Below are 111482 nucleotides of genomic sequence, written 5' to 3' on the forward strand. Positions count from 1 at the left end.
GGCGAGCGCGTGGTGGCGCAGCTGGACGTGACCTACACCCGCGTGGACTGAAGCCTCAGGCCCACTCGATGTCGTAGTCCACGCGGTCGATGCCCTGCGGCTTCGCGGTGGCCTTGCCCGTCAGCCCCAGCACCTTCAGCGAACCGGTGAGGATGCCCACGTGGTACGCGGGCGGCATCATGTCCCGGCGCATGCGCAGGGTGCCGGACTTGGGGCCCGTCGTGAGGTACTCGCGGTTGCCGTAGGACACCGCCGCGCTGTACGCCATCTGCGCGCCCGCGAAGAGCTTCTGGGGGTCCCCCCGGGAGATGATGCCGAACACCAGCATCCCCGGCCCGGTGGAGTAGCGGGTGATGCTCACCTCGCCGCACGCGTGGAACACCGCGTCCTGGGGGCCGAGCGAGCCCTCCAGCAGGTCCGCCGCGTTGTACAGCAGCGTGAGGAACTCCCGCGCCGGGTACGAGCGCAGCTCCGCGTAGTCGTGGTTCAGCTCGCCCACGCGCAGTTGCTCCATCCCGATGGCGCCCGCGTGCTGCTGCACCAGGCCGAAGACGGACTTGAAGATGAGCCCACGGATGGAGTCCCCCGACTGGAGGATGGCGATCCGGGCGGCGAGTTCGGCCTTGTCCGACGGCATGACTTCCACTCCTTGGTTCACGGGCGAACCCGGCGGTGAGCTTAACGGCCCTGTTTCACCTGTCGACAAAGCGCTTCACCGGGCGTCACACCCGTGAGGACCTGCCATGTCCGGTGTCCAGGCCAACGCGGCGGGTTCCCTGGAGCCCGCGTGACTCACAGGCCCGGGGGAGGTCAGCGCTCGTCCAGCAGCACCGGCGCGAAGCCGGCCGCGTCACAGGACGCGAGCACGTAGCGCACGCCGGCCCGTTCGCCGGTGAAGCCCGCGGGGATGCCGCTCGAGTGCAGGTGCCCGTACACGCACACCTTGGGGGCGAACGCTTCGATGGGGGCGCTGAAGGCGGTGGCCCGCTCGTTCGCGTACACCGGCGGGAAGTGCACCGCGACGATGCGGGTGAGCGGCGTGGGGTGGGCCGCCTCCTTCTTGAGCGCGTCGTCGATGGACGTGGCCAGCCGGCGCGTCTCGCGCTCCACGTAGCCGGAGTCCCCCTGCTCGTCGCCCATCTCCCCGCCGGGCATGGGCGGCGCTTCGGGCGCGGTCCACAGCCGCGTGCCGGCGATGACCCACGGCCCCAGCACGAAGGCGTTGTTGTGTAGGAAGCCCTCCAGCGTGCGGAACGGCTCCAACAGCTTGCGCAGCTTGGACGCGGAGTCGCCCCACCAGTAGTCGTGGTTGCCGCGCACCAGCACCTTGCGCCCCGGCCGCGCGTCCAGCCACGCTAGGTCCTCCATCACCTCGTGGGGACGGGTGGCCCAGGAGATGTCCCCCGCGACGATGACCGCGTCCTCCGGCCGCACCCGTTCGTCCCACGCGCGCTGCAGGGGCAGCGGGTGGTCCGTCCAGCCGAAGCGGTGCATGTCCTTCTGCCGGGTGGAGGGCAGGTGCGTGTCGCCAATACCGAAGAGCCGCATGATGCTGGCGTCATAGCGGATGCCCTGGCCCCATGTCGGCCCTTCCAGCACGGCGCACGCCCGGACCGCCTGCCGCCCCGGTCCGCCAAGGGTTCAAATAGTGATTAATACAAGAAATGATGTAACAAAACGTTACGTCATGGATGTCCTGAAACACGGCAATGCGGCATCCGTGCACCACGCCGGACTCCGCGTGGAATCGCGAGTCCCGTGATGTAGGTAATTCCGTGATTTCAGGTGTTTGACGCCACAAGGAACGCAGCGCGCTGGGTATGGGTGGAGCATGCATGCACCGGTCGCGGAAGAAAACTGGACGAAGGTGACGGGATGGAGGCGGCTGGCACGCGCGGTGCTGTGAAGGCGCGCAGTTCCTCCCCCGATTTCTGGAGTCCCCTCATGTCAACCTTCCGCAATCCCTTCGCGGCGGCGGCCGTCGCCCTGGTGCTCTCCGCGTGCGGTCCCCAGGCGCAGCAGCCCACGGAGGCCCCTCCGGCCGAGACGCCGTCGCAGCCCTCCACGGACCCGGCGGGCAGCGCGCTGCCGCGTGAGCTGGATCCGCTGTTCGCGCAGGCCGCCCAGGAGTTCAACGTCCCGGCGGAGCTGCTCAAGGCGGTCTCCTACGCGGAGACGCGCTGGCAGATGGTGCGGGGCGAGGCGGAGTTCCCGGGCCAGCAGCCGGCGTTCGGCCTGATGGCGCTGCGTGGTGAGGACCTGGAGCAGGGCGCGGCGCTGGCGGGCGTGACGGCGGAGGCGGCGCGCACGGACGCGCTGTCCAACCTGCGCGCGGGCGCGGCGCGGCTGTCCCAGCTGGCCACGGACGCGAACGTGGAGCGCGGGGACCTGGCCGCGTGGGCGCCGGTGGTGGCCCGGCTGAGCGGCATCACCAACCCGGAGGCGCAGGCGGCGCACGTGCACCGCTCCGTGTACGCGGTGATGAACGAGGGCGCGGTGGAGCTCAACCACGACGGCTCGGTGGCCGTGTCGCTGGAGCCCGTGAAGGTGGAGGCGAAGTTCGAGCGTCCCCAGGTGCGCGCCATGGCGGCGGGCCCGGACTACGCGGCGTCCGTCTGGCGCCCGTCGCCCAACTACAACGCGCGCCCTTCCGGCAGCACGGGCGACCCGTCGATGATCATCATCCACACCTGTGAGGGCAGCTACTCGTCCTGCTGGAGCTGGCTCACCAACAGCGCCTCGGGCGTGAGCGCGCACTACGTGGTGAACGAGAGCGGCAGCGAGGTCTCCCAGCTGGTGCGCGAGGCCAGCCGCGGGTGGCACATCGGCGCGACGTACGACTCGTCGCTCAACGGCGGCAAGGAGAGCTGGCTCAACGGCGTATCGGCCAACCACTTCACCATCGGCATCGAGCACGGCGGCTACGCCAGCCAGACGTCCTTCCCGGCCGGGCAGATTGACGCGTCCGCGAAGCTGTCGTGCGACATCGCGCGCGACAACGCCATCATCAAGGACAGCTACCACATCGTGGCGCACGGCCGGTTGCAGCCGGCGACGCGCACGGACCCGGGCCCCAACTGGCCGTGGTCGTCGTACATCAGCAAGATCAACAGCTACTGCGGCACGTCCACGCCGAGCGGTGACATCATCATCGACAGCAACAGCGCGAACAACGACGCCTCCAAGGCGCGGTTCTCGCTGTCGGGCGCGTGGTCGGACGGCTACAGCGCCGGCTACTACGGCAGCGGCTACTACTACGCGGCCACGGAGGCCATCTCCGCGCCGGCCACGTTCGAGTTCTACCTGCCCACCGCGCAGACGCGCACCATCGACGCCTGGTGGGTGGCCGGCACGAACCGCTCCACCACGGCGCCGTTCATCGCCTACAACGCGGCGGGCTCCGAGGTGGGCCGCGTGTCCGTCAACCAGCAGACCAACGGCGGCAAGTGGGTGCAGCTGGGCACGTACAGCTTCTCCGCCGGCTGGAACAAGGTGCAGCTGAGCCGCTGGACGACCCCGGGCTACGTGGTCATGGCCGACGCCGTCCGGGTGCGCTGACGTGAGGCATTGGGGCCTTGAACGGCGGACGCGTTCCGGGCCCTCGCGGGCACGGCGGTGGTGGGCCGTGCTCGCCATGCTGGGCGCCATGGGCTGTCAGGGCCGCTGCGCCGGCACTGGCGGCGCCGCGGCGCCCGGCACGCTGTCGGAGGCGGAGCGGCGGGCCCTGCCGGGCACCATCGTCTTCCTCTCCGAAAGGGCGGGACAGAAGGACGTCTGGCGGGTGACGCCCGCCGGAGAAGAGACGCAGGTCACCACCGCGCCGGAGGACGAGTACCCCGGCCCGCCGTCGCCGGACGGCCGCACGCTGCTGGTGATTGCGTCGGGCGAGGCGAACGGGCGCGTCTTCCAGCAGCTGCGTCTGCAGCCGCTCGAGGGAGGCCGCCAGGTGGCGCTGCATCCGCCGCGGCCCCGGGCGCGCAACGCGAGCTGGGCGCCGGACGGCACGTGGCTCGTGGCGGAGTCCGACGCGCAGGGCTTCAGCGACGTGGTGCGCGTGCTGCCCCAGGCGAACGCGGTGGACACGCGGCTGACGCACGTGAAGGCAGGCTGCTTCGAGCCCGCGGTGTCCCCGGACGGCACGGAGGTGGCGGCCGTGTGCAGCGGTGACGGGGACCCGGAGGTCTACGTCTTCCGCGCGGACGGCACGGGCGAGCCCCGCCGCATCACCACGTTCTACATGGAGGACCGGACGCCGCAGTGGAGTCCGGACGGCAAGTGGCTGTTGTTCGTGAGCAACCGCGAGCGCAAGGAGCGCATGTACCTGGTGCGCGCGGACGGCTCGGACCTGCGCGCCCTGTCCGCGGAGGGCTTCGCGGGAGACGAGCGGGAAGCGGCCTTCAGCCCGGACGGCAAGCGCGTGGCGTACGTGGCCCGGCTTCAGGACGGCAAGAGCCGCATCTGGGTGGCGGACGTGGCGGGCGGCGCGCCGGTGGCGCTGACGGACGGACAGCACCGCGACGACATGCCGGCCTGGAGCCCGGACGGCAAGGCGCTGGTGTTCGTCTCCGAGCGCGACGGCGACACCGACCTGTACCTCATGCGCCCGGACGGCACCGGCCAGACGCGGCTCACCACGGCGAAGGGCGCGGACTGGCTGCCGCGCTGGTTCGTGCCGCGCTAGCCCGCCCGCTGGCGCGGCACTTCGGGCGCCTTGGGGGCGGCGGGGGCTTCCAGGGGCACGCTGAAGAAGAAGGTGACGCCCCGGTCCGGCTCGCTCTCCACCCAGATGTGGCCTCCGTGGGCCTCCACGATGAGCCGGCTGATGTAGAGCCCCAACCCCAGCCCCTTGCCGTCCGCCGAGCGGCCGTCCTCCGTGCGGTAGTACTTGTCGAACAGGCGCGCCGCGTCCCTGGGGGACAGCCCCGCGCCCTGGTTGGTCACCGACACCACGGCGTGGTCGTGCACCGCGGAGAGCCGCACGTCCACCGGCGTCCCCTTGGGGCTGTACTTGATGGCGTTGGTCAGCAGGTTCGTCACCACGCGCTCCAGGCGCGCGGCGTCCATGGGCACCGGCGGCAGCGGATCCGCCCGGTGCAGCCGGAAGCGCTCGCGCGCGTCGGGCGGCACGTCGCGCTCCAGCACCTCCTCCAGGAAGCGGCCCAGGTCGCGCGCCTCGCGGCGCAGGTTCACCCGGCCGGACTCCAGCCGCGAGCCCTCCAGCAGCTCCTCGATCATCGTGCTCATCCACTCCACGTTGTGGATGATGGCCTGGGCCATGATGCCCTCGCGCTCCAGCTTCCGCTCGTGCAGCGCGCGCTGGAGCAGGTGGGCGCGCAGGTTGATGGTGTTCAGCGGGTTGCGCAGGTCGTGGGAGATGAGCCCCACGTACTCCTCGCGCAGCTTCTCCAGGTCCCGGCGCTCGGTGACGTCGCGCAGGATGGCGATGCGCGTGGCGTCGTCCTCGCCCTCCAGCGGGCTCAGCCGCACCTCCAGCGGCACGCTGGTGCCGTCCTGCCGCTGCCCGGACACCAGCCGCCCGCCCGTGGCGCGCCCCGCGCCGTCCCCGGCGGTGGCCGGCCCGTGGAGCCCCTCTGGCACCAGCAGCTCCACCTCGCGGGCCAGCAGGGCCTCCCGGCGGTAGCCGAAGACGCGCTCCGCCTCCGCGTTGGCGAAGCGCACGCGGCCGGTGGCGTCCACCACCACCATGGGGTCCGGCGCGGTGTCCAGGAAGGTGCGGAAGCGCGCCTCGGAGGACTCCAGCGCGGCGGTGGCCCGCATGCGCTCTGTGTCCAGCACGTCCAGCGCCCGCGCCGCCAGGAGCACCAGCGTGACGCCGCCCGCGGCCACCACCGTGGCGAAGAGGGGCAGCTTCGCGTCGTGGCTGAGCCCGCCCGTCAGGTGGATCAACACCAGCGTCAGCCCCAGCACCGGCGGCCCCAACAGCGTCACCGGCACCAGCCGCCGCGCCACGAAGCCGCCCAGCGTGTCCCGCGTGAGCCGCGCCATCAGCCCCAGCTGCGGCCGGGCGCACAGCGTGCCCATGGCCAGCAGCATCAGCACGCAGGTGGTGTGCAGCCCCATGCTGCGCTCCTGGAAGAACGGAGCGGCCATGGGCGTCACCAGCGGGCCCAGCAGGAAGCCGTTGAGCCCCGTCAGCGCCGCCATCAGCGCGAGCACCACCAGCGCGTCCGACCAGGACAGCCGCTGCGGGTGGCCCCGGTCCACCAGCGCCAGCGCCGGACCCAGCAGCATCAGGCACAACGCCGTGAGGGGCGACGGCGCGATGCCGGGCGACGCGCCGACCTCCTCTCCAAAGACGCGCAGGAACAGCGCGTCCAGGCCCCCGGTGCCGCCGGTGATGACGCCATCCACGAGGCTCGCCGCGCCCAGCAGGGCCGTGGCCAGGGCGAGCGCGGTGCCCAGCCGGTGTTGGAAGCGTGAGGGCGTGGCCGGCAGCCGCAGGCCCAGCGCGGCCCCACCCAGCAGCAGCCCCAACGCGGCGCTGGGGCGCATGGCGGGGATCGCCGCGCCCATGGACTTGAGGACCATGACATCCAACGCCCAGCCCAACAGCACCAGCAGGCCCACCAGGCAGGCGGCCACCGCGGAGCTGCGCGCAAGGGCACGGACCAACGCCGTGCTTCGTGGCATGGATTGGCCGCTCATCATCCGCGTCCCCCCGGAACGCCAGCCCTGCATCCTGCCACAACATCACGTATCAGGGGCCCCCCCGGCAATGGGACGCCGGGGTTGGGAGGATGTCCGTCCTAGGCCGGGATGTCAGACCTGTCCAGGGTTGGGTCAGGGTGCGTAGCGGCCTGGATAGACGGTGAGGACGACGCCCAGCCCCGGGCCCACGTCGATGTTGCGTGGCACGTAGGTGTCGGTGCCCTCCACGGACAGCTGGAACGAGGACACTCCGGCGCCCGAGTGCACGAAGAGGAACAGCCCGTGGCCCGCGGTGCCCGCGGTGTCCACGGACGTCAGGTCACCGGACGGGTAGTAGACGCGGTCCCCCAGCTCCGCGCGGTTCAGCGCCACGCGCGCGCCGCTCACGGGCTGGCCGTTCACGTCCACCACGCGCCCCAGCACGAAGCCCGCGGAGGCCAGGGTGGCCGCCGGGTCCCCGGTGTGGCCCTGGAGGCGCGGCGCACCCACGGCGGCGCCCAGCTGATCCACGAACGCGGTGGGCAGGGCCCACGCCCGCGCGTCGATGATGTCCGTGCGCGGACGGGTGCCGGTGAAGGCGGTGTCGTAGACGAGCGTGGTGCTGCGCACGAGGCCTTCGTGCACGAGCCCCACCGCGAGCCCCTGGTGCACGTCGCGCACGGGCACGCCGGTGATGCGGAAGGCGCCGTCCTCGGACACCTCGCCGGTGGCGAAGGTGGCGGCCGCGTCGTTGACGGCCACGCGCAGCGGCTCCTCCACGGTGAGCGCCATCCCGGTGAGCGACGCCGGTGCCGCGGCCATGCCCGCTGCCTCCGGGAACACGCGCGCCTCGCCGCTCACGAGGATGCGAAGGTTTTCCAGGTCCACCGCCTCGGCGTCCTCGGTCCGCACGCCGGGGTCCGGTGTGAAGCCGCCGTCGCCACAGGCCATCGCCAACAGCCCGAGCACGGCACCACCCGCCGCCCGAATGTAGTGTTTCATCGGGCGGCAACATCTTCACGGCGGGGAGGGCACGCAATCCGTCCCCCGGTGTCGTCCGTCCCCTTCACGACGCACCGCCGCGCCCGCGGGCCGGATGCCCCGGACACCGGGCCCTCCGGGTGTTGAAAACACGTCGGCACCGGGAGCCTGCCTTCCGCTGGAAACGGAAGGGCGGTCGCCCGGTGCCGCGGGTCAAACGAGGGAGGAGGAAGCGGAGCGGCTACCAGCCCGACCCGCTCCTGCCGGAGGAGCCGGAGGAGCCGGAGCTCTTGCCGGTGTTCCAGCCGCCGTTGCCGCTGCTGCTCCCACTGCTACCGCCGCTGCTCCGGCCACTGCCGCTGCTGCCGCCGCCGCTGTTGCCGCTGGGAGGGGTGCTCCAGCCGCCGCTGCTCCGGCCGCTGTTGCCGCTGTTGCTGTTGCCGCGGTTGTTGTCCTTGTCGTCGTCGCGGCTCTTGCTGGCCGGGGTGTCCCAGCCGCCGCTGCCACGGTCATTGTCCCGGTCGTTGTCCCGCGAGTTGTTGGAGGGCGCGACGTTGTTGCCGCGGCCCCAGCCGGAGCCGCTGGGAGGCCGGGCGCCGGTGCCGTTGCCGCCGGGGGGCGGGTTGCGGCCCTGGTTGACGGGGGCCGGAGCGGGCGCGGGCCGCGAGGGGGCGATGTTGTTGCGGCCGCCAGGGACCGCGGAGGCCGAGTGGCTGTTGCTCCAGCGGTAGCCCCGGCTGCCGCGGTCGTAGGTGTAGCCCGCGCCCCAGGAGCCGCGCGGGTAGTAGTCGTGCTGGTGGCGGCCGTGGAGGTTGCAGTACCCGCCGCTGGCGATGGGGTGGTAGTCCCAGTACCAGACCACCGTCGGGCCCCGGTAGTAGTAGACGTCGTCCGTGTAGACGTAGGACGCCTGGGGCGGCTGGTAGTCGTGGACGTGGGCGTAGTCCTCCGGGCACCAGCCGCCGCCGTAGTCGTCGGGGACGGGGTGCGCGCCGGCGAACCGGTACTCCGCCACGGGCGCGGGGGCGACGTAGGCCACGCGGCGGACGGGGCGGTGCGAGTGGGCCTCGACGACACAGCCCGTCCCCATCAGCAGGGCCACGGGGACGACCAGGGCGAGCAAGCGGTTCATGAAGAGTCTCCTGTCGCGGAAGTGGACCCTCAAAGCGTCCCGCTTCGCAACCTCTGCCCCCATGACGGCCGGCCGCTCCGGAAATTCACCCGGGGCGCCCGCCCGCCGGGAAGGGGAGGGGCCCGCCTGATATGACACCCCGGTCGCGGCCCTGGGGCGCCGCGCCTTGGGAGGCATGCGGATGTCGGATGTGGATTTCGGACGCGCGATGGGGGCGTCCTGCGCGCTGCACCCGGGGCGGGAGGCCACGGGCACCTGCGAGCGCTGTGGCAACTTCATGTGCGACACGTGCAGCCAGGACGGCGCGTCGCCGCGCTGCCCCACGTGCCGGGAGCGCTCCGGCGCCACGTTCCCGCTGAACCGGGAGACGTGGAACTTCAACGCGCTGTGGGACGTGTGCTGGGCGGCGTTCCAGCGCGAGTGGGGCATGCTGTCGCTCGCGGTGTTGATCACCCTGGGCGTGACCCTCGGCGCGAACCTGCTCTTCAACGTGGCCACGGGCATTGGCGCGGCGCTGGACAGCGTCGCCATCGCCGGGGTGCTGGCCCTGCTGGGGCTCGTGGCGCAGCAGCTGGTGCAGGGGCTGGTGCAGCTGGGGCTCATGCGCGTGTGCTTCGACGTGCTGCACGGAGGCCGCGTGGACGTGGCGCGCCTCTTCAGCCAGATGCACAAGGCGGTGCCCTACGCGCTGACGATGCTCCTGCTCTTCGTCATCGTCCTCGTGCCGGTGGTCCTCCTCCTCTTCCTGGGCATCCTCGCGCTCGTGGGCACGGGCCTGCTGAGCGGCGTGGACCTGAACTCCTCATCGGACGAGTTCTGGAACGCGCTGGTGCCCTTCTTTGGCCTGATGGGGCTGGGGTTCGCGGTGCTGGTGGTGCCCATCACCTACCTGGTGCTGCCGCTGTACCTGGTCCAGCCGGAGCTCGCGTACGACGACGCGCCGCCCTCTCCCTGGGAGGTGCTGCGCCGCAGCTGGGTGGCGGCGCGGGGGCAGCGGCTGTCCATGCTCGGCGTGAGCCTCATGGCGGGGCTCGCCATGGTGGCGGGAGTCTTCGCGTGCTGCGTGGGCTTCATCCCCGGCATGGCCCTGGCCCAGCTGCTCATCGCGGGGATGTACCTGTCCGTGCGCCTCCCCAGGGACGCCGCCGCGGAGTCCTTCCCGGGCTGAAAGCCGCGGGAGACAGGCGCGCCTTCGCGTAACGGAGAGCGAAGGCGCGCGAGGGGGACTTCAGTGCACCAGCCGCTCGGAGGAGCCCGAGCGGGGCACGGCGACCTTGCCCAGGCACGCGAGGATGTGCTCGCGGTACTCGGACGATTCGCGCAGGCCGCACAGCATCCACCGGCCGCCAATCACCAGCGTGGGCACGCCGCGCACGCCGCGGCTGCCGGCCAGCCGGTGCTCGTCGTAGATGAGCCGGCGCGTCTCTTCCGAACGGAAGGCCGCGGAGAACTGGTTCATGGACAGGCCCACGCGCGACGCCAGCTCGAACACCACATCCGAGCGCGACACGTTGACGCCCTGCTCCAGCGCGGCGCGCTGCATGGACCGCGCGAGGAAGGCCCGCGCCTGCGGCCCCTGCAACCGCGCTGCTTCCAGTGCCGCCAGCGCCGGCACGCTGGAGCGCGGCGGATCACCGCCGAGCCACAGGTCCGTGGAGAGCAGCGAGGCCGTGGGGTCGGGTTCGCGCTGCGCGCGCTTCACCTCTTCCACCAGCCCGCGCACTTCGCGCTCCGTGGGCAGGACGTCGTGCAGACGCAAGGGGTAGGGACGCACGCTCCAGCGGACGGCGTCGCCAAACTCCTGGCGAAGCACCTCCAACCGTTGGTCGGCGAGGTAGCACCAGGAGCACAGCACATCCTGGTAGACGGTGATCTGCAGCGGCTTGTGCAGCGTTTTCATCGGGGGTCGCCAGATTAGAGGCGCATCCCGGCCGCTGCCAACACCCACGGACAATCCACGCCCGAAGGCATTCCCGTATTCCTGAGGAGCATCCAAGGCACCGTGCGCACCGTGAGGCCCCGCACGCACGCCATGGAGCAGGCGGGCAGGCACGCAGACGCTGCTCGCGTGCCTGCTTCCAACACCACGGCTTGATCAGGAAGCGCGGCCCGCCCGTGTGCGCAACACGCTGGCCCGGGTCCCCGCGTACACCAACGCGTGCTCCACGATGTGCCCCGCGATGTCCTTGCCGGTGGCGCCCTCCAGGCCCTCGAAGCCGGGGCTGGAGTTGATCTCCATCAGGCGCGGGCCCTCGCGGCCCTCCAGCATGTCCACGCCCGCGACCTCCAGGCCGATGATGCGCGCCGCCTTCACCGCGGCCTCCACGTAGTCCGGGGGCAGGGTGATGGCGCGGCCCTCGCCGCCGCGGTGGATGTTGGAGCGGAACTCGCCCTTCTTCGCCTTGCGGCGCATGGCGCCCACCACGGTGTCGCCCACCACCAGCGCGCGCACGTCGCGGCCCTCGCTCTCCGCGACGAACTCCTGCAGGACGATCTCCTGGCCCAGGTCCCAGAAGGTGTCGAGGATGGTCTGCACCTCCGGCAGCGTGTGGGCGATCATCACGCCCACGCCCTGGGTGCCCTTGATCAGCTTGATGATGACGGGCAGCCCGCCCACCTCCTGCACCAGCTTGCGTACGTTGCCGCGGTCGTGCGCCATCACCGTGCGGGGCATGTCCAGGCCCGCGCGGGCGAGGAACTGGAGCGCGCGCAGCTTGTCGCGGCTTCGCGCGATGGCCGTGGGCGGGTTGAGGACGGGCACGTCCATCATCTCGAAGTGGTTCACCACCGCCAGGCCATACGCGGTGATGGACGCGCCGATGCGCGGAATCACCACGTCCACGCCCTTCACCTCCGCGCCGCGGTAGGTCATGCGCGGCTGGCCGCGCGCCAGCATCAGGCAGCAGCGCAGCGTGTCGAACACGAGCGCCCGGTGCCCCTGGGCCTTGATGGCCTCCACCAGCCGGCGCGTCGAGTACAGCGAGCGCTTGCGGGACAGGATGGCCACGGTCTTCTTCGCGCGGGGCCGCTTGGGTCGCGGTGCGTCACCACGCTCGGGTGCCTGTGCGCCAGGAGGGACCGGCGCCTTCTTCGGCTGGGCTTTTCGGGGGGGCATGCGGGGCGCGGGACACTAGCACGCACGGGCGTGGGGGCACGGTGCGTGGGCACCCTTTGCTATCCTCGCGTTCACTGATGACCGCACCCAACCCGCATCCCGACGACATCCACACCAATCCCGGAGACGTCGGCCTCGAGCTGTCCTCCCAGTCCCCCCTCCTGGGGGAGACCCTGGTGGTGGATCCGCGCGCCAGCGTGAAGCTGCACAAGTGCCGGCTCGTGGTGACGTCCGGGCCGGACACCGGGCGCTCCATGGTCAGCGACAAGGAGCGGCTGCGCTGCGGGGCCCACCCGGGCAACGACCTGGTGCTCGTGGAGGACCGCACCGCCAGCCGCCACCACTTCGAGGTGCAGTACACCGAGCGCGGCCACCTGCTGGTGGACCTGAACTCCACCAACGGCACCTTCCTGGACGGCCGCCGGATTGAACGGGCCTACCTGTCCCCGGGCTCGCAGATCCGCGCCGGCTCCTCCGTCATCACCTTCGCCCCCATGGACGAAGCGGTGGCGGTGGAGCCCGACCGCGAGGGCGAGCTGTGCGGCATGGTGGGCCAGAGCGTGAAGATGCGGCAGGTGTTCGGGCTCATCAAGCGCATCGCGCCCATGGACGTGTCCGTCATCATCCAGGGCGAGACGGGCACCGGGAAGGAGCTGGTCTCCAGCGCCATCCATGAGCTGTCCGGCCGCAAGAAGGGCCCCATGGTGGTGCTGGACTGCGGCGCCATCCCGCCCAACCTCATCGAGAGCGAGCTGTTCGGCCATGAGAAGGGCGCCTTCACCGGCGCCACCTCCAGCCGCCCCGGCGCCTTCGAGCGCGCGCAAGGGGGCACCATCTTCCTGGACGAGCTGGGCGAGCTGCGCCTGGACCTCCAGCCCAAGCTGTTGCGCGTGCTGGAGAACCGCGAGGTGCGCCGGGTGGGCGGCAACGACGTCATTGAAGTGGACTGCCGGGTCATCGCCGCCACCCACCGCGACCTGGTGAAGGAGATCGCCGCGGGCAACTTCCGCGAGGACCTCTACTTCCGCCTGTCCGTCATCCACATCCAGCTGCCGCCCCTGCGCCAGCGCCGGGACGACATCCCGCTCATCCTCAAGCAGGCGCTGGCGGAGCCGGAGGTGGTGGAGAAGCACGGCCGCAAGCGCTTCTCCGCGGAGGCCCTGGGGCTGCTCATGGCCTACGCCTGGCCCGGCAACGTGCGCGAGCTGATGAACGTGCTCTCCCACGTGCTGACCTTCTCCGAGGGCGAGGAGATATTGCCCTCCCACCTGCCCCCGCGCGTCCGGGGCCAGGCCCGCGAGGGGCCGCTGCCCTTCAACGAGCACCTGGCCTTCAAGGACGCCAAGGAGCAGCTGCTGGAGAACTTCGAGCGCGAGTACGTCACCAGCGTCCTCACCCGCTGCGAGGGCAACCTGTCCCGCGCCGCCCGGGAGAGCGGGCTGCACCGCAAGTCCATCGAGCGGCTGGTGAAGAAGTATCAGCTCGACGCCAAGGGGCTGAAACCGCGCTGAGACAGCGCCGTGATACGGTTTCACTGGGAGTGTTTCATCCCCAGGAAGTTTTCACCGGGCCCGTCCTCTGAGACACTGCCGGTTCCCCCTTCCGGCCCCGACGCAGTGTGTCGGCGGTCACTTGACGGATACTGCGAGATTCCCCCGTCCCGCAGGATGAGCCTCCGTATGAGCGCACGATCCCCCCGTGAAGCAGGCGAATCCGGCCAGGCCCTGGTGGAGGCCGCGCTGTCGCTGCCACTGGTGACGTTCCTCATCCTGGGCGCGTTGCAGCTCTTCCTGATGATGCAGGCGCGGGTGATGACGCACTACGCGGCCTTCCGCGCGACGCGCGCGGGCAGCGTGGCGCACGGGGACTGCGAGCGGATGACCCACGCGGCCATCCTGGCGCTGATTCCGACCTTCCACTCGTTCATGGGGCAGGGGACGGGTTCGCTCAACGGTCCCCTGGGCCGAGGCGCGGGTTCGGACGCGCCCCGGCTGTTGGCGGAGGCGTTCGCGGCGCGGATGAACAACCGCTACGCGGGCTCCGGCGGTGCGGGCCCCGGCCTGGACGGCGTCCACAACCGCAGCATCGTGTGGATCCAGCGGGACCTGGCGGGCGGCGGCGTGGACAGCCCGGAGGACAGCGACTTCGACCGGCCGGGCCACCTGCGGCGGCTGGAGGTGCAGCTGGTGTTCTGGTACCCGCTGCGCATCCCGTTCGCCAACTGGGTGATGTCGCGCATGTTCCTGGCGCACTTCAGCCTGCGTTCCTACACGGGCGCCGCGAATCCGCTGCTCATCCCGGAGCGCAACGCCAACTGGAACGGCAGCGACGTGACGGCGTCGCACGTGCTGGACGGTGAGCTGGGCGCGGAGCTGGCGGACCGCGTGCTCAACCGGCAGTACGTCTTCCCCATCATCACCACGTTCACCATGCGAATGATGACGCCCGTGAAGTCGCGTTTCTTCGCCACCATGGCCTGTCCCCGGTGAAAACGATGAAGCGCTCCTCCCCCCAGCGCGGTCAGACCCTGGTGCTGTTCGTCCTCAGCATGCTGCTGCTGTTGCTGATGGTGGCCCTCACGCTGTCGTTCACCATGAAGGTGCGCGAGCGCATCGAGGTGCAGACGGTGGCGGACGCGGCCGCGTACTCCAACGCGGTGGCCACGGCGCGCACGTTCAACACCATCGCTGTCTCCAACCGCGCGGAGATCGCCCACATGGTGGCGAACGCCGGCGCGGCCAGCCTGCTCAACTGGGCCAGCCTCTACCGCGGCGAATTGAACGCGGCGAAGATGGGCTACGGGGCGTGGGTGCCCGTCTACCAGGCGTTCGCCACCGCGGGCTGCCCCTGCGCCTGGAGCAACGGCTTCTGTGCGCGCATGTGCCAGTGCGGCGTGCGTGGCGTGACGGACCTGGGCCGGCTGATGACCATGCTCCAGCGCGAGGACCTGCGCGTGGAGGCCGTCTTCCAGGCGTTGGATCCGATGGTGGGCCTGCAGATGCGCCTGCACCAGGTGGCGGCGGGCGCGCTGTACGCCTCCTCGTATGCGGACTTCAGGAGCCTCAAGGACAAGGTGAACGACCAGGGCTTCGCCAACGACATCCTGGGAGACCTGGTGGCGGGGAAGAACCCTCACGATGCGGGGTGGCGGGCGCCCTCCGCGGGCAACGTCTCCAAGAACGAGCTGGCGGACAACGCACTGTGCGTGGGCGGAGGCGCGGTCTGTGATCCGCTGCCGTTGACGGTGGCCCACAGCGTGGACGCGGCCATGGGCAGCCGCGGCTTCACCTTCGTCACGTCACGCCTGCTCCAGCAGTACATCGCGCACGAGGCGAACCTGGCCTTCGTCATCACTCCGCCGGACATCGTCACGCTCCCGTTCGCCGCCGGCACGGCCCACTTCGGCAAGCCCATCCTCCAGTACGGGCTCTTTCCCCCCTACGCTCCCGCCGTCACGGCCGAGGACGAGGGCGAGGTGGCCTTCATCTACAACCACATCGCGCATGGCGGTGGGCCGCCGTGCCCGGTGATGGTGGGCGGCATCGTGCCGACCCTTGCCCTGTTCGCGGCCTCCGGTGGCGTCATGCCCACGCCCACGCACATGTGGTTTGGCGGCACGGATCCGGCGCCCTTCGCGCGGCACATGCTGGCGCCGTGTCTGGGTGGCCCGTCCAGTTGCCCGGGCATCTGGCCGCCGTTCCTGGACTACAACCTGACGGAGCTGTGGCCCAACGGCGCGGACAACAACTTCGGGCAGCCGAAGAACTTCGCGGTCATCCAGCGCGACCGCAGCAACATGTCCGCGATGGAGCAGGACCCGTGGAACCTGGCGTTCCGCTTCCGCTTCAAGGCGAGCAACCCGAACCCGAACGCGGGTAGGTTCGACAACACCAGCGCGACCATGGCGGACGGCGTCACGCCGCTGGGCATCCAGACGGCGCTGTCCACGGGCATCGCGTACTACCACCGTGGCCGCAGCCTGGGCATCTCCCACTGGAGCGAGCCGCCCAACCTGCTCAACCCGTACTGGCGCGCCACGCTGGTGCCGGTGGACACGGACGAGTCGGGTCTGGATGACGCCATCAACGCGTTGGGTTCCAGCTCTCCTTCCTCCGCCGACACCATCCGGGAACTGCGGCGCGTGGGCTTCAGGGGGTTCCAGTGATGCATCGCCACCTTCGTCGTCACCGCCGGCAGGCGCGGGGCCAGTCCATCGTCGAGGCGGCCCTCGGCGTCACGCTGTTCGTCACCATCCTGGTGTTCGGCATCCACTTCGCGGAGGTGGGCTTCCTGTCGCTGAAGGTGCAGGAGGCCGCCGTGTCCGCGCTGTGGAACGGCACGCACGGGGAGATGCACGACATCCCCCTGGACTACGGCTCGGCGCATGACTCCATGCGGCAGGCGGGCGAGGACGCGCAGGCGCGGTACGCGGACTTCAACGGCCTGTCGTCCGTCAACCGCGGCGACACCATCACGCAGGTGTTCACGCGGGGCTCGGACCTGCGGGTGAACTGCCGCCGGAACGGGGGCCTGGACTGGGATGGTCCTGTGCTGACCCGGCTGATGTACCGCGACGAGGGCGGCACGGCGTGCACGTCGCAGGCGAACCTGAGCTCCTGGAACATCCCCACCCGGTTCCTCGACCAGAATTCGGAGACGGGGCTGTACAAGGAGCAGCACCAGGACCCGACCCACGCCAACATCCAGGTGTGTGGCATTGGCCGCGCGGTGGGCGGCACGTGCCGGGGCAGTTTCTCCATGCTCGTGGATGACTGGGGGCTCTCCAATGAGATCGAGTCCTCCAAATGCGTGCTGTTCCAGGACATGGCGCTGCCGTGCACCAATGGGCCGTTCTACGCGGCCACGAAGGGTGTCTACGAGCCCACCACGCTGCCCATCCCGACCTACGCCAGCTTCCTGGCCATGGACGCCCTCTTCATGAATCCGCTGCCGCCCCTGGTCTTGATGCAGCGGGAGAACACCTTCTGGATGAGCGCGGCGGGTGAGGAGAGCCAATTCATGCAGGCCTTTATCAGCAGGCCTACGCCCCTGGGCAACCTGTGGAACACGTCCCCCGGCGCGCTGATTGGCATCACCACACCCCACTATGGTCTGGGCTATCTGGACCGGAACGGCTGTTTCCTTGGAAAGGACTGCTGAGATGAAGATGCGAAGCCTGCTGTCGGGTGGAGTGCTGGCGTTGGTGCTGGGCGTGTGCCTGACGGCGTCTCCGGCGCGCGCGGACAGCAACTCGTGCAACACGGACTGCGCGACGAAGAACGGCGACACGCTCAACGCCTGCATCACCGCCTGTCCGGCGCCGGGCAGCCCGGGTGACGCGAAGGACAGCAGCCGCACCTGCTCCGCGCGCTGCGCCAAGAAGTTCCAGGCCCAGTTCAACCAGTGCAAGGCCCGCTGCCCCAAGCCGGAGGGCGACACGGGGCCGAAGTCGGGCAAGTCCGTCAAGGCCGCGCGTTCGAACCGAGGGTAGGAGGGGCGGGATGATGCGCGCGATTCATGGGGCGGCGCTGACGCTGGTGTTGGGGCTTTCCGCTCCTGCCTGGGCTCAGCGGGCCAACTTCACCTGGGACATCCCCAAGACCGTCAGCGTCGTGGACGTGCCGGGCCAGGTGGACGCCAACGGCGTGCCGGTGAAGCTGCTCGCGGTGCGCAGCAAGGAGAAGGCGCAGGTCATCCTCCAGAGCGTGGTGGACCGCTTCCAGTCCTGGGGCTTCTCGGTGGATGAGGCGTACAAGCAGCCGCAGCTGCTGCGCGAGCCGATGGTGACGGGCCTCGATACGCGCAACTTCATCTCCTACACGGCCATCCTCCAGGTGAATCCGGACGGCACCACCACGGTGTTCCTGGGGCAGGCGAACCTGGGCGCGGCGAAGGCGCCGCAGCCGGCCGGGCTGCCTGTCTTCCCCGGCGGCTCCGGGGTGCTGACGGCGCAGACGGAGGGCTCGCACACGGTGAGCTACTCGGTGCCGGGCAGGACGACCGCGGACGTGGAGGCCTTCTACCGGGAGGTGCTCACCAAGGCGGGGTTCAAGGAGATCCAACCCCGCGTGTTCAAGTCCTCCACGGAAGAGGTCTCGCTCACCCTGGGCGTCACCAAGGACGGCCCGGTGGCGGTGCGGCTGGTGCGCCGGGCCGCGGCGGCGGACGATGACATGCGCCCGGGCGAGTGACGCCAGCGGGCAAGGGAAGACGAGAGCGACATGACGACGCGTATCGCGGTGCGGGGCTGGCTGGGACTGATGGTGTTGGGCGCGGTGCTGGTGGCGCCCCAGGCGCTCGCGCAGACGTGCGACGAGAAGTGCTCCATCAACGCCGGCCCCACGATGCAGGCCTGTGTGAAGAAGTGCTCCGCCAAGGACCGGAACTGCACGGACAAGTGCACGAAGGCGTTCCAGGACGCGAAGGCGAAGTGCGCCAAGAAGTGCCCCAAGGGCAAGGGCAAGAACACGCCCCGGCCGCACACGCACGAACACGGCGACGACCACCACGACGAGTGAGTCCGCGGGTGTGATTGAAGGACCGGCGGGAGGGTGTTACGGGCGCTCAAGCCATGAGCGACGCCCCCTCCCGCAAGGACCTCGACGCCACCGTCCACCTGCCGCGCACGGAGTTCCCCATGAAGGGGAACCTGGGCCAGCTCGAACCGCGCCTGCTCGCCTGGTGGCGGGAGCAGGACGTGTGGACCCAGCTGCTCGCGAAGAACGCGGGCCGTGAGCCCTTCGTGCTGGCGGACGGGCCGCCGTACGCCAACGGCCACCTGCACGCCGGGCATGCGCTCAACAAGGTGCTGAAGGACATCGTGGTGAAGTTCCGGAACCTCTCCGGACGCCCGTGTGACTTCATCCCCGGCTGGGACACTCACGGTCTGCCCATCGAGCAGGCGGTGGAGAAGCGCCTCAAGGAACAGAAGCTGGACAAGCGCACCCTGTCGCGTGACGCGCTGCTGGAGCGCTGCCGCGAGTACGCGCTGGAGTTCGTGGACATCCAGCGCGCGGAGTTCCAGCGGCTGGGCGTCTTCGGGACGTGGGACGCGCCCTACCGGACGCTCGACTTCAGCTACGAGGCGCAGGAGGTCCGCGAGCTGGCCGCGTTCGCGCGCCGGGGCATGCTGTACCGACGCAAGAAGCCCGTGGCGTGGTGCCTCCAGGACCAGACCGCGCTCGCGGAGGCGGAGGTGGAGTACGCGGAGCACACCTCGCCGTCCGCGTACGTGGCCTTCGACGCGGGGCCGGCGCTGCTGGAGAAGCTGCCGCAGCTGAAGGGACAGCGTGTGTCCTTCGTCATCTGGACCACCACGCCGTGGACGCTGCCGGCCAACCTGGCCATCGCGGTGAACGCCGGGTTCGAATACGTCTTCTACCGGCTGGAGGACCGCGTCCTCTGCGTGGCGAAGGACCTGCTGGCGAAGGTGCTGGCGGAGGTGAAGTCGGACGAGCTCGCGGTGAAGCACGTGCAGTTGCCCACGGGCGAGGTGTCGTCACCGGCGCTGGTGGATCCGTCTCGCATCCTCGCGTACGCGACGGGCGAGGACCTGGAGCACGTGACGTATCAGCACCCGTTCCTGGAGCGGCAGGGGCGCGTGGTGCTGGGCGAGCACGTCACGTTGGACGCGGGCACGGGGCTGGTGCACACGGCGCCGGGACATGGCCAGGAGGACTACGAGGTCGGTCTGAAGTACGGCCTGGACATCTACAACCCGGTGCGCGCGGACGGCCGCTACGACGACACGGTGGGCGAGGTGCTCGCGGGCCGGCGCGTGTTCGAGGCGAACCCGGTGGTGCTGGACCTGCTGGTGCAGCGGGGCGCGCTGCTCAACGACAGGTCGGACACGCTCACGCACAGCTATCCGCACTGCTGGCGCTGCCACCAGCCGGTCATCCAGGCGGCGACGTATCAGTGGTTCATCCCGATGGATGCGCCGTTCCACGGCACGCAGACCTTCCGGCAGGTGGTGCTGGATCAGGTGGACCAGGTGCGGTGGGTGCCGTCGTGGGGACAGTCGCGTATCCGGGGCATGCTGGAGGGCCGCCCGGACTGGTGCATCAGCCGGCAGCGCAGCTGGGGCGTGCCGATTCCCATCGCGTACTGCGACGGGTGTGACGACGCGGTGGTGTCCCCGGAGGTGATGGAGCGGGTGGCGGCGGCGGTGGAGAGGGAGGGCGCGGGCGTGTGGTACCGCACGCCGGTGAAGGAGTTCCTCGGGCAGGACTTCACGTGTCCTCGCTGCGGCAAGGGTGAGTTCCACCGCGAGACGGACATCCTGGACGTGTGGTTCGACTCGGCGTGCATGGCGTCCGCGGTGCTGGCGAAGCGGCAGCGCGTGCCGGCGGACCTGTTCCTGGAGGGGAGTGATCAGCACCGGGGCTGGTTCCATTCCTCGCTGCTGGTGTCGGTGGGCACGCGCGACGTGGCGCCCTACAAGGCCTGCCTGACACACGGCTTCGTGGTGGATGGCCAGGGCGAGAAGATGTCCAAGAGCCGGGGCAACACGGTGGCGCCGGACAAGGTCATCCAGCAGTACGGCGCGGAGGTGCTGCGCCTGTGGGTGGCGGCGAGCGACTACCGCAACGACGTGCGCCTGTCGGACGCCATCCTCAAGGGGCTGTCGGAGGGCTACCGGAAGATCCGCAACACCTTGCGGTACGCGCTGGGCAACCTGCACGACTTCGACCCGGCGAAGGACGCGGTGGCCGGGGACCAGCTGTTGCCCCTGGACAAGTGGGCGCGCGGACGGCTGGCGCAGGTGGCCGCCCGAGTGCGGCAGGCGTACGAGGATTATGAGTTCCACCTCGTCTACGCGACGGTGGTGGACTTCTGCGCCAATGATTTGTCAGCCGTGTACTTCGACATCCTGAAGGACCGGCTCTACACGGCGAAGCAGGACGGAGCCGCGCGGCGGGGTGCGCAGACGGTGTTGCACGAGGCGCTCACGGTGCTGCTGCCGCTGCTGGCGCCGGTGATGAGCTTCACGGCGGAGGAGGCGTGGCAGCACCTGCCGGGCGAGCGCGCGAAGAGCGTGTTCCTGGCGGGCTTCACGGAGGTGAAGGCCACGATGCCGCCGGAGCTGGAGGCGCGCTACGCGAAGCTCTTCGCGGTGCGCAGCGCGGTGCAGGGCGTGCTGGAGGTGGCGCGGCGGGACAAGCGCATCGGCGCGTCGCTGGAGGCCCGCGTGGTGCTGAGCGCCATGGGCACGGTGCGCGGGGTGCTGGAGGCGCACCTCGCGGAGTTGCCCGGGCTGTTCATCGTGAGCCAGGTGGAGCTGGCGGATGCTCCATCTGACTCAGCGAAGGTCATGGATGTTTCACAGACCTTCGGTGACGGTGTATCGCTGTCCATAGACGTGCTTCCGGCCCTGGGCATCAAGTGCCCCCGCTGCTGGGTGTACTCCGAAGCAGTGGGGCAGGGTGGGGATGTCTGTCTCAAGTGCCGTGAGGCATTGAGCTGAACTCAGGGCGCCTGCTTCCGGGGCAGCTTGAGGGTTCGCCCGGGTGTGGCCTGCGGCAGCCAGGTCTGTCCGTCCTTCTGGCGTTCAGCCCCCAGCGTCATCGACGCGCCCTTGGCTTCAGGCTGGATCTCCCAGGTGACGTCCCACTCGATGGGCTTCTGGCCCCATGCGAGGGTGGCGGAGAGGCTCTCCACGACCTCGTTCCCCAAGGTGATGAACTTCAATTGCTCGTGGAACCGCCGCTCCTTCGTCGACATGGGGAACGTGAAGAAGCGATCCGGGAGCGCGGGGATGGTGGGGACTTCGGCCGTCACGGATTGGGACTCCTCCGACTGACCGACCTTGCGGCTCGCAATCTGCTGCTCCCCCGCTGGGACGAGGCCGTCATTCGGATCCGGAAGAAGCCGTGGAAGTGCAAGTTGTCGGACCACTCAAGGTGTTGGCCATCCCGCTCCCAGCTCCCCCGGGAGGTGGCCTTGAGCGTGTAGACGCCCAACATGTCGCCAGGCGGAAGGGATTGGGCTGACAGGGATTTGTCATGCGTCCGCAGTCTCCAGCCTTCTCAGCGTCTCCACCAGGTTCTGCATGCGTTCATGGTGCGTGCCGGGCCAGAAGACGCGCTGGCAGCCGGGGCACTGCTGGAAGTGTCTGTGGCGCTGGGTCACGCCCTCCGGGACGCGGCCCTGCACTTCTTCCGGTGTCGCGGTGGACAGCGGCGCGTTGCACGCGATGCAGCGGGAGAAAGGCCTCATGCGGGACGTCAGGCCATACCTCCGCACCACCTCCACCAGCTGGTGCGCCGGATCCGTCTCTCGCGGGAAGTAGCCGTGCACCACCTCCGAGCGCTTCAGCACGCCCAGGTCCCGCGTCAGCAGCACCCGCTCCTCGTCGTGGGACAGGCGCGCCAGCTGGTCGTCCGCGTAGTCGTTGCGCCAGAGCGTGTCGAAGCCGAGCATCCGCAGGAAGCCCGACAGCCTCCCCAACCCCACGTCCAGGATGAAGCGCGGCATCTCCGGGAGGGGCGGCCCCACTCGCGCCACGCGCGGTGCGGAGGGATCCGTCGCCGGATACACGTCCAGGTTCGTGCCCTCCTGCGCGCGGTGCGCGAAGCCCACCGGCTCTCCGTCCACCAACACCACGTCTACTTCCGGATGCGGTGGGCCCAGCGACTCGATGAGGTCCTTCACCGACGGGCTGCCCTGCAGGACGTGCGTGAACGCCTGGCCCCGGCGCTCCGGTGCGACGAAGTCGTTCAGTGCGCCGTGGATCCGCACCGTGAGCTGCCGTGGTGACATCCTGATTCCTCACGTCCTGCTGCGTCGTAGCCAATTCCCGTGATGTCTTGCGTTGAATCCCCACCTTCCCCAGCTGTGGGTCGGTGAAACTCTCGGATTCTTGAAACACGGTGACGCAATCCTCACGGGCCGTCAGGGGACAGCCTTCTTGCAAAGTTCTATAATCACGCGCCAGTCGGCGTGCCGAAGCCGATGGGTCACCCCCTAGACACCCTCGGAAGCAAGGATCCAGGCCCTGCATGGCAATGAAGCTCTCCCCGTTCCTCCGCCCCTTCGTGGCGGTGGGTTTCCTGGCCCTCGCTTGCGGCGAGGGTGATGAGCCCATCACTCCTCCGGACTCGGGGACCTCCGTGGATGCCGGGACCCGCACCGACGCGGGCACCACCGTCGATGACGCGGGCTCCGACGCGGGACAGGCCACGGACGACGCGGGCACCACCGAGGACGCTGGAACCGACGTGGACCCGGGCACCGAGGACGGCGGCACCGCGGAGGACGCGGGCTCGACGGTCGACGCTGGCACCACGACCGACGCTGGCACCACGACCGACGCTGGCACCGCGGAGGACGCGGGCACCACGATCGATGCTGGTTCCACCACCGACGCGGGCTCCTCCACCGATGCGGGCTCTCCGACGGACGGTGGCTCCGCGGACTCGGGCACGATTGGCGAGACGGACACGGACGGCGGCTACACGCAGATCCGCCTGATGGCCGCCAATCTCTCCAGCGGCAACGGTCAGGACTACGACCCGGGCCACGGCATCCGGCTGATGCAGGGCGTGAAGCCCGACATCGTGATGATCCAGGAGTTCAACTACAAGTCGGACTCGGCCGCGGACATGCGCTCCATGGTCGACATGATTGGCGCGGGCTTCCACTACTACCGCGAGACCGGCGCGCAGATCCCCAACGGCATCATCAGCCGCTACCCCATCATCGAGTCGGGCGAGTGGACGGACTCCAAGGTCTCCAACCGCGACTTCGCCTGGGCGCGCATCGACATCCCCGGGCCGCGTGACCTCTGGGCCGTCAGCGTCCACCTGCTCACCACCAGCTCCAGCAACCGCAACGCGGAAGCCACCCAGCTCGTGGGCTACATCAAGGGGAAGATCCCCGAGGGCGACTACCTGGCCATCGGCGGCGACTTCAACACCGACTCCCGCTCCGAGGCGTGCATCACCACCTTCAAGCAGGTGGTCGACACCGCGGGCCCGCACCCGGTGGACAAGAACGGCAAGGACGGCACCAATGCCAGCCGCAGCAAGCCGTATGACCACGTGCTCGTGGACTCCGACCTGCGCCAGTACCAGGTGCCCACCGTCATCGGGAGCAGCACCTTCAACAACGGCCTGGTGCTCGACAGCCGCGTGTACACGCCCATCTCGGAGATCTACCCGGCGCTGAACTCCGACAGCGGCGCGTCCAGCATGCAGCACATGGGCGTCATCAAGACGTTCCGCACGCCCAACTTCTAACGGGCGCGTGGCAGGCAACGCGGGCCGGTCATCGGGAGCTCCCCGGTGCCCGGCCCGTGCCGTTTCAGAGCAGGTCGCTCCACTTGTGCCGGTTGCGCTCCAGGAAGCGCGCCACCGGCGGGATGCGCGCCACCAGCGGCGTCAGCACGAACACCGCGCCCAGCCGCAGCGGCTTGATGACCTGCGTGGCCACGTAGGCAGCGCCCCACGCTCCCGCCTGCGCGCCCGCGCCCTCCGGTTGAAATCCGGCGCGGATGGCCGCCCAGAAGCCCACCAACGACAGGCCGAAGCTCAGCCAGTACAGGGCGAAGGCCACCGGGCCGTACTCCAGCAGCAGCGCCTTGAAGCGGGCCATCAACGTCGGCTTCGCCGCCGGAGGCGTGGTGGTGCCGGGTGGGGCAATGTCGGGAGTGGAAGGTTTCACGTCGGGCTCAACAGGCGCCATGGGCGCACCATGCCCGAAACAGGCGGACTCCGGGAGTAAGTGGGCAGGCGGGCCCAGCCCCGGGTCCGGGTTGTCAGGGCTCCCGGGGGCGCGATAGAGGTTCGGCTAACGCATGAAAGCCTCCCTCCGCCTCCTCCTCGTGGTGGTCCTCGCCGTGCTGGCGGCGGATCAGGTGACCAAGTACCTGGCCGTGTCCCGGCTGACGGAAGCGCTGGATGGCCGCGAGGGCCTCTCGCGTGTGTCCGGCTTCCTGAGCGAGCAGAACCTGGACAACGACCCTCCGGTGGAGGGCGTGTTCCGCAAGAACACGCGGCCGTACCGCTTCATCGAGGACTACTGGCACTTCCGCTACGTGGAGAACCCGGGCGCGGCGTGGGGCATGTTCTCCAGCCTGCCGGAGACGGCGCGCAAGGCGTTCTTCCACGTGGTGAGCCTGGTGGCGCTGGGCTTCATCCTGACGCTGTACCGGAAGACGGAGCCGTCGCAGAAGGCGGTGCGCGTGGCGCTGGCGCTCATCACCGGCGGCGCGCTGGGCAACTTCGTGGACCGGCTCATCCGGGGCTACGTCATCGACTTCATCGACTGGCACTGGCGCAACCAGCCAGGCATGCGCTGGCCCACGTTCAACGTGGCGGACGCGGCCATCTGCGTGGGCGTGGCGCTGATGCTGCTGGACTCGCTGCGCCGTCCGGAAGCGGCCGCCGCGCAGCCCCTGCCCCAGGGCAGCAGCCCGCAGCCGTGACGCGCGGGGGTGGGCTGGTATAAGCCCTCTTCGTGCCGCGCAAATACGTCATCCTCCTCGCCCTCTCGCTGGGCGTCATCGTGCTGGACCAGTGGACGAAGTACCTGGTCGTGCGCGATCTCACCACCCGCTTCGACGGGGCCACCACGCTGTCTCAGCGGCTGGGCGCGTTCTACTCGCCCGCGCAAGAACCGGGCTTCCGGGGCCTGCACTTCCAGCCGAAGACGCACGTGGAGGTCGCGGAGAACTTCTTCCGCCTGCGCTACGCGGAGAACCCGGGCGCGGCGTGGGGCATGTTCAGGAACCTGCCCCCGGACGTGCGCGGCCCGCTCTTCCACCTGGTGAGCGTGGGCGCGGTGCTGCTCATCGTCTTCTACTTCCGGAAGCTGTCCGGCACGGACCCCGCGGAGGTGTGGGCGCTGTGGGGCCTGCCGCTGGTGCTGGGCGGCGCGTTGGGCAACTACATCGACCGCGTGGCGCGGGCCTTCGTCATCGATTTCCTGGAGGCCCATTGGTACGACAAGGCCGCCTGGCCGTCGTTCAACGTCGCGGACATGGCCATCTGCATCGGCGTGGGCATGCTCGTGGTGGATGCCTTCGTGCGCAAGGAGAAGCCGGAGGCCTCCACGCCCGCGAAGGCTTCATGAAGGTCTAAAGGTCTAGAGGTCCCCATGCTCCCCGTCCTGCTGCGCCTGTCCTTCACCACGCTGTGGATGCAGCTCTTGCTGTACGCCGCCGCGGTGGGGGTGGTGGCCTCCGTCGCCGTCAACGGCTGGAAGGGCACGCTGGGGCCGGTGGACGCGGCGACGGGCCAGGAGGGCCCCGCGCCGCTCCAGGACAAGCTGCTGCGCGCGGTGGGGTTCGCGGCGGTGGGCGGCTTTCTCGCGTACTTCGGCCTGAAGTACGCGCTGCCCGAGGACGCCTTTCCCGGCGGCAAGGGCGAGGGCATCCCGCTGCACACCTACGGCATCCTGCTGGCCGCGGGCTTCGTCACCGCGGTGTCGGTGGCGGGCCGGCTGGCGCAGGACGAGTGGCGCCGCGTGACGCTGGTGCCGGGCAAGGGCCAGGTGGACACGGAGGGGCCCCAGAAGCGCGAGCAGGTCATAGACCTGGCGTTCTGGGTGCTGGTGGGTGGTCTCGTGGGCAGCCGCGCGCTGTTCGTGCTGGTGAACTGGCAGGACTACGCGCGCGACTGGACGCAGGCCTTCTCCCTGGGCGGCGGGCTGGTGTTCTACGGCGGCCTCATTGGCGCGGGACTGGCGGCGTACCTCTTCGCCCGCAAGCACGACCTGGACTTCATGCGGCTGGCGGACGTGTGCATCCCCACCGTGTCGCTGGGGCAGTGCCTGGGGCGCCTGGGGTGCTTCTCCGCCGGGTGCTGCTGGGGCGACATGGCCGGGAGCCACTCGCACACGGGCGTCACCTTCCCGGGCTCGGGGCTGGCCCAGGACCTGTTCGGCCGGCTGGGGGGCGCGTCCAGCCTGGCGTACGGCTCACAGGCCGGGGATGGTCGCTATGTGGTGGAGGCCACCGGTCAGGTGCTCCACGCGTGGGCGCCGGGCGCGGTGCGCATCTCCGACTGGGTGGCCCAGCACGGCACGACGTTGCCGGTGTACCCCACGCAGCTCTTCGAGTCGGTGGGGCAGCTGGTGCTCTTCGTGGTGCTCCTGTACGCGCGCCGCTTCCGCCGCTTCCACGGGCACATCTTCGCCCTGTGGCTGATGGCCTACGCCTGCCTGCGCACCACGGTGGAGCTGTTCCGGGGCGACGTGGAGCGCGGCACCCTGCACGGCCTGCTGGAGTCGCTGGGGGCCCAGGGCCTGGCCGGGGCGGTGCCCCTGGAGGCCTGGTACAACGTGTCCACCAGCCAGTTCATCTCCCTGTGCATGTTCACCTTCGGTGCGCTGCTGATGGCCCGCCACCGACCGGCGGGTGAGACCGCTGGCCTGGGGCCTACACCGTCGGCGGCCTGAGGTTGCGAGCCGCGCCCGGGTTGGGGACACTCCGGGGAACATGCCGCCGCCCGACAACGCACGGCCCGCCGCCAAAGGTGGGGCCCGGCCCGCGCAACAGGACGCCAGTTCCTCCAGCGAAGCCGCCCTCCAACAATGCGAGGAGCTGGAGGCGGCCATCGCGGAGCTGCGCCACAGCTACGAGCAGTACTTCCTGGGCATGGAGCGGCAGGCGCCCATCCGCGCGCATGAGGACCTGAAGAAGCGGATGCTGAAGCTCAAGGGGGCCTTCATCCGCAGCACGTCGGTGAAGTTCCGCGTGCAGAGCCTCCACAACAAGTTCCTCACCTACGAGCGGCTGTGGGTGCGCACGCTCCAGGAGATTGAAGCCGGCACCTACCGCCGCGACCTGGCCAAGGCCCGCCGCCGCTCCGGGACGAAGCAGGCCAGTGCCACGGGCGAGCGCCCGAAGGGCGTGGTGGAGATCCCCGAAGAAGTCGACGACATGGACTTCGAGGAGATTGAAGAGCTCACCGGCCGCCGTCCCATCAACGAGCCGAAGCTCGCCTCGGAGTACCTGGCGGAGCAGCAGTCCCCGAGCGGCACGCCCTTCCGGGGGACTCCGGCGGCGGCGCCCGTCGCGGCGCAGCCGGCCGGCGCGCCCCGGGGGACGCCCGCGGGGCTGGTGCCGCCGAAGCAGTCCGCTCCGGCTGTCTCCCCCGTGAGCGGGCTGCCGTCCATCGCGCCCGTGGGGACCCCGGCGGCGGGACGTCCGGCCGTGCCTCCGGGCATGGCCACCAGGGCTCCCGCCGCGGCTCCGCAGCAGCCTGCGCGTCCGGCGGCTCCCGCGGCGGCGGCGCCCCGGCCCGCGGCGGCCGGCCCTGGTGGCGGCATGTCCGACGACAAGCTGCGCGCGGTGTACGACGCGTACGTCACCGCGAAGCGCCGCTGCCAGGAGGACACGTCCAAACTGTCCTACGAGTCGGTGGCCGCCACGCTGCGCAAGCAGGTGCCGGAGTTGCTCAAGCAGCACAACGCGAAGGCCGTGGAGTTCAAGGTCGTCATCAAGGACGGCAAGGCCTCGCTCAAGGCCGTGCCCAAGTAGCGGAAGGCACGGCATGAACCACGACCTGGAGTCGCTCAAGGCGCGGGTGGCGCGCCTGTCGGTGATGATCTTCGACATCGACGGCACGCTCACCGACGGCCGCATCTTCTGGGTGCCCAACTCCGGCTGGACGCAGATGTACAGCGTGCGTGACGGCATGGGCATCAAGCGCCTGCAGGAGGTGGGCATCGAGGTGGCCGCCATCTCCGGCGGCGACAGCCTCTCCGCGCAGATGCGCATGCAGTCGCTGGGCTTGCGCCACGTGCACTTCGGCAGCCAGGACAAGGTGGCGCACTTCGAGAAGCTGCTCGGCATCCTCAACGTGTCCGCGGAGAACTGCGGCTACATGGGTGACGAGGTGGTGGACCTGCCGCTGCTCAACGCGGTGGGCTTCTCCGCCACGGTGCCGGAAGCGCCGGACGAGGTGCGCGCGCAGGTGCACTACGTGGCCCAGCGCGCCGCGGGCTTCGGCGCCGCGCGCGAGGTGTGTGAGTTCATCCTGCGGCACCGGACGCGCGTCGCGCCGTGATGTGAAGAGGGGGAAGCACCGCATGAAGTGGGGGATGTGGTTCGCGGGAGTCCTGTGCCTCGCGGGGTGCGCGAGCACGCGGCCCGTGAAGGGCGAAGCCGTCGTGAAGTGCGTCATCACGAAGGCCGGCCGGGCCGAGGGATGCGAGGTCAAGAAGCGGGACGGCGCCGTCAGCGACGATCAACTCAACGAGGCCCTGCGCCTCATCCATGCGCGCGAGTACCCACCCGTCCGCTACAACGGGAAGCCGGTGGACATGCCCTACACCTTCCGCTTCACGTACCGGGATCCGCTCCCCACGGACGGCGGGGTGTCAGTGACGCCAGCGGAGCCGTGACGGCTATTTCCAGTCGCGCACCAGCGCGCCGTCCCTGCCGGTGACCGGGTCCGCTGGCGGCACCGGCACCTGCGCGATGCGCTTCACGGAGTCATCGTGCGTCGCCGCGTCCGGGCGCTGCAGGTCCCACTGGCCGTGGCCTTCCGGATAGGCGCCCACGACGAGGAAATCGCCGCTCGACTCCACACGCTTGTGGCCGGTGCCCGCGGGCAGCACCACCACGTCACCGGCCTGCACGCTGACGACCTGTCCCGCTTCACCGCCGAGCATCAGCTTCGCGCTGCCCTTCGCCACGCCCAGCACCTCGTGCGCGGTGGAGTGGTAGTGGTGGAAGTCGTAGACGCCGGAGCGCCACTGCGGCGGCCAGCCGTTCGCCTCGAAGCGCTTTTCGAACGCGGCGGCCAGGTCACCCTCGCGCGGAAGGGCCGCGCGGTACACCAGCACCGGGAAGCGGCTGTTGGGCACCTTGCCGTCATCCTTGAACGTGAGCCGAGTGGGCACCGCCGCCTTCGCGTCCGCGTGCGCGTCGACGGACGCCAGTGACAGCGCCGCGCCCGCGATGGCGCCGGACATCCAGCGCGCGCTGCCGGGCTTCGATGAATCCTTCATCGCCTTCCTCCCGTGGGCATGACCTTCCCAACCTGGGACAGGCCCGGGCCGTGCGCAACGAAATGGATTCACGGGCCTTCTGCCTCACCGTCAAACCGGTGGGATGGGAAAAAGGCCCAAACGTTCGCTCCTGGAAACGCCTACCTCCCCGGCTGGCGTTCGGGTTGTCGCTCCCAGGGCCCGTTCCTACCTTGCGCTGCCTGATGGCCGGTGGACGGCCCGAGACACCTGGGAGGCGACGTGGGGATGCGGCGGATGTGGCTCGGAATGGCGGTGACCGTGGGGCTCGCCGTGTCCACCGGATGCGGGCAGTCCCCGGAGGACTCCGAAGCGCGGCTCGCGGTCCTGGAGGCCGAGGGCAAGCAGATGGACCAGGCCCTGGACGCGGTCGAGGACCGGCTCCTGGGCAGCCAGGGCCGGCTCGCCATGTGGAACGAATTGGGGCGGCGTCACCAGGAGGTGAGCGCCATCCAGTGCAAGGTGGCCGACGCCCACATGGCCGCCATCCTCAAGCACGAGGACAAGCAGAACCAGAAGGCGCGGATGCTGAAGCAGCGCAACTCCATGGCCTCCGTGGACACCGCCGTGCTCACGTCCGGCAAGGCGCCCACGCAGCAGCGCAGCAACTGACGTCGCGCGCCTCTAGCCGGGGATGCGCGCGGTGCGCTCGCGCATGCGCTTCTCCACCGCGATGACGCCCCGGAGGAAAATCCCGGGCGCCAGCCGCCGCAGCCGCCAGAACCAGCGCGCGTCCGCCATGGGCAGCACGTGCGGCGCGTTCCGGTCCACCGCCTTGAGCAGCCGCTCGGCGACCCACTCCGGTCCAATCTTCGACTGGTCCACCAGCTTCACGCTCATGCGGCGCGTCTCCGGGTCGGAGTAGGGCGCGGCCGCGGAGGCGATGTTCGTGCGGAAGAACGTGGGGCACGCCACCGTGACGCCCAGTCCCAGCGGCTGCAGCTCCGCGTAGAGCGTCTCCGACAGCGCGACCACCGCGGCCTTGGACGTGTTGTAGGCCGCCAGGTTCGGCGCGTACACGAGCCCCGCAGCGGACGCGATGTTGAGCACGTGCCCGGAGCCCTGCTTCTTCAGGCGCGGCACGAACGCGTGGCAGCCGTGGATGACGCCCCACAGGTTCACGTCCAGCACGCGCTTCCATTCCGACAGGGGCAGCGTGCCCACCGCGCCTCCGGTGGCGACGCCCGCGTTGTTCACCACCAGGTCCACGCCGCCGAACGCCTCGTCCGTGGCGCGCGCCAGCGCCTCCACCGCGTCCGGGTCCGTCACGTCGCACGGGTGCACGCGCGCCTCGCCGCCCAGCTCCGTGACGCGGCGGGCGGTCTCCTCCGCGCTGGCCGCGTTCATGTCCGACACCATGACCCGCGCCTGCCGGGCCGCCAGCGCTTCACACAACGCGCGGCCCAGGCCGCTGCCGGCGCCTGTCACCACCGCGCGAGGACGAGAGGGAAGGCTCATGGTTTTCGGACTCCTGGTGCGAGAGGGGGAGGGCGTGACGCGGCAGGGCTAGCACAGCGGGCGAAACCCGGGGAACTCCCGCTTCCAGACGGGCGGGCAGGCGGGCGCACGGTTCGTGACCCGGGGTCGGAAGTTGGCTAGAACCCACGGCCGTGCAACGCGCCTTGGTGGCAGCAATGGCAGTCGCGGCGGCGGCGCTCCTGGGATGCAACGACCTGGAGAGCTGCGGCTCGACGCCGGTGGACATCACCCGGACCGACGGGGGCCTCTACCGTTGCGTGACGTCCGAGGACTGCCCCAGGACGTCCCGCGTCTCCGTGTGCGTGACGGACGTCTCCTCCGAGCGCGAGTGCGTGCGCTGCGACGAGTCGCGCTGCGTGCGCCTCATCCCGGAGTCCTGCCAATGACGCGGCGGCTGTCGCGTTGGGCCTGCGTCCTGGCGGTGGGGGCGCTCGCCGTCACGGGGTGCCGGGACAAGCCGGTGGACCACATGCAGCGCGCCCGCGACGCCATCTTCGAGAAGCGTCCGGACGAGGCGCTGGTGGAGTACCGCAAGGCCTACGAGATGCTGCTGCGCGACGAGTCCCCGGAGGCGCTGGTGATGCGCGCCCGGGCGCTCAAGGGCGCGGCGGACGTGTACTGGCTGGAGCAGCGCAAGGTGAAGGAGGCGGTGAGCGTCTACCGCCAGCTCATCCAGCAGTGCCCGGAGGCGCCGGAGTCGCTGGACGCGCGCATCATCCTGGCGGAGCTGCTGCGGGTGCACTACCGCGACCTGCGCGGCTCCATTGATCAGCTCACCGCCGCGCTGCACCGCAACCCGCCGCAGGGCGCGGAGCTGCAGTACCAGGTGGCCAAGACGTACTTCGAACTCCAGGACTATCCGCAGTGCGAGCTGGAGGCGAAGAAGCTGCCGGACCGCTTCGCCACCAGCCCCTACGTGGACGACGCGCTCTTCCTCCAGGCGCAGGCGCTGGCCATGGTGGAGGGCAAGCGCCAGGAGGCCCTGCGCACCTACGCGGACCTGCGCACGCGCTTCCCGGACTCGGAGCTGGCGCCGTACGCCCTCTTCGAGATGGGCAAGCTGCGCGCGGACGCGGGGGACAACGAGAAGGCCATCGAGACCTGGGTGGAGTGCCTGAAGACGCACCCCGACCCGTCGCTCGTGCAGGACGCCATCGCCCGGGCCCGCCGCCGCCTGGCCAACCTCACGGTGGAGGGGATTGGCAAGAAGGAGGTGGCGTTCGACCGCAGCAAGCAGGCGCGCACCTCCGTGGAAGCCATGGGCGGCAGCGCCGAGGAAGCCGCCCGCGACCGCGGCGACTGACGTAGGAGACATTCACATGATCGTGCTGGTGACAGGGGCCACGGCGGGCATCGGGCAGGCCATCGCGCGCCGCTTCGTGAAGGAGGGCGCGCGCGTCATCGCCGCTGGACGGCGGAGCGACCGGCTGGACGCGCTCAAGGCGGAGCTGGGCGAGCGGCTCCTACCGGTGACGCTGGATGTGACGGACAAGGCGGCCGTGAAGGCGGCGTTCGCCTCGCTGCCGGCGGACTTCGCGCAGGTGGATGTCCTGGTGAACAACGCGGGGCTCGCGCTGGGAATGGAGCCCGCGCAGGCGGCGCGGCTGGAGGACTGGGACGTGGTGGTGGACACCAACGTGAAGGGCCTCCTGTACTGCACGCGTGAGGCGCTCGCGGGCATGGTGGCGCGCGACCGGGGGCACGTCATCAACATCGGCTCCATCGCGGGCGAGTTCCCGTACCCCGGCGGCAACGTGTACGGCGCGACGAAGGCGTTCGTGCATCAGTTCACGCTCAACCTGCGCGCGGACCTGCACGGCACCGCGGTGCGCGTCACGGACATCCAGCCGGGGCTGCTGGGCGGCACGGAGTTCTCCCACGTGCGCTTCCGTGGAGATGACGCGAAGGCCGCCTCGCTCTACGACAAGACCCAGCCGCTCACGCCCGAGGACGTCGCGGACACGGCGTACTGGGTGGCCACGCGCCCGGCGCACGTGAACATCAACGTCATCTCCATGATGCCGGTGGTGCAGGCCTTCGGGCCGCTGCTGGTGAAGCGCGGCGGGTAGCTAGCCCGGCACGGGCAGCGCGGCTTCCAGGAGCGGCGCGGGCACCGACGGGTCGTCCGCGTCCGCCACCAGCAGCACGTGGACGCGGCCACCCTCCACGCGCGCGTCCACGCCCTCCAGCTTCACGGGCGCGTCCACCGCGTCCAGGTACACGGGCGTGCCGTCCGGGGCGAGCACGCCCACGGCCGAGCCCTTCACGGGCCCATCCGCCACGCGGTCGCGAGACGCCTCCGCCGTGGCGGTGAACACCACGCGCCCGTCCGGCAGCGGTGACGCGTCCGTGAAGGACAGCCGGACGCCGTTGGCTTCACCCAGCTCCCAGCGGCGCACGGTGCGCACGGCCTCCGGCCCCATCACGCCCGCGTCCAGGCTGCCCAGCACCCGGTCCAGGTCCAGGTCCACCAGCGCGTCCACGCCGCCCTCGCCGTTGCCCCGGTTGAGCAGCCGCAGCCGCTTGCCCGCCACCGCAGCGCCTTCCACGTTGAGCGCCACCAATTCGCGCTCCAGCTGCGTGTAGAGCGACGTGCAGTCCACCGTGCGCGGCTCACCCGCGAGCGTCCCGTCCGCGTTCAGGGGCAGCACCGACGCCCGGCGCCGCGCGGGCGTGGACCCGGACGGCAGGGCCAGGAGCGCCCCGTGCGCGAAGGACGCGGAGGGGCCCAGCCGGCACAGCGCCTCCAGGTCCGGCTTCGCGGCCTTGCGCTCCGCGTGCCCTTGCGGGAGCTCACCTGGAAAGAGGCGCACGGTGTGGCCCGGCGCGTCTCCGGTGGCGGGGAACACCGCGAGGTGGAGCGCGTCGTCCGCGACGACGTAGAGCCAGTCCCCCGCGCGCACCAGGCCGCTGGCGGCGGAGACATGCGCGGGACGGCCGGGGGCTTCGGGCGCCGCGAGGGTGAGCGTGCGCCGGCGGGTGGTGGGAATCATGGGACCCGGGAGCGTCGCCGACTACAGCAGGGTTCCGCTCAGGAAGAGGCTCGCGGCCGTGAAGTAGATGACGAGTCCGGACACGTCCACCAGCGTGGCCACGAAGGGCGCGGACGCGCTCGCGGGGTCGAAGCCCACGCGCCGCAGGATGAACGGCAGCATGGAGCCGGACAGCGTGCCGAAGATGACCACGCCCACCAGGGACACGCCCACCGTCAGGCCAATGAGCATCGCGTGGTCGCCGTAGCTGTGGAACAGGGCCTGCCACGCAATCACACGCAGGAAGCCCACGATGCCCAGCACCGCGCCCAGCGCCAGGCCCGTGGTCAGCTCCCGCCGGGCCACGCGCCACCAGTCCTTCAGCCGCATCTCCGACAGCGCCAGCGACCGGATGATGAGCGTGGTGGCCTGGCTGCCGGAGTTGCCGCCGGAGCTGATGATGAGCGGGATGAAGAGGCTCAGCACGACGGCGCGGGCAATCTCGTGCTCGAAGTAGCCCATGGCCGTGGCGGTGAGCATCTCCCCCAGGAAGAGCACCATCAGCCAGCCGGCGCGCTTCTTGAGCATCGCCATGAAGCCCACGTCGAAGTAGGGCGCGTCCAGGGCCTCCATGCCGCCGACCTTCTGGATGTCCTCCGTGGCCTCTTCCTGGACCACGTCCACGATGTCGTCCACCGTGACGATGCCCTTCATGCGCCGCTGCTCGTCCACCACGGGCATGGCCATGAAGCTGTGCTCGGAGAAGGTGCGGCTCACCGCCTCCTGGTCCGTGTTCTCCGCCACGGTGATGACGTCGCGAATCATCACGTCCGCCACGCGCTTGTCCGGCGCGGCCTGGAAGAGCTGGCGCAGGGACAGCACGCCCTGCAGCCGCTGCTCGGCGTCCAGCACGTACGCGTAATAGACGGTCTCCACCTTCTCGCGCGCCTGCTTGCGCAGGTACCCGATGGCCTCGTCGATGCTCATGTCCGGGCGCACGCGGGCGAAGCGCGGGTTCATGAGGCCACCCGCGTCGTCCTCCGAGTACGCCAGGAGGACGTTCACCTCGCGGCGGCTGGCGTCGTCCAGCTGCGACAGGATGGCGTCCACCTGCTCCGGCTCCACGGCCTGGACCAGGTCGGCCAGGTCGTCCGGGGGGAGCAGGCGGACCCAGGTGCGGCGCTCGGCCGGGGGGAGGCTGAGGATGAGCTCGCCCTGTTCGCGCGCGCTGAGTCCCAGGAAGAAGTCGTCCGCCACCGCCGCGGGCAGCAGGCGGAAGCCCTCCAGGCGCTCGTCCACGGAGAGCACGGCCCACGCCTCGTGAAGCTCGTCGGGGGACAGCGCGTTCTGGCTCTGGGGACTCTCCACCATGACGACGGCCTCGAAAGAAGAGGGGGAGGGTGCGCGCCTCGCTGCATCGCGCGCGGGCCTCTCTACACCCCTCCCGGGGACACGGCGAGCGGAAGGCGCGAAACATCGAGCGGAAAGTCCCGTCCGCCTGCCTGCCCATGCCCCCCGTGTCCACGGGTTCACGGGAGGACACCCCGGGGCCAGGTCAGCGCTTCTGCTGGATGAGCTCCACCTTGTAGCCGTCCGGGTCCTCCACGAAGGCGATGACGGTGGTGCCGTGCTTCATGGGGCCGGGCTCGCGGACGACCTTGCCGCCGGCCTGCCGGATGGCGTTGGCGGTGGCGTGGATGTCGCTGACGCCCAGGGCGATGTGGCCGTAGGCGGAGCCCAGCTCGTACTTCGCCGTGTCCCAGTTGTGGGTCAGCTCCAGGGCCGGGTGGGTGTCCTCCGGGCCGTAGCCGACGAAGGCGAGGGTGAACCGGCCGTCCGGGTAGTCCTGGCGGCGCAGGAGCGTCATGCCGAGCACGCGGGTGTAGAAGTCGAGCGACTTCTCCAGGTCGCCGACACGGAGCATGGTGTGGAGGATGCGCATGCGGTGGCTATAACCGCGGCGCCGAGAGTTCCGCCAGCAGCAGCTTCACCGCGCTGCTCGCGCGCCGGGCGGATTGATCCAGGTCGACACCTGGCGCTGACATGAAGCGGGCGTACTTCCGCGCGCCCGCCGCGTCGAGGTCCGCGAACTCCTGGGCCAGGGCGACGAGGGCCTGCTGGAACAGCGGATCCGTGTGGATGGGGCTTTGTCGGATGACGAGGGCGAGCCCGGTTTGTCCTCCGGGCCATGACTCGACCATCCACACGATGTCGTAGGCATCCTTGTTCTTGAGCCGGTTTCGCAGGGCGTCCACCTTCGCGGCGAGGTAGGCGGCTGGACCCGCGACCCTCAGGCGCTGGCGCGTGCGGCCCCCGCCTCCCGGAAGCGCGACGACGACCTCCTTCTCGACGAAGTCCCGGTCGATGAGGGTTCCGGTGGAAAGGACCAGCGCGGAGAGCTTTCCACCCACGACACCCCCGGGCCGGTACAACCGGCCTGCCTCGCGTCCGGGGGCCAGGGGGCAGAAGAACTCGACCGTGAGGGGATGGGTGACGCCTCCCTTCCAGCGCCAGCTCGAATGAGGATGCGGACGGAAGCCCGCGGCCTTCAGCGTCTGCTCCAGCCGCTCGTAGTGCCCCACCTCGCCTTCCACGAGCGCGACCCTCAAACAAAGGTCGAGGTCCTGCGTGCCGATGTGGGGCTCGAAGCCGGGACCCGGCTCGGGGACGAGCAGGGAAGGGACGAGGCCGCCGATGATGACGACATGGGCGCCCGCGAAGCCGAACGCACGCACGACGTGTACGGCCTCCGCGAGCAGGGCCGAGCGGACCGAGGGGTCGTACTCGCCCAGGTGTCCGCCTTCAGTAACCAAGGACCTCCTCGCGGAAGTGCCGCGCGAGGTCCTCGCCCCGGCGCTCCGTGCGGACGTCCAGATAGATGCGCACGGGCGGCGCGAGCAGGACGCCATCCCGGGACGTGGATGCCCAGGTGCCGACCCTGCCCGTGTCGTGGATCAACATGAGGTTCGCTCCTCGCTCCGTCACTTCCGCGTCCAGGTGCTTCGCTGCCTGGTCCAGGGGCACCTCGGGTGAGATGCGGATGCGCGACACGGGGACGCTGGTGGGCCCGACGCCAAACATGCTGACCGCCGCGGACCCCGTGAGTGCATGGGCGATGCCGGCCTTGCCGAGCCGCGTGCGGGTCTGCTGCCAAAGCTCCTCGGGACGCCGCGCATAGAGGGCCACGTGCAGGGAGCGCTCCCTGCGTGTCGCGGGAGCCTGCCGCTCGAGCCAGTCGAGCAGTCCGGTCCGATCCCGGACGGTGCGTCGTTTCGCGGGACCCCTGCCCTCCGCGCGGACCAGCTCCAACTGTTCGAGCCAGGTCAGCAGCTTGTGGGCCTGCCCCAGAGACACCGAGGCCTGCTCCGCGAACCGGGAAACGGAAAGCGGCTGTTCCCCCTGGAGGAGCACCTGCACGGCCCGGACGCCATGCACGCCAAGGGTCGCGGTGCCCGGGGGCTTCTCGCGCGCAGCGGTGCGCTCCGCCTCGATGTGGAGGAGCACTCCCCGGGCATGCAGGTGGAGATGGCCGCGCGAGTCCAGGTAGCCGACCCCCTGCGCCTCCAGCGCGTCGCGAACGTCCTTCTTGAGCCAGGGGCCGACGACGAAGGGGAGGTCCCGGGACGGTCGCGCCGTCGCGGGACGATGCGCCCCGAGCAGCAGCGGCAACTGGTCCACACGGAGGCCCGAGGCGGCCTCCAGCAGCGTGAACGTCGCCACTTCGCGGCCCTCCCATTCGAGGGACGGGCGCGCCGCGCCGCGCACCTGGAGCCAGGGGCGCGCCGGCAGCCAGGACATCAGCCTGGGAGGAAGATGGAGGATGGCGGACATCTTTCGCTCGCAATGGCTCGTGGATGTTTAGGAAATCCAATGGCTTGGGAACTGGATTTTCATTCCTGGGACAGATTCACTCAATAGTGAAAATGTATCTCCAGTGAATATTGGCGGGAAGGGACCCTGCCTGGTCGTGCCCCAAGGGCCTGGACGTCGTGTGGGGTCGGTAGCGGCCAGGCATCCGAAGAGTGGCGGCGAGGCACGCCGGGGCGCGTGTTATGGAACCGGCCATGAAACACGCTCAAAGCCAGGCCCTCTTCGCCCGTGCGCAGGCGCGCATCCCGGGTGGCGTGAACTCTCCAGTGCGTGCCTTCCGTGGCGTGGGAGGCGACCCCGTCTTCTTCAAGGAGGGCTCCGGCGCGTGGCTCACCGACGTGGACGGCAACCGCTACGTGGACCTGGTGGGCAGCTGGGGCCCGCTCATCCTGGGCCACGCGTACCCGCCCATCGTGGAGGCCATCCTGGAGGCCGCGCGGCGCGGCACCACCTTCGGCGCGCCCGTCGCCGCGGAGGTGGAGTTCGCGGAGCTGCTCTGCGCCACGGTGCCTTCGGTGGAGAAGGTGCGCCTGGTCTCCAGCGGCACGGAGGCCACGGTGGCCGCCATCCGAGTGGCGCGCGGCTTCACCGGCCGCGATTACATCCTCAAGTTCGAGGGCTGCTTCCACGGCGCGGGCGACCCGTTCCTCGTGAAGGCGGGCAGCGGCGTGGAGACGCTGGGCCTGCCGGACTCGCCGGGCGTGCCGGCCGCGCTGGCGTCGCTCACGCTCACCGCGCCCTTCAACGACCTGGAGGCCGTGGAGCGCATCTTCAACGAGAAGGGCCAGGACATCGCCTGCGCCATCATCGAACCCGTGGTGGGCAACATGGGCGTGCTGGTGCCGCGCCCCGGCTACCTCGAAGGGTTGCAGAAGCTCTGCCAGAAGCACGGCGTGCTCTTCGTGCTGGATGAGGTGATGACGGGCTTCCGGCTCGCGCGTGGCGGCGCGCAGGAGCTGTACGGGCTCAAGCCGGACCTGACCACCATGGCGAAGGTGGTGGGCGGCGGCATGCCGCTGGGCGCGTATGGCGGCCGGCGCGACATCATGTCCAAGGTGGCGCCGGAGGGCCCCGTGTACCAGTCCGGCACGCTGTCCGGGAACCCGGTGGCGGTGGCGGCGGGCATGGCGTGCGTGAAGGCGCTGGCGGCGCCGGGGACGTACCAGCGGCTGGAGCAACTGGGTCTGCTGTTGGAGGAGGGCTTCCGCGCGGAGGCGAAGGCGGCGGGCGTGCCGGTGACGGTGAACCGCGTGGGCAGCATGCTCACGGTGTTCTTCACGGCGGAGCCGGTGTTCGACTACGCGTCCGCGAAGAAGGCGGACACTGCGAAATTCGGGCGCTTCTTCCACGCGATGCTGCAAGAAGGTGTGTACCTGCCGCCCAGCCAGTTCGAGGCGGCGTTCGTGTCGCTGGCCATCGGCGAGCCGGAGGTGGCGCACGTGCTCGCCGCGGCCCGCAAGGCGTTCCGCGCGCTTGGCGACGCCCGTTGAACCCGAGGCCCTGAGCGGGCCCATGCGCTTCGGCCCCTACACCCTCGTGCGCCGCATTGGCGCCGGGGGGATGGGGGAGGTCTTCCTCGCGCGCGAGGAGGGCGTGCGGCGCGCGGTGGTGGTGAAGAAGGTGCTGCCGGGGCTGGTGGACAGCCGGCAGTTCGTGGGCCGCTTCCGCGACGAGGCCCGCGTGGTGGTGCGGCTGGCGCACCCGAACATCGCGCGCGTGTACGCGATGGGCGAGGTGGACGGGCAGTTGTTCCTCGCCATGGAGTACGTGCTGGGCAAGACGCTCAGCCGGCTCGCGTACCGCTTGCGGCAACGTCAGCGGATGATGCCCCTGGGGCCGCTGCTCCAGATGGGCATCCGGCTGTGCGAGGGCCTGGCGTACGCGCACGACGCGACGGACGAGGCCGGGCACCCGCTGCACCTGGTGCACCGCGACCTGTCCCCCGCGAACGTGTGCGTGAGCTACGCGGGCGAGGTGAAGATCATCGACTTCGGCGCGGCGCAGTCCACGCTGAAGGAGCAGCAGACGGCGCCGCGCGTGGTGATTGGCAACCTCACGTACATGGCGCCGGAGCAGGCCCGCAAGCGCACGGTGGACCGGAGGGCGGACCTGTACGCGGTGGGCGTGGTGCTGTGGGAGTTGTTCTCGTGGAAGCCGCTGTCGCAGCGGGGCGACCCGCTGGAGCGCTGGCGGCGCGCGGCCTATCCGCAGTGGGAGCCGGCGGGGCGCTACCGGCCGGACCTGCCGCGCGCGGTGGACGCGTTCCTGGCGCGAGCGCTGGCGTCCGAGCCGAACGACCGCTTCCCCACGGCGACGGCCATGGCGGAGGCGCTGGGTGCGCTGAAGGAGAAGCTGGCGCCCAACGTGACGGATCAGGACCTGGTGCGGCTGATGTCGGCGGCCTTCCCGCGCGAGAAGGTCATCGAGCAGCAGATGCTGGACGACCTGCTGCGCGAGCAGCCCGAGCGCGCGAACACGCGTCAGGAGTTTCCGTCCGTGCTCGCGCCCCCCGGGGCCGTGGACGCGGCGGAGGCGCTCCGCGCGCAGGAGGACATCGCGACCGAGGCGCTGGACGCGGCGAAGGTGGCGCAGGCGGAGGGCGCGGGCGCCGCGAGGCCACCACCGCCCGAGTACGCCACCGTGGGGCAGCAGACCGAGGCCTTGGACGCGGCGAAGGTGGAGCAGGCGCTGCGCGCGGCGGCGGAGGCGCAACGGCCGCGGGCGGAGTCTGGTGACGCGGCGGAGCCGCCGCGCAAGGCGCCTCCGGCGCGGCTGCACAACCTGGAAATCACCATGGATGCCTGGCTGCCAGGCATTGGCGCCGCGGAGCCCACCACGCCGGGACTTCCTCCCCAGACGCCAGAGGCGGCCACGGCCCCTTCATCCTCGCCGGGGGCCGCGCCATGGACGCCCGGGCCGGGCGAGGACGAGGCCACCCCTCAAGAGTCTCCCGCCACGCTGGAACCCCGTGGGGGACCGGGCTCCGAGGACACCACCGACCCGGGTGAGCGCACCCCCGCGCCCGCGGAGTCGCCTTCGGGCAGGCAGGCTCCGGCGGAAGAACCGCCTCGGCCGGATTGGAATCCGGACGCGGACGCGAAAGACTCCGTTACACACCTTCGAGCGTCTCACAGTGAGGGGCCCCCCCCGGCCCCGGAGGACTCACCGATGCAGAACCGCCCCTCGCGCCCGGGCTGGACTCCCGGCGCAGGCAGTGAGGACTCCACCACCAACGAGCGGCCCGCGCGCAAGAGCGCCACGGGCCTGCCCGCCGCTGGCAAGGGCGGCTGGACCCCGGGCTCCGGCGAGGACGACGCCACCGAGGGCGCCTCGCCCATGACCTCGCGCCCGGACGCGGACGACGACGCGGACGATGAGGGCACCGACGTCGACAAGCCCGGCCGCTCCAAGGCGCCCCCCGCGCCGCGCGCTCCGCAGCCGCGTCCCCAGACCTCCGTGGGCCCCGCGCCGCAGTCGCGCCCCGCCACCTCCGCGGGCGCCGCCCCCCAGGCGCGCCCCGCGGAAGCCTTCCCGGACGCCACCCGCCCCATGTCCCAGGACGAGCTGCCGCTGCCCTGGACGCCGCAGGGCTCGGGCGAGGCCACCGAGGCCCTGGAGGCCGCGAAGATCTTCGGCGCCCTGTCCCAGACGACGGGCAACATGCCGGCCTACCTGGACGAGAAGGCCACCCCCTACGTCGCGCCCAAGGAGGCCCCGCGCCGCAAGGCCCCCGCCGTGGACGAGCGGCCCCACGAGACGCGCCCCATGCAGGTGCGGACCAAGACGCGCGAAACGCTCGTGGGCTACGACATGGACATCTCGGAGGCGCTCCGGCAAGCGGAGCTGAAGCGCCGCGAGGAAGAGCTCGCCGCCCAGAAGCGCGGCAAGAAGAGGCCCGCGAAGCCGAAGTCCACGGGGGGCAATCCGCTCCAGGGCCTGTGGCCCATCCCGCCCCAGCACCGCTTCTGGGTCATGCTCGTGGTGGTGGCCCTGGCGTGCGGCCTGGGCTTCGGCGTGATGTGGCTCTTCCTCAACGGCGGCGAAGGCGGCGTCTGATCAATCCAGCGCCGGCAGCCGGTACTGGACGCCCAGCGACACGGTGGCGGTGTTCAGCCAGTTGCTCGTGAAGCCGTCGCCGAACTCGTCGTCGTTGTCGTCCGACGTGCCCCGCGCGCCGCCGCCCAGGTAGCGCAGGTTGAGGAACACGTCGACCTGGTCGGTGACGCGCACGCCGCCGCGCAGGCTCGCGTCCAGCAGCGCTCCCGTCGTGGCCGAGTCGCTGTCGCCGTTGATGATGGCCGCCGGCGCGTAGCTGCCATCCGCCTCCAGCCCCACCCACCAGTTCGGCCCCAGCGGCCAGCGCACGCGCACCTTGAGCAGCGGCACCGGCCCCACGTCCCGGCTGGTCCGCCGCAGGGTGCCGTCCGCGGACGTGAAGACGAACGTCGCGTTGCGAAGCTGGAGGGACGCGCCCACGGACAGCTCCCGCTCGGGGCCGCCGAGCAGGTCGTAGAGGTAGCTGGCCCGGTAGAACGGGAACGCGTAGCGCGTGTCCAGATTCGTGTTCTCCGGGAACGTGAGGTCGTCAATCGTGACGTCCCGCCGCAGCACGACCTGCGTCTGGAGGTCCAACGGCTGCACCAGGAACACCAGCGTGTGTCGCCCGCGCAGGGACAGCTCCGCGCTCAGGCGCACGAACGTGTAGAGGTTGTCCTGCCCGCCGTCCTCCGGGAAGCGGAAGATGGTCCCGTTGCGCCCCTGGCGCAGGCTGTGCGACAGGACGTCCAGGAAGCCCAGCTCCGCCACCGCGCGCAGCTCCACGCGCGGCTCCTCCTTGCGCGGCGCGTCCTCCGCCGCGTCAGCGGAGCCCGCCACCCCGAACAGCCACGCCACCATTCCTGCCACGACTCGCGACGCGCGCATGGTCTTCCCCTGGGGAGTGCATCCTCGAGGCCGGCAGCAGACGCGACCGGGGCGCGCGGAGGGGATTTTCGAGCGGGGGACTGTTCACTCCTCCCCGCGAGCGTTTACGTCACGCGCCCGTCAGGGGCAGGTTCGGCGCCACCGGCGGCTCCAGCGGCAGGAAGAGGCGGAAGATGGTGCCCTTGCCCGTCTCCGGCGCGTCCAGCGACACCTGGCCCACGTGTGAGTCGATGATGCGCTTCACCACGGCGAGCCCCAGCCCGGTGCCCTGGGCCTTGGTGGTGAAGAAGGGCTCGAAGACGCGCACGCGCAGCTCCGCCGGGATGCCCGGCCCCGTGTCGCTGATCTCCACCTGCACGCCGGGCCGGTCCATCCACGCCCTGCGCGCCGCCACGCGCAGCGTGCCGCCCTGGGGCAGCATGGCCTGCACGGCGTTGAGCGCCACGTTGAGGAAGCACTGGCGGATGAGCCGCTCGTCCACCGTCACCGACGGCACGTCCTCCTCCATCACCCACTCCACCCGCACCGGCGGCGGCGAGGTGCCGCCCACGTCGGAGAGCGCGCTGCCCACCGCCTCCTCCAAGAGCTGCGTCACCGACACCGGGTACAGGTGCGGCGACGGAGGCCGCGCGAACGTGAGCAGGTCCGCGACGATGCGGTTGAGCCGGTCCGCCTCCTCTCCCACGATGTCCACCAGCGGGATGGCCGGGCTCTCCGGCCCGATGATGCGGCGGATGGTGGCCACCGAGTTGAAGATGGCGCCCAGGGGGTTGCGCACCTCGTGGGCCACCACCGCGGACAGCTCACCCAGCGCGACCAGCCGCTCGCGGTTGACCAGCTGCTCCTGCGCGCGCGCCAGCTCCGCGTAGCTCTGCTTCAGGTCCTCCACCAGCCGCGCGCCCTCCAGCGCCAGCGACAGCTGGTTGGCGATGGCGTCCGCGCGCTCCAGCTCGGAGGGCGTGAAGCGGCGCGGCCGGCGCGTCTCCACCATCACCGCCACGCCCACCATCTGGTCATGCACGGCGAGCGGCAGCACCATGTACGACTGGGCCTCCGCCGCGCGGCGCAGCTCCTCGTCCGCCCGCGTCTCCAGCCGCGCGTCCTCCACGCGCATCGGCTGGCGCGTGCGGAACACCTGGCTCGCGAGCGAGTTCGTCGACGGGTCCAGCGACACGTGGCGCCCCACCAGCTCCGGGTGGCCGCCCGTCGCCGCGCGGACGGCGAGCCGGTTCCCCTGGGCATCCGGCAGGAGCACGTACGCGTCCGGCACGTCCACGATGCGCGCCAGGCTGGTGACGCCCGTGGCCAGCAGCCGGTCCAGCTCCAGCGTGGCCGCCAGCGCCTTGCCCACCTCGTGCATCAGCGCCAGGTCCTCCGCCCGGCCGCGCACCTCGTCCAGCAGCCGGTGGGACTCAATGGCCGCCGCGAAGTGCGTGCCCATGGCCTGGAGCGTCTCCACCTCCAGCGCGGTGAGCCGGCGGCGCGCGTGGAACAGCACGCTCAACGTGCCCACGCCGCGCGAGCGCACCCGCAGCGGCACCGACACCAGCGTCTGGAACGCCAGCGCCCGGAGCGCGTCGCGCGTGGGCGCGGGACACGTCTCCGCGTCCAGCACCTGCACGGCGTCCGGCATCCCGCCCGGACGGGGAAGCGACCCCAGCCGCGCGCGGCGCACGCGCGCCACCGCGTCCTCGGACAGGCCGCGCGCGTACACGAGCTCCAGGGGCTCGCCCGGCTCGTGCCGCATGTCCGCGGGCAGCAGCAGGCACACGGCGTCACAGCCCAGCAGGCCCGAGATTTCCTCCGTGCCGGAGCCGAAGAAGGCGCGCGGGTGGGGCGCGGACGCGGCCTGGGACGCCAGCCGTCCCAGCGCGGTGAGCGCCGTCGCGCGCACGCTCAGCCGCTGGATGGTGCGCGCCGCGTCCAGCGCGGAGGACACCTGCTGGCCGAACAGCCGCACCGCCGCCACGTCCTCCTCGCTCAACCAGTCGGAGGCCAGCACGAGCATGGCCATGGGCGCGTTCTCCACGTCGATGCGCACGCCCACCGCCCGGTGCGTCTCCACGCGCCGGAACACCGCCAGCACCGCGTCCATGCGCGCTTCGGAGACGAACCGGGACGCCTCCACGCCCAGGTCCTCCACCCACGCGTCGCCTTCGCGCCAGGTGCGCACCAGCGCGGGCGCCCAGCCGCCCGGGGCCTCCACCCGCACGCGGCCTCCCAGGGACGGCGCGTGCGGCACCAGCCGGGGGGACAGGCCCGCCACGGACAGCTCCACGCCCACGCCCCGGGGCGTCAGCCACGCGAAGCCCAGCTCCAGCGCCTCCAGCCCGCGGAACACCTCCTCGCGCACCGCGTCCTCGGAGTGCAGCGCGCGCACCGCGCTCCCCAGCTCCGCCAGCCGCCGCAGCACCATGCGGCGCCGGACGCGGGACGTCACATCGCGCACCTGCACCACCCAATCCCTGGCATGCGGATGCACGGTCAATTCCACGCGCAGCCCGCCAGCGCCCACGTGCAGCCACGCTTCGTAGGTGCCCGCCACGGGCGATGAACCCAGCCGCCGCGCGAGCCGATCCGCCGGGTCCTCCATGGGCCCCGGCTCCCACAGGAGCGCCGTCACCGGCTTGCCCATCAGCTGCTCGCGCGCCACGCCCAGCAGGCGTGACAGGGCGGCGTTGGCGTGGATGAGCAGGCCGTCCCGAAGCACGAACACGCCCAGGGGCATGTCGTCGAAGAGGCGGTACGCCGCCTCCGGTTCCTCGGGAACCGTCCCCACCCGACGGTTCGTGCGCTCTGTGCTCCTCACCCCCCTACCTTCGCACCCCTGGCCCCCCTCGGTGAAGCCACCCCCGCCCGTCAATCGCCCACCACCGCACAACAGCCGGGCCGGCCCGGCCCTTCAGGACCCGACACGTTCTCAAACCCTCTCATGAATTCCAACCCGAATCCTTGCATGTATTGACAGGGTTTATGAGAACACCTAGAAACATGGAAATGTGACAGTGCGGTTTCAAAGGGGAATGTCTTGAACCTGCCCCACGCGGCCTCCGGCGTCATCGTCCAGCAGCAAGGTGAAGCCTTCTTCCTCCTGGACACGGAGGGCGGAGAGGTCTTCCGGGTGAACGAGACCGCCGCGCGCATCTTCGAGCTGTGCCAGGGCGACACGTCCCTGGAGGGAGCGGTGGCGTCGCTGGCGCTCCGGCTGGGCGCCGTGGGCCAGGAAGAGGCCATCCGCGCCGACGTCCAACGCACCGTGACGCAGTTCCAGCAACTGGGGCTGTGCGAGCCCTCGCGCCCCGTCTGACCTTCGCCGTCCGCTGAAGCGCCTTTTTGCCCTCGTCAGAGGGACAGGCCGGGCCATGTCCCGAGCCTTGGGAATCCCGTGTGCCCGGGTCGCCCCGGGTGCGCGTGATGCCAGACGTGAGACGTGTTTTCACGGCTGGAATGAAGCACCGGAGTGTTGGCAGGCAATGTCAGACCCCCTGTCCACACTCCGCCATGTTTCACCGCAGTGAACGCAGCAATCCACCCAGGAGAATCACCATGTACATCCAGTCCGAGATCGTCCGCGTGTCCGCGTCGTCCGACAAGTGCACCTGCTCCAACGGCATGGTCATCGCCTCGACGACCGTGAGCGCGGAGTAGTCACTCCGTCGTCTTGCTTTCAACCCCAAACATTCATCCCAGGAGAACCACCATGTACATCCAGTCCGAGATCGTCCGCGTTTCCGCCGCCACCGACAAGTGCACCTGCTCCAACGGCATGGGCGTGATCGTCGTCGCGGAGTAACGCGTTTCATGGCCGGGAGGAGGGCCTGTGGTCCTCCTCCCGGCTGTGTCTTTCCTCAAGAGCGCCGACACGCCCCCGCCCATGCTGCCCGCATCCACGCAGTTGTTGCTCTTCACCCAGGCGGACGTCGGCGGACACGCGCTCTTTCGCGTCGTGCCCGTGGAGCTGTCCGTGCGCCCCGGCCAGGGACGGCTGTGGACGGACGTGTCGCGGGGCAATGCCTTCACCCCCGCGTGGCAGGACCATGCGCGCCACCTGTCCGCGGTGGGCCGCGCGCGCTATGCGCTGCCGTGGGAGCAGACGGACCTGCACGTCTCGCCGCGCGGCCGGAACGTGACGCTGGATGGCCGGAGCGCGTCGCTGCCGCTGTTCGTCGCGTGGGTGGCGCTGCTTTCGGGACTGCCGCTGCCGTCGCCCTTCCTGGGCACGGGCGTGGCGCTGGAGGCGCATGGGGAGAGGCTCGCGCCCGCGCCGCGCGAGTTCCTCCAGGGAAAGCTGGGCGTGGCGCAGGCCTACGTGAAGCAGGTGTTTCCGCGGGCGGAGCGGGTGGCGGTGTTCGTGCCGGAGGGCAGCGCCTTCGACACGGCGCCCCTGACGGCGCTGGACGTGCGGCCGGTGCCCACGCTCACGAAGGCGGTGGAGGCGGTGCTGGGGCTGAAGCCTCGCGCCGCCGGAGCCGATGGCGCGGAAGGGGTGGGGGGATGATCCGCCAGGGCGTGGGCGCCATCCGGGAGATGGTCGGGCTGACGCGGGGGCTGGGAAATCTGAGGGTGATGCTGGGCTCGGGGCTCTTGGGCATGGCGGCCTCCGGCCTGCTCAACCCGGTGATGCCGTTGTACCTGCGCGAGCGCGGGCTGGGCTTCCAGGAGATTGGCGCGCTCTACACGGTGGGGGCGCTGCTGCCCATCTTCGTGCAGCCGGTGCTGGGGGCGCTGTCGGACCGCCATGGGCGCAAGCCCTTCGTGGTGGGGCTGTCGCTCGTCACGTCGCTGATGGTGCCGGCGGTGGCGCTGGTGGACGACCCGCAGCCGCTCGCCGCCGTGATGATCCTCAAGATGCTGCTGTCGCGCAGCGCGGCGCCGGTGTCCAACGCGATGGTGGCGGACTTCGCGCCCGCGAAGCAGCGCGCCACGCTCTTCGCGCTGCTGGATGCCACGTCCAACCTGGTGTTCGTCGCCGCGCTGTTCGCGTCCTCCGCCGTCATCCGCGCGCTGTCGGTGGCGGGCACCTTCTTCCTCGCGGGAGGCCTGTTCCTCGCGGGCAGCCTGCTGCTCCTGGGGCTGGACGAACCGGCGCGTCCTCCGCGCGCGGACGCCGTGCGCGGTGGCGCGGGGTGGGGCCTGGTGTTCCGGGGGCTGTTGTCGCCGTTCACCTACGTGAAGGACCGGCCGGGCGCGGCGGGGCTGTTCCTCTGGCAGTTCTTCTTCACCTTCGCGCTGGCGCTGTTCCCCACGTACCTGCCGCTGTACGCGGTGGAGCTGGGCGCCCCCCGGGAGGCGGTGGGGCCGCTGGTGGCGGCGTCGTGGCTGACGTACGCGTTCGCGCAGCCCTTCGGCGGGCGGCTGTCGGACCGGCTGTCGCGGCGCGTGGGCCTCATCGTGCCGGGCCTCGCGGGCATGGCGGTGATGGCGGCGGTGCTGGGGGCCGCGGGGTGGCTGCCGGACGGCGCCGCGTTGGTGACGCTGGTGGGGGCCTGGGTGCTGCTGGCGATTCCCGACGGCCTGCACCGCTCCTCCGCGTCCGCGCTGGTGGTGGAGCAGTCCCCGGCGCCCTCCGAGCGCGGCCGGTTCATGGGCGCGCTGGGCGCCTGCGGCGCGCTGGCCTCCGTGCTCGCGCCGGTCACCTACGGCTTCGTCGCGCAAGCCGCCGGCATCGGCTGCACGTTCCTTCTCTCATCGGGGTCCCTCGTGCTGGCGCTCGCCTGTGTGTCGCGCGTGCGCGAGGCGTCCTCACACGTCACGCCTGAACCGGCCCCCGTGGCCGCCCTCACCCCTACCTCGGAGCCCGGATGAGCCCCCTTCGCCACGTGTGTCGCTGGGGCACCGCGCTGTTGGCCGCGCTGGTGCCCACGCTGGGACACGCTGATTCGACGTACAAGGTCACCGCGACGCGGACGCAGGACGCCATCACCATCGACGGCAAGGGGGATGAGCCCGCGTGGCAGGCGGCCCCGGAGATTTCCGGCTGGTACCTCACGCGCGTCAACTACGGCAAGCCCGCGCCGGACGACACGAAGGTCCGCATCCTCTACGACCAGGACAACCTCTACTTCCTCTTCCACTGCATCGACTCCAAGCCGGAGCGCATCACCGGCTACACGGTGCAGAACGAGGGGTTCCTCCACCAGGAGGACAACATCACCATCATCCTGGACACGTTCCTGGACCACCGGAACGCGTACTACTTCTGGACCAACCCGCTGGGTGTGCGCACCGACGGGCGCATCGTGGATGACGGCGAGGCGTTCTCCACCAACTGGCGCGGGGAATGGGAGACGAAGTCCACCATCGTGAAGGACGGGTGGATTTCAGAGGTGCGCATCCCGTTCGCCAACTTCCAGTTCGAGACGAAGGACGAAATCTCCTTCGGCATGCTCCTGGACCGCGAGCAGTCGCGCAACCAGGAGTGGAGCAACTGGACGCCGGACGGCGTCAACAGCGCGAAGGTGAGCCGCTATCCGCACCTGGAGGGGCTCAAGGGCATCAAGCCGCGCAGCATCTTCAGCATCACCCCGTACGTGGCCACCACGGTGGCGCTCAAGACCACGGACGACCGGGGCGTCTTCCGTCCCAACGTGGGCGCGGACGCGCGCATCGACCCGACGCCCTGGCTGGCGGTGAAGCTCACCGCCAACCCGGACTTCAGCGACGCGGAGGCCGACCAGAGCTTCCTCCTGCTGGACACGGACATGCCGCTGCTGCCGGAGCGCCGCGCGTTCTTCACGGAGAGCGAGCACCTCTTCATCGCGCCCATCAACGTCTTCACCTCGCGCCGCATCGCGCTGCGGCCGCATGACCGGGTGTGGGGCGGCCTGCAGCTCACCGGCAAGCTGGGGGGCTTGAGCTTCTCGATGATGGACGTGCAGCACCGCGACCTCACCGGGCGGGACGCCAACGGCCGTGAGGTCTTCGAGAACGTCAACTCCGGCGTCATCCGCTTGCAGCAGGACATCGGCAAGCGGTCGATGATCTCCGTGGTGGCGCTCAACCGCAGCGGGCGGGGCGGGCTGTTCGGGGACTCGGACTTCCAGACGGTGGGCGTGGACGGCAACTTCCACCTCTTCGAGGAGTTCTTCATCCAGGCGCAGGCGCTGAAGAGCTGGAGCCCGCTGGGCAACGAGGACTCGGACGCGTACCACGTGGGCCTGCACCGCTTCGACACGCTGTCGGAGTTCTGGTTGCAGTTCGAGGACATCGGGAAGAACTACGCGAACCCGCTGGGCTGGACGCCGGTGGTGGACAAGCAGGGCTACAACTCGCGCCTGTTCCTGAACCCGTTCCCCGGGTGGCGCTTCCTGCCCCGGCTGGACGTGACGTGGGACTCGCTGTGGCGCCGCAACCACGAGCACGAGCGCACGCGCTGGCGCAACCGCCTCAACGTGCAGCCCTACCTGCACCACGACTTCGCGCTCTACCTGGAGGGCATCTACGACGACAACCTGGGCTTCCGGGACCGGCTGGGCACGTTCGGCTTCACCCTGTTCCCGCACGACTGGCAGAGCTACACGCTGACCGCCGTCGCCGGCCGCTTCCTGGGCGGGGAGATCCGCGGCTTCAACGGCGCGGCGAACATCAAGATTGGACCGCATATCGTCGCGCGCTTCAGCGGCTTCTACACGCGCAACTTCAACGTGCCGACGAACAGCGACCTCTACGGCACGTCCGGGGACGGCTACAGCTTCTCCGGCTACGCGCAGCTGCGCTACCACTTCAGCCCGGACCTCTACGCGCGCCTGACCTTGCAGAAGGGCGGCGTGTACGAGCTGGCGGACTACAACTCCGTGAAGGGCACGTTCCTGGACGCGATGGTGGGGTGGCACTACCGCCAGTGGAGCGACATCTTCCTCGTCTACACGGATCAGCCCTTCGGCGGCTCCCAGGAGCGGCGGATCCTCTCGAAAATCTCCTTCAACTACTGACCTGTCCCAAGGGCCATCCGCATGACCTCCGCCGATCCGCAGAGCCTCAAGCGCCGCTACGACGAGGTGTCCCCGAAGTACGACCAGGGCGCGCCGGACGCCACGGCCATCAAGCTGTTCTGGCTGACGTATGAGCACCTCACCTGGAAGCCCGTGGAGGCGCTCCTGCCGAAGGACGGCACGGCCTGGCGCGTGCTGGACGCGGGCGGCGGGGGCGGCAAGTTCGGCACGCGCTTCGCGGAGGCAGGTCACCACGTCACCGTGCTGGACATCTCTCCGGGCATGCTCGACGGCGCCAGGGCGCAGTTCGCCGCGAAGGGCCTGCTGGACCGGGTGAGCTTCGTGGAGGGCAACGTCGCGGCGCTGGAGCTGCCGGACGCGGCCTTCGACCTGGTCTTCTGCGAAGGCGACCCGGTGTCGTACTGCCTGGAGGCGTACCCGAGCGCGGTGAAGGAGCTGGTGCGCGTGGCGAAGCCGGGCGCGCCGGTGGTGCTGGGCGTGGACAACCGCTACGAGGCGTTCTCCGGCTACCTGAAGATGGGCAAGCCGCAGGAGGCCTTCCGCACGCTCCACGACGGCCGCACCACGTGCCCGTATGGCCTGCCGGTGCACGCCTTCACGGTGCGCGAGCTGGAGCGCGCGGTGGCGGACGCGGGCGCGGAGCTGCTGGAGATCTTCGGCAAGCCGGTGATGTTCTTCGACATGCTCAAGGCGATGGCGGCCTCGCACGGCGGGACCGCGGAGAAGCCGTGGGACGCGTGGGCCGCGCGCGAGGAGATACTGGCGTTGCAGGAGAAGCTGGCGCACGAGGGCTTCGCCGTCCTGGGACAGCACTTCCAGGTGATGGCGCGGCGCAAGGGCTGAAGCCATGGGCCTTCCCTTCCTGGGCGTGGGGCTCAGCTATCGCTGGGACCTCAATCCGCACCTGGCGCGCGGCAACCCCGGCGTGGACTGGCTGGAGGTGACGCCCGAGCACTTCCTGCCGCTCACGCCGGACTCGGAGCGGCGGCTGGAGCTGCTCGCGAAGCGCTACCCGCTGGTGGGCCACAGCCTGGAGCTGTCGGTGGGCTCGGACGGCGTGGACGCGCCCGGCTACCGGGACGGCTTGAAGCGCATCCGTCACGTCACCAAGAGCGTCTGGCACGGAGACCACCTGTGCTTCACGCGCGTGGGGAACCTGCCCCTGCGCGCGCTGACGCCGGTGCCGCTGACGGAGGAGGCGGTGGCCACGTGCGTGCGCAACGTGAAGGCGGCGCAGGCGGACCTGGACGTGCCCTTCGTGGTGGAGAACATCGCGTATCTCTTCCACACGCCGCTCAACACGCTGGATGAAGCGGAGTTCCTGCGCCGCGTGGTGGAGGGCGCGGACTGCGGGCTGCTGCTGGACTTGCACAACCTCCATTGCAACGCGGTCAATCACGGGTTCGACCCGTATGCCTTCCTGGACCGTCTGCCTTTGGAGCGCGTGGTGCAGGTGCACCTGGCGGGCGGCGTCACGATGGAGGGGTTGAGATTGGACAGCCACTCCGCGCCGTCGCCGGAAGAGGTGTGGCGCTTGTTGGAATACGTGGCGCCACGAAGCCCGGTGCGCGGGGTGAACTTCGAGATGGACAGCGGCTTTCCTCCGTTCGCGCGGCTGGTGGAGGAACTGGCTCGTGCGCGCGCCATCCTCCAGCGCTGCGGTGCGAGCGCGGCATGAGCTACCCACGAACGTTGGAGGTCCTGGCGCGGCTGCACGTGGATCCCCGCTTCCGTGAAGCGTGGCGCCGCGACGCTCTCACGGCCCTGGCTCCGCTGGACCTGACGCCGTTGGAAGCGGAGGCCCTCCAGCGGGTGGAGCCGGTGGTGGTGGAGCGCGCTGGCCGGATGATGGACTTCCACCGCACCGAGCGCGTGCGCGAGCAGCTCCCCTGGGTGGATGAAGCGAAGCGGCCGGAGCTGGGCCCACTTCGCGCGCGCTTCCTCCAGGACGTGCCGCCGGAGGTGCTCAACCGCGAGGAGGCCATCGCGTACTGCCACTTCCTGGAGACGGGCAAGCACGCGAAGCTCCCCGCGTACGTGCCTCAGTTGGCCCGGTGCGAACGGCTGCGCCTGTCGCTCGCGTGGGGGCTGACCCCCATGCCGGCGTCAGGCGTGTTCGTGGAGTCCTTCGACCATCCGGTGCTCACGCTGCTCGCCGCGCTGGACGCGCCGGGCTGGCCCCTGGTGGAGCCGAAGCCCACGCGCGTGGAGTACCTCAAGGTGCCGGGCCTGCCCGCGGTGATGACGCGCGAGCTGCCGTCACCTTGAGGTGCCCCGTGCGCCTTCAGTGCTTGCGGTGGTGCGTCTTCTCGTAGGTGCCCATGAGCTGCGTCTCACCCACGATGTGGCCCTGCATCGCCTTGAGCAGCTCCGTGCGGGTGGGCTGGTTCAGGTCCGGCAGCACCGTGTCCAGGGCGTACAGCTTGAAGAAGTACCGGTGGCTCCCGATGGGAGGCATGGGGCCGCCGTAGTCCTGCCGGCCGAAGTCGTTGCGCCCCAGCTTCACCCCGTCGGGCAGCACGTCCAGGGTGGCCCCGTCCGGGATGCTCTGGGCGTTGACCGGGAGGTTGTAAAGGACCCAGTGGCAGAAGGTGCGCTGGGGGTTCGCCGGGTCCGGCGCGTCCGGGTCCTCCACGATGAGCGCCAGGCTCTTGGCCCCGGCGGGGAGGTTCTCCCAGTGGAGGGGAGGGGCCTTGTCGTCGCCCTCGCCGGTGTAGGCGATGGGGATGGGCGTCCCGTCCTTGAACTTCGGAGAGGTGAGCTCGAGCGGCTTCGGCATGCGTGACTCCTTGGGCATGAACGGCCAACGTGACCCCTGCCAAGCTGGCGATGCCGTGGGCCCGGTGCTGAGAGACGGAGGGCGCTCCGCCCGGCCGCCCGTCACCTCCCTGGGACCCTGTCGCCGCTGATCCACCGGGCGCCCCCCGGGACGCCTGCTCCTCCGAACCCGTTCATCAGAGGAGAAACCACCCCCATGGCCCCGGCGCCGTGGTAGCTGCGCTTGCGGGTGCCGCAACCGCTGCTGGCGGTGGGGTGGCCCGGGTCCCCGTACCGGTTGCACGCGCCGCGCATTCGGTGCTAAGCGGCGCCCGCGCGTGTATGGGCGGGGTCGGGGTTGGTGAAGGAAACCCAAGACTTTCCCGGGGTTTGGTGAGGCGTCCGCATGGCAGACCAGGAGCCTCGCAAGCAGGAGGACGCGCCGGGCAGTGAGCTGGGCGAGACGGCCCGGCAGATGCGGGCGGCGGAGCCGTACATCTCCGCGGTCTGGAAGCTGGTGGGCGGGGCGGTGGTGGGGGTCCTGGGAGGGTACTTCCTGGACCGGTGGCTGGGGACGTCGCCCTGGCTGCTCCTGGGCTTGAGCCTGGTGGGGATTGGCGTGGGGTTCTACGGCTTCCTTCATGCGATGGCGCGGCTGGGGAAGCGCAAGTGACGGGGACGGGCGGACAGCCGAAGCGGGACCCGTTCTGGTCGCACGCGGGGCTGGCGGCGGCGGTGATGGGCGTGGGCGCGGTGGTGGCGGCGGCGCTGCCGAAGGTGACGGAGGACCGGGTCTCCGCGCTGCTGGGCGTGGGAATCGCGGCGGTGACGGGCGTGCTGGCGCTGGTGCTCAAGCGGCGCGCGGCGATGCAGGCGGATTTGAAGGCGGCGTTGAAGGTGGTCGGGGTGGTCTTCGCTCTCCGGGGCGTGGGCGTGGGGATCGGGCTGGCGTGGGTGGTGTCCCGAGGTTTGAGCGCGATCGCGTTCGTGGGCGGCTTCTTCGGCGTCTACTTCGCGCTGCAGTGGATTGAAGTCAGCTACGTGATGGCCGTGTCGAAAGACACGGCGGGCGGAGACGAGTGATGCGCAAGGCAATGGTGCTGTTCGCCTGTCTGTTCGCGGGCGCCGTGTGGGCCTCCGACCCGGCCGGCGAGCACGGTTACGCCAACGAGGACAAGGACGCCGAGGGCGAGGACGTCGCCGGCTACATCCTCCACCACGTGGCGGACTCGAACGAGTACGAGTTCGAGGTCCCCCTCAGCCACAACCACATCCCCATCCACCTGCCGCGCATCCCCATCTCGCTGAAGGAGGGCGCCTGCACGCCGGTGGCGGACACGCACGGCGGCCACGGTGAGGTGTACCCGGGCCTGAGCGAGGGCTGCCTGGACCTCTCCATCACCAAGCACACGGTGATGATGTGGCTGGCGGCGCTGCTGCTCATCGGCTCCATCCTCGTCTGGAGCAACCGCGACAAGACGAAGCTCGTGCCGCGCGGCGCCGGGGCGAACCTCTTCGAGATGCTCGTGCTGTTCGTGCGCGACGAGCTGGCCATCAAGAACATCGGCAAGGAGGAGGGTCCCCGGTACGTGCCCTACCTGCTCACCGCGTTCTTCTTCATCCTCTTCATGAACCTGCTGGGCCTGTTCCCCTGGATGGCGACCGCCACGGGCAACATCGCGGTCACCTGCGGCCTGGCGCTCTGCACCTTCTTCGTCACGCAGGCGGCCGGCATCCGCGCGGCGGGCATCGGCGGCTACCTCAAGCACCTGACGGGCGGCGTGGCCCCCTGGCTGTGGCCCATCATGATTCCGGTGGAGTTCCTGGGCCTGTTCACCAAGCCCTTCGCGCTCACCATCCGTCTGTTCGCCAATATGCTGGCGGGCCACATCGTCATCTTCTTCCTGCTGGGCCTCATCTTCATGCTCCGCAACCCCGCGGTGGCGCTGGTGAGCGTGCCGTTCGCCTTCGGCATCTACCTGCTGGAGCTGTTCGTGGCCTTCGTGCAGGCGTACGTGTTCACCATGCTGTCGGCGCTGTTCATCGGGATGAGCGTGGCCATGGGCCACCACCACGACGAGCACCACGAGGGTGGCGCCAGCCACGACCACGGCAAGGCCCACCACCTGGGCTGAGCCGCACAAGTTGACGGGGCGCACGTCGTTGTGACGGCGCGCCCCGGTTGAAGACCCGGCGGTTCGAAAGGCCGCCGGAGGTAGTCCTAAAGGGATTTCACGACCCCCCCACAAGCGGGTCCCGCCTCACGAAAGAAGACGTGCTCCCATGACCAACCTCGCTCTCGCGTTCCTCGCCGCCGGTATCGGCGCGGGTCTCTCCATCATCGGCGCCGCCCTCGGCATCGGTAAGCTGGCCGCCGCCGCCATGGACGCCACGGGCCGTCAGCCGGCCGCTGGTGGCGACATCCGCACCACGATGATCATCGCCGCGGCCCTCATCGAAGGCGCCACGCTGTTCGCGCTGGTCGTCTGCATCCTGCTGGCCATCAAGGTCTAGTCAGGGCGTCGGTGTCACCGGGAGCCGGCGTCCTCTTCGGGAAGAAGGGGCGCCGGCGTTCCGGCTCGCAGTGCGCAGCACCCGTGTCACCTGAAGTCTCCCGCATCCTCCCTCTGTCTTTCCGCTTCACCGGGACCCGCCATGTTCCTGCCCTCTGTCCTCGCCGCCAGCAGCTTCGTGGAGGTCCGTCCGGGCCTCATCTTCTGGACCATCGTCACCTTCGTCATCGTCCTGCTGGTGCTGCGGGCGAAGGCGTGGGGGCCCATCCTGTCGCTCGTCGAGGAGCGCGAGAAGCAGATCTCCAACGCCATCGAGAGCGCCAAGCGTGAGCGCGCCGAGGCGGAGAAGCTGCTCGCCGACCAGAAGACGGCCATCGCCGAGGCCCGCCGCGAGGCCGCGGAGACCACCCGCCGCGTGCAGGCGGACATGGAGAAGTTCCGCGACGAGCTGATGGCCAAGAGCCGCAAGGAGGCGGAGGAGCTGAAGCTGTCCGCCCGCCGTGAGATTGAGGACCAGAAGGCCAAGGCCATCGCGGAGGTCCGCTCCATGGCCGTGGACCTGGCCATGGACGTGGCCGGCAAGCTCATCAACGAGCGCATGGACGACGCCAAGCACCGCGCGCTGGCCGAGCAGTTCGTGCAGGGCCTGCCCGGCGCCACCAGCGCCACGGCGACCCGCCGCTCGGCCTAAAGGCCGGGAGTCTTCCGCCGCGCCCGCCTGTTCCAGGAATCCATCATGGCTCTCTCCATCGGCATCGTCGGTCTGCCCAACGTGGGCAAGTCCACCCTGTTCAACGCCCTGTCCGCCGCGGGCGCTCAGGCGGCGAACTATCCGTTCTGCACCATCGAGCCGAACGTGGGCGTGGTGCCGGTGCCGGACGACCGCCTGGACCAGCTGTCGGCGCTCGTGAAGCCGCTGAAGAAGATCCCCACGTCGCTGGAGTTCGTGGACATCGCCGGCCTGGTGCGCGGCGCGTCCAAGGGCGAGGGCCTGGGCAACCAGTTCCTGGGGAACATCCGGCAGGTGAACGCGGTGCTCCACGTGCTGCGCTGCTTCGAGGACGACAACGTCACCCACGTCGAGGGAGGCGTGAACCCGGTGCGGGACCGGGACGTGGTCGACACGGAGCTGTGCCTCAAGGACCTGGAGACCGTGGAGAAGCGCCGCGAGCGCTCGCTGAAGAACACCAAGGTCGGCGGCAAGGCGGGCGAAGAGGCCAAGGCCGAGGTCGCGCTCCTGGAGCGCATCAAGGCGAAGCTGGATGAAGGCATCACGGTGCGCGCGCAGAAGCTCACCGATGAAGAGAAGGCGGCCATCCAGGACCTGTTCCTGCTGACGGACAAGCCCGTGCTGTACGTGGCGAACATCAGCGAGAAGCAGATTGGCAAGGAGGACGCGGACCCGCGCGTGCAGCAGGTGCGGGAGATGGCGGCCAAGGAGGGCGCGGGCGTGGTGGTGCTGGCGGCGGCGCTGGAGTCGGAGATCCAGCAGCTCCCCGAGTCCGACCGTCCCGGCTTCCTGGCGGACTCCGGCCTGACGGAGCCGGGCCTGCACAAGGTCGTGCGCGAGGGCTACAAGCTGCTGGGCCTGTGGACGTACTTCACGGTGGGCGAGCAGGAGTGCCGCGCGTGGACCATCCACAAGGGCTTCAAGGCGCCGCAGGCGGCGGGCGTCATCCACTCCGACTTCGAGCGCGGCTTCATCAAGGCGGAGGTCTTCTCGTGGACCGACCTGGTGAAGCTGGGCAGCGAGTCGGCGGTGAAGGAGAAGGGCCTGCTGCGCGTGGAAGGCAAGGAGTACGTCGTGCAGGACGGCGACTGCATGCACTTCCGCTTCAACGTCTGACGCGGGCTCTTCCCACGGACTGAAGTGACGACGGGCGCTGCCTTCCACTCACGGAAGGGGCGCCCGTTTCGTTTGCTACCGGGGGCCGCTCAGCCACGTGTAGCCCCAGAGGCCCACGGCGAGCACGGCCAGCACGGTAGAGAGGATGGCGGAGCGCTTCGTGCGGCCGGCGGGGTCCGGGTGGTTCAGGGCGTACTTCCACACGCCGCCCACGCGCAGGGCCAGGAAGAGGGCGAGGAGGACGGGGCCCACGACCTGCCAACCCTCGGGGCGCTTGAGGATGACGATCCACGAGGCGATGAACGCCACGTTGCCGAGCAGCATCAGGGCGGGATAGGGCAGGGTCGGGCGGGAGGTGCTCACGGGGCCGCCAGTGTGTGCACGGGAGCCCGGAGCGCCAAACGGAAAGCCGCGCGGCGTGCACGCCATGTGACAGCCGCGCGGAATGTTTCACGGTGCTACCGGGGCGGGGCTTCCACGTAGCGGGCGCGGGGGCGGAGCAGGTGGCCCTGTTCACGCTGCTCCAGGACATGGGCGACCCAGCCCGCGGTGCGGCCCAGGCTGAAGAGCACGGTGGCGGCGCCGGAGGGCAGCCCCAACGCGTCCGCGAGCACCACCAAACCCCAGTCCAATGACGGCGGTGGGTGGCCGGCGTCGCGCATGGTGTCCATGACGGCGCGGGCCACGCGGACCCTGGGGGCTTCGGGCTTCACGCTCAACGCGGCGTCGACGAGCGGTGGCGTGCGCGGGTCGCCCTTCAGGTAGAGGCGGTGGCCGAAGCCCGTCACGGCTTCGCCCCGGCGCAGGCGGCCGTGGACGACCTGGGCGGCGCGCTCGGGGCGGCCGACCTCCGCGATGAGCGCTTCCACGCGGTCACAGGCGCCGCCATGACGGTGGCCGGAGATGGCCGCGAGCGCCGCGCTGATGCACGCGTACAGGTCCGCGCCGGAGGAGGCCGTCACGCGGGCCGCGAAGGTGGAGGTGTTCAGCTCATGGTCCGCGCAGAGCACGAGCGCCAGGTTGATCAGCTCCGCGGTCCGCTTCGGCTTCGCATCCCAGGCCGTGGCGAGTGACGCGGCCACCGTGGGCTCCTTCAACGCGCGCGACACGCGGCCGGGAGCCTGGGCCACGCAGACCCACGCGCCCAGGTGACGGATGAGCCTTCGCGCGCGGAGCATGTCCTGTTCCGCTGGAGCAGCGAAGCGGCCCGCGTCGCTCGCGGCGAGGAGCGGCACCAGCGCGGCCAGGGCGGAGAGGGGAGGCGTGTCGCGAGGAAGCATTGCTGCGAGCGCGGAAGGAGATACGAGCAACGCGTCCCTGGACGCGGAAGCGGCGCGCTCGGAGGTTGAGTACCGCGCGCCTCGCACGGGCGGCTCCGTGGACCCGACAGTGTCCCACGGTGTTTCAGGCGCGGGCCATGCCGTGGACTCCAGCGGCAGGTGCCCGGTCCACAGCAGCTCCGCCACGTCCTCGAAGCGGCGGCCTCGCGTGGCCAACTCCACCGCGTCGTGGCCCCGGTATGAGAGCCCCTCCTCGCTGATGCGTGACACCGACGAGTCGATGACGGGCTCACCCCAGCGCAAGGCTCCGGACGCCACCGCCGCGTGGCCTGCCCGTGCGTCGTGGCGTGTCTTCAGCCGCTCCACGTCCGCGCGCAGGTAGCGGTTCTCCTTCGTGCCCTTCTCCGGCACGCACCGCACGAGCCCCCGGCTGACGTACGTGTAGAGCGTCGCCCGCTTCACCCCCAGCAGGGCCGCTGCCTCCTCCGCGCGCAGCAGCTCCTCCTCAACTGGATGGTCGAATCGAGATTGAGAACGTCCCCCTGCACGACGCACCATGTTTCGCGTGCCTCCCGGATGCGGAGTCTCGACTCGACTGGACCACCCTGTCGAGTTGACCCGTCCGTGGTGAGGCCATTCCAGGCAGGGAGAGCGACCATGAACGTGGATTTCGGACGCACGTCGTCGGATTACGCGAAGCACCGGGCTGGCTTCCCGGAGGCCTTCTACACACGGCTCGAACAGGACGGCGTACTCAGGTCCGGCCTGCGGGTGCTCGACCTGGGCACCGGCACCGGCACCGTCGCGCGCAACCTGGCCCGGCGCGGCTGCGACGTCACCGCTCAGGACGTGTCCGCACCACAGCTGGAGGCCGCCGCACGACTCGCTCGCGACGAGGGCCTCACCATCGAGTTTGGCGAAGCGCCCGCGGAGAACACCGGCCTGCCTTCGGGTTCCTTCGACCGCGTGTTCGCGGGCCAGTGCTGGCATTGGTTCGACCGCGCCGCCGCCGCGCGTGAAGTGTTCCGCCTGCTCAAGCCCGGCGGGAAGCTCATCCTCTGCCACTTCGACTGGACGGCCCTGCCCGGCAACTTGCTGGAGGCCACCGAGGCCCTGGTGGAGGAGTTCAGCCCTCGCGTCAAACTGGCCGTGGATCACTTCGGCCAGGGCGTGGGCATCTACCCGCAGTGGTTCCGCGACGTAGGCGTGGCCGGCTTCCAGTCCCTCACGTCCTTCACCTTCGACACGCTCACCCCCTACACCCACGAAGCGTGGCGCGGACGGATGCGCGCGAATGCACGCATCGGCGCCATGCTCCCGCCCGAAGAGGTCGCTCGCTTCGACGCCGCGCTGGCCGCGCTCCTCGCCGCGCGCTTCCCTCAAGAGCCGATGTCCGTTCCCCACCGCGTGTTCGCGCTCGTCGCGGAGCGCCCGTGAAACAGGAGCCCGCCATGGCCTCGCCCCACCTCATCCACGCCGAAGATGTTCCCTGGACCGAGCTCGCCCACGGCAGCCGCGTGGCGCTCAAACGCAAGCAATTGGGCGCCGCCGCGCACGGCCGCAAGCTCGGGTGCAGCCTGGTGGAGCTTCCGCCGGGCCGCCGCTCGTGGCCGCTGCACTACCACCTGGGCAATGAAGAGGCCGTGTATGTCCTGTCCGGCAAGGGGCGGATGCGACTGGGGACCCAGACGCTGCCCGTGCGCGAAGGGGACTACGTCGCGCTGCCTCCGGGCGCGGAGTGCGCGCACCAGCTCATCAACGACGGTGACGAGCCGCTGCGCTACCTATGCTTCTCCACCATGGAGGCGCCGGACGTGCTCGTGTACGCGGACTCGAAGAAGGTGGGCGTCTTCGCGGGGGCGGCGCCCGGGGGTGACAAGGCGTCGCGCACGCTGCACGCGTATCTGCCCCTGGACGCGCAGGTGGATTACTGGGAGGGCGAGGAGCCCTGATAGGGTGGCCCGGCCATGGCCTCCCTGCTGGATGCGCTCGACCGCGAGCGGCTGCTCAAGGACTCCGCCGCCGCGTCCGGACTCGTACCCAAGGGCGAGCCTCCGCACGTGTCGTTGTTGCGGCTGTGTGACGCGGGCCTGCTCGTGGGCGGGCTCACCGTGGGGTACGGCGTCCGGCCGGATGAGCTGGTGGGCCCCCTCACCGCGGCCATGGGCGGCGCGGCGCGCAAGCTCAAGGTCGTGGACGTGCGCGAGCGCCCCGCGCTGGAGCTGCATGTCGCGGCGGGCGACGTCACGGAGCGCTGGGAGCTGGAGGACGTGTCCGCGCTCGTGCACAACCTCAACGACCTGTATCGCGACGCGGCCGACGTGCGCGCGGTGGCGGTGCTGGGGGAGTGGGAGGACTCGCTCCAACTGCTCTGCGTCGAGCGCCGCGCCCTGGGACGACTGCTGCGGCAGCCCTTCTTCGCGCCCGTCAACGCGCGAGGGCTCCAGGACCTGATTCCGTCCCGTTGAAGCAGGGGGCCACCCTCGACCCCGGACGCCCGGTGGGGCACCATGGGGGCATGCGCATCACGCTGGCTCTCATCGTTGGATTGCTCCTGGCGCAGGTCGCTCGCGCCGAGCCGGATTCCTTTGACCTGGGCACCGGACGCGACGGCGTGCTCAACCTCGCCGCGGGGCAGGGGCTCGCCCTGGGCATGGCCGCTCCGCTGGGGAAGAGCGTCGCGGAGGGAGGCCTGGAGCTGGTCGTGTCCGGCACCAAGATCGCCGCTGGCGATCTGGTGATGATCCACGAGAGCACCGGTCTGGCTTCCGCGCCTGACGTGGGCAACACGAAGCCCGTGTCGCTGGTGGGGACGGTCACGCTGGGACGCTGGGAGCTGGCGCGGGTGGAGCGGGTGTCGTCCACCACGCCCGCCCTCCTCACGCTGACCGCGCCGCTGCGTTACGGGTACGCCGCGGGGCGCACGCAGGTGTTGCGCGTGTACGAGTACTCCGACGTCATCATCCCGGAGGGCGCGCGGCTCACCGTGTCGCAGTGGAACGGCAGGTCCGGCGGCATCCTCGCGATGCTGGTGAGTGGGAAGGTCGTCAACGACGGCCGCATCGACGCGGATGGCCTGGGCTATCAGGGCGGCATCTTCCGGACCGACGCCGCCGACCTGAATGGCTGCACGGCGTTGGACCTGGAGCAGGGCAAGGGCGGATCCGCGCGCGGCGAGGGTGTGGCGGGCACGGTGTCCCGGACCGGCATCGTCAGCGGGCGCGGCAACCTGGCCAACGGCGGTGGCGGCGGCAACTGCGCGGCGGCCGGCGGCGGCGGTGGCGGGCACGGCGGCGTGGGCGGCATCGGGGGGCGCACGGCCACGGGGGACGGCTCGCGCGACCAGGGCGGCCTGGGCGGCGCGGCGCTGAGCTACTCCGTGTTCGAGCGCTTCACGTTCGGCGGTGGTGGCGGCGCGGGACAGGGCTCCGACACGGCCGGCGCCAACGGCGCCGCGGGCGGCGGCGTGGTGTTCATCCGCTCCAGCGCGTTCGATGGCAAGGGCGTCTACAGCGCGTCGGGCTCGACGGCGGGGGCCTCGACGGGCAACGACGGCGCGGGCGGTGGCGGCGCGGGCGGCGCGGTGGTGCTGCGCGCGGTGGAGCTCCTGAACTGCGGCGGGGTCGAGGCGCGCGGCGGCGCGGGCGGCAACACGCAGTTGGACAAGCAGCCCTTCGGCCCGGGCGGTGGTGGAGCTGGAGGACGCATCCTGATCGAGGGCAAGACCCTCGCGTGCCCGCCCAACGTGAGCGCGGGCAGCGCGGGGGTGTCCGCCTCCGCGGGCGCGGGTTCGTACGGCGCGGGGCCGGCCACCGCGGCGTCGGATGGCGGCACTCCGGACGGCGGCACGTCCACGGGGACGGTGCAGCAGGTGTCCCAGGCCTTCCAGGTCCCCGTCACGCCCGCCATCACGGCGCCCGTGTCGGGCGAGGCGTCCACCTCCACGCGCCCGCGCTTCGAGGGGACCGCGGGCACGACGGGGCCGGTCGTCCACATCGTCGTGGATGGGCGGGAGATTGGCGCGACGGTGCCGGGGTCGGATGGCCGCTTCACCTTCGACCCCACCGCGCCGCTGAACGCGGGCGCGCACGACGTGGTCGCGTGGGCGGAGTCGCTGGGCGTGGCGAGCAAGCCCTCCACGCCGGTGCGCTTCACCACGCCCGCGGTGGTGCTCGCGGACGGGGGCGTCGTGCAGATGGCCGTGCTGGTGGTGCCCTCGAATGGAGACACCGTGGGGCCCACGCCGCTGTTCGCCGGCACCGCGCCCAACGGCGTGAACGTGGGCGTGGTCATCGACGACGGGCCGGACCACATCGTGCCGTTGGACCTGCTGGGGCGCTTCCGCTACCAGGTGCCGAACTCCGCGCCGCTGAGCGTGGGCACGCACAAGGTCACGGTGCACTCGCACAACGAGGCGGGCGATGACGGGCCGTACTCCGACGTCGTGGGCTTCGAGGTGGTGGTGGCCGGCGCGGACGGCGGAACGGACGGCGGCACCGACGCGGGCACGGTGGATCCGGCGACGCCCATGGTGCTCGTGCCCGAGGAGGGCGCGACGGTGGATCCGACCTTCATGTTCGTGGGCGTGGCGCTGCCCGGCACGTCCGTGCGGCTGGAAGTGGACGGCAAGGCGCTCGCGACCGCCACCGCGGATGACGAAGGCGTCTTCCGCCACGTGCTGACGGCGGACACCGCGCTCGCGACGGGGGCGCACAAGGTCGTCGCGCAGGTGGTGACGGACTCGGGCGAGGCGGGGCTGCGCTCACCGGAGGTGGGCTTCCAGGTGCGAGGCCCCACCGACCTGGACGTGGGCTGCGGCTGCGGCTCGGCGCCCGCGGGGATGATCAGCCTCTGGGCGCTGCTGGGCCTGGGCGCCCTGGCGCGCCGCCGCCGCTCGCGGAGCTGACAGGGGCGGGGCGCGGTGCCTCGCGGGCGCCGAGTCCTGGCCCTCAGCCCTCATCCAGGGCTTCGAGTTGGATTTGCGCGATGTCACGGTAGAGCGGCACGACCTCGTCCTCCACGATGGCGCGGAGCACCTGCCGTGCGCCGTCCATGTCGCTCGCCTCCTGCCGCCGTGTTGCTTCACTGAGGGCGCGTGACAAACGGTGAGACCCGTCCCGGATGCGCTTTGCGACCTCGCCGAGCAGCGTCGCGGCGCTGGCCTCGCCATGGAGCGCCCGCTCGACGTCCGCTGCGGGAATTCCAACCTGGGGGCCAGTGCGCTGGAGAATGGCACGCGACTCGGAGGTGAGCTTGAACGGCTCCCCGTCCGAGACGCGACGCGCGAGGTCCCGAACGTCGTCCCAGTTCAATTCCTGCTCGTCCATGGGGCTCTCTAGTTACGGCGAGGACGGCAAAGGTCGAAGGGCCACTGTTTCTGGCCCTCGCAGTATCGCAGGCAGGCGTAACAGTCCCCCAACCAGCGGGGCTTCTTCGAGTCCTTGCACTGCACATAGCGGTCGATGCAGTGCTGTCGCCATCCCTGGTTTGGATCATCCATCTCTTTGAGCGTGGCGCCGACCGCGGCTGCTCCGACTGCCGCGGTGCCCATGAGAGCGGCGGCCTCGGCGTCCGTGAGTCCACATGCAGCTGGATTGCCCGGATGGGCCTCCACGCAGCAGGTCTCGCTGTCCAGGCACGTCGCAGTCGCGCAGCTCCCAAGCAGCATGCTGCACAACGCCAGCGTGAGTCATGCGCGCCAGTGAGTGGATTTCATTTTTATCTTGGAATACCACTTTTGAAGCCCGCCAGGCGTCCGGCCGGGTCGGCGGGCGCGGCGGTAGGGGGGCCGTTATCTTCCCGCGCTCGAAGGCGTCCCGGCTCCCGGGGCGACAAGGGTGGCGCGCGTGACGACGGACGTGTCCTCGGAAGAAGCCTCACCACGGCGAGCCCGGCGCTCGGCCGGGGCTCCTCGCTGGCGGTGGATGCTGTCCCTGCTGCTGGGGCTGGGCCTGCCCGTCGCGCTGCACATCTACATCGGCCTGCGCCTCTTCACCGCGCCCGGCTGGCCCGCTCCCTGGGCCGCGGTGGGCTGGGGACTGTTGGGCCTCTGCTTCCTCGTGCTGCTGGCGGGTTTCCGCGCCGCGCGCCGTGAGGCCACCGGCTTCTCCCGCGTCATCCAGTGGGGCGCGTACCTGTGGCTGGGCGCGTTCGGCGTGTTCCTCACCGCCGTGCTGGCCTCCGACATCGTGGGCGCCGCGCTGTCGCTTTCCGGCACCGTCACGGACATGCACGCGCTCGCCCGGGGCCGCGCGGCCGCCGTGCTGGGCACCGTCGTGCCCGCCGTGGCCTTCGCCTTCGTCACCGCGCGCGGCAGGGCCCGCGTGGAGCGCACCACCGTGGCCCTGAAGGACCTGGGCCCGGGCCTGGAGGGCCTGCGCGTCGTGCAGCTGTCCGACGTGCACGTGGGCCCCACCCTGGACGGTGTGTGGCTCCAGCGCGTGGTGGACCAGGTCAACGCCCTGAAGCCGGACCTCGTCGCCATCACCGGTGACCTGGTGGATGGCTCCGTGGAGGACCTGCGCGACCAGATGACGCCGCTCGCGTCCCTCAAGGCCCCGCTGGGCGTCTACTACGTCACCGGAAACCACGAGTTCTACCATGGCGCCCGCGCCTGGATGGCCGAGGTCGCCCGGCTGGGCATCACCGTCCTCACCAACGAACACCGCGTCGTGGAGCGCGGCGGCGCGAAGCTCGTCGTCGCGGGCGTCACCGACCACGACGCCGGCCACATCGATCCACCCCTGGAGAGCCGCCCCGACCTCGCGCTCGCCGGCGCCCCGCCGGACGTGCCCCGGCTGCTGCTGGCCCACCAGCCCCGCACCGCCCTGTCCCTGAAGGGCCTGCGCGTGGACCTCCAGCTGTCCGGCCACACCCATGGCGGGCAGATCTTCCCCTTCATGTTCTTCGTGAAGCTCCAGCAGCCCGTCGTCCAGGGCCTCGCCACCGTCGCCGGGACCCGGGTCTATACGCACCGCGGCACCGGCTACTGGGGTCCCCCCATGCGCCTGGGGCCCGCCCCGGAGATCGCGGCCCTCACCCTGGTAGGAGCTCCCCGTTCTGGCGGTGATTCAAGCCAAGCTTGATATTTCCGTTCTTGCTGCTTACTGTGCGGGGCGTGTCCACCGCACCGTCTTCCCTCCTTGTCCCGGAATTCGCTTTCAGCCGTCCCACGGCGCCCGCGGTTCCGGGTGCGCGGCGCGGGACCCGGGTCCCGGCAGCTCCGGCCCGGACGGGGATGGCGGCGCCGGTGCTGCTGGTGGTCTCCGAGGCCCCCGAGGTCCGGCTGGCGGTGGCGCGTGAGGTGGGGCTGGCGTGCCGCATCGTGACGTCGCTGGGGGCCACGTCGGCGGACCGGCGGCTGGACATGGGCGTGGCGGTGGACGGGCTGGTGCTGGACCTGGACGCGGATCGCCGCGTCGTGAGCGACTTCCTCTGCCGTCTGGTGGACCGGGGCTTCCACGGTCCGCGCATCCTCCTGTCCTCCGGTTTCCGTCCCGAGGCGAGCGCCACCTTCCTGACGGCCTGTGACACCCACTTCGCACTCGGCCGGCCCTGGCGCGCCGGTGAGCTGCGCATGCTCCTGGAGAGGGTCCTTGGGGTCTCCTACCTCGCTCAATCCGCAAGCCGTCCGTGACTCCCGCCGTGACGCTCCCCGCCTGGCGCCGTTGACGGCGCGGGTGGCGGACGCGGGCCACGGGCTGTTCACCGGAATCGCCGGGGCGTCCGCGGGCGCCGCGCGCAGCGCGTACCTGGCGCTGATGCTCTTCGCCAGCGGCATGGCCCGCTGCGCGACGGGGCGCTCGCGGGACGGGCTGCCCCAGCTCAAGCGCTCCCTGTTCCGCGTGGCGCAGGTGCCGGTGGACCTGGTGCTGATGCTGGGCGGGCGCGTGCTGTCCGCCGTGCAGGTGGTGACGGGCCTGGAGCCCGTGGGCCGCCGGCTGACGGACGTGGAGGTGGACCGGCTGCGCCCCATCTTCGGCGACAGCCTGGACTACCGCTGCGTGCGCGTGAAGGAAGGCGCCCTGGGCCTGCTGGGCCTGCCGGGCCGCGCGTTCGCCCATGGCGACGTCCTCTTCATCCCGCCCGGCTACGGCGCGGTGGGCTTCCGGCTGCTGGTGCACGAGCTCACGCACGTGTGGCAGCACCAGCACGGCGGCACGGGCTACCTGAGCGGCGCGCTCGCGGCCCAGTACCTGGGGGACGGCTACGACTGGCGCAAGGCCGTGGGCCACCGGCGCTGGGCGGAGCTCAACCCGGAGCAGCAGGCCCAGTTCATCGAGGACGCGGCCGACGCGCAGCTCATCCCCCACGTGGGCCGCCCCACGCCCCAGCAGCGGCTGCGCGGCTGGAGCGACGCCGCCCTGTGCCTGCTGGACGAGGCCCTGGACTGCCTCTACGCGGGACGGGGCGCGCCGTGAGGCCGCCGGTTCCATGACGGCGCGCACCGCCCGGCCCGGCGGTCCGCCCGTGGGCCGCTGCCTCCAATCCCTCACCTGGCGGCGCCTGGAGTCCCCGGGCACCGAGCACTTCGAGCTGTGGGAGTCCGCCGAAGGGCCGCTCCTCGCTGGCACCGTGGTGGGGGTGGGCGAGGGCCTGCCGCTGCTCGTGCGCTACACCGTGGCGTGCGACCCGGACTGGCACACGCGCGAGGCGCGGCTGGCCGTGCATCAGGGCGGCACGCGGCGCACGCTGGTGCTCCAGGTGGATGACCACCAGCGCTGGTGGCGCGACGGGCGCGAGGTGCCGGAGCTGCGCGGGTGCGTGGACGTGGACCTGAGCGTCACCCCCGCCACCAACACCCTGCCCATCCGCCGGCTGGCGCTGGAGCCGGGCCAGGGCCGGGACGTGACGGCCGCGTGGGTGCGGCTGCCGGACCTGTCCCTGGAGCGGCTGGAGCAGCGCTACACCCGGCTGTCCTCCACCCGCTACCGCTACGAGAGCGCGCAAGGCACCTTCGTCGCGGAGCTGGACACCGACGCGCTGGGGCTCGTGACGCACTACCCGGATGGCTGGGGACGCGTCGCCACGGCGGACGGTTGAGCCCGGCGCAACCCCGGGACCCCGAAGCCGGACAATCTCCAGGCCTTCCCGGATTCGCGTGTCGTTTCATGTGGGCTAATGGACCCGTGAACGGCGCGCTTCCCGTGGACGAGGGAATGCGGGACTACCTGCCATATAGGGATGGGCCCGGGTGACGTGGCGGGTTATAACGACCTCTGAACCGTTCCGGCGGTGGCGGGGTCGCGAGCCTTGCGGCCACCCCACCGGACGTCACGTGCAAGGTTGATGTGGTGAAAACCCACCCCCGAGGTCGTCTCGCATCCGGCCGCGTCCGGAAGAAGCCCCGTGTGGCGCCCGCGTCGGCGGCGGCGCTGTCGCGGCGGCAGTTGGAGCGCAAGCTGGCGGTCAGCGTGGGGGCGGCGGCCCGGGCCGCGCGTCTGCGGGCGGGCCTCACGCAGGCGGACGTGGCGGATCGCGTCGGCATCGCGTCGGAGGTCTACGGCCGGCTGGAGCGGGGCAAGATGATGCCCAGCGTCCCCACGCTGTTCCGCCTGTGCCTGGCGCTGCAGTTGTCCGCGGACGCGTCCCTGGGGCTGGCCCTGGCGGCGGCGGCGGGCGCGGGGCTGTGGGAGGAGGACTCCACGGACAAGGACGACCTGCCGGAGATGCGCCGCCTGTTGCGCGCGGTGCGCCGGCTGCCGCGCCCCCAGCTCAAGTTGATGAGCCTGGTGGCCAGCGCCATCCTGCCCACGCGCCGCTGAAGCGCGCCTTCAGGGCGCGGACGCGGGAGGGCGGGCCGTGCCCGAGCGCGGGTCGGCCTTCGTCACCCGCCACACCCAGCCGGACGGGGTGGGGTCGCGCTGCGCGGTGTTCACGTCCACCGCGTACACGTCCAGGGTGTGCTCGCCCAGGGGCAGGTCCTTCAGGCGCCACGGGGATTCGCAGGGGATGTAGAGGCTGCCATCCAGCGAGCACCAGAACACGGGCTTCAGCGTGGTGGCGGTGAAGACGAAGGTGGCCTCCCTGGAGGGCGTGGCGCCCGGGGGCCCTTCGTCGATGAACGTGTCCGGCCCCTCATTGCCCGCGCGCGCCAGCGACGGCGGGAAGAGCAGCGGCAGCAACATCAGGCACAACAGCAGTGACGCGAGCAGTCCGTGGGGAAGGTAGCGCAGGGACGGCGGGGGAATCATAAGCAGGCTCGCGTGACGCCGGGCGCCGCGCGAACCCTGCCTTGGTGCATGTCGTTGGAGAGTGCTCTGGAAGGGTTGGGGCGTTCCACCATGGGCATGGCGTCCGGGGAAGTGGGAAAGGGCGACTTCCTGGAAGGTGGGGATGGATCCGAAATGGGGCGCCCCGTCCCGGGGACCCACCTCGTCATCCACGGCGAGACGTGACGCGGAGGGCAAATGTCCTCCAGCGGAAAGGGGGCGCCGCCCGCGCGGCCCCGGGCGGGCGGTGATGGCACGCGTCACGGAGCAGCGCTTGTCAGGGCGGACATCCCCTGGCCTCATGGATGCTCGCCCGGACCTGCCTTGCACGAACGCCATCGCCCATGACCTTCGCGAAGAGGAGCACGCCCTGGCACGCCGCCGCGCTGGCGCTTTCCCTGTGCCTGACGTGGCCGGCCTGGGCCCAAGCCCCTGAAGCGGACCCTGGCAGTGCCCGGCTGGGCGATACCCTGGACGCGGGCCTGCCTGTCACGGAGGAGAACCTCACCACCGGCGCCGCGGCTCGGAGCATGGACGCGCCGTGGACGGAAGGGGACGGCCCGCGGGACGGCGGCACGGGCACGGTCGCGAAGGAGGCGGACCTCCAGCGCACCCCGGACGGTGGCTGGGCGGTGGAGCCCGGCGCGGCTCCCGGTGATGGCGCGGACGGGGGCCCCGCGCTGGCCGCCTTCGTGCCGCCCGCGCTGGTGGGGGACTCGCCCGCGCCGTACCCGCCCCGGCTGGTGGGCGAGGGCGTGGCGGGCACGGTGAAGCTGGAGCTGCTGGTGGACGAGGCGGGCGAGGTGGACAGCGCCACGCTGGTGGAGGGCGTGCACCCGCTGCTCAACGAGGCCGCGCTGCACGCGGCGCCGTCCCTGCGCTTCTCTCCCGCGATGATGGAGGGCCAGCCCGTCGCGGTGCGCCTGTCCTTCGAGTACCGCTTCGAGGCGCCCGTCCCCGTGGCCACCGGGGCGGACGGCGGCACGTTGGCACCTCAGGGCCCCATCACGCTCAAGGGCCTGGTGCGGCAGAAGGGCAACCGCCGGCCGTTGATTGGGGCGACGCTGGTGTCGGACGCGGCGCCGGACGCGCCGGTGCAGACGGACGAGAACGGCCGCTTCGAGGCGCGCTTCCCCACGGGCGGCCAGGCGGTGCGCGTGTTCGCCCCCGGCCACAAGCCCGGCCTGTTCCGCGAGGCGCTGAAGTCCACCGAGTCGCTGGAGGTCGTCTACGGCCTGGAGCCGCTCGTGGTGAACCCCTACGAGACGGTGGTGCGAGGCGACCGCGAGCGCACGGAGGTCAGCCGCATCACGCTGCACGACGCGGAGCTGCGCGAGGTTCCCGGCACCATGGGCGACCCCTTCCGCGTGGTGATGCTGCTGCCGGGCGTGGGCAGCATGCTGTCCGGCGTGGCGTACCCGGTGGTGCGCGGCAGCCAGCCCGCGTCCACGGGCTACTTCCTGGACGGCATCCGCATCCCCATCCTCTTCCACCTGTTCCTGGGGCCCGCGGTCATCCACCCGGACTTCCTGGACGCCATCGACTTCTATCCGGGCTCGCCGCCGCCGCAGTACGGCCGGCTGATGGGCGGCGCCATCGACGGGCGCCTCACCCGTCCCCGCGACGACCGCGTGCACGGCAGCGCCTACGCGGACTTCATCAACGCGGGCTTCTTCATCGAGACGCCCTTCAAGTCCACCGGCACCAACGTCAGCCTCGCGGGCCGCTATTCCTATACGCCGTGGATCATCGCGCTCGCGGCCAATCAGTTGCAGGACCCGCCGCCGCCGGGGCGCACCAACCCGAAGGTGGTGCTGGACTTCTGGGACTACCAGGCCCGCGTGGAGCAGGACGTGGGGCGGGGCAAGCTGCGGCTGTTTGCCTTTGGCTCGTCGGACACGTTTGGTTCGGAGGCGCAGGACGACCAGGGCGACACCGCGCTCCAGTCCGTCGCCTTCCACCGCGTGGACCTGCGCGGCCGCCACCCGCTGGGCAAGGGCGAGCTGGAGATTGGCGGCACGTGGGGCCTGGACCGCTTCGCCGTCGTGTCGCGCGGGCCGGACGACGGGAACGAAATCTACATCGACCAGGGCAACTTCTCCGGGCGCCTGGGCTACAGCGTGCCATTGGATGAGCGGCTCCTGCTGCGCGCGGGCGCGGACCTGGAGCACAAGCGCGCCATCGTGGACGTGCTCACGGTGGAGGACGGCCAGCCGGTGGAGGAGGACACGGTGCGCGTGCCGGTGGCGCTGGCCACCTTCACCGGCGCGTACGCGGAAGGCGTGTGGACGCCCAATGACAGATGGACGGTGGTGCCCGGCCTGCGCCTGGACAGCTACCACCTGTCCGGCGGCTTCGACCACAAGGTCATCGAGCCGCGCCTCACCGTGCGCCACAAGCTCACCGACACCGTGACGCTCAAGGGCGGCGCGGGCATCTTCCACCAGCCGCCCACCACCCTCATCAGCCTGCCGGTGGTGGACGTGGGCAGTCTGTTGTTGGGCCTCCAGGAGGGCGTGCAGCTCTCCACCGGCGTGGAGTGGAAGGCCTTCGACAAGTGGGAGGTGGGGCTGGACGTCTATGTGAACCCCATGCTGCGCACCATCGAGCTCACGCCCTTCTCCGACGAGGGCCTGACGGACGACCTGGATGACATCGGGGGAGAGCCAGACGTCACGGACCCTCCGCCTGGAGGGGGCGTCCGCCAGGACGGCTTCCGGCGGGTGCGCGCGCGGCAGATTGACGTGGATGGACCGCCGGTCAGCCGGGACGACTGGGACTTCCCGGACTTCACCAGCCACGGTCTGGCGTATGGTCTGGAGTTGCTGATCCGCTACCCGCTGGGGAACAACTGGTTCGGCTGGCTTTCGTACAGCCTCCAGCGCAGCACGCGGCGGACCACCTTCTATCGATACGACTCATCAGGTCGGGTCGTCTCCGAGGACACCGCGGACCTGCCCTTTGCGTTCGATCAGACACACATCCTGAACCTGGTGGTCAGCCACAAGTTCTCCAACAACATCACCCTGGGCGGCGTGCTCCACTTCAACAGCGGACGCCCGGAGTACGGCACCCTGGGAAGCCAGACGCACCGCGAGGGCGTGGACTCCGACGGCCGCCCCACGTGGGTGCAGGTGGACAGGGACCGGGTGGACCGGCTGCCGGCCTTCTTCCGCTTCGACCTGCGCGTCTCCAAGGCCTGGGCCTACGAGACGTTCAGCCTGGAGGCCTACCTGGACATGCTCAACGTCACCCTCAACACGGAGACGCTGGGCTTCGACTATCTGGGCGGCGGCTACAGCCGGCAACCCCTGACCAAGAATGCGGTGGGACTGCCCATCGCCCTGCCCATCATCGGCGTCAAGGGCCGGTACTGACCTGCCCTCCAGGGCAGGGCCACTGCTCGGGGGTGAACCGATTTTCGCGCCTCCTGCCCTTCAGGGCTGCTCCACTCATGGCCAGATGTGTCAGTATTCCGTGAGACGCGGGTTTTTCCAGCCTGCCCGGCACCGACGTGAAGGGTGGGGGAAGCAGACCTGTAGCGTCGGGGGGAGCACGATGATGGGTTTGTCCTGGGGGCCGGGAATGGCTCCGGCATGGGAACTGCCCGCTGACAGCGAGACGCCCTGCATCCTCCTCGAGCCGCTGCACGGGGAGACAGGCGAAGCGCTCGACTTCCGTTGGACGTCCATGAACGTCCCGGCGGAGGGCTGGGTGCGCTCCCTGGAACTGGGCCGTCACGTGTCCCTGTGGACGCGGGAGGGCGCCGCGCTGTTCGACGTGGCGGCGCTCGTGCGCGTGCTGATGCGCGGCGTGCCGCACGTGGGCCTCGTGCCGGGGGACGCGGCGGGGCGGCGGTACGTGGTGGTGCGGCACGCGGAGGGCCTGGCGCTGTGGCTGTTGCCCCGCGACGAGGGGCAGGCGGCGGACGCGCACCAGGCGGAGCGGGAGCGGGCGGCGCGGCAGGAGGTGGAGGCGGCGCTGGCCCGGGCGGAGCAGACGGTGAGCGCGCTGCGGGAGGCGGAGGAGCGCTACCGGCTGGCCACGCGCGCCACGCACGACGTGCTGTGGGACTGGCACTTCGCCACCGACCACGTGCGCTGGGACCCGGGCACGGGGAACGCGTTCGGCCACGCCACGTCCGTGCTGGAGCACAAGCTGGGCTGGTGGGGCGAGCGCGTGCACGACGACGACCGGGACCGGGTGGTGGACCGGCTGGTGGAGTTCGTCGCGTCCACGGGCGACGTCTGGAGCGAGGAGTACCGCTTCCAGCGCGCGGACGGCAGCTGGGCGCACGTGCTGGACCGGGGCGTGCTGGCGCGCGACGACGAGGGGCGCCCGGTGCGGATGATTGGCTCCATGATGGACGTCACCGAGCGCACCCGCCAGATGGAGACGATGGTGGAGGAGGCGAGATTCCGCGAGCGCTTCATCGGCATCCTGGGGCATGACCTGCGCAATCCGCTCAACGCCATCGTGCTGTCCGCGCGGGCGCAGAAGCGCCGGGGCCCGCTGGAGTGCACGCCGGAGCAGCACCGGCAGCATGCGCAGCGGATTGAGGCGTCCGCGACGCGCATGGGGAACATGATCGCGGACCTGCTGGATTTGACGCGCGCCCGGCTGGCCGGCGGCATCCCGCTGCGCAAGGCCCCCACGGACCTGGGGGCGGTGTGTCAGCAGGTGGTGGACGAATTGGCCGCGGCGCACCCGGATCGCGCGGTGGCGGTGGATGTGGACGGCAAGGCGGAAGGGGAGTGGGACGCGGAGCGGCTGGCGCAGGTGCTCTCCAACCTGGTGGGCAACGCGCTGGAGCACGGCAGCCCGGACGCGCCGGTGTTCCTGCGCTGCTGGGCGAAGGGCGAGCACCAGGTGCTGGAGGTGCAGAACCCGGGCAATCCCATCCCGGACGACCTGCGTGAGCGGCTGTTTGATCCGTTCCGCCAGGGCGAGGGCGAGCGCGAGCAGGGCGGCCGCCGCAACAGCGGGCTGGGGCTGGGGTTGTTCATCGTGAAGGAGATCGTCCAGGCGCATGGGGGGACGGTGGAGGTGACGTCGACGCAGAAGGAGGGCACGACGTTCACGGTGCGGCTGCCCCGACCGCCGCGCCCGAAGGCGAAGGCGAAGGCAGGCAAGGGCCGCACGCGGACGGCCTGATTCTTTTGGAAGGGGTGAGCGTTCGCCGCCATGCGGTGAATCCAGGAGCGTCCGCCGCCGCACGCCGCGCGTGTTGTGCGAAGGACCGAAGGGGATGGGTCGGGAGGGCAGGGGCGCTGCTCGCTTCGTCTGGGTGCGTTTACCGGTTGATCAGGCCGCACGGCTCGTGAGGCCCCTCACGCGGAGGCAGTCCCCATGCACCTCAATCCCCCTCTCGACGTTTCATTCCGTTCCTCCCCCTGGACGGCGCTCTGTCTGGCCGCGGCGCTGGTGGGCTGCGGCGCTCCGCTCGACGAAGGCGCCGAGCTGACGGGCCGGTCCTCCGCCGAACTGGTCTCCACCAATGGCTTGTCGACGAATGGCCTGTCGACGAACGGCCTGTCCACCAATGGCTTGTCGACGAATGGCCTGTCCACCAATGGCCTGTCGACGAATGGCCTGTCCACGAACGGGTTCCAGACCTGGTTCAGCCAGGACCCCGCGTCGGCGGACATGGTGATGCGCTACGTGGTGCAGTGCTCGATGGCGGCGGGGATGACGCTGACGTACCAGTCGCCTTCCACGGGGAAGAGCTACACGTGGAGCGGGAGTCTGGGATTGGCGCCGGGGTGGGCGGGCGGGCAGCCGGCGACGGTGGCGGAGCAGCAGGTGGTGAGCGCGTGTCTGGCGGCGCACGCGAACAAGTACGGCGTGCACGTGAACATCTCCGTGCTGGGGCGCGACGCGGTGGGCGGGGCGATGCCGTACTCCACGGACGAGCTGAATACATACAATGAGAAGGAAGCGTGCTTCTTCGGCAACCTCTTCACGGGGGAGGGCACGTTCGCGGCGAACGACGGCGCGTACCTGGACTACGACGAGAGCACGGTGCGCACCTGCGGCCTGTCGTCCTGGAGCGACACGACGGCGTGCACGCCGATGAAGCACGTGGGGGCGTGCCGGTACTACTGCACGCTGGACGCCACGCGGACGTACTACACGCGCTGCACGTACAACGGCGTGAGCTACCGGCCCATCACCACGCGCATGCTCCCCCAGGACATCTACCGCTGCGGTGACGGCGTGTGCCAGTTGACGGAGAAGTGCGGCGCCAGCAACACGGCGGACAGCTGCGCGGCGGACTGCGGCCCCTGCAAGTAGGCGCGGGAGGGGTCGGGCTTACGTGGGGCGGGGCCGCGCGGCGTGGAGCCGGTAGCGCGTGACGAGGTCCCCCCAGAAGCGGCCCATCATCGCGACGGTGGCCGCGCCATCCTGGCCGTGGCGCACGGGGTGGTCCATGCGGATGGCGTCCCAGCCCCGGTGCTCCAGCACCACGCGGGTGCCGCCGAAGGTGGGCTCGAAGCGGACGTCGACCTCGGTGGTCTCCCCGGGGGCGAAGTTGCTCGCGCACCATTGGAAGACGAGCCGCGCGCCGGGCTCCCAGACGAGCACGCGGCCGATTTCGTACACGTCGTCCTCGAAGGACTCCAGCAACCGGCCGCCGGGGCCGGGCGGTTCGAAGCGCAGCACGCCGCGAGGGTTCTTCAGGCCCCGGTAGCGCGGGCCCTTGTTCCACCAGAGGTCGGTCTCCTCGGTGAAGACCTCGAAGGCGTCCAGCGGGGACACGGCGACGAAGGTGGTGACGCGGGCGCGGTCCGCGGTCATGACTTGCGGCCTCCGGAGGGCTTCGTGCCCCGGGTGCGTTCGGCGTGGGCCTTGAAGGCGCCCAGCTGGTCCCCCCAGAAGGACTCCACCTCGTCGAGCCAGCCGCGCAGGGCGGCGAAGGGCTCCGGGCGCAGCGAGTAGACGCGCACGCGCGCATCGTCCGCGTCGATGCGCTCCTCCACGAGCCCCGTCTGCCGCAGCACACGCAGGTGGCGGGACATGGCCGGGGGGCTCATGTCGAACGCGGCTGCCAGCTCTCCGGCGGGGTGGGGCCGGTGGCGCAGCCGGTCCACGACGCCCCGGCGCGTGGGGTCGGCGAGGGCGGCCAGGGTGCGGTCGAGCGCGGAAGGGGTGGCCATGACGCGAGAACCTACTTCGGCCCGAAGACGCGCTGGGTGAACCACCAGCGGTGGCCTTCGAGGTCCTCGGCGCCGTAGGTGCGGTTGGTGCCCCAGTCGTCGCCGTAGTTCTTGGTCTCCGGCTCCTGGATGACGACGGCGCCGGCCGCACGCGCCTGGGCGCAGTGGGCGTCCACGTCGTCCACGTAGACCGTGAGGGTCTGCGTGTTGACGCCCCCGTGCAGCCGGGGGCTCTGGTGGAGGCCGTGGCGCCCGGAGGAGTTCACCATGATGACGCCGTCGCCGTAGGCCAGCTCCGCGTGCACGATGGTGTTGTCCGCGCCCTCCACCTTGAGGCGCGTCTGGAAGCCGAACGCGCGCTCCAGCCAGTCGATGGCGGCGGGGGCGTCCACGTAGAAGAGGCTGGAGGAGATGCGCGGCCAGTCCTCGGGGATGGGCTTCATGGCGGTGACTCCGGGCGGACGAATTTCGTTAACGTCAGGGTGAATGATTAACCCTGACGTTAATGGTCGTCAATCCTTCCGGTCCGTCGCTAGAAGACGCCCGGGAGGGGCCTGTCGCGGCCCGGGGTCCGGGGGGCCTGGCGGGGGTCTTTCGGCGGTTCCACGTGGCGCCCGAGGATGGCTGGCAGGGAGGCGGTGAGCCTGCCCACGTACAGCAGGCCCTGGAAGGGCTCATTGGGAGCGGTCTCGCGCAGCTGGATATACGGGCTCAGGCCGGGGCGGGCGGCCACCTCCGGGGCGGGCGTGGCGCCCACGATGCCGCAGACCAGCTTGCTGTCGCGGTCCAGGTCACAGCCCCAGCGCAGGCCCTGCGCGTAGCTCATCTCCAGCACGACGAGCGAGCGGTTCTCTTTCATCAAGTGGGCCATGGGCGTGAAGGACGGGTCCCACTGCGTGCCCTTCCTCATCTGGGTATGCGTGTTGCCCGCGAGCACCACCTGGACCTCGTGCGGCTTCGCGGCACGGCGCTTCGTCCAGACCTGGGCCTGGGCGGCGTCGCGTTCGCTGCCGTTGAGCACGTCCGTGTCGTAGGCCACCACCGTCACGCGCAGGCCCGCCGCGCGCAGGGCCCGCACGCGGTCGATGAGGTCCATGATGGCGCGGCTGCTGCGGCCGTCCTGGTAGGTGCGGGTCCAGAAGCGACCCTCCAGCAGCGCGTCCTGGTCCGCCGGGGCGCCGGGGCTGGAGAGGTACCTGTCCACGCGCGCCTGCTCCGTTTCGGGGAGCGACAGGCCCAGCACCACGGCGAGCCCTGTCCGCGCGGCCTGGCACACCAAGTGGCCCACGACGTCCGGCACTTCGTTGGTGCCCAGCTGCTCGCCGATGAGCAGCGTGAGGCCCGGGTGCAGCAGCTCCGCCAGTCCGCGCACGGGCGTGGTGCACGGGCCCGCGGCGACGGCTTCTTCCTTCCAGCGCTCCAGGTAGAACTCGGGCGCGCGGACGGGGTCGGGGCGCTTCTCCTCCGCCACGTTGCCCGCGAGGACTTCGACGGAGGGCGCGGACTCCAGCCGCAGGGTGAGGGCCTGCTCCAGGTCCAGGTCGCGGGTGCCCTGTTGGGCGGCGCGCAGCATGGACAGCCGCTTGGTCATCGCATCGTCCTGGCTGAAGTCCGCCTCCTTCACGAAGGGATTCGAGGTCTGCTCCCATCGCTGCACGCCGACCTTCCACCACTGCGCGCGCCACTCGACGTCATTGCCGGGGGTCTGCTGGGTCATGCGGAAGATGCGCACGACGGACTGGCGCGGGGCCACCTGGATGCCCGTCACCAGGTAGCGCGTATAGGTGGTGTTGAGCGAGTCGACCCGCTCAGGCTCGGACCAGGTGGTGACGAGCTGGTTGGGGTCTTCCGTGTCCTCGAACGTGTAGCCCCGCTCTTCCAGCAGCTGGCGCGTGGCCGCGAGCGCCTCCGTTAGCGGCTTCTGGAAGACATGCTCGTACTTGGGCAGTGCTGCTTCGGGCGTGCGCTTCGAGTGGGCGCAGCCGACGGACAGCAGGAGCAGTGCGACGACGAGCCAACGACAATGCATTTCGATCCCCCACGAGAGAAATGCGAAGCGGCTTTCATGAAAGCCCATCCAGGGCCGGGTTCAAGGCCTCGGCCCATGTTTAGCAGTGCCAGCACCCGGTTTCCGGGTCCCAGGTGGTGATGGATGCCCCTTCCAGGACGGGATCGAGAAAGCGCTTCGCGGCCTCGGTCACTTTCTCGAGCGTGGGCCAGGGCAGTTGGTTGTCCTGGGCCATCTCCGCGTAGGGCCTCTCCCAATCCCTGGAAGGCGGGGGCAGGGTGCCCGGCAGTGGATGGGTATCGCGGAAGTCGAAGGTCAGCTTGAGCGCTTGTCGCAGCCGCTCTGCCTCCAGCGGCTTCCGTGCCTGCGCCAGCAGTGCGAGGTCGGGCAGGTCCTTCACGCGGGAGTTCGGCCGCAGCCGGGGCATCGTGTACGCGTGCAGCTTCTCCGCGAGATGGGTTTCGACGGGGTAGAGGCGCAGGCGGGGCGGCGCGATGTTCGCGAATCCAAGCACGTCGGGGGCCGTGACCTCATCCGGTGTTCCCAACATGGGCTCCCCGAAGGCGACGTCCACGTCGAAAGGGCGGCTGTAGATCTTCTGTGCGAGCCGGCACTCCGCGCGAAAGCGCAGTCCTTCGTAGCGCATGCCCTCGTTCTGGATCTTCGGATGCTCGTGATCCGAACGGACCTCGAATGAAAAGAAGTCGCCAAGCTCGTGCCTTGCGGCGTCCTGCAACTGGAGCAGCAATCCGCTGGGGTCGCCTTGGATGCGAAGGTCGATGTCTTTCGTTGCTCGCGCTCCTTCGATACGGAGCTCCAGCACCAGTCCTCCCTTGAGGGTGACGTTGGAGCCCAGCTTCGCGTGGACGCGGGCGAGGAAGCGGCTGAAGACCAGCAGCTCGCGCTGACGTTCGAGTGGCAGGTTGCGCTTATTCGCCTCCAGGCGAAGGCGCTGCTCCAGCGCCTGTTTGAAGGCCGCGGGCGATGCATAGGTGCGGCTCGTCACGCGTTGAGGCCTCCAAAGGGCTTCAGTGCCTCCTCCACGGCCGGGAGGGCGCCCCTGACCATGCCGCGATGCAGGGCTTGCAGCGCGGCCTGCCGCATGAGGTCCGGAGTGAGCGCGCCCCGCGCACAGTCATCCAATGTCCTGGAGGGAGTCGTGGCCCGCACGGCTCCAACCCAGTGGCGCTCGGAATCGAGCAGGTCGGCATAGTGGAGCACTACGAGCCTCGGTACGCGCAGGCGGCGTTTACGCCAGGACTCGGGAAGCGTCAGGTGGATCCGTGCGGGCAGCACGTCGGAGAGGTCGTAGAGCGCAAGCGCGGTCTGATGGGAGAAGGTTCCCACCTGTTCGGACCAGAGCCAGACGGCGACGAGGTCCTCGTGCTCGCCTGCTGGGAAGTGCACCAGCCGGTAGATTCCTCGCTGGACTCGTGAGGCCCGGCCGATGCGCACGTAGTGAGCGAGCAGTTGGGGCGAGTAGCCCGCCTGGGCCGCTTGCTGCGTCGTGAAAAGGCCTTCCTGAGTCTCCGCCACTCGATAGAGCTGGTCCCAGTCCGGCTTGATTGGGGGCTCGATGCTCATGCACAAAAGTATAGATCCGCTTTATTTTTGTGCAACAGAAGGGCTCTCCTGTTGCGCGAAGATCAAGCTGCATTTTAGTTTCGTGCAGTTGCTGGCGCAACGGCGGGAACGCGCTAGCGCGACGGCGGGTACTTCTGGAGCTTCCGCTGGAGCGACCTTCGGTGGATGCCCAGCTTGCGCGCGGCTTCGGAGATGTTTCCGGCGCTGTCCGCGAGCACCCGGTGGATGTGCTCCCACTCCGCTCGTGCCAGTGATGGTGCCTGGAGTGTCTCCGGAGCGGCGACGTTGGGGGCCTCTTCGGCTCGCGCGAACGCCGCCAGGATGTCGTCCGCGTCCGCGGGCTTGGGCAGGTAGTTCACGGCTCCCAGCCGGATGGCATCCACCGTCGTGGAGATGCTGCCGTAGCCCGTCAGCACGATGACTCGCGTGGACGCGTCCACCGTCAGCAGGTCCCGCACCAACTCCAGGCCGCTGTGGCCCGGCATGCGCAGATCCACCACCGCGTACTCCGGTGATTCGCGCCTGGCCGCTGCCATCGCTTCATCGTGGTTGCCGGCTGTCGTCACGTCCCAGCCGCGCTCGCGGAAGGCTCGCGCCAATCGCTCGCGCAGGGTGCTGTCGTCGTCCACCAGCAGCAGGCTGGGGCGTTGATCCACTGGCGCCGTGCTCATGCCGCTGCCTCCTTCGCGTCCGCTCCCGGCAGGCTCAGGCTCGCCGTCGTGCCTTCTCCTGCCTTCGAGCGCAGCTCCAGCGACCCGCCCAGTTGCTCCGCCAGGGAGCGCGCCAGGAACAGCCCCAGGCCCATGCCTTCTCCTGGCGCCTTCGTGGTGAAGAACGGCTCACCCGCGCGTGTCAGCACCGCCTCCGGCATGCCCTGGCCTTCGTCGCGCACCTCCAGCCGCGCCCCCGTGCCCTCCGGCAGCACTCGCAGCTCCACGCCCCGATCCCTGGGCGTCGCCTGGAGCGCGTTCTTCACCAGGCCCCTCAGCACTCTCGCCAACGCCCTCGGCGGCCCGTGGACCGGGTGCTGCTTCAGCGCCTCCGGCACGTCCACCTTCACTCGCTCACGGCCGGACAGCTCCGACAGCGTCTCCTCCACCAGCCGCTCCAGCGGAATGGCCTGGAAGGGCTCTCCCGTCGTCTGGCCCGCGTCCGCGGACATCTGCACCAGCACGTCCCGGCAGCGGTCCACCTGCTGGCGGATCAGCCTCAAATCCTCTCTTACGGACTCGGAGGTCTGTGAGGCCGCGAGCGCCCGCTCCAACTCCTTCGCCACCACCGCGATGGTGGACAGCGGCGTGGACAACTCATGCGCTGCTCCGGCCGCCAGCGTCGCCAGCGAGGCCACCTTCTCCTGCCTCGCGTGCCTTGCCCGCGTCTGCTCCAATTCCTGCTCACGCCGGGCCAGCGCTCGTGTCACGCGTTGGATGAAGTACACGATGAAGCCCGCCGCCACCGCGAACGCCACCCACATGCCGCTCAGGTGCAGCCGCATCAACTCCGCGTGGTCCGGCCTCTCCAGGCCCGGCAGCGTCACGTCCTGCAACACGAACAGCGACCCGAACGCCAACAGCGTGAAGCCCAGCATCGCCCACGTGCGGCGCGGCGGCAGCAGCACCGTGCCCAGCGCCACGTTCACCAGGTACAGCGTCGTGAAGGGATTGTGCGTCCCTCCGCTCAACGCCAGCAGCCCCGTCAGCACCAGCGTGTCCCAGAGCATCAGCCCGAAGATGGCCGCTTCCGCCACCGGCCTCGCCCTCGCGAGCCCCGCGCGCACCGCCGCGTTCGTCACCGCCTCGATGCCCAAGAGCGCCACCAGCGCGGGCACCGGCAGCACCAGCTTCAAGCCCCACGCGGCCACCGCGACGAGCACCGCCTGCCCCACCAGCACGCCCCAGCGCAGCCTCAGGAGCCACACCAGGTTGATGCGGGCCCGGGGCGAGGGTTCGGAGGCGGAGGGCAGCGGAGAAGACGTCATGGCGCGACGGAGGACATCGCCACGGAGCGGGCCACCGTGTCCAGCGCCGTGGCCGCCGCCCCGGGGGACTCCAGGTCCACCGTGGCCAGCCACGTGTCCCAGGCGAGCGCGAAGGTGCGCTCGGCCGACGGCTCGTCCTCGGACAGCGTCAGCCCGTCCAGCACCACGTCCACCGTGGCGATGTTGGACGTCACCAGCCGGAAGGGCTGGGGCTCACCGCCTCCCGTGGTCACCCGCGTCCCCTCCAACCACAGCGTGTGCCCCACCATGTCCACGCCCGGCAGACCTTCCGCGTCCGCGTCCGCGGGCTCGAAGGTGAGCCTCGCCCGGCAGTAGCGCCCCGGCGGCGGTCTCACCGTGCCCAGCGTCAGCACGTTCCCGTCCGGCCGCTCCAGGCCGCTGACGTGCGGCGTGCCCAGCCTCAACGGCGAGCCCTCCGAGTGCGCGTGCGCGGTGCCAATGGGCGACAGCGCCTTCAACAGCCGCCACCCCAGCGCCTCCTCGCACGGCTTCAACTCCACGCTGCCCAGCGCCACGTAGCCTCGCGTCAGCGTGAGCACCTGGCCATCCGCTCGCGTCAAGGAGCGTTCGCCCCCCGCCGCCTGCACGCCCTGCGCGGTGGCCCGGTGCTCCAGGCCCAGCGTGACGGTCATCCCGTCCACGCGCTCGCCACATGCGCTCAGGGCCAGCAGCGCCAATCCCAGACACGCGGAGCGGATCATCACAGGTCGTACGCGAGCGAGAGCACCGCGATGGGCGTGGAGGACACCCGGCGCAGTTGGTTGACGACAGGAATGCGCACCCCGGCCTGCACCACCACGTCCATGCCCGGGCTGAAGAGGAGGTCCGGTGACGCGTACGCGATGAAGCCTCCGCCGGCCTCTTCCGGCGTGCCGTTCGTGTCCGGCGCCTTCTCCGCCCGGGTGTCCACGCCCAGCCGCACCGCCCACCTGGGAGACGGCTGGTACTGCGCCGCCACCTGCGTGCGCACCGACGCGCCCAGCCGGAAGTCGTCGCGCCCTCGCGAGGGCAGGAAGCCCAGGGCGCTCGCGAGGAACGACCAGTTGCCCCGGAAGCCCTGCCACGCCAGCCCCGCCATCGGATCCACGGAGCCGCTGCCCGGCTGCGCGTCGATGCCCAGGCTCGTGCCGTCCCTCGCGTGCAGCCGCGGGCCCGTGGGCAGCTTCACCCCGCCCACCACGCTGATGAGCTGGTCCGGCGAGAACTCCTTGTCCTTCCACACGAACGCCTTCGCCGTCACGTCGATGTCGCCCAGCCCCCAGCCGCGCTCCAGCCCCAGGCTCACGTCCTGGACCTCGCGGGCCTGGAGCGGCAGGTTCACCGCGAGTACCAGCCAGGGCCTGGGCGCGTACGCCACCGCCACGTCCATGCGCAGCTCGCGCAGCCGCTGCGCGTCCACGCCCGTCACCCCTTCGGTGTGCCCCCACGCGCGCAGCATCGTGGACAGCCGCAGGCGCCCTTCGAAGGGCTGCTCGCCTCCCATGGAGGTGAGCGTGGGGTCGCCGCACGCACAGCTCGCGCAGGCCCACGCCGGGGCCGTGGGCATGAGGAGGAGCGCGGCGCTCAGGAGGGCCAGGGTGGGGGTTCTCAAGGCGTGGGCACCCTAGCGCCCCCCTGTCCCGGCACGCTGTGGCGTGTTGTCGCAGCCCGCCGGTGCGTCACCCCGGAAACGGACCGGCTGTCCGCCCGTCAGGAAAGCGGGCAGGAGAGCGGGGGATGGCTGTCCGCCCGCTCATCCGTGCCTATCTGGAGAATGACACCGACCCGTCCGCGTTGAGGGAGGACACGCCGGAGGCATGGAGGTCATTCATGGGGCTGCTCGCACCGCTGGGACGACTGCTGTTCTCGGTCATCTTCATCACCAGCGGGCTCAATCACTTCATCCAGCTCCAGGCCCTCACGGCCTACGCCCAGGCGTCCGGTGTGCCGGACCCGAGGACGGCGGTGCTGGTGTCCGGTGGGGTGCTGGTGGTGGGAGGCCTGTGCGTCCTGCTGGGCGCCTTCGCCCGCCTGGGCGCGGCCATGCTCGCGGTGTTCCTGGTGGCGTCCGCCTTCATGGTCCATCACTTCTGGAAGATGGATGACCCGGTGCAGGCGCAGAACAACCTCATCCACTTCATGAAGAACCTCTCCATGGCGGGGGGCGCCCTGCTCATCGTCTACTTCGGGCCCGGCCCCTTCAGCCTGTCGCGCAAGAAGCGCGAGGCCGGTCTGGGCGGGATGAAGCTGGGCGCGCCCCTGCGCTGAAGGCGGGCGCGCCCCTCGCGAAGCGGATCAGGTCGTCCCGACGTGGGCGGCCTGCTGCGTGCGCAGGGTGAAGAAGGCGACCTCCGGCGTGCTGCCCCGGCGCAGGTACGGCCCGCCGAAGCCGAAGCCCAGCCCCTGGTTCACGTACAGGTGGTTGCCGTTCACCCGGTAGTGGCCGCGGATGTACGGCTGGCCCGCGCGGCGGAAGATGGCCTCCGTGAGGCCCCGGACGATGAACTGCCCGCCGTGGGTGTGTCCGGAGAACTGCACCAGCCCCGCGTGCGCGGGCAGCTTCTCCGCGGTGGGCGGCGTGTGGGCCAGCACCAGCCGCGTGCCGGACGAGGGCGCGCCCCGGAAGGTGGCCTCCACGTCCTCCTTGCCGGTGAGCCCGTCGTCGATGCCCAGCACCGTCACCGGCGCGCCCTTCACGTGCACCACGCGGTGCTCGTTCTGGAGCACCGTATAGCCCAGCGCCTCGAAGGACATGCGCAGGTAGGGCGCGTCCACCCAGTGGTCATGGTTGCCCATCACCACGAAGACGGGGCCGTTGAGCCCCTGGAGCAGCTGGCGCACGCGCGGCAGCGGCTTGGGGCTGTGCGTGACGTAGTCGCCCGTGAGGAACACCAGGTCCGGCGCGGCCTCGTTCACCGCGGCCACCGCGCGGCGGATGCGCACGTCGCTGGTCGCCTGGCCCACGTGCACGTCCGACAGCTGCGCGATCCTCAGGCCGTCATGCTCCGGGTGGATGCCGTCCAGCTGGAGCAGGTGCTCGGTGAGGACGAAGTGGTCCCGCCAGCGCAGGCGCCGGTCCGGCCGGAAGGGGTCGGGGCCACGCGCCTGGAGCTCGTTGCGGCCGTGGGGCTCCACTGCCTCGGAGACAGCGAGGGAGGCGGCGGCACCAGCGGCGTGACGGCGGCGGGCGAGTCTCAGGCGCATGCGTTCGGATTCCTCCGGCGGGGCGAGGGCGATTGTAGAGAACGGTCCGGAGGGCCGTGAAGCCCGGGGGCCCGGCCCGCCTGCCCCCTTGCGCGATGGCACGGGGGCGGAAGCAGAACCGGGCCTCCTTCCAGAACATTTCCCGGGCCTTCCAAGCGGCCTTCCCCCCCATCACTCCCCCTGACACCGGGTGCGACATGCACACCGCCCCGGCGTCAGGGTGGGAGTCCTGCTCAGTGGCCGCGCAGGACGGTCAGGCCTTCCGACGTCAGCACCAGCAGCATGCCGGAGGTGCCGGAGCCGTCGTACACCAGCTGGAGGACCTTGTTGCCGCGCACGTCCGCCACCTTCTCCAGCGTCTTGCCCGGGGTCAGCCGGTAGAGGCCGCCCGCGTTGGTGCCGATGAAGAGCGAGCCGTCATTCGTGGACGCGAGCGCGTTGATGTTGGTGAGCGCGGGCACGTCCGCGCCGATGCGCGTTCCCTTCTGGAAGGGGTTGTTGGCGGAGAGGATGGTCATCTCCCACAGGCCCAGGTCCTTGCTGCCCAGGTAGTACTTCTTGTCCGTGGTCTGCTGGAAGCCGCGCCACGAATCGAAGTCCATCTGCGAGTTGACCTCCTGGAGGTAGGAGGACTTCACCTTCTGCTGGTTGATGCCCGGCGTGGTGGTGTCGTCCCAGTTCTCCATCTTCGTGTCGGGCGTGACGATGCCGAAGTTCCACTCGTTCGCGATGAGCACGTCCCCGTCCGGCGCGATGCCCAGGCCGTAGGTGTAGCCGGCGTACTGCGAGCCCTTCGCGTCGAACCACACCGGGTGCCGGTGGGCGTTGTAGGTCAGGCCCCGGATGCGCGTGACGCCGTGGTTGGAGCCGAAGAAGACGTCGCCCTTGTTCGGGCCGCGCAGCACGGACGTGCAGCTGTACATGGCGCGGTCTTCGTCGAAGTGGTGGTCGTTGCTGTTGCGGATGCCCAGGCTGACGCCGTCCACCACGGTGGGGCCGGTCTGGATGAAGGGGTTGCCGTTCGCGTCCTTGTTGGCGCGGCGGGACTGGTTGATGTGGCTTTCGAGGACGACCTGGCCGCTGGCGTCCAGCTTCACCGCGTCCACGTCACCCTGCTTGTAGAACTGGAGCCGGCGCGTGCTGAACGGGAAGCAGGTGGTCTCGTTCACCGGGACCTCGCACGGCTTCGCGGTGACGATGAAGTTGGTGTGGATGTCCGGCCACTCCGGATCCACGCCCAGGTCCTGCGCGTAGTAGCCCACGTAGGCGCGGCCCGCCTCGCCGCCGCAGATGACGCTGGAGGGCTGCCCGTCCGCCGCCTGGCCGACAGGGCCCGGCACCCAGACCAGCTTCTGCGTGTCCGCGCGCACCACGCCAATGCGGTCGCCGTCCAGCACCCAGACGTTCTTGCCCAGGTCGATGCCGACCGACTTCACCTTTCCAATGCCGTAGCGGTCCGAGTAGTTCGTCACCGGATCCGCCGGCCACGGGTCCACCGTCGTGCCCGCGTCCGTGCCGCCGTCCGTCCCGGCGTCCGTGCCCGCGTCGGTGCCGGCATCCGTTTCGCCGCCCGTGCCCGCATCCATGCCCGCGTCCGTGCCGGCGTCCGTGCCCGCATCCACCTCCGTCCCCGCGTCGGTGTCGCCGCCCGTCCCCGCGTCCACCTCCGGACGCGGATTGATGGTGTCCGTGTCATCAATGGGGGTCGTGGGCGAATCCGTCCCGCCGCAACCCCACGCCGACAGCATCACCGCACCCGCACACACGCCCAGCCCCAGCAGTCGTCGATTCACCATGGTCTCCCTACGCGTACGCGCTGCCTAAGCAAGCGGCGTACCCGCCCTGGAGAGCAGGCTGTCCGTGCGGCATTCCCTGGGGAGAGGGCAATTTCCTTCCCAGCCAGGGCAGCCGGCCGGCCCTGAAAGGGCAGTAAAAAAACCGGGCCCGCTTCCCTGGTGGGAGGCGGGCCCGGTGAGAGGCATTGAAGTGTCGGTCCGGCTACTTCTTGGGCTTGGGCGAGGTGGCCTTCAGCTCCAGCGCGACGGAGTCATCCCCCTCCAGCTGGAACTTCGCGCGCACGGTGGCGCCCTCCGGCAGGTCGCTCACCTTCGCGGGCTGGCCGTCCAGGGTCACCTTCGTCTTGTCACGCACGTCCAGCTTCACCTCCGGCAGCGTGTCCTTGCGCGCCAGGGTGACGTCGTCGTCGTCCTTGGCCTTCACGGTGCCTTCCAGGTTGAAGGCGTGCTTCTCCTTCCACACGCCCGTCTGCGCCGCCTCCTCCTTGGAGGTGTTCTTGCCCACGACCCGCTTCGCGGTGTCACCGATGGCGGGGCCCACCTCCTGGGCCTCGATGCCCGTGGAGGGGCCGTTCATCTGCCGTGAGCTGGGCGCGCTGGGCGCCGGGTTCTCCGGCGTGCCGGTGGTCTCCTGCGCGAAGGCAGCTGTTCCCAGACACATCACTGCCGCGACGATGAGCTTCTTCATGGTTTCGCTCCCTTTCGTGTATGGGTTTCGTGTTCGTGCTTGAGGTTCAGACGGGCAGGCACAGCTGCTTCACGGTGGTGAGCAGCGCGGACAGGTCCAGGGGCTTGCGCAGGTAGCCCGCCACGCCCATGCCATCCACCGTGCCGCGCACGTCCAGGTCCGCGCTGGCCACCACCACCGGGATGTCCGAGCACGCGCGCTCGTGGCGCAGCGCCTCGCGGAACGCGATGCCGTCCATGCGAGGCATCATCAGGTCCAGGAGGATGAGCTGGGGCCGGGGCTCCGACGAGCGCAGCCGCTCCAGCGCCTCCAGCCCATCCGCCGCCAGCTGCACGGCGTAGCCCTCCAGCTCCAACGCGTCCTGGAGCGCATCCCGGATGTCCATGTCGTCATCGACGACCAGCAACGTGTGATGGGCTTCCATCCCAATCCCCCTGCGAACCCTGGAGCACCCGCGCCGTTCCCCGAGCCGGAACGGCGGGTCCCCGCCTTCGCCAGGACCAATCTGTACCTGGGGCCAGGAGAGCGGAAGCTCAGATGTAGGCGTGTGCCTACCAGTGAGCACATCCCCACGGGGGCTCGACTGGCTGGCTGGAGGGGAGGGGGCTACTCGCAGCGGTCGCAGAGGCCGCGCAGCTGCACTTCCACGGCGCGCTGGGATACGGCGCGGGGGACGCCCCGGGCGGTGGTGAGGCGCACGGATTCTTCAGGCAGGCAGGCGACGGTGCCGCAGTCGGTGCAGGTGAAGTGGGGGTGGTTGTTGGCGTGCTCGCTGGCGCCGGCGCGCTTGAGCTCGAAGCGCCAGACGTGGTCGCCCAGGTCGGCGCGCACGACGAGGCCGGCCTCGGTGAGGTCGGTGAGGTTGCGGTAGATGGTGACGCGGTCGTAGCCCTCGCCGCCCAGCTCCTCCACCAGGTCCGCGTGGCTCATGGGGGCGGTGGCGGTCTCCAGCTTGCGCAGCACGGCCACGCGGGGGGCGGTGCTGCGCAGCCCCGCGGCGCGAATCCGGTCCTGGAACCCGGTCAGCTTCTCCTGCGCCGTGACTTTCTTGGCACCCATGGGCGGTCGAATAACACACCCGTGCAAACGAAGTGTACCTGTAGCCCGGTTGTACCTGTGACGCGGCAGGCCAGCGGCCGGTTCCCCCGGTCCGTGGCCTTCCAACTTCCAACACTTCCAAAGGGTTGCCTTGACTCGGAGGCCCCCGTCACCAGACTGCGCCCTTTCCACACCCTGGTGTCGGGCCGTTGGGGTCCCGCCGTCCAGAACGACCTGTCGCCCGCGCCCGCCTTCCTGCTCCCGTCCCCCCGATGAAGCCCACCCTGCTGCTCGTCGAAGCCCCGGGTCCGCGCCGGGAGCTCCTGTCCCTGGCGTTCGAGGGGCAGGGTTGGCGGGTGCTGCTGGCGGCGGGGGTGGAGCCGGGGGTGCAGGCGCTGCGTGAGTCCCCGCCGGTGCACCTGGTGCTGGCTGCGGGGGCGCTCCTGGCCACGGCGGCGGGGCGGTTGGACGCGCTGCGTGAGGCGCTGGCGGCGTCCGGGGCGTCCCTCTGGGCGGAGGCGCCGGCGGCCGACCAGGATTCCCTGCGGCGTTCGGGCCTGCCGGTGGCGGGGTTCCTCACGCCGGGGATGTCGCTGGGCGCCCGGGTGGAGGCGGTGCGCCAGGCCTTGCCGGGCGAGGCGCGGGAGCGCCGGACCGCGCTGCGGGTGCTGGTGGCGGAGGACGACCCCGTCTACCGCAAGCTCCTGCAACTGGCGCTGGCGCCCTTCCGCTTCGACGTGATGGAGGCGGAGGACGGCCTGTTCGCGCTGGAGCTGGCGCGGCGGCATCCGCCGGACATCGTGCTGGCGGACGTGCTGATGCCCCGGCTGGACGGCTTCCGGCTGTGCCTGGCCCTGCGCCAGGACCCGAAGCTCGCGCGCGTGCCCGTCATCCTCACGCACGCCACGTCGCCGGACGAGCTGGACCTGCGCATGGCGGCCAACGTGGGGGCCAACGGCTTCGTACGGCGCACGCAGGGGGATGACGAGCTGGTGGCCACGCTCCTGCGCGCGTCGCGCGCGGAGGGGCCCGCGCCCGCGCCCGTGCACGGCGAGCTGTCCACGGAGACGCACCTCTACGCGATGGTGCGCCAGCTGGAGCGGCGGGTGGGGCTGCTGGAGCAGGCCGAGCGCACCGCGCGCGAGAGCGAGGAGCGCTACCGGCTGGTGGTGGCCGGCTCCTATGACGGTGTGTGGGATTGGGACGTGCGCGACCAGCGCATGTACTGGAGCCCGCGCCTGCTGGAGATGCTGGGGCTCAAGCCGGAGGACTTCCCGGGGACCTCCGAGTCCTTCCTCGCGCGGGTGCACCCGGAGGACCGGGACGCGGTGGCGTCCGCGCTGGCGCTGCACCTGGAGCAGGGCGCGCCGTATGACGTGTCCTTCCGGCTGAGGCACGAGGCCGGGGGTTACCGCTCGTGCGTGAGCCGGGGCCGGGCCATCCGCGACGCGCAGGGGAGGCCGGTGCGCATGGCGGGCATCATTGGCGACGTGACGGAGCAGCTGCGGCTGTACCGCGAGGCGCGCGAGGCGGTGCGCGTGCGGGACGAGTTCCTGGCGGTGGCCGCGCACGAGCTGCGCACGCCCCTGGCCGCGCTGCGGCTGCGCGTGCAGGGCACGGCGGCGGCGCTGAAGCACGAGCGCCAGGTGTCGCCGGAGCGGCTGGAGCGCGCGCTGGTGGCGGCGGACCGGCAGGTGCAGCGGCTGGTGGACCTGGTGGAGGGGCTGCTGGACGTGTCGCAGATGCAGAGCCATTCGCCCCGGCTGAACCTGGAGGACGTGGACCTGGGGCAGGTGGTGCGGGACGTGGTGCTGCGCTGGGAGGAGATGGCGGCGCGCGCGGGGTGCCTGCTGGTGGTGCGCGACGTGACGTCCGCGGTGGGGCACTGGGACGCGCTCAGGCTGGGGCAGGTGGTGACGCACCTGCTGGTGAACGCGGTGAAGTTCGGTCCGGGCAAGCCCGTGGAGCTGGAGGTCCAGGCGGACGAGCAGACGGCCTGGCTGGTGGTGCGCGACCACGGCATCGGCATCGCGCCGGACCGGGTGGACGGCCTCTTCCGCCGCTTCGAGCGCGCGGTGCCCACGCGCAACTACGGTGGGTTGGGGCTGGGGCTGTACCGCCTGTATCGCATCGTGGAGGCGCACGGTGGGGACGTGGCGGTGACGAGCACGCCGGGGCAGGGGGCGACGTTCCGGGTGCGGCTGCCCCGCTCGGGGCCTCCTCCGGTGGGCCCCGCCTGACGGCCGTCCGGGCGACCGGCGCCTCTGTCGGATGCGCTACACCCGGGGTTCCCGGGGCGCTTTTCTCCCGAGCGAGAGGACGCAACCTTCCCGCATGGAAAAGCGACCCACCGTGCTGGTGCTCAACGGGAGTGAGGATCTCATCGAGGCGCTGGAGGAGGTGCTCGACGAGGCGGGCTTCCAGACGAAGGGCGTGCGCGTGCAGGACGTCGTCCGCGGGCCCCTGGACTTCGCCACGCTGGTGCGGGAGACCGCGCCCACGGTCATCGTCTACGACATCAGCGTGCCGTTCGATTTGAGCTGGCACGCGTTCCAGAAGCTGGCCGCGAACCCGGCCGCCGCGGGCATCCCCTTCGTGCTCACCACCACCAACCGCGAGGGCGCGCGGGAGTACACCGGTCCGGATGTCATCGAGTTGCTGTTGAAACCCTATGACATCGAGCAGTTCACGAACGCGGTGGACCACGCCGCGAAGCGCGGCGTCGTCATGGCGCGCTGAAGGCCGCCGGCCCCGCGTCCCTACGCGCAGCCGTGCGGCAGCCTCACCGTGAACGTCGTGCCCGCCTCCCGCGTGGAGGTCACGTCGATGGTGCCTCCGTGCGCATGCACGATGGTCCGCACGATGTAGAGCCCCAGGCCCACGCTGCGCGTCGCCGCGTCCATGCCCGGCGCCCCGCGCTGCATGGGCTGGAAGATGCGGGTCAGCACGTCGGAGGCGATGGGGGCTCCGCCGTTGTGCACCTCCAGCAGGACGCTCCCGGGCACCTCCCGCAGGCGCACCGCCACCGGCGTGTCCTCCGGCGAGTACTTCAGCGCGTTGCCCATCAGGTTGATGAGCAGCTGCGTGACGCGGTCCGGGTCCCAGCAGCCGCGAAGGCCCGCCTGCGGCAGTGACAGCTGGAGGTCGCGCTCCGGGGCGGTCATCCGCATCTCCTCCACCACCTGCCGCACCAGCGCCCCCAGCTCCAGGTCCTGACGCTGGACCGGGAGCCCGCCGCCCAGGCGCGCCTGGGTGAAGTCCAGCAGGTCGCGGATCATCCGCACCGCGCGCTCCGCGGAGGCCTGGATGCGCAGGACGGCCTTCGTCGCGCGCTCGTTCAACTCCTCGCGCCGGAGCAGCGACGTCGTGCCCAGCATGATGGAGTTCAGCGGGTTGCGCAGGTCGTGCGACACGATGCCCATCAGGTACTGCTCGAACTCCGCGCGCTGGCGCGCCGCCTCCTCCGCCAGCTTGCGCTCCGTCGCGTCCAGCCCCGTGCCCACGAAGCGCACGGGCCGGCCGTCCGGCGCGAAGTGCACGTGGCCCCGCCCGGAGATCCAGCGCACGGGCGGGTCTCCCTGGGGAGCCCGCGCGCGGAACTCGCACGCGTACTCGCCGGAGCCGCCGGGCCGGGCGGCCTCCGCCATCGCCTGCTCCACCTGGGGCCGGTCCTCTTCCAGGACGAACCGCATGGCCTCGTCGAGCGTCACCTCCCCCTGCGCGGGCAGGCCCAGCATGGCGCGGAAGCGTGCGTCCCAGGTGCCCCGGCCCGTGGTGAGGTCGATGTCCCAACTGCCCATGTCCGCCGCGTCCAGCGCCAGCCGCAGCCGCTCCTCGCTGGCCTGGAGCGTCGCCGCCAGGCCCTCCGCCCGGTGACGGGCGCGCACGGCCTCGGTGACCTCGCTGGCGACGACGAGGATGCCCTCGATGCCGACCTCGGCCGCGCGCAGCGGTTGGTAGATGAGATTGAAGTGCGCGTCCTCCAGGGCGCCGCCCGCGGCCCGGGCCAGCCGCACCCGCACCTCATGGCCCACGTAGGGGACGCCCGTGGCGAGCACGCCGTCCAGCAGCTCCCGGATGCCCTGGCCCTCCACCTCCGGCAGCGCCTCCAGCACGGGCCGCTCCAGGACCTGTTCGCAGGGGCGGCCCCACAATTGGCAGACGCGGTCGTTGGCCAGCTCCACGACGTGCTCCGGGCCGCGGAGGATGGCGAGCGCGACGGGGGCCTGCTTCAACAGCACGTGCAGGTGGCCGAGCGCCGTGTCCGCCTGGACGCGCGCGCTGCGGGCCTCCAGGAGCTGCCGCGCGCGCCCGCTCTCCTCCTCCCGCTGCGAGGTCACGTCCTGCATGGCGCCCACCATGCGTACGCCCCGGCCCGCGGCGTCGCGCAGGATGACCCCCGTGTCCAGCACGCGCACGACGCCACCCTGACGGTTGAGGAACCGGTACTCGTCCTGCCAGCGCGCCTGCGTGCCCCGGATGGCCGCCTGGATGCCGTGCTCCACCCGCTCCCGGTCCTCCGGGTGGATGCGCTCGACCCACCAGCTCGCCAGCGGGCCTGTCTCCTCGGGCGCGAAGCCGAGCAGGCTGCGTGTCTCCCCGCTCCAGGCGACCTCCTGGGTGAGGAGGTTCCAATCCCAGACAGTGTCCGCGGCGGCCTGGCTGGCCAGGCGGTAGCGCGACTCCGACGCCTCCAGCCGGGTGGTGGTCTCCCGCAGCTGGCCCATCAAGAGCGCGCGGTCGAGGATGCCGGAGAGGTACTCCACCAGCGTCTCCAGGAAGCGCTTGGTCTGCGGAGGCACCGGCCGCGCCTCCGTGAAGCCCACGCAGAGCACGCCCATGAGGTCGCCATGGGGCCACAGCCGCAGGCCCAGGAGCGTGCTCCACCCGGTGACGTGCAGGCCGTCGAGCGTGGCGTCCTCCAGGCCCCGCGCCTGCGCGAGCACCCGCGGCTCCTCCGAGCGCGCCACCTGGCCCAGGAAGGACGGGCCCCGCGAATCCACCGACCGGCCCGGAGGCGGCACCGGGTGCCCGGTGTGCGCGACGGGGACCATCCTCCGGCCTCCCGCGTCCACGAGGAACAGCTCCGCGCCGTTGGCCTCCATCGCACGGACGATGAGCTCCACCAGCGGCTTCACCGGGCCCTGCATGTCCGCGCCGGGCTCCAGCCACCGGGGCGCCAGCGCGTCCATCTGGCGCAGGAAGCGCTTCTCCCGCTGACGGTCCTCCAGCGAGTAGCCGGAGAAGAGGACCACCACGTGGTCCATGCTCTCCTCTATCTGATGGAACAGGCACTGGAGATCCGCGGCGTCGGGCTTGCACTCCGGCCGGGCGTCCTCCCAGAGCTGGGGGATGAGCCGCCCCAGGAGCGTGTATTCGTCCGTCGCGTCCTCCTGCGTGGCGCCCACGCGCAGCCGCAGGTTGATGTGGGTCTCCTCCAGGCGCACGCGCGTCTCCAACCGCTCCGGCGTGGCGCCGTTCCGGCAGATGGCCGCCACCGCGTGCAGGTATTCCGGGAGCGTGGAGATGACCTCCGACGGCTTCAGCCCCTGCGTGCTCTCCAGTCCTCGCGCCGCTTCGGAGAAGCGCCGCACCAGGACGTCCAGGTTCGCTTCGATGAAGTTCGCGACGATGTTCATTGGGTCCGTAGAGGAGGGGGTTAGGGGCTCGGGCCTCCCGGTGCAACCGGCCCGCCTGGTTTCGCTCTCGATTCCCGACAGCCGGACGGGTGGGGGCCTGCTCCGCGTGAGAATCACCGCGCGCCGTGAGGGCCGGAGGCACGACTTCCTTGGCGCTCGTAGCAATACCTGCGTAGGCTGCCGCCCGTGAGCAGCACCCCCTCGCGTTCCATCATCCTCATCGTCGACGACGAACCGGACCTGCGCGAGGTCGTGGCGGAGCTGCTGGAGATGGAGGACTACACGGTGCTCCAGGCCGCCAACGGCCAGGCCGCGCTGGACGTCCTCGCCGCCAACGACGAGCAGCCCTGCCTGGTGCTGTTGGACCTGATGATGCCGGTGATGGACGGACACGAGTTCCTCCACCGGCTGCGGGAGGACGAGCGCTACCGCGAGCTGCCCGTGCTGATGCTCACCGCGCACTTCTCCGCCAAGGCTCCGCCGGGCACGGTGGGCCTCTTGCGCAAGCCCGTGGACATCGCGGAGCTCCTGGCCATGGTGGCGCGGCACTGTCCCGCCGCCGCCTGAGTTCCCTGCGTCACGCGGACGCGGTATGCACCGCGATGGCGTCCAGCAGCTCCTCCAGCTTCACCGGCTTGCCCAGACGTCCCGCCACGCCCTGCGGCAGGGGCAGGGTGGGGTGCGCCGTCAGCACCAGCACCTGCGTGAGCGCGAGCGCGCCCGTGCCTCGCAGGTGTTCGATGAAGGCGTGGCCGTCCATCACCGGCATCACCAGGTCCAACAGGACGAGGGCGGGCATCCGCTCCTGCTCCGCCAGCAGGTTCAGCGCGTCCTGGCCGTTCGCCGCCGTGAGGACGCGGTAGCCCTCGGACTCCAGGATTTCGCGCAGCGCCTCGCGGACGTCCTCGTTGTTCTCCACGAGGAGCAGGGTGGTGCGGTGTTGCGAGATGGACACGCTTCCACCGTAGGGCACGGGCCCCGGCGTTTCCAGGGGGCTCGTGGGTCTGGATGGCCGGGCGGCGCGGGAGCGGGGCGTCGCGCGTCCGTCGTGACTCATGCCCCTCCGCGCGGCAGCGTGAGGGTGAAGACCGTCTGCTGTGAGTCCGAGGTCACGGTGAGCGTGCCCCGGTGGCCCCGGGCAATCTGGTCGGAGATGAAGAGGCCCAGGCCCAGGCCGGACGGGACGTGGGCGCCGGTGCGCGCGCGCTGGAAGGGGTGGAACAGGGTCTCCAGGTCCTCCGGCGCGATGGCCTCTCCCGGGTTGCTCACCCGCGCGATGGCGTGCTCCGGCTCGCCCACGAGCGCCAGCTCCACGCTGGCCTCCGGGGGGCTGTACTGGAGCGCGTTGCCCACCAGGTTGCTCAGCACCTGCGCCAGCCGGTCCGCGTCCCAGCTCCCCGTGAGGGGGCCCGTGGCCGTCAGCTTCACGGTGCGGTTCGGGTGTGCCAGCTCCAGCTCCTCCACCACCTGTCGCGCCACCTGGCCCAGGTCCGTGGCGCCCGGGGTCAGCGGGATGCCGCCGCCCAGCCGGCTGCGGGTGAAGTCGAGCAACTCGGTGATCATCCGCGTCATCCGGTCCGTGCTGTGGATGATGCGGCTGGCGGTGCGCACCAGCGGCGGGGGCAGTTGCTCGCTGGCGACGAGGAAGCTGGCGCCCATGCGGATGGAGTGGAGGGGGTTGCGCAGGTCGTGGCCCACGATGCCCAGGAGGCGCTCGCGGAACTCCGCGGTCGCGCGCAGCTCCGCTTCCGCCTGCTTGTGCCGGGTGACGTCCACCAGCGCGGTGCCCACGCCCACCACCTCGCCCCGGGAGGTGCGCACCGGGTGGTAGCTGGCCATCACGTACAACTCGCCGTGAGGCGCGTCCGGGTGTGCCAGCGTGAAGCCCAGCTCCTCCACGGGCTCACCCGTCTCGATGACGCGGCGGAGCAGCGGCTCCAGCCGGTCGGCCAGGCGGGGCAGGACCTCCGCCAGCGTCCGGCCCGAATAGGCGTCCAGGGGCAACCCGTCCAGCTTCGCCATGCGTGCGTTGACGCGCACGAAGCGCAGGTCCCGGTCCAGCAGCGACATGCCCACGGGCGAGGACGTGAGCAGCGCGTCCAGTTGCGCGAACACCTCCGCCTTCTCCTCGCTGGCGCGCCGCACGTCGTCCACCAGCCGCTTGGTGCGCGCGAGCGCGTCCACCCGCGCGCGCACCTCCTCCGTGCGGAAGGGCTTGGCCACGTAGTCGTTGGCGCCCGCGCGCAGGCCCTGCACCAGGTCCTCCGGCCGGCCGTGCGAGGTGAGCAGCAGCACCGGCAGGGCCTGGGTCTCCTGCTGGCCGCGCAGGAATTGACAGACTTCCGGGCCGGACATTCCCGGCATTTCCCAATCCAAGACCACCACGTCCGGTGCCCGCCCGGCGTGCAGCCTTTCGAGCATCGCGGCGCCGTCCGGGAACGTCTCCACCCGGAATCCCGTTCCCAGCGCGGCCTTGATGAGGCGCGCCTCGCTGGCGCTGTCATCCACCACCCAGACGCAAGGTGCGTGCTCCAAGGGAAGTGGAGGCGGTCCCAGCGGGCGGGGGAAGAAGGCGTCGGGTGGAGGAGGCGGGCGCATGGTTGGAATTCAATTCCTGGAGCGGAAAACGGGAGGGCGCAGGGTGCCGGATGTGCGGGCGGTCGTGGCGCTTCGTCGCCTGTCGTGGCACACCGTCTGGAGCGGGCGTGGACCAGCCAACGTTCAACGCGCGCCGGATGACTCATTTCTTTCAGCGGGTCGGAATCGATCTAGCTTGGCCGGCCGTTGCCAGAGGACGCCATGCCCGAGGTACTCGTCGTTGATGACAGCAAGGTGATGCGCGACATGGTGGTCGCCTGCCTGCGGCCCTATCCGGACAGCCGCTTCACCCAGGCGTCCAGCGGGTTGGAGGCCATCGAGCAGCTGTCGCTCAAGCCGTACGACCTGCTCGTCCTGGACCTCAACATGCCGGACATCGGCGGCATCGAGGTGGTGGAGTTCGTGCGCGGCCAGGACCACCTGCGCAACCTGCCCATCATCATCGTCACCACGCGCGGCGACGAGGCGTCCCGCGAGCGCGCGCTGCAGGCCGGCGCGGACCGCTTCATGACCAAGCCCTTCACGCCGGACTCCATCCAGGGCGCCGCCCGCGCCCTCCTGGAGAAAGCTCCGGCCGAGGCGCCGCGCGGGTGACCGGAACAGGGGAGTTCGCGGAGTTCCTCCCTGCCTACCTGGCGGAGGCGGACGAGTTGCTCGCCTCCGCGCAGAAGGACCTGCTCGCGGTGGAGGAGGCCGTGCGCAAGGGGCAGGCCCAGCCCCGCGCGGTGCGCGAGTTGTTCCGCGCGCTGCACACGCTCAAGGGCCTGTCCGCCATGGTGGACGTGGAGGCCGTCGTCTCCCTGGCGCACTGGATGGAGGCGTCGCTGCGGCTGGCGGACCAGGCCGGCGGCCGGCTGCCCGAGTCCAGCGTGGAGCCGCTGGTGGAGGGTCTGCGCGCCATCGAGCTGCGCGTGCGGCAGCTGGGCGCCGGGAAGCCGGCGTCGCCCGCGCCCGCGAACCTGCTGGAGCGGCTGGAGGCGCTGGGGCCGCAGGTGCGGGACGCGGTGCCCAAGCGGGCCCGGTCCGTGAAGCTGGACGCGGAGGCGTCGTTCGCCTCCCGCCTGGCCCCGTCCGAGCGCGAGCAGCTGGAGGGCGGGCTCGCCGAGGGCCAGCGCGCGCTGCGGCTGGACTTCGTGCCGTCGTCGGAGCGCGCGGCGAAGGGCCTCACCATCAACACCGTGCGCGAGCGCGTGGCGAAGCTCGCGGACATCGTGAAGGTGCTGCCCCTGTCCGGCGCCGCCGCGGGGGGCGCGTCGCTCGCGTTCGCGCTGCTGCTCATCACCCGCGCGGAGGACGCCGTGCTGCTGGACGCCGTGGGCGGCGCTCCCGCCACGGTGCGCTCGCTGGAGGCGCCCGCGCCCGCGGAGGCCCCGCCCGCGCAAGGGGCTCCCGGGGACGTGGCGGACCTGCCCGGCGCCGCCGTCCTTGAAGAGGAGCTGGACGAGCCGGAGGTGCGCCGGGGCGGAGGCCTGCTGCGCGTGGAGGTGTCCCGGCTGGACGAGGCCATGGAGTGGCTGGCGGCGCTCGTGGTCAACCGCTCGCGGCTGACGCGCGCGGTGGCGGCGCTCACCCAGGCGGGGGCGCCCACGCGGGAAATCACCGCCATCCTCCAGGAGAACGGCCGGCAGCTGCGCGACCTGCGCTCGGCCATCCTGCGGCTGCGCATGGTGCGCGTGGGGGACGTGCTGGAGCGGCTGCCCCTTCTGGTGCGCGGTCTGCGCCGGGCCACGGGCAAGGCGGTGCGGCTGGAATTGGACGTGGGCGACGCGGAGCTGGACAAGGCGGTGGCGGACCGGCTGCTGCCCGCGCTGGTGCACCTGGTGCGCAACGCCGTGGACCACGCGCTGGAGTCCCCCGAGGAGCGCCAGGCCGCGAACAAGCCCGCCGAGGGGCTGGTGCGCCTCACCTGCCACGCGCGCGCCAGCGGCCAGCTGGAAATCACCCTGCGCGACGACGGGCGCGGCGTGGACGCGAAGGCGGTGGCGAAGGCGGCGAACGCGCCCGTGCCGGACTCCGTGGACGCGCTGTTGGACCTGCTGTGCCGGCCCGGCCTGTCCACGCGCCAGGAGGCCACGCGCACCAGCGGCCGGGGCATGGGCATGGACATCGTGCGCCGCATCGTCGTGGAGCAGCTGGGCGGCGAGTTGAGCATGGACACGCGCAAGGGCGTGGGCACCACCTTCACCGTGTGCGTCCCCCTGACGGTGACGCTGATGGACGCCATCGTCTTTGAATGCGCGGGCCGGCGTTATGCCGTCGCGGTGGGCACCGTGGAGGAGCTCATCGACGTCACCGGCGTGGTGCGCCCCGCGGGCGCGGACGGCGTGGGGCTGGTGGAGCGCCGGGGCGCGGCGGTGCCGCTGGTGTCGCTGGCGCGGCTGCTGGATGCGCCCGTGAACGCCAGCGCGGCGGGCCAGGGCGCCAAGGCGCTCATCGTGCGCCAGCGCGGAGAGCCGGTGGCCTTCGCGGTGGACCGGCTGGTGGGACAGCAGGAGATCGTCCTGCGGCCGCTGGAGGACCCGCTCGTGCGCGTGCCGGGCGTGGCGGGCGCCACGGACCTGGGCGACGGGCAGCCCACGCTGGTGCTGGACCTGGGCACGCTGGGCGCGGCCCGCGTGGGCCGCCGCAAGCGGGCGTCACGGGCAGCAGGGGAGTGGGTGTCATGAACGTGCTGCACGTGCTGTTCAAGGTGGACGGGACCGAATACGCGATGCCCGCGGCGGACGTGGTGCAGATGGAGTCCTTCACCGGCGCGACGCCGGTGCCCGGGGCGCCTCCGCACGTGGCCGGCCTGGTGCAGGTGCGTGGCCGGGTCATCCCGGTGGTGGACGCGCGCGTCCGCTTCGGGCTGCCGGCGGGGACGCAGTCCCTGGATTCGCGGGTGGTGGTGGGGCAGTTGGGCGAGCGCACCGTGGGGCTGCTCGTGGACAGCGCCCGCGAGGTGTTGAAGCTGGACCCCCGCACCATCCAGCCGCCCCCACCCATGGTGGTGGAGGGCGCGAAGGGGTTCGTGAAGGCCGTGGCGCAAGTGGGCCCGCGGCTGGTGATGCTCATCGATTTCCCCCGGGTGGTGGGGGAGGAGGCGGCGGATGTCGACGGACAACGGTAACAGCGTGCGGAAGCTGGAGGATGCTCGCGCGCTGGCGGAGCGCGCCGCGCTCCAGGTGGCGGAAGGCGTGGGGCTGGTGAAGTCCACCGAACAGCTGGCGGCGCGGCTCGCGGCCGCGGGCAACGAGCAGGCGGCGGCGAGCGAGCAGGTGCGCACCGCCATCGAGTCCGTGGCCTCGCAGGTGGAGCAGACGAGCATCGCGGTGCAGTCGCTGGTGCGCGGCCAGGCGTCCGTGGGCGACGCGGCGAAGGGCGTGCAGGTGGAAGCGGAGACCACCGCGGCCACGATGCAGGAGGTGACGGCGTCGGTGTCCAGCGTGCGCAAGGACGCGGGCATGCTCGCCTCCACCGCGGACGTGACGGCCTCCACGCTGGAGGAGGTGGCGCGCTCGGTGAAGGGCGTGAGCGCCAACGCGGAGGACCTGGCCGCCTCCAGCGAGGAGCTGCTGGCGAGCATGCAGGAGATGACCGCCACGGTGGAGGACCTGGTGTCGCGCAACCAGACCAGCGCCGCCACCACGGAAGAGGTCGCCGCCACCATTGAAGAGATGTCCAAGGGCATCAACCGGCTGGCCTCGGACGCGCAGGGCGTGGGCGAGCGCATGGGCCAGGTGTCCGGCGCCGTGGTGTTCCTGGGCAAGACGCTCCAGGACGTGGTGCGCGACGCGGCCACCATGGCCAGCAGCGTGGAGGAGACGGCCTCCGCCACGGAGCAGGTGGCCCGCAGCGTGCGCGGCGTCGCCGAGCACACGCGCACCCTGGAGGCGAGCGCCGTCACCACCGCGTCCACCGTGCAGGAGGTGGCCGCCAGCGTGGAGGAGGTGGCCGCCACCGCGGAGAAGAACGCCGCCGTGGTGGACGCCAACGCGGCCACCATCGAGCAGCTGTCGCGCTCCGCCCAGGCGGTGGCCCGCGCGGCGGAGAGCATCAACGGCCTGGCGTCCACCAGCGCCACCGCGTCCTCGCAGCTGGAGTCCTCCACGCGCCGCGCGGCGCAGCTGACGGACGAGGCGCGGCAGGCCGCGGAGCGCGTGGGCACGAGCGCGCGCGAGGGCGGCGCCACCGTGGCGCGCTCCATCGCGGGCTTCGGCCGCATCCGCCAGTCCATCGTGGAATCGTCCGGGGTGATGAAGGAGATGGGCCGGCGCGCCGAGGAGATTGGCGACATCGTGCAGACCATCAACCTCATCGCGGACCGCACCAACCTCCTGTCGCTCAACGCCAGCATCGAGGCGGCGCGCGCGGGCGAGCACGGCCGCGGCTTCGCGGTGGTGGCGGAGGAGATCCGCGCCCTGGCGGACCGCGCGGCGGCGGCCAGCAGCGACGTGGCCAAGATCGTCCGGGGGCTCCAGACGACGGCGCGCGAGGCGGCGGTGGCCAACGGCGAGGGCGTGCGCGCGGCGGACGAGGGCGCGGCGCTGGCGGGGGACGCGGAGCGCGCGCTGGGCACCATCCTCAAGGGCGTGGAGGACCTGGGCTCGAACGTGCGCGAGGCGTCGCGCGCGTCGACGGAGCAGGTGCAGGCGGTGCAGGCGCTGGTGCAGGCCACGGCGAAGGTGAGCGAGCAGGGGCGGCTCATCGCCGCGTCCGCGGTGGAGCAGGCGCAGGCCGCGCAGGCGCTGACCCAGGGCGGCTCGGAGATGCGGCGCATGGCGCGGCAGACCACCCAGGCCACCCAGGAGCAGGCCAAGGCGCTGCGCGACGCGGTGCGCTCCAACAACCAGCTGACGGAGGTGGCGGAGAAGGTGTCGCGCGCGATGCAGGAGCAGGCCCAGGCCGCCACGGACCTGGCCCGGAGCACCGCGCAGATGCGCCAGCTGGTGCAGGGCGTGAGCAGCGCGGTGATGGCCCAGGGCCAGCAGGTGGGGGCGCTGGGGGCCACGGCGCAGGAGGTGGCGTCCTCCACGCAGCGCACGCTCACCGGCATCGCGGAGCAGGCCAAGGCCGCGCAGGAGGTGACGAAGGCGATGGAGGCCACGCGCAAGGAGGTGGCCCAGTCCACGCGCGCCATGTCGGAGCAGGCGCGCGCGCTCAAGCAGGGCGAGCTCGCCAGCCGTCAGGTGGCCACCCTGGCCAAGGAGGTGACGCGCGCCACGGACGAGCAGGCCCAGGCGCTCACGTCGCTGGTGCGCGGCGCGGAGGAGGTGCGCCGGGTGGCGAAGACCACCGCGCGCGCCCTGGATGAGCAGTCAGACGCCCTGTCCCTGCTCACCGCGTCCGCCGTGAAGCAGGCCACGGGCGTGGCGGCGGTGGCGAGGTCCGCCCAGGAGCAGGCCTCGGTGAGCGAGCAGTTGGGCCGGTCGGTGGAGGACATGCGCATGCGCGCCAGGGAGATCGCCGGCACCACGGCGGAGCAGGCGCGCGCCATGGCCGTCACCGCCCAGGAGGTGAAGGAGGTGGCGGGCCGGATGGGACAGCTGTCGCGGCTGCACGGAGAGCAGGTGGAGGGCTTGAGCCACCTGAGCGGCCTGTTGGGCGCCACGGAGCCGGGAACGCCCCGGAACACGCGGGAGCAGGCCACGTGAGCAGCACGACCGCGAAACAACACCCGTTGTCGCTGTCCGCGGAGGACCGCGCCCGGGTGGAAGAGGTGGACCAGTTATCGCGCCGGGGGCCGGCGAGCCTGCCGGTGCTGGTGAGCGGGCTGGACGCGCCGTCGTGGGCGGTGCGCCGCGCCGTGGTGTCCGCGCTGGCGCGCCTGGGCACCGCCGCGGTGGAGCCCTTGTGTGAAGTGCTTCGCCACCGCCGGGACAACGAGGCGCGCATCGCCGCGGCGGTGGACGCGCTGGTGGCCGCCACGGGCGAGGTGGAGGGCCCGGTGGAGCTGTTGGGGGACGACCCCAACCCGGCCATCGTCTGTGACGCCGCCCAGGTGCTGGGACGCCGCCGCAGCCGGCGGTCCGTGCCGCTCTTGTCGCGGCTCATCGTCCACCCGGACGACAACGTGGCGGTGGCCGCCATCGAGGCGCTGGGCCGCGTGGGCGGCGGCGCGGCGGTGGACGCGCTCCTGTCCTCGCTGGGGAGCGGCAACTTCTTCCGCATCTTCCCCGCCATCGACGTGCTGGGCCGCTCGGGCGACCCCACCGTCGTGCCGGCGCTGATGGCGCTGTTGTCCGACCCCTTCTACGTCCTGGAGGCGGCGCGCGCGTTGGGCCGCACCGGCCAGGAGGCCGCGGTGCCCGCGCTGGTGGGCCTGCTCCAGCGCGGCAACGACGCGGTGGTGCGCGTGGCGGCGGTGGCGCTCGTCGAAATCCACGACGCGCAGGTGCAGCGCTTCGGCGGCGCGCGCACGGTGCCGTCGGTGCTGCGCTCCAGCTCGTCGGAGCCGCACCCCACCGGACGAAGGCTGGCCCAGGTCATCGCGGGCGCGGACGCGGGGGAGAAGACCTCGCTGGCGCGCCTGCTGGGCTGGGTGGGCGGCGCGGACGCGGCCACGGGGCTCCTGAAGCTCCTGGACTCTCAGGACCTGGGGGTGTCGCGCGCGGCGGCGGCGGCCCTGGGCGAGCTGGGCGCGGAGGCGGACGCGCAGATCCTCCAGGCGCTGCGCGAGGGTGACAGCTCGCGGCGGCGGGCGCTCCTGCCCCTGGTCGGCAAGCGCTCCGCGGCGGTGCCGGACGTGCTGCTGTGCCTGGAGGACCGGGACGCGACGGTGCGCGCGCTGTCGGCGGAGACGCTGTCGCGCATTGGCGACACGTCCGCGGTGCCGGCCCTGTTCGCGCGGCTGGCGGACGAGGACCCCCGCGTGTCGCAGGCGGTGGTGGGCGCCATCCAGTCGCTGGGCAGCGAGACGACGGAGAAGCTGGCGCTGGAGGCGGCGCGCTCCACGGACGCGCGCCAGCGGCGGGCGGCGCTGCGCATCGTGGCGTACTTCGGCTACCCGCGCGGCCTGGACGCGCTGCTTCTGGCCATGCGGGACCCGGACGAGCGGCTGCGCGACGCGGCCATCTACGGCCTGCCCTTCATCGACGACCCGCGCGCGGTGGACGCGCTCCTGGCCGCGGCGAGCCACGAGTCGGAGCGCACGCGCGCCACCGCCATGCGCGCGCTGGGCCAGACGGACAAGCAGGCGCGCATCACCTCCACGCTCCTGGGCGGCCTGAACGACCGCGACCCGTGGGTGCGCTACTACGCGTGCCAGGCGCTGGGGAAGCTCAACGAGGAGGCCGCCGCGGACGCCATCGTCGCGCTGGCCAACGACGACGCGGGCCAGGTGCGCGTGGCGGTGGTGGACGCGCTGGCGCACATGCACACGGAGAGCGCCATGGCGGCGCTGCGCCGGGCGGCCTCGTCCGCGGACGCGGATGTGCGCCGCGCGGCCCTGCTGGGGCTGGGCGTGGCCCGGCGGCCGGACGCGCTGCCGGTGCTGCTGGAGGCGGTGCATTCAGAGGACCCCGCCACGCGGCTCGTGGCCCTGTCCGCCGTGGCGGAGTACGACGCGCCGGAGACGCTGCCCGCGCTCCTGCGCGCCGCCGGGGACCGGGATGACAGCGTGCGCAGCGCGGCGGTGGGCTTCCTCGCCACGCGCACGGGCTCCCACGCGACGCAGCAGCTGGTGTCGCTGCTGGGCGACATGATGCTGCGCGAGCAGGTGGTGTCCGCGCTGGCGCTGCCCGTGGAGGGGCGCCTGCCCGGGCTGATGGCGGCGCTGGAGGTGGCGGACGACGCGACGGCGCCCCTGCTGGTGGCGGCGCTGGCGCGCATGCGCCGGGCGGACGCGAAGGCGGCGCTGATGCAGTCGCTCGTCAGCGCGAGCCCCTCGGGCCGCCGGGCCACCGCGCCCGCCGTGGCGGCGCTGGGCACGGTGGAGGCGCGCGAGGCGCTGGACAAGGCGGCCCACCGCGACGAAGACCCCGAAGTGCGCCGCGCCTGTCTGCTGGCTCTTGGCCGTTAGCTAGGACACCCACGGCCCATGAGCACGCTGCCGCTGTCACCGCAGGTCCTGGCCATCCTCTCCATGCTCATCGAGCAGCGCTCGGGCCTGCACTACGGGCCCGAGGACCGGGACCTGCTGGCGGAGAAGCTGTCCACCCGGGCGCTGGATGCCGGGTTCGACTCGCTGCTCGATTACTACTACTACCTTCGCTACGACCCGAAGGGGCCGGAGACGCTGGACTCGCTGGTGGAGGCGCTGCTCGTCCACGAGACGTACTTCTTCCGCGAGCCCCAGGCGCTGGAGGTGCTGGTGGACGAGCTGCTGGTGCCGGAGGTGCGCGCGGGCAGGAAGCCCCGCGTGTGGTGCGCGGCGTGCTCCACCGGTGAAGAGCCCCTCACGCTGGCCATGCTGCTGGACTCGCGCGGCGTGCTGAATGACGTGTCCATCCTGGCCACGGACCTGAGCTCCAGGGCGCTGGAGCGCGCGAAGGCGGGGGAGCACAACCTGCGCTGCCTGCGCGCGCTGCCCCCGGGCGTGATGGGGCGCTGGCTGGACATGGTGGACGGACGTCCCCGCGTGCGGCCGGACCTGATGGCCCGGGTGGAGTGGCGCCAGCTCAACCTGGTGGACACGGAGGGCTACCCGGAGCGTGGCGGCTGCGACGCCGTCCTCTGCCGCAACGTGCTCATCTACTTCCAGGACGACACCGCGCGCCGCGTGGTGGATGGCCTCACCCGGGCGCTGCGGCCGGGCGGGCACCTGGTGGTGGGCACCTCCGAATCCCTGATGCGCTTCGGCACGGCGCTGCGCTGCGAGGAGCGCCGCGGCGCGTTCTTCTACAGCAAGGCGGACTCATGACGTTGCGCGTGCTGGTGGTGGACGACTCGGCGTTCGCGCGCAAGGTGCTGCGCAAGGTGCTGTCGGAGGCGGAGGGGCTGGAGGTGGTGGGCACCGCGCGCGACGGCCTGGACGCGCTGGAGCGGGTGGCGGAGCTCAAGCCGGACGTCATCACCCTGGACCTGGTGATGCCGTCGCTGGACGGGACGGGCTTCCTGCGCGCGCTGTCCGGCATGCCGGACGCGCCGCGCGTGGTGGTGGTGAGCAGCGCGGGCACGGACAGTGAATTGGCGGTGGCCGCGCTCCAGGCGGGCGCGGTGGACATGGTGCACAAGCCCACGGCGCTCGCCACGGACCGGCTCTATGAGCTGGGCGCGGAGCTGGTGGAGAAGGTGCGCGTCGCGGGGCGCGCGGTGCCGCGCTACCAGCAGGAGCTGGCGGAGGCCGCGAACGCCCTGTCCCCCAAGTCGCCCCTGCCCGCGACGTCGACGAAGCTCCTGGCGGTGGGCACGTCCACGGGCGGGCCGCAGGCGCTGACGCGGCTGCTGTCCGCGCTGCCCCGGGACTTCCCGGCGCCGGTGGTGCTCGCGCTGCACATCCCCGCCGGCTACACGGAGGCCGTGGCGAAGCGGCTGGACTCGCAGAGCGCGCTGGAGGTGGTGGAGGCGGCGGACGGCATGGAGCTGGTGCCGGGCCGCGCGGTGCTGGCGCGCGCGGGCCACCACCTGAAGGTGGCGCGGCACGGGGCGCTCAACCTGGTGCGGCTGGACCGCCATCCGCTGGGCACCCCGCACCACCCCTCCGTGGACGTGCTCTTCCAGAGCGTGGCGGAGGTCTGGGGCAAGGACGCGCTGGGGCTGGTCCTCACCGGCATGGGCGAGGACGGGCTCCAGGGCGCGCGGGCCCTGCGCGCCTCGGGCGGCGTGGTGCTCACGGAGGCGGAGTCCTCCTGCGTGGTGTACGGCATGCCGCGCGCGGTGGCGGAGGCCGGCCTGTCCAACGGCAGCGCGCCGCTGGACGCGCTGGTGCCGCTCCTCTCGCGCTTCGTCTGACGGGCCTCAGGCGCGGTGCGAGGGGGGCGAAGGCGGCTCCGGCGGCGGCCCTTTGCGGGGCGGCGCGCGGCGCGGCAGCGTGACGGTGAAGGTGGTGCCGTCGTCCTCGGTGGACGTCACGTCGATGGTGCCGCCGTGGGCGTGCACGATTTCGCGCACGATGTAGAGCCCCAGGCCGTAGCTCATCTTCAGCGTGCGCGTCTGCTGCGGTCCCTGGCGGAAGGGCTCGAAGAGGTGGGGCAGGGTGGCTTCCGGGATGGGGCGGCCCTGGTTGTGGACCGTCACCACCACCTTGTTGCGCAGCCCGCGCGTGGACAGCAGCACGGGCGCGTCCGCCGGGCCGTACTTGAGGGCGTTCTCCACCAGGTTGGACACCACCTGCGCCAGGCGGTCCGGGTCCCAGTGCCCCTGCGTGTTGCCCTTGTGCTCCACGACGATGTCGCGCTTGGGGAAGGCCACGCGGAACTCGTGCGCCACCTTGGCCAGGAGCTCCTGCGTGTCCGTGCCGCGCGGTTCAATCACCACGCCGCCCACCAGCCGCGCGCGGGTGAAGTCCAGCAGCAGGCGCGTCAGCCGTTCGATGCGCACCGCCGCGGTGGCGATGCGCTGGCTGGTGCGCGCCGTCTCCTCGGCGGGTCCGCCGGCCGCGAGCACGCGCGACCAGTTCATGATGGCGCCGAGCGGGCTGCGGATGTCGTGGCTGATGATGCCCATCAGGTGTTCCTGGAACTCGGCGTGCCGGCGCACCTCGTCCTCGGCCCACTTGCGCTGGGTGATGTCGCGGCTGATGCCGAACAGGCCGAACACGTGGCCCTCCGGGTCGCGCAGCGGGCCCTTGGTGGACATCCACACGCGCGGGTCCCCGCCGGGGTCGCGCTGCGTGTCCTCGTAGGTGAGGGGGTGGCCCGCCTTGAGCACGTCCCGGTCGTGCTTCGTGTTGACGCGGGCCTCGTCGGGCGGGAACAGCTCCGCGTCGGTGCGCCCGCGCACCTCGGACACGGTGCGGCCCACGGCGCGCGCGCCCGCGGAGTTGATGACCTGGTACCTGCCCTCCATGTCCTTGATGTAGATGGCGTCGGTGGTGCCCTCCATCACCGCCTGGAAGAGCTGCCCCACGCGCTGCAGCTCGTGGCGGGCCTGGAACTCGCGGGAGATGTCGCGGCAGTGCACCAGCAGGCCGCCGTCCACGGGGCGGGTGCTCACCTCGAAGCAGAGGCCCCCCTCGTGCCAGCGGTGCTCGTAGGACTCGGCGGAGGGCTGCTCGGTCGCGGGCACGTCCAGGCGCAGGTGCGGGCCCAGGCCCAGCACGTCCGCCACCTTCTTGCGCAGGTCATCGCCCGGCTGGACGCGGGCCCCCAGGAGCTCGCGCATGCGCCGGCTCAGCCAGGTGATGCGCCAGCCCGCGTCCACGCCGAGGAAGGCCTCTGGCAGCGCCTCCAGCAGCGCTTGCAGACCCGGGCCAGAGGCCTCCGTCGGGGACGGGGCGGAAGGACGGGAACGCGGGCGGGCGGGAGCTTGGGCCATCGGTGGGTCGTCGGGGTGCGACGGGGAGCGGGTTCCTTCAGGTGGGAAACACAGCGGTGCCGCGGAGCGTGCCCGGCTTCAACGCCGGAACACGGAACCAGGACGGCGAAAGGCGTCCTGACCGCCTGTCTACGCGAAACAAGGACTCGTGGATTTCCGAGGGTAGGGAGGAACCTCCAGGAGGAAACGGGTCAGTGTTGTTCTTGTCGCCCCCGCCGCGCGCGAGGTCCGCCATGAGACAGAAGACTCGGGTTGGGACGGGGCCGGGGCGCATCCTCCCGGAACCATACCCCGCGAAAAGCAAAGCGGGGGCCCGCCCCGAGGGGTGACCCGCGACTTGTGCCCCGGGCGGAGGGTTGTGGCCGGAGCGGATGCTCCAGGGCTTCCCAGGGGATGGGAAAACGGGGTGGACGCCACCCGGGGGCGGTGGGTCCCGTTCCCCCCGGCTCAGGGCTTCTTCGCCTCCCGAGCCTCCCGGGCCTCGGCGTCCCCGCGCTCCAGCTTGCGGTAGAGCGTCTTGCGGTCCACGCCCAGGATGCGCGCGGCGAGCGTGCGGCTGCCGCCCACCGCCTCCAGCACGCGGTGGATGTAGCGGCGCTCCAGCTCCTCCAGCGTCACCAGCTCCGACGGGTCCGTGTTCTCCGGCACCACGCGCGGCGTGCTGTAGTTGCGGATGCGCTCCGGCAGGTCATCCACCGTGAGCTGTTCGAAGGACGTGAGCGCCACGGCGCGCTCGATGCAGTTCTGCAACTCGCGCACGTTGCCCGGCCACCCGTAGGCCAAGAGGCGCTGCGCCGCCGCGGGGGACAGGCCCACCACCTTCTTGCCCGTGCGGGACGCGAACTGCTCCACGAAGCGCTGGGACAACAGCAGCACGTCGTTGCCGCGCGCGCGCAGCGGGGGCAATTCCAGGCCAATGACGTTGAGCCGGTAGTAGAGGTCCTCGCGGAAGCGGTTCTCCTCCACCGCCAGCTCCAGGTCGCGGTTGGTCGCCGCGACGATGCGCGCGTCGAAGGGCGTCTCCGTGTCCCCGCCCACCGGGCGCACCACGCGCTCCTGCAACGCGCGCAGGAGCTTCGGCTGGAGCGTCATGGGCAGTTCGCCCACTTCATCCAGGAACAGCGTGCCGCCGTTCGCCTTCACGAACAGGCCCGTGCGTGACGCCTTCGCGTCGGTGAAGGCGCCCTTGGCATGGCCGAACAGCTCGCTCTCCAGCAGTTGCTCCGGCATGGCCGCGCAGTTGATGGCCACGAAGGGCCCCTCCTTGCGCCGGCCCCGCGCGTGGAGCGCGCGCGCGGCGACCTCCTTGCCCGTGCCGCTCTCGCCGGTAATCAGCACCGTGGCGTCCACGTCCGCCACCCGGTCGATGAGCGCGTACGCCTGCTTGAGCGCGGGGCTCTCTCCCACGAGCGCGCCGTCGTCCTGGCGCTGGTCCAGGGCCTGGCGCAGGCGGCGCACCTCCGCGCGCAGGGCGCGGTGCTGCACGGCGCGCTCCAGCACCAGCACCAGCGCGTCCAGGTCGATGGGCTTGGTGATGAAGTCGTAGGCGCCCGCGCGGATGGCGGCCACCGCCGTCTCCAGGCTGCCGAAGGCGGTGACGACGACGACGGGGATGTCCGGCCGGTTGAGCATGATGCGCTCGCACAGCGCCAGGCCGTCCATGCCGGGCATGCGCAGGTCGGTGAGGACGGTGTCGAAGTCCTCGACGGACAGCTTCTGGAGCGCCTCGTCCGCGGCGGCCACGGCCACGGGCTGGAAGCCCCGGCGCTGGAGGCCCTTCTCCACCATGGCGCGCATCTCGCGCTCGTCTTCGACAATCAGGATGCGGCCTGGCATGCGTGTGTCCCCGGCGGCAGGTAGATGGAGAAACAACTCCCACGGCCCGGCTCGCTTTTCACGTCAATCCAGCCGCCGTGGTCCCGCACCATCCCATAGGAGACGGACAACCCGAGCCCCGTTCCCTCGCCCACGTCCTTGGTGGTGAAGAAGGGCTCGAAGACGTGGGGCAGCACGTCCGCGGGGATGCCCGTCCCCTCGTCCTCCACGTCCAGCCGCACCCAGTCCTGCTCCGGGCCGCCCACGTCCGCGGGCGGCGTGGCGCGCAGCACCTGCGAGCGCACCCGCAGGGTGCCGGGCCGGTTCATCGCGTGGAGGCCGTTCATCACCAGGTTGGTGAGCACCTGCTGGAACTGCCCCGCGTCCACCTCCACGGTGAAGCCCGCGGGCACCTCCTGGGACAGCGTCACGCCCCGCTTGGTGGCCATGGGCTTGAGCAGGGACAGCGTGCGCTCCGCCAGCAGGGACAGGTCCTCTGGCGCGCGGGACGGCGTGCGGCGCCGGGCGAAGTCCAGCAGCTGCCGGATGATGCCGGTCATGTGCTGGGCCTGTTGGAAGATGATGCGGGCGCACTCGTTCACCTCGTCGCCCTCCGCCTCGCCGGAGGAGACCATCTTCGCGCGGCCCATCACGACGTTGAGCGGCGTGCCCAGTTCGTGCGCCACGCCGGACGCGAGCTTGCCCACCGTGGTGAGCCGGTCCGCGTGCCGCAGGTGCTCCACCGTGCGCAGGCGCGCCGCCGTCTCCGACGCCAGCCGCGCGCGCGTCTCCTCCAACTGCTCACCCATCCGGTTCATGGCCACCGCCAGTGTCGTCAGCTCATCGCCCTGCTCGCGCCGCAGGGGCACGCGCGCGGTGAGGTCGCCCTCGCCAATCCGTCCGGCCAGATGCACCAGCTGCTCCACGG

The 111482-nt window shown here is 71.1% G+C and carries 106 protein-coding genes (2 of these 106 only partly in view); 61 read left to right on the forward strand and 45 right to left on the reverse strand.

All coding sequences use genetic code 11. The annotated features are described in order from the left end of the window. Nucleotides 1-51, forward strand: partial view of a hypothetical protein gene (locus JYJ93_RS05505; RefSeq protein ID WP_206787051.1) — the 3' portion only. It extends 966 nt beyond the left edge of the window; only the last 51 of its 1017 coding nucleotides appear in the window; its start codon lies beyond the left edge, outside the window; the stop codon is at nt 49-51. Between the two features lie 4 nt (nt 52-55). Here JYJ93_RS05505 and JYJ93_RS05510 read toward each other — a convergent pair whose 3' ends face one another. Beyond that, nucleotides 56-637: a DUF2378 family protein gene (locus tag JYJ93_RS05510; protein WP_206787052.1), complete on the reverse strand. Its 582-nt coding sequence runs from the start codon at nt 635-637 to the stop codon at nt 56-58. Between the two features lie 173 nt (nt 638-810). Further along, on the reverse strand, nt 811-1548 hold the full coding sequence (locus JYJ93_RS05515) for a metallophosphoesterase (protein WP_206787053.1): 738 nt from the start codon (nt 1546-1548) through the stop codon (nt 811-813). Between the two features lie 396 nt (nt 1549-1944). Between JYJ93_RS05515 and JYJ93_RS05520 the strand changes: the two genes are divergently transcribed. Both JYJ93_RS05520 and JYJ93_RS05525 read left to right on the forward strand, forming a co-directional pair. Continuing rightward, on the forward strand, nt 1945-3558 hold the full coding sequence (locus JYJ93_RS05520) for an N-acetylmuramoyl-L-alanine amidase (RefSeq protein WP_206787054.1): 1614 nt from the start codon (nt 1945-1947) through the stop codon (nt 3556-3558). A gap of 76 nt (nt 3559-3634) precedes the next feature. Then, on the forward strand, nt 3635-4681 hold the full coding sequence (locus JYJ93_RS05525) for a PD40 domain-containing protein (RefSeq protein ID WP_206800110.1): 1047 nt from the start codon (nt 3635-3637) through the stop codon (nt 4679-4681). On the opposite strand, the gene JYJ93_RS05530 is transcribed toward JYJ93_RS05525, so the two are convergent. The 3 genes from JYJ93_RS05530 to JYJ93_RS05540 all read right to left on the reverse strand — a co-directional run bounded on the left by JYJ93_RS05530 (nt 4678) and on the right by JYJ93_RS05540 (nt 8761). Beyond that, nucleotides 4678-6651, reverse strand: coding sequence for an ATP-binding protein (locus tag JYJ93_RS05530; protein ID WP_242543676.1), 1974 nt, complete (start codon nt 6649-6651; stop codon nt 4678-4680). The genes JYJ93_RS05525 and JYJ93_RS05530 overlap by 4 nt on opposite strands. A gap of 150 nt (nt 6652-6801) precedes the next feature. Continuing rightward, the gene (locus JYJ93_RS05535; protein WP_206787056.1) at nt 6802-7650 is read right to left on the reverse strand and encodes a carboxypeptidase regulatory-like domain-containing protein; all 849 of its coding nucleotides are present in this window, start codon (nt 7648-7650) and stop codon (nt 6802-6804) included. A gap of 220 nt (nt 7651-7870) precedes the next feature. Then, a complete protein-coding gene (locus JYJ93_RS05540; RefSeq protein ID WP_206787057.1) occupies nt 7871-8761 on the reverse strand; it encodes a hypothetical protein in 891 nt (296 codons plus the stop codon). A gap of 181 nt (nt 8762-8942) precedes the next feature. Between JYJ93_RS05540 and JYJ93_RS05545 the strand changes: the two genes are divergently transcribed. Further along, nucleotides 8943-9929: a hypothetical protein gene (locus JYJ93_RS05545; RefSeq protein WP_206787058.1), complete on the forward strand. Its 987-nt coding sequence runs from the start codon at nt 8943-8945 to the stop codon at nt 9927-9929. 60 nt (nt 9930-9989) lie between these two features. Here JYJ93_RS05545 and JYJ93_RS05550 read toward each other — a convergent pair whose 3' ends face one another. Both JYJ93_RS05550 and JYJ93_RS05555 read right to left on the reverse strand, forming a co-directional pair. Continuing rightward, nucleotides 9990-10661 (reverse strand): DsbA family protein, encoded by a 672-nt coding sequence (locus tag JYJ93_RS05550; RefSeq protein ID WP_206787059.1) that lies wholly within the window; start codon nt 10659-10661, stop codon nt 9990-9992. 195 nt (nt 10662-10856) lie between these two features. Continuing rightward, the gene (locus JYJ93_RS05555) at nt 10857-11876 is read right to left on the reverse strand and encodes a RimK family alpha-L-glutamate ligase (protein ID WP_206787060.1); all 1020 of its coding nucleotides are present in this window, start codon (nt 11874-11876) and stop codon (nt 10857-10859) included. 77 nt (nt 11877-11953) lie between these two features. On the opposite strand from JYJ93_RS05555, the gene JYJ93_RS05560 reads away from it, so the two are divergent. From JYJ93_RS05560 to ileS, 8 genes are all read left to right on the forward strand, one after another. Next, on the forward strand, nt 11954-13387 hold the full coding sequence (locus JYJ93_RS05560; protein ID WP_206787061.1) for a sigma 54-interacting transcriptional regulator: 1434 nt from the start codon (nt 11954-11956) through the stop codon (nt 13385-13387). Between the two features lie 168 nt (nt 13388-13555). Beyond that, entirely contained in the window at nt 13556-14365 is an 810-nt protein-coding gene (locus JYJ93_RS05565) for a TadE family protein (RefSeq protein WP_206787062.1), read from the forward strand. Between the two features lie 5 nt (nt 14366-14370). Continuing rightward, nucleotides 14371-16041 (forward strand): pilus assembly protein TadG-related protein, encoded by a 1671-nt coding sequence (locus tag JYJ93_RS05570; RefSeq protein ID WP_206787063.1) that lies wholly within the window; start codon nt 14371-14373, stop codon nt 16039-16041. Then, nucleotides 16041-17036, forward strand: a complete 996-nt coding sequence (locus tag JYJ93_RS05575; RefSeq protein WP_206787064.1) for a pilus assembly protein — start codon at nt 16041-16043, stop codon at nt 17034-17036. The genes JYJ93_RS05570 and JYJ93_RS05575 overlap by 1 nt, the downstream gene beginning before the upstream one ends. Nucleotide 17037: 1 nt before the next feature. Then, nucleotides 17038-17367, forward strand: coding sequence for a hypothetical protein (locus JYJ93_RS05580; RefSeq protein ID WP_206787065.1), 330 nt, complete (start codon nt 17038-17040; stop codon nt 17365-17367). A gap of 10 nt (nt 17368-17377) precedes the next feature. Beyond that, entirely contained in the window at nt 17378-18067 is a 690-nt protein-coding gene (locus JYJ93_RS05585) for a hypothetical protein (protein WP_206787066.1), read from the forward strand. Between the two features lie 30 nt (nt 18068-18097). Then, complete coding sequence (locus tag JYJ93_RS05590; RefSeq protein ID WP_206787068.1) at nt 18098-18394, forward strand: hypothetical protein; 297 nt, start codon at nt 18098-18100, stop codon at nt 18392-18394. Between the two features lie 53 nt (nt 18395-18447). After that, a complete protein-coding gene (ileS, locus tag JYJ93_RS05595) occupies nt 18448-21342 on the forward strand; it encodes an isoleucine--tRNA ligase (protein WP_206787070.1) in 2895 nt (964 codons plus the stop codon). Between the two features lie 2 nt (nt 21343-21344). Here the strand turns inward: ileS and JYJ93_RS05600 are convergent, their stop codons facing one another. Both JYJ93_RS05600 and JYJ93_RS05605 read right to left on the reverse strand, forming a co-directional pair. Beyond that, complete coding sequence (locus tag JYJ93_RS05600; RefSeq protein ID WP_206787072.1) at nt 21345-21656, reverse strand: hypothetical protein; 312 nt, start codon at nt 21654-21656, stop codon at nt 21345-21347. Nucleotides 21657-21878: 222 nt separating this feature from the next. Further along, the gene (locus tag JYJ93_RS05605) at nt 21879-22637 is read right to left on the reverse strand and encodes a Mut7-C RNAse domain-containing protein (protein WP_206787073.1); all 759 of its coding nucleotides are present in this window, start codon (nt 22635-22637) and stop codon (nt 21879-21881) included. Nucleotides 22638-22876: 239 nt separating this feature from the next. Here JYJ93_RS05605 and JYJ93_RS05610 point away from each other — a divergent pair, with 239 nt between their 5' ends. Further along, the gene (locus JYJ93_RS05610; protein WP_206787075.1) at nt 22877-24115 is read left to right on the forward strand and encodes an endonuclease/exonuclease/phosphatase family protein; all 1239 of its coding nucleotides are present in this window, start codon (nt 22877-22879) and stop codon (nt 24113-24115) included. Between the two features lie 64 nt (nt 24116-24179). On the opposite strand, the gene JYJ93_RS05615 is transcribed toward JYJ93_RS05610, so the two are convergent. Next, on the reverse strand, nt 24180-24539 hold the full coding sequence (locus JYJ93_RS05615; protein ID WP_269012855.1) for a hypothetical protein: 360 nt from the start codon (nt 24537-24539) through the stop codon (nt 24180-24182). A gap of 133 nt (nt 24540-24672) precedes the next feature. Here JYJ93_RS05615 and lspA (JYJ93_RS05620) point away from each other — a divergent pair, with 133 nt between their 5' ends. Genes lspA (JYJ93_RS05620) through JYJ93_RS05645 form a run of 6 tightly spaced genes read left to right on the forward strand, consistent with a single transcriptional unit; the run spans nt 24673 to nt 29225 of the window. Beyond that, complete coding sequence (gene lspA, locus JYJ93_RS05620) at nt 24673-25302, forward strand: signal peptidase II (protein WP_206787079.1); 630 nt, start codon at nt 24673-24675, stop codon at nt 25300-25302. Nucleotides 25303-25334: 32 nt separating this feature from the next. After that, complete coding sequence (lspA, locus tag JYJ93_RS05625; protein WP_206787081.1) at nt 25335-25949, forward strand: signal peptidase II; 615 nt, start codon at nt 25335-25337, stop codon at nt 25947-25949. Between the two features lie 24 nt (nt 25950-25973). Beyond that, complete coding sequence (locus tag JYJ93_RS05630; protein ID WP_206787083.1) at nt 25974-27275, forward strand: prolipoprotein diacylglyceryl transferase; 1302 nt, start codon at nt 25974-25976, stop codon at nt 27273-27275. Nucleotides 27276-27315: 40 nt separating this feature from the next. Next, nucleotides 27316-28359 carry an MXAN_5187 C-terminal domain-containing protein gene (locus tag JYJ93_RS05635; RefSeq protein ID WP_206787086.1) on the forward strand — a complete coding sequence of 348 codons (1044 nt, stop codon included), beginning with the start codon at nt 27316-27318 and terminating at the stop codon, nt 28357-28359. 13 nt (nt 28360-28372) lie between these two features. Continuing rightward, nucleotides 28373-28888 (forward strand): HAD hydrolase family protein, encoded by a 516-nt coding sequence (locus tag JYJ93_RS05640; RefSeq protein ID WP_206787087.1) that lies wholly within the window; start codon nt 28373-28375, stop codon nt 28886-28888. 22 nt (nt 28889-28910) lie between these two features. After that, nucleotides 28911-29225: an energy transducer TonB gene (locus JYJ93_RS05645; RefSeq protein WP_206787089.1), complete on the forward strand. Its 315-nt coding sequence runs from the start codon at nt 28911-28913 to the stop codon at nt 29223-29225. 3 nt (nt 29226-29228) lie between these two features. Here JYJ93_RS05645 and JYJ93_RS05650 read toward each other — a convergent pair whose 3' ends face one another. Further along, complete coding sequence (locus JYJ93_RS05650; RefSeq protein ID WP_206787092.1) at nt 29229-29834, reverse strand: cupin domain-containing protein; 606 nt, start codon at nt 29832-29834, stop codon at nt 29229-29231. Between the two features lie 255 nt (nt 29835-30089). Here JYJ93_RS05650 and JYJ93_RS05655 point away from each other — a divergent pair, with 255 nt between their 5' ends. Continuing rightward, entirely contained in the window at nt 30090-30464 is a 375-nt protein-coding gene (locus JYJ93_RS05655) for a hypothetical protein (RefSeq protein ID WP_242543677.1), read from the forward strand. A 12-nt stretch (nt 30465-30476) separates the two neighbouring features. Here JYJ93_RS05655 and JYJ93_RS05660 read toward each other — a convergent pair whose 3' ends face one another. Next, nucleotides 30477-31310 carry an SDR family NAD(P)-dependent oxidoreductase gene (locus JYJ93_RS05660; RefSeq protein ID WP_206787093.1) on the reverse strand — a complete coding sequence of 278 codons (834 nt, stop codon included), beginning with the start codon at nt 31308-31310 and terminating at the stop codon, nt 30477-30479. 176 nt (nt 31311-31486) lie between these two features. Between JYJ93_RS05660 and JYJ93_RS05665 the strand changes: the two genes are divergently transcribed. The 3 genes from JYJ93_RS05665 to JYJ93_RS05675 are packed head-to-tail and all read left to right on the forward strand — an operon-like array spanning nt 31487 to nt 33400. Continuing rightward, a complete protein-coding gene (locus JYJ93_RS05665; RefSeq protein WP_206787095.1) occupies nt 31487-31717 on the forward strand; it encodes a hypothetical protein in 231 nt (76 codons plus the stop codon). Beyond that, on the forward strand, nt 31714-32634 hold the full coding sequence (locus JYJ93_RS05670) for a tetratricopeptide repeat protein (protein WP_206787097.1): 921 nt from the start codon (nt 31714-31716) through the stop codon (nt 32632-32634). The genes JYJ93_RS05665 and JYJ93_RS05670 overlap by 4 nt, the downstream gene beginning before the upstream one ends. Before the next feature lie 16 nt (nt 32635-32650). After that, nucleotides 32651-33400: an SDR family NAD(P)-dependent oxidoreductase gene (locus JYJ93_RS05675; RefSeq protein WP_206787099.1), complete on the forward strand. Its 750-nt coding sequence runs from the start codon at nt 32651-32653 to the stop codon at nt 33398-33400. On the opposite strand, the gene JYJ93_RS05680 is transcribed toward JYJ93_RS05675, so the two are convergent. The 5 genes from JYJ93_RS05680 to JYJ93_RS05700 all read right to left on the reverse strand — a co-directional run bounded on the left by JYJ93_RS05680 (nt 33401) and on the right by JYJ93_RS05700 (nt 38134). Then, entirely contained in the window at nt 33401-34324 is a 924-nt protein-coding gene (locus tag JYJ93_RS05680) for a hypothetical protein (RefSeq protein ID WP_206787101.1), read from the reverse strand. 21 nt (nt 34325-34345) lie between these two features. Beyond that, nucleotides 34346-35674, reverse strand: a complete 1329-nt coding sequence (gene mgtE / locus JYJ93_RS05685; protein WP_206787103.1) for a magnesium transporter — start codon at nt 35672-35674, stop codon at nt 34346-34348. Between the two features lie 184 nt (nt 35675-35858). Beyond that, a complete protein-coding gene (gene gloA, locus JYJ93_RS05690) occupies nt 35859-36245 on the reverse strand; it encodes a lactoylglutathione lyase (RefSeq protein WP_206787105.1) in 387 nt (128 codons plus the stop codon). 7 nt (nt 36246-36252) lie between these two features. Next, entirely contained in the window at nt 36253-37116 is an 864-nt protein-coding gene (locus tag JYJ93_RS05695; protein ID WP_206787106.1) for a hypothetical protein, read from the reverse strand. Further along, nucleotides 37106-38134, reverse strand: a complete 1029-nt coding sequence (locus tag JYJ93_RS05700; protein WP_206787108.1) for a hypothetical protein — start codon at nt 38132-38134, stop codon at nt 37106-37108. Before JYJ93_RS05700 ends, JYJ93_RS05695 begins: the two co-directional genes overlap by 11 nt. 233 nt (nt 38135-38367) lie before the next feature. On the opposite strand from JYJ93_RS05700, the gene hemL reads away from it, so the two are divergent. Both hemL and JYJ93_RS05710 read left to right on the forward strand, forming a co-directional pair. Further along, nucleotides 38368-39663: a glutamate-1-semialdehyde 2,1-aminomutase gene (gene hemL, locus JYJ93_RS05705; protein ID WP_206787109.1), complete on the forward strand. Its 1296-nt coding sequence runs from the start codon at nt 38368-38370 to the stop codon at nt 39661-39663. After that, entirely contained in the window at nt 39647-42229 is a 2583-nt protein-coding gene (locus JYJ93_RS05710; RefSeq protein WP_242543678.1) for a serine/threonine-protein kinase, read from the forward strand. The genes hemL and JYJ93_RS05710 overlap by 17 nt, the downstream gene beginning before the upstream one ends. Here the strand turns inward: JYJ93_RS05710 and JYJ93_RS05715 are convergent, their stop codons facing one another. Continuing rightward, nucleotides 42230-43096, reverse strand: coding sequence for a hypothetical protein (locus tag JYJ93_RS05715; RefSeq protein ID WP_242543679.1), 867 nt, complete (start codon nt 43094-43096; stop codon nt 42230-42232). 109 nt (nt 43097-43205) lie between these two features. Beyond that, the gene (locus tag JYJ93_RS05720; protein ID WP_206787110.1) at nt 43206-45875 is read right to left on the reverse strand and encodes a GAF domain-containing protein; all 2670 of its coding nucleotides are present in this window, start codon (nt 45873-45875) and stop codon (nt 43206-43208) included. 249 nt (nt 45876-46124) lie between these two features. Here JYJ93_RS05720 and JYJ93_RS05725 point away from each other — a divergent pair, with 249 nt between their 5' ends. From JYJ93_RS05725 to JYJ93_RS05755, 7 genes are all read left to right on the forward strand, one after another. After that, complete coding sequence (locus JYJ93_RS05725) at nt 46125-46403, forward strand: PqqD family protein (RefSeq protein WP_206787111.1); 279 nt, start codon at nt 46125-46127, stop codon at nt 46401-46403. A gap of 567 nt (nt 46404-46970) precedes the next feature. Continuing rightward, nucleotides 46971-47594 (forward strand): hypothetical protein, encoded by a 624-nt coding sequence (locus JYJ93_RS05730; protein WP_206787112.1) that lies wholly within the window; start codon nt 46971-46973, stop codon nt 47592-47594. Beyond that, nucleotides 47591-48901, forward strand: coding sequence for an MFS transporter (locus tag JYJ93_RS05735; protein WP_206787113.1), 1311 nt, complete (start codon nt 47591-47593; stop codon nt 48899-48901). Before JYJ93_RS05730 ends, JYJ93_RS05735 begins: the two co-directional genes overlap by 4 nt. Further along, nucleotides 48898-51027, forward strand: coding sequence for a carbohydrate binding family 9 domain-containing protein (locus JYJ93_RS05740; RefSeq protein WP_206787114.1), 2130 nt, complete (start codon nt 48898-48900; stop codon nt 51025-51027). The genes JYJ93_RS05735 and JYJ93_RS05740 overlap by 4 nt, the downstream gene beginning before the upstream one ends. Before the next feature lie 21 nt (nt 51028-51048). Further along, entirely contained in the window at nt 51049-51891 is an 843-nt protein-coding gene (locus JYJ93_RS05745; RefSeq protein WP_206787115.1) for a methyltransferase domain-containing protein, read from the forward strand. Nucleotides 51892-51895: 4 nt separating this feature from the next. Further along, on the forward strand, nt 51896-52726 hold the full coding sequence (locus JYJ93_RS05750) for a DUF692 domain-containing protein (RefSeq protein ID WP_206787116.1): 831 nt from the start codon (nt 51896-51898) through the stop codon (nt 52724-52726). Then, complete coding sequence (locus JYJ93_RS05755) at nt 52723-53316, forward strand: hypothetical protein (protein WP_206787118.1); 594 nt, start codon at nt 52723-52725, stop codon at nt 53314-53316. Before JYJ93_RS05750 ends, JYJ93_RS05755 begins: the two co-directional genes overlap by 4 nt. A gap of 16 nt (nt 53317-53332) precedes the next feature. Here the strand turns inward: JYJ93_RS05755 and JYJ93_RS05760 are convergent, their stop codons facing one another. Further along, a complete protein-coding gene (locus JYJ93_RS05760; RefSeq protein WP_206787120.1) occupies nt 53333-53827 on the reverse strand; it encodes a YbhB/YbcL family Raf kinase inhibitor-like protein in 495 nt (164 codons plus the stop codon). A 384-nt stretch (nt 53828-54211) separates the two neighbouring features. Here JYJ93_RS05760 and JYJ93_RS05765 point away from each other — a divergent pair, with 384 nt between their 5' ends. The 6 genes from JYJ93_RS05765 to ychF all read left to right on the forward strand — a co-directional run bounded on the left by JYJ93_RS05765 (nt 54212) and on the right by ychF (nt 58164). Continuing rightward, complete coding sequence (locus tag JYJ93_RS05765; RefSeq protein ID WP_206787122.1) at nt 54212-54478, forward strand: AtpZ/AtpI family protein; 267 nt, start codon at nt 54212-54214, stop codon at nt 54476-54478. Further along, nucleotides 54475-54888 carry a hypothetical protein gene (locus tag JYJ93_RS05770; protein WP_206787125.1) on the forward strand — a complete coding sequence of 138 codons (414 nt, stop codon included), beginning with the start codon at nt 54475-54477 and terminating at the stop codon, nt 54886-54888. Before JYJ93_RS05765 ends, JYJ93_RS05770 begins: the two co-directional genes overlap by 4 nt. Continuing rightward, the gene (atpB, locus tag JYJ93_RS05775) at nt 54888-55940 is read left to right on the forward strand and encodes a F0F1 ATP synthase subunit A (RefSeq protein WP_206787127.1); all 1053 of its coding nucleotides are present in this window, start codon (nt 54888-54890) and stop codon (nt 55938-55940) included. The genes JYJ93_RS05770 and atpB overlap by 1 nt, the downstream gene beginning before the upstream one ends. Nucleotides 55941-56088: 148 nt before the next feature. After that, on the forward strand, nt 56089-56319 hold the full coding sequence (locus tag JYJ93_RS05780) for an ATP synthase F0 subunit C (protein ID WP_206787128.1): 231 nt from the start codon (nt 56089-56091) through the stop codon (nt 56317-56319). A gap of 141 nt (nt 56320-56460) precedes the next feature. Beyond that, nucleotides 56461-57009: a F0F1 ATP synthase subunit B gene (gene atpF, locus JYJ93_RS05785; RefSeq protein WP_206787129.1), complete on the forward strand. Its 549-nt coding sequence runs from the start codon at nt 56461-56463 to the stop codon at nt 57007-57009. Nucleotides 57010-57054: 45 nt separating this feature from the next. Beyond that, complete coding sequence (gene ychF, locus JYJ93_RS05790) at nt 57055-58164, forward strand: redox-regulated ATPase YchF (protein ID WP_206787130.1); 1110 nt, start codon at nt 57055-57057, stop codon at nt 58162-58164. A 75-nt stretch (nt 58165-58239) separates the two neighbouring features. Here the strand turns inward: ychF and JYJ93_RS05795 are convergent, their stop codons facing one another. Both JYJ93_RS05795 and JYJ93_RS05800 read right to left on the reverse strand, forming a co-directional pair. Then, nucleotides 58240-58527 (reverse strand): hypothetical protein, encoded by a 288-nt coding sequence (locus tag JYJ93_RS05795; RefSeq protein ID WP_206787131.1) that lies wholly within the window; start codon nt 58525-58527, stop codon nt 58240-58242. A gap of 95 nt (nt 58528-58622) precedes the next feature. Then, a complete protein-coding gene (locus JYJ93_RS05800) occupies nt 58623-60002 on the reverse strand; it encodes a citrate synthase (protein WP_206787132.1) in 1380 nt (459 codons plus the stop codon). Nucleotides 60003-60101: 99 nt separating this feature from the next. Here JYJ93_RS05800 and JYJ93_RS05805 point away from each other — a divergent pair, with 99 nt between their 5' ends. The 4 genes from JYJ93_RS05805 to JYJ93_RS05820 are packed head-to-tail and all read left to right on the forward strand — an operon-like array spanning nt 60102 to nt 64350. Next, entirely contained in the window at nt 60102-60881 is a 780-nt protein-coding gene (locus JYJ93_RS05805) for a class I SAM-dependent methyltransferase (RefSeq protein ID WP_206787133.1), read from the forward strand. Nucleotides 60882-60895: 14 nt separating this feature from the next. Further along, nucleotides 60896-61396 carry a cupin domain-containing protein gene (locus JYJ93_RS05810; RefSeq protein ID WP_206787134.1) on the forward strand — a complete coding sequence of 167 codons (501 nt, stop codon included), beginning with the start codon at nt 60896-60898 and terminating at the stop codon, nt 61394-61396. 15 nt (nt 61397-61411) lie between these two features. After that, on the forward strand, nt 61412-61912 hold the full coding sequence (locus JYJ93_RS05815; RefSeq protein ID WP_206787136.1) for a hypothetical protein: 501 nt from the start codon (nt 61412-61414) through the stop codon (nt 61910-61912). Nucleotides 61913-61962: 50 nt separating this feature from the next. Continuing rightward, entirely contained in the window at nt 61963-64350 is a 2388-nt protein-coding gene (locus JYJ93_RS05820; RefSeq protein WP_206787138.1) for an MYXO-CTERM sorting domain-containing protein, read from the forward strand. Between the two features lie 43 nt (nt 64351-64393). On the opposite strand, the gene JYJ93_RS05825 is transcribed toward JYJ93_RS05820, so the two are convergent. Beyond that, nucleotides 64394-64771, reverse strand: coding sequence for a DUSAM domain-containing protein (locus JYJ93_RS05825; RefSeq protein WP_206787141.1), 378 nt, complete (start codon nt 64769-64771; stop codon nt 64394-64396). 597 nt (nt 64772-65368) lie between these two features. Between JYJ93_RS05825 and JYJ93_RS05830 the strand changes: the two genes are divergently transcribed. From JYJ93_RS05830 to JYJ93_RS05850, 5 genes are all read left to right on the forward strand, one after another. Beyond that, a complete protein-coding gene (locus JYJ93_RS05830) occupies nt 65369-66529 on the forward strand; it encodes a metallophosphoesterase (RefSeq protein ID WP_206787142.1) in 1161 nt (386 codons plus the stop codon). Between the two features lie 152 nt (nt 66530-66681). Next, nucleotides 66682-67080: a hypothetical protein gene (locus JYJ93_RS05835; protein ID WP_242543680.1), complete on the forward strand. Its 399-nt coding sequence runs from the start codon at nt 66682-66684 to the stop codon at nt 67078-67080. Next, a complete protein-coding gene (locus JYJ93_RS05840) occupies nt 67040-67864 on the forward strand; it encodes a DUF4157 domain-containing protein (RefSeq protein WP_242543681.1) in 825 nt (274 codons plus the stop codon). The genes JYJ93_RS05835 and JYJ93_RS05840 overlap by 41 nt, the downstream gene beginning before the upstream one ends. Before the next feature lie 13 nt (nt 67865-67877). After that, nucleotides 67878-68486, forward strand: coding sequence for a putative glycolipid-binding domain-containing protein (locus JYJ93_RS05845; protein WP_206787143.1), 609 nt, complete (start codon nt 67878-67880; stop codon nt 68484-68486). A gap of 308 nt (nt 68487-68794) precedes the next feature. Next, entirely contained in the window at nt 68795-69208 is a 414-nt protein-coding gene (locus JYJ93_RS05850) for a helix-turn-helix transcriptional regulator (protein ID WP_223639461.1), read from the forward strand. 9 nt (nt 69209-69217) lie between these two features. On the opposite strand, the gene JYJ93_RS05855 is transcribed toward JYJ93_RS05850, so the two are convergent. After that, nucleotides 69218-69637: a hypothetical protein gene (locus JYJ93_RS05855; RefSeq protein ID WP_206787145.1), complete on the reverse strand. Its 420-nt coding sequence runs from the start codon at nt 69635-69637 to the stop codon at nt 69218-69220. Nucleotides 69638-69999: 362 nt separating this feature from the next. Here JYJ93_RS05855 and JYJ93_RS05860 point away from each other — a divergent pair, with 362 nt between their 5' ends. The 3 genes from JYJ93_RS05860 to JYJ93_RS05870 all read left to right on the forward strand — a co-directional run bounded on the left by JYJ93_RS05860 (nt 70000) and on the right by JYJ93_RS05870 (nt 75949). Next, nucleotides 70000-73032 carry a TonB-dependent receptor gene (locus JYJ93_RS05860; protein ID WP_206787147.1) on the forward strand — a complete coding sequence of 1011 codons (3033 nt, stop codon included), beginning with the start codon at nt 70000-70002 and terminating at the stop codon, nt 73030-73032. Nucleotides 73033-73240: 208 nt separating this feature from the next. Then, on the forward strand, nt 73241-74809 hold the full coding sequence (locus JYJ93_RS40530; RefSeq protein ID WP_206787149.1) for an ATP-binding protein: 1569 nt from the start codon (nt 73241-73243) through the stop codon (nt 74807-74809). A 195-nt stretch (nt 74810-75004) separates the two neighbouring features. Next, a complete protein-coding gene (locus tag JYJ93_RS05870; RefSeq protein ID WP_206787151.1) occupies nt 75005-75949 on the forward strand; it encodes a hypothetical protein in 945 nt (314 codons plus the stop codon). An 18-nt stretch (nt 75950-75967) separates the two neighbouring features. On the opposite strand, the gene JYJ93_RS05875 is transcribed toward JYJ93_RS05870, so the two are convergent. From JYJ93_RS05875 to JYJ93_RS05920, 10 genes are all read right to left on the reverse strand, one after another. Beyond that, nucleotides 75968-76453, reverse strand: coding sequence for an SRPBCC domain-containing protein (locus tag JYJ93_RS05875; RefSeq protein WP_206787153.1), 486 nt, complete (start codon nt 76451-76453; stop codon nt 75968-75970). After that, on the reverse strand, nt 76450-76812 hold the full coding sequence (locus JYJ93_RS05880; RefSeq protein ID WP_206787155.1) for a metalloregulator ArsR/SmtB family transcription factor: 363 nt from the start codon (nt 76810-76812) through the stop codon (nt 76450-76452). The genes JYJ93_RS05875 and JYJ93_RS05880 overlap by 4 nt, the downstream gene beginning before the upstream one ends. Nucleotides 76813-76823: 11 nt before the next feature. Further along, nucleotides 76824-77255: a VOC family protein gene (locus JYJ93_RS05885; RefSeq protein ID WP_206787157.1), complete on the reverse strand. Its 432-nt coding sequence runs from the start codon at nt 77253-77255 to the stop codon at nt 76824-76826. Between the two features lie 89 nt (nt 77256-77344). Then, complete coding sequence (locus tag JYJ93_RS05890; RefSeq protein WP_206787159.1) at nt 77345-78841, reverse strand: hypothetical protein; 1497 nt, start codon at nt 78839-78841, stop codon at nt 77345-77347. A 79-nt stretch (nt 78842-78920) separates the two neighbouring features. Then, nucleotides 78921-79826, reverse strand: a complete 906-nt coding sequence (locus JYJ93_RS05895) for a nucleotidyl transferase AbiEii/AbiGii toxin family protein (RefSeq protein WP_206787161.1) — start codon at nt 79824-79826, stop codon at nt 78921-78923. Next, nucleotides 79823-80404 (reverse strand): type IV toxin-antitoxin system AbiEi family antitoxin domain-containing protein, encoded by a 582-nt coding sequence (locus JYJ93_RS05900; RefSeq protein ID WP_206787162.1) that lies wholly within the window; start codon nt 80402-80404, stop codon nt 79823-79825. The genes JYJ93_RS05895 and JYJ93_RS05900 overlap by 4 nt, the downstream gene beginning before the upstream one ends. Nucleotides 80405-80517: 113 nt before the next feature. Next, nucleotides 80518-81075, reverse strand: coding sequence for a response regulator (locus JYJ93_RS05905; protein WP_206787163.1), 558 nt, complete (start codon nt 81073-81075; stop codon nt 80518-80520). After that, entirely contained in the window at nt 81072-82382 is a 1311-nt protein-coding gene (locus JYJ93_RS05910) for an ATP-binding protein (protein ID WP_206787170.1), read from the reverse strand. Before JYJ93_RS05910 ends, JYJ93_RS05905 begins: the two co-directional genes overlap by 4 nt. Beyond that, nucleotides 82379-83104, reverse strand: a complete 726-nt coding sequence (locus tag JYJ93_RS05915) for a hypothetical protein (RefSeq protein ID WP_206787172.1) — start codon at nt 83102-83104, stop codon at nt 82379-82381. The genes JYJ93_RS05910 and JYJ93_RS05915 overlap by 4 nt, the downstream gene beginning before the upstream one ends. Next, nucleotides 83104-83949 (reverse strand): transporter, encoded by an 846-nt coding sequence (locus JYJ93_RS05920; RefSeq protein ID WP_206800121.1) that lies wholly within the window; start codon nt 83947-83949, stop codon nt 83104-83106. The genes JYJ93_RS05915 and JYJ93_RS05920 overlap by 1 nt, the downstream gene beginning before the upstream one ends. A 170-nt stretch (nt 83950-84119) precedes the next feature. Between JYJ93_RS05920 and JYJ93_RS05925 the strand changes: the two genes are divergently transcribed. Next, nucleotides 84120-84650 carry a DoxX family protein gene (locus JYJ93_RS05925; protein WP_242543682.1) on the forward strand — a complete coding sequence of 177 codons (531 nt, stop codon included), beginning with the start codon at nt 84120-84122 and terminating at the stop codon, nt 84648-84650. Between the two features lie 27 nt (nt 84651-84677). Here JYJ93_RS05925 and JYJ93_RS05930 read toward each other — a convergent pair whose 3' ends face one another. The 5 genes from JYJ93_RS05930 to JYJ93_RS05950 all read right to left on the reverse strand — a co-directional run bounded on the left by JYJ93_RS05930 (nt 84678) and on the right by JYJ93_RS05950 (nt 89129). Further along, nucleotides 84678-85586, reverse strand: a complete 909-nt coding sequence (locus JYJ93_RS05930; RefSeq protein WP_206787174.1) for a metallophosphoesterase — start codon at nt 85584-85586, stop codon at nt 84678-84680. 233 nt (nt 85587-85819) lie between these two features. Further along, entirely contained in the window at nt 85820-87382 is a 1563-nt protein-coding gene (locus JYJ93_RS05935) for a hypothetical protein (RefSeq protein WP_206787176.1), read from the reverse strand. Nucleotides 87383-87584: 202 nt separating this feature from the next. Continuing rightward, entirely contained in the window at nt 87585-88070 is a 486-nt protein-coding gene (locus tag JYJ93_RS05940) for a hypothetical protein (protein WP_206787178.1), read from the reverse strand. Nucleotides 88071-88116: 46 nt separating this feature from the next. Next, nucleotides 88117-88494 carry a response regulator gene (locus JYJ93_RS05945; protein ID WP_206787179.1) on the reverse strand — a complete coding sequence of 126 codons (378 nt, stop codon included), beginning with the start codon at nt 88492-88494 and terminating at the stop codon, nt 88117-88119. A 182-nt stretch (nt 88495-88676) separates the two neighbouring features. Beyond that, on the reverse strand, nt 88677-89129 hold the full coding sequence (locus JYJ93_RS05950; protein ID WP_206787180.1) for a transcriptional repressor: 453 nt from the start codon (nt 89127-89129) through the stop codon (nt 88677-88679). 251 nt (nt 89130-89380) lie between these two features. On the opposite strand from JYJ93_RS05950, the gene JYJ93_RS05955 reads away from it, so the two are divergent. Together JYJ93_RS05955 and JYJ93_RS05960 are read left to right on the forward strand one after the other, a co-directional pair. Continuing rightward, nucleotides 89381-91348 carry an ATP-binding protein gene (locus JYJ93_RS05955; protein ID WP_206787183.1) on the forward strand — a complete coding sequence of 656 codons (1968 nt, stop codon included), beginning with the start codon at nt 89381-89383 and terminating at the stop codon, nt 91346-91348. A gap of 94 nt (nt 91349-91442) precedes the next feature. After that, on the forward strand, nt 91443-91847 hold the full coding sequence (locus tag JYJ93_RS05960; protein ID WP_206787185.1) for a hypothetical protein: 405 nt from the start codon (nt 91443-91445) through the stop codon (nt 91845-91847). Between the two features lie 20 nt (nt 91848-91867). Here the strand turns inward: JYJ93_RS05960 and JYJ93_RS05965 are convergent, their stop codons facing one another. Further along, a complete protein-coding gene (locus JYJ93_RS05965; RefSeq protein WP_206787191.1) occupies nt 91868-94747 on the reverse strand; it encodes a PAS domain-containing protein in 2880 nt (959 codons plus the stop codon). Between the two features lie 186 nt (nt 94748-94933). Between JYJ93_RS05965 and JYJ93_RS05970 the strand changes: the two genes are divergently transcribed. Continuing rightward, nucleotides 94934-95314: a response regulator gene (locus JYJ93_RS05970; RefSeq protein WP_206787193.1), complete on the forward strand. Its 381-nt coding sequence runs from the start codon at nt 94934-94936 to the stop codon at nt 95312-95314. A gap of 10 nt (nt 95315-95324) precedes the next feature. Here the strand turns inward: JYJ93_RS05970 and JYJ93_RS05975 are convergent, their stop codons facing one another. Together JYJ93_RS05975 and JYJ93_RS05980 are read right to left on the reverse strand one after the other, a co-directional pair. Then, nucleotides 95325-95702, reverse strand: a complete 378-nt coding sequence (locus tag JYJ93_RS05975) for a response regulator (RefSeq protein WP_269012852.1) — start codon at nt 95700-95702, stop codon at nt 95325-95327. Between the two features lie 98 nt (nt 95703-95800). Continuing rightward, on the reverse strand, nt 95801-97282 hold the full coding sequence (locus JYJ93_RS05980; protein WP_206787198.1) for a response regulator: 1482 nt from the start codon (nt 97280-97282) through the stop codon (nt 95801-95803). Between the two features lie 264 nt (nt 97283-97546). Between JYJ93_RS05980 and JYJ93_RS05985 the strand changes: the two genes are divergently transcribed. The 7 genes from JYJ93_RS05985 to cheB are packed head-to-tail and all read left to right on the forward strand — an operon-like array spanning nt 97547 to nt 107215. Continuing rightward, a complete protein-coding gene (locus tag JYJ93_RS05985) occupies nt 97547-97939 on the forward strand; it encodes a response regulator (protein ID WP_206787199.1) in 393 nt (130 codons plus the stop codon). Beyond that, complete coding sequence (locus JYJ93_RS05990) at nt 97936-100011, forward strand: chemotaxis protein CheW (RefSeq protein ID WP_206787200.1); 2076 nt, start codon at nt 97936-97938, stop codon at nt 100009-100011. Before JYJ93_RS05985 ends, JYJ93_RS05990 begins: the two co-directional genes overlap by 4 nt. Beyond that, nucleotides 100008-100454, forward strand: a complete 447-nt coding sequence (locus tag JYJ93_RS05995; protein ID WP_121762310.1) for a chemotaxis protein CheW — start codon at nt 100008-100010, stop codon at nt 100452-100454. Before JYJ93_RS05990 ends, JYJ93_RS05995 begins: the two co-directional genes overlap by 4 nt. Beyond that, complete coding sequence (locus JYJ93_RS06000; RefSeq protein ID WP_206787201.1) at nt 100435-102978, forward strand: methyl-accepting chemotaxis protein; 2544 nt, start codon at nt 100435-100437, stop codon at nt 102976-102978. Before JYJ93_RS05995 ends, JYJ93_RS06000 begins: the two co-directional genes overlap by 20 nt. Further along, a complete protein-coding gene (locus JYJ93_RS06005) occupies nt 102975-105344 on the forward strand; it encodes a HEAT repeat domain-containing protein (protein ID WP_206787202.1) in 2370 nt (789 codons plus the stop codon). Before JYJ93_RS06000 ends, JYJ93_RS06005 begins: the two co-directional genes overlap by 4 nt. Before the next feature lie 18 nt (nt 105345-105362). After that, nucleotides 105363-106184, forward strand: coding sequence for a protein-glutamate O-methyltransferase CheR (locus JYJ93_RS06010; RefSeq protein WP_206787203.1), 822 nt, complete (start codon nt 105363-105365; stop codon nt 106182-106184). Continuing rightward, entirely contained in the window at nt 106181-107215 is a 1035-nt protein-coding gene (gene cheB, locus JYJ93_RS06015; RefSeq protein WP_206787204.1) for a chemotaxis-specific protein-glutamate methyltransferase CheB, read from the forward strand. The genes JYJ93_RS06010 and cheB overlap by 4 nt, the downstream gene beginning before the upstream one ends. A gap of 6 nt (nt 107216-107221) precedes the next feature. Here cheB and JYJ93_RS06020 read toward each other — a convergent pair whose 3' ends face one another. The 3 genes from JYJ93_RS06020 to JYJ93_RS06030 all read right to left on the reverse strand — a co-directional run. Further along, entirely contained in the window at nt 107222-108739 is a 1518-nt protein-coding gene (locus tag JYJ93_RS06020) for an ATP-binding protein (protein WP_206787205.1), read from the reverse strand. Between the two features lie 447 nt (nt 108740-109186). Next, the gene (locus tag JYJ93_RS06025) at nt 109187-110575 is read right to left on the reverse strand and encodes a sigma-54 dependent transcriptional regulator (RefSeq protein WP_206787207.1); all 1389 of its coding nucleotides are present in this window, start codon (nt 110573-110575) and stop codon (nt 109187-109189) included. Beyond that, on the reverse strand, nt 110557-111482 hold the 3' portion of the coding sequence (locus tag JYJ93_RS06030; RefSeq protein WP_206787209.1) for a HAMP domain-containing sensor histidine kinase. It continues 553 nt past the right edge of the window; the window shows 926 of its 1479 coding nt (coding positions 554-1479); its start codon lies beyond the right edge, outside the window; the stop codon is at nt 110557-110559. Before JYJ93_RS06030 ends, JYJ93_RS06025 begins: the two co-directional genes overlap by 19 nt.

It is taken from the genome of Corallococcus sp. NCSPR001, from assembly GCF_017309135.1.
In the GTDB taxonomy this organism is placed as follows: domain Bacteria; phylum Myxococcota; class Myxococcia; order Myxococcales; family Myxococcaceae; genus Corallococcus.

What these genes read in the sequence shown, in the direction of transcription:
- JYJ93_RS05860 (WP_206787147.1), top strand. Translation starts at nt 70,000, where the DNA reads ATGACCTTCGCGAAGAGGAGCACGCCCTGGCACGCCGCCGCGCTGGCG.
- JYJ93_RS06010 (WP_206787203.1), top strand. Translation starts at nt 105,363, where the DNA reads ATGAGCACGCTGCCGCTGTCACCGCAGGTCCTGGCCATCCTCTCCATG.
- JYJ93_RS05605 (WP_206787073.1), bottom strand. Translation starts at nt 22,637, where the DNA reads ATGTCACCACGGCAGCTCACGGTGCGGATCCACGGCGCACTGAACGAC.
- JYJ93_RS05745 (WP_206787115.1), top strand. Translation starts at nt 51,049, where the DNA reads ATGACCTCCGCCGATCCGCAGAGCCTCAAGCGCCGCTACGACGAGGTG.
- mgtE (WP_206787103.1), bottom strand. Translation starts at nt 35,674, where the DNA reads ATGGTGGAGAGTCCCCAGAGCCAGAACGCGCTGTCCCCCGACGAGCTT.
- JYJ93_RS05660 (WP_206787093.1), bottom strand. Translation starts at nt 31,310, where the DNA reads ATGAGCCTTCCCTCTCGTCCTCGCGCGGTGGTGACAGGCGCCGGCAGC.
- JYJ93_RS05700 (WP_206787108.1), bottom strand. Translation starts at nt 38,134, where the DNA reads ATGTCCGCCATCCTCCATCTTCCTCCCAGGCTGATGTCCTGGCTGCCG.
- JYJ93_RS05950 (WP_206787180.1), bottom strand. Translation starts at nt 89,129, where the DNA reads ATGGGTGCCAAGAAAGTCACGGCGCAGGAGAAGCTGACCGGGTTCCAG.
- JYJ93_RS05510 (WP_206787052.1), bottom strand. Translation starts at nt 637, where the DNA reads ATGCCGTCGGACAAGGCCGAACTCGCCGCCCGGATCGCCATCCTCCAG.
- JYJ93_RS05575 (WP_206787064.1), top strand. Translation starts at nt 16,041, where the DNA reads ATGCATCGCCACCTTCGTCGTCACCGCCGGCAGGCGCGGGGCCAGTCC.
- JYJ93_RS05985 (WP_206787199.1), top strand. Translation starts at nt 97,547, where the DNA reads ATGCCCGAGGTACTCGTCGTTGATGACAGCAAGGTGATGCGCGACATG.
- ychF (WP_206787130.1), top strand. Translation starts at nt 57,055, where the DNA reads ATGGCTCTCTCCATCGGCATCGTCGGTCTGCCCAACGTGGGCAAGTCC.
- JYJ93_RS40530 (WP_206787149.1), top strand. Translation starts at nt 73,241, where the DNA reads ATGGCTCCGGCATGGGAACTGCCCGCTGACAGCGAGACGCCCTGCATC.
- JYJ93_RS05610 (WP_206787075.1), top strand. Translation starts at nt 22,877, where the DNA reads ATGGCAATGAAGCTCTCCCCGTTCCTCCGCCCCTTCGTGGCGGTGGGT.
- hemL (WP_206787109.1), top strand. Translation starts at nt 38,368, where the DNA reads ATGAAACACGCTCAAAGCCAGGCCCTCTTCGCCCGTGCGCAGGCGCGC.
- JYJ93_RS05630 (WP_206787083.1), top strand. Translation starts at nt 25,974, where the DNA reads ATGCTCCCCGTCCTGCTGCGCCTGTCCTTCACCACGCTGTGGATGCAG.
- gloA (WP_206787105.1), bottom strand. Translation starts at nt 36,245, where the DNA reads ATGCGCATCCTCCACACCATGCTCCGTGTCGGCGACCTGGAGAAGTCG.
- ileS (WP_206787070.1), top strand. Translation starts at nt 18,448, where the DNA reads ATGAGCGACGCCCCCTCCCGCAAGGACCTCGACGCCACCGTCCACCTG.
- lspA (WP_206787079.1), top strand. Translation starts at nt 24,673, where the DNA reads ATGAAAGCCTCCCTCCGCCTCCTCCTCGTGGTGGTCCTCGCCGTGCTG.
- JYJ93_RS06020 (WP_206787205.1), bottom strand. Translation starts at nt 108,739, where the DNA reads ATGGCCCAAGCTCCCGCCCGCCCGCGTTCCCGTCCTTCCGCCCCGTCC.
- JYJ93_RS05825 (WP_206787141.1), bottom strand. Translation starts at nt 64,771, where the DNA reads ATGGACGAGCAGGAATTGAACTGGGACGACGTTCGGGACCTCGCGCGT.
- JYJ93_RS05530 (WP_242543676.1), bottom strand. Translation starts at nt 6,651, where the DNA reads ATGCCACGAAGCACGGCGTTGGTCCGTGCCCTTGCGCGCAGCTCCGCG.
- JYJ93_RS05940 (WP_206787178.1), bottom strand. Translation starts at nt 88,070, where the DNA reads ATGAAGAAGCTCATCGTCGCGGCAGTGATGTGTCTGGGAACAGCTGCC.
- JYJ93_RS05815 (WP_206787136.1), top strand. Translation starts at nt 61,412, where the DNA reads ATGGCCTCCCTGCTGGATGCGCTCGACCGCGAGCGGCTGCTCAAGGAC.
- JYJ93_RS05935 (WP_206787176.1), bottom strand. Translation starts at nt 87,382, where the DNA reads ATGGTGAATCGACGACTGCTGGGGCTGGGCGTGTGTGCGGGTGCGGTG.
- JYJ93_RS05535 (WP_206787056.1), bottom strand. Translation starts at nt 7,650, where the DNA reads ATGAAACACTACATTCGGGCGGCGGGTGGTGCCGTGCTCGGGCTGTTG.
- JYJ93_RS05880 (WP_206787155.1), bottom strand. Translation starts at nt 76,812, where the DNA reads ATGGCCACCCCTTCCGCGCTCGACCGCACCCTGGCCGCCCTCGCCGAC.
- JYJ93_RS05930 (WP_206787174.1), bottom strand. Translation starts at nt 85,586, where the DNA reads ATGCGCCTGAGACTCGCCCGCCGCCGTCACGCCGCTGGTGCCGCCGCC.
- JYJ93_RS05920 (WP_206800121.1), bottom strand. Translation starts at nt 83,949, where the DNA reads ATGCCCACGGCCCCGGCGTGGGCCTGCGCGAGCTGTGCGTGCGGCGAC.
- JYJ93_RS05750 (WP_206787116.1), top strand. Translation starts at nt 51,896, where the DNA reads ATGGGCCTTCCCTTCCTGGGCGTGGGGCTCAGCTATCGCTGGGACCTC.
- JYJ93_RS05715 (WP_242543679.1), bottom strand. Translation starts at nt 43,096, where the DNA reads ATGCGCGCGTCGCGAGTCGTGGCAGGAATGGTGGCGTGGCTGTTCGGG.
- JYJ93_RS05525 (WP_206800110.1), top strand. Translation starts at nt 3,635, where the DNA reads ATGCTGGGCGCCATGGGCTGTCAGGGCCGCTGCGCCGGCACTGGCGGC.
- JYJ93_RS05810 (WP_206787134.1), top strand. Translation starts at nt 60,896, where the DNA reads ATGGCCTCGCCCCACCTCATCCACGCCGAAGATGTTCCCTGGACCGAG.
- cheB (WP_206787204.1), top strand. Translation starts at nt 106,181, where the DNA reads ATGACGTTGCGCGTGCTGGTGGTGGACGACTCGGCGTTCGCGCGCAAG.
- JYJ93_RS05585 (WP_206787066.1), top strand. Translation starts at nt 17,378, where the DNA reads ATGATGCGCGCGATTCATGGGGCGGCGCTGACGCTGGTGTTGGGGCTT.
- JYJ93_RS05670 (WP_206787097.1), top strand. Translation starts at nt 31,714, where the DNA reads ATGACGCGGCGGCTGTCGCGTTGGGCCTGCGTCCTGGCGGTGGGGGCG.
- JYJ93_RS05635 (WP_206787086.1), top strand. Translation starts at nt 27,316, where the DNA reads ATGCCGCCGCCCGACAACGCACGGCCCGCCGCCAAAGGTGGGGCCCGG.
- JYJ93_RS06000 (WP_206787201.1), top strand. Translation starts at nt 100,435, where the DNA reads ATGTCGACGGACAACGGTAACAGCGTGCGGAAGCTGGAGGATGCTCGC.
- JYJ93_RS05680 (WP_206787101.1), bottom strand. Translation starts at nt 34,324, where the DNA reads ATGATTCCCACCACCCGCCGGCGCACGCTCACCCTCGCGGCGCCCGAA.
- JYJ93_RS05855 (WP_206787145.1), bottom strand. Translation starts at nt 69,637, where the DNA reads ATGATTCCCCCGCCGTCCCTGCGCTACCTTCCCCACGGACTGCTCGCG.
- JYJ93_RS05755 (WP_206787118.1), top strand. Translation starts at nt 52,723, where the DNA reads ATGAGCTACCCACGAACGTTGGAGGTCCTGGCGCGGCTGCACGTGGAT.
- JYJ93_RS06025 (WP_206787207.1), bottom strand. Translation starts at nt 110,575, where the DNA reads ATGCCAGGCCGCATCCTGATTGTCGAAGACGAGCGCGAGATGCGCGCC.
- JYJ93_RS05730 (WP_206787112.1), top strand. Translation starts at nt 46,971, where the DNA reads ATGCTGCCCGCATCCACGCAGTTGTTGCTCTTCACCCAGGCGGACGTC.
- JYJ93_RS05915 (WP_206787172.1), bottom strand. Translation starts at nt 83,104, where the DNA reads ATGATCCGCTCCGCGTGTCTGGGATTGGCGCTGCTGGCCCTGAGCGCA.
- JYJ93_RS05520 (WP_206787054.1), top strand. Translation starts at nt 1,945, where the DNA reads ATGTCAACCTTCCGCAATCCCTTCGCGGCGGCGGCCGTCGCCCTGGTG.
- JYJ93_RS05560 (WP_206787061.1), top strand. Translation starts at nt 11,954, where the DNA reads ATGACCGCACCCAACCCGCATCCCGACGACATCCACACCAATCCCGGA.
- JYJ93_RS05765 (WP_206787122.1), top strand. Translation starts at nt 54,212, where the DNA reads ATGGCAGACCAGGAGCCTCGCAAGCAGGAGGACGCGCCGGGCAGTGAG.
- JYJ93_RS05675 (WP_206787099.1), top strand. Translation starts at nt 32,651, where the DNA reads ATGATCGTGCTGGTGACAGGGGCCACGGCGGGCATCGGGCAGGCCATC.
- JYJ93_RS05885 (WP_206787157.1), bottom strand. Translation starts at nt 77,255, where the DNA reads ATGAAGCCCATCCCCGAGGACTGGCCGCGCATCTCCTCCAGCCTCTTC.
- JYJ93_RS05590 (WP_206787068.1), top strand. Translation starts at nt 18,098, where the DNA reads ATGACGACGCGTATCGCGGTGCGGGGCTGGCTGGGACTGATGGTGTTG.
- JYJ93_RS05665 (WP_206787095.1), top strand. Translation starts at nt 31,487, where the DNA reads ATGGCAGTCGCGGCGGCGGCGCTCCTGGGATGCAACGACCTGGAGAGC.
- atpB (WP_206787127.1), top strand. Translation starts at nt 54,888, where the DNA reads ATGCGCAAGGCAATGGTGCTGTTCGCCTGTCTGTTCGCGGGCGCCGTG.
- JYJ93_RS05955 (WP_206787183.1), top strand. Translation starts at nt 89,381, where the DNA reads ATGAAGCCCACCCTGCTGCTCGTCGAAGCCCCGGGTCCGCGCCGGGAG.
- JYJ93_RS05740 (WP_206787114.1), top strand. Translation starts at nt 48,898, where the DNA reads ATGAGCCCCCTTCGCCACGTGTGTCGCTGGGGCACCGCGCTGTTGGCC.
- JYJ93_RS05555 (WP_206787060.1), bottom strand. Translation starts at nt 11,876, where the DNA reads ATGCCCCCCCGAAAAGCCCAGCCGAAGAAGGCGCCGGTCCCTCCTGGC.
- JYJ93_RS05910 (WP_206787170.1), bottom strand. Translation starts at nt 82,382, where the DNA reads ATGACGTCTTCTCCGCTGCCCTCCGCCTCCGAACCCTCGCCCCGGGCC.
- JYJ93_RS05875 (WP_206787153.1), bottom strand. Translation starts at nt 76,453, where the DNA reads ATGACCGCGGACCGCGCCCGCGTCACCACCTTCGTCGCCGTGTCCCCG.
- JYJ93_RS05960 (WP_206787185.1), top strand. Translation starts at nt 91,443, where the DNA reads ATGGAAAAGCGACCCACCGTGCTGGTGCTCAACGGGAGTGAGGATCTC.
- JYJ93_RS05905 (WP_206787163.1), bottom strand. Translation starts at nt 81,075, where the DNA reads ATGAGCACGGCGCCAGTGGATCAACGCCCCAGCCTGCTGCTGGTGGAC.
- JYJ93_RS05925 (WP_242543682.1), top strand. Translation starts at nt 84,120, where the DNA reads ATGGCTGTCCGCCCGCTCATCCGTGCCTATCTGGAGAATGACACCGAC.
- JYJ93_RS05545 (WP_206787058.1), top strand. Translation starts at nt 8,943, where the DNA reads ATGTCGGATGTGGATTTCGGACGCGCGATGGGGGCGTCCTGCGCGCTG.
- JYJ93_RS05805 (WP_206787133.1), top strand. Translation starts at nt 60,102, where the DNA reads ATGAACGTGGATTTCGGACGCACGTCGTCGGATTACGCGAAGCACCGG.
- JYJ93_RS05780 (WP_206787128.1), top strand. Translation starts at nt 56,089, where the DNA reads ATGACCAACCTCGCTCTCGCGTTCCTCGCCGCCGGTATCGGCGCGGGT.
- JYJ93_RS05800 (WP_206787132.1), bottom strand. Translation starts at nt 60,002, where the DNA reads ATGGTGCGTCGTGCAGGGGGACGTTCTCAATCTCGATTCGACCATCCA.
- JYJ93_RS05995 (WP_121762310.1), top strand. Translation starts at nt 100,008, where the DNA reads ATGAACGTGCTGCACGTGCTGTTCAAGGTGGACGGGACCGAATACGCG.
- JYJ93_RS05540 (WP_206787057.1), bottom strand. Translation starts at nt 8,761, where the DNA reads ATGAACCGCTTGCTCGCCCTGGTCGTCCCCGTGGCCCTGCTGATGGGG.
- JYJ93_RS05820 (WP_206787138.1), top strand. Translation starts at nt 61,963, where the DNA reads ATGCGCATCACGCTGGCTCTCATCGTTGGATTGCTCCTGGCGCAGGTC.
- JYJ93_RS05735 (WP_206787113.1), top strand. Translation starts at nt 47,591, where the DNA reads ATGATCCGCCAGGGCGTGGGCGCCATCCGGGAGATGGTCGGGCTGACG.
- JYJ93_RS05515 (WP_206787053.1), bottom strand. Translation starts at nt 1,548, where the DNA reads ATGCGGCTCTTCGGTATTGGCGACACGCACCTGCCCTCCACCCGGCAG.
- JYJ93_RS05760 (WP_206787120.1), bottom strand. Translation starts at nt 53,827, where the DNA reads ATGCCGAAGCCGCTCGAGCTCACCTCTCCGAAGTTCAAGGACGGGACG.
- JYJ93_RS05550 (WP_206787059.1), bottom strand. Translation starts at nt 10,661, where the DNA reads ATGAAAACGCTGCACAAGCCGCTGCAGATCACCGTCTACCAGGATGTG.
- JYJ93_RS05870 (WP_206787151.1), top strand. Translation starts at nt 75,005, where the DNA reads ATGCACCTCAATCCCCCTCTCGACGTTTCATTCCGTTCCTCCCCCTGG.
- JYJ93_RS05900 (WP_206787162.1), bottom strand. Translation starts at nt 80,404, where the DNA reads ATGAGCATCGAGCCCCCAATCAAGCCGGACTGGGACCAGCTCTATCGA.
- JYJ93_RS05845 (WP_206787143.1), top strand. Translation starts at nt 67,878, where the DNA reads ATGACGGCGCGCACCGCCCGGCCCGGCGGTCCGCCCGTGGGCCGCTGC.
- JYJ93_RS05565 (WP_206787062.1), top strand. Translation starts at nt 13,556, where the DNA reads ATGAGCGCACGATCCCCCCGTGAAGCAGGCGAATCCGGCCAGGCCCTG.
- JYJ93_RS05835 (WP_242543680.1), top strand. Translation starts at nt 66,682, where the DNA reads ATGGCGGCGCCGGTGCTGCTGGTGGTCTCCGAGGCCCCCGAGGTCCGG.
- JYJ93_RS05570 (WP_206787063.1), top strand. Translation starts at nt 14,371, where the DNA reads ATGAAGCGCTCCTCCCCCCAGCGCGGTCAGACCCTGGTGCTGTTCGTC.
- atpF (WP_206787129.1), top strand. Translation starts at nt 56,461, where the DNA reads ATGTTCCTGCCCTCTGTCCTCGCCGCCAGCAGCTTCGTGGAGGTCCGT.
- JYJ93_RS05645 (WP_206787089.1), top strand. Translation starts at nt 28,911, where the DNA reads ATGAAGTGGGGGATGTGGTTCGCGGGAGTCCTGTGCCTCGCGGGGTGC.
- JYJ93_RS05965 (WP_206787191.1), bottom strand. Translation starts at nt 94,747, where the DNA reads ATGAACATCGTCGCGAACTTCATCGAAGCGAACCTGGACGTCCTGGTG.
- JYJ93_RS05640 (WP_206787087.1), top strand. Translation starts at nt 28,373, where the DNA reads ATGAACCACGACCTGGAGTCGCTCAAGGCGCGGGTGGCGCGCCTGTCG.
- JYJ93_RS05830 (WP_206787142.1), top strand. Translation starts at nt 65,369, where the DNA reads ATGCTGTCCCTGCTGCTGGGGCTGGGCCTGCCCGTCGCGCTGCACATC.
- JYJ93_RS05945 (WP_206787179.1), bottom strand. Translation starts at nt 88,494, where the DNA reads ATGGAAGCCCATCACACGTTGCTGGTCGTCGATGACGACATGGACATC.
- JYJ93_RS05650 (WP_206787092.1), bottom strand. Translation starts at nt 29,834, where the DNA reads ATGAAGGATTCATCGAAGCCCGGCAGCGCGCGCTGGATGTCCGGCGCC.
- JYJ93_RS05580 (WP_206787065.1), top strand. Translation starts at nt 17,038, where the DNA reads ATGAAGATGCGAAGCCTGCTGTCGGGTGGAGTGCTGGCGTTGGTGCTG.
- JYJ93_RS05890 (WP_206787159.1), bottom strand. Translation starts at nt 78,841, where the DNA reads ATGCATTGTCGTTGGCTCGTCGTCGCACTGCTCCTGCTGTCCGTCGGC.
- JYJ93_RS05655 (WP_242543677.1), top strand. Translation starts at nt 30,090, where the DNA reads ATGTGGCTCGGAATGGCGGTGACCGTGGGGCTCGCCGTGTCCACCGGA.